Consider the following 115343-nt stretch of genomic DNA (forward strand, 5'->3'; position numbering starts at 1 on the left):
GAAGGCCTAGCCCTGGGCTGCGACGGCCTGCTGGCCGGGGTGGGTTGCGCGTTCCCGCGTGAGACGGTGGCGCTGTACGACCTGATGAAGGCCGGCCAGTTCGCCGAGGCGCTCAAGCTCTACCAGTGGATGACGCCGATGCTGCACCTCGACGTGTCGACCAAGCTGGTGCAGAACCTCAAGCTCATCGATGTGCTGGTGGGCGTGGGCAGCGAGCACATGCGCCGCCCGCGCCTGCCGCTCATCGGCGAGGAGCGCGCCTTCATCGAGGCTGTCGTGAAGAAGGCGCTCGCCACGCGGCCTGCGCAGTACCAATCGGTCGTCGGTTGATCCTTCAGGCCGACGGCCCCGCCCACCGTGGCCACCCTCGCCAGTGCTGAGGCCGCGGCCGCTTCCGATGGCGCGAGTCGGCACCCGCCGTCTCGTGGGCGGGGACTTCTGCTCGCATTTTTCTCACTTCCCTTTTGAGGACCCGTTCCCATGTCAAACACCGCAGCAATCGAGACGATGCCAGCGAGCATCCCCAAGAAAGACACCAGCGATCTCAAGCGCGTCGTCGCCGCGTCGATGATCGGGTCCATCGCGGAGTGGTACGAATTCTTCCTTTACGGCACGGCCTCTGCGCTGGTGTTCGGCACGCACTTCTTCAAGCAGACTGGCAATCCGATCGATGGCGTGCTCGCGGCCTTCGCGCTGTACGCGGTGGGGTTCGCCGCCCGGCCGTTGGGCGGGATCGTGTTTGGCCACTACGGGGACAAGATCGGCCGCAAGACGCTGCTGCAGATCAGCCTGATCGTCGTCGGTATCACCACCTTCCTGATGGGCTGCCTGCCGACCTTCGAGGCTATCGGCTACTGGGCACCGGTGCTGCTGGTGAGCCTGCGGCTGATCCAGGGCTTCGCCTTCGGCGGCGAGTGGGGCGGCGCAGTGATCCTCGTGAGCGAGCATAGTCCTGACGACCGCCGCGGCTTTTGGGCCAGTTGGCCGCAGGCAGGCGTGCCGGCGGGCAACCTGATCGCCACCGTGGTCCTGCTGCTGCTGTCCTCGACACTGAGCGAATCGGACTTCCTCGGCTGGGGCTGGCGCGTGGCCTTCTGGTTCTCGGCCGTGGTCGTGCTGATCGGCTACTGGATCCGCAAGCGGGTGGACGACGCGCCGATCTTCAAGGAGTCGCAGGCGCGCCAGCATCAGGTCAAGCAGCAAGAGATGCGCCTTGTGCAGGTGCTCAAGTACCACTGGCGTGAAGTGCTGATCGGCATCGGCGCCCGCTTCGCGGAGAACATCCTGTACTACATGGTGGTCACCTTCTCGCTGACCTACCTGAAGATGATCGTGGGCATGAACACATCGCGCATCCTGCTGCTGATGTTCGGTGCGCACGCCATCCACTTCCTGCTGATTCCGGTGATGGGTCATCTCTCCGACGTGATCGGCCGCAAGCCGGTGTACTTGATCGGCGCGGTGCTCACTGCGTTCTGGGGCTTCGTCGGCTTTCCGATGATGGACACCGGCAACGAATGGCTCATCATGGCCGCGATCGTGTTGGGGCTGGCAATCGAGTCGATGACCTATTCGCCGTACTCGGCGCTGATGACCGAGCTGTTCCCCACGCGGATCCGCTACACCGCGCTGTCGTTGTGCTATCAGGTCGCACCGCTGCTGGCCGGCTCGCTGACGCCGTGGATCTCGCTCACACTGCTCAAGCACTACAAGTCATCCACGCCCATCGCCCTGTACTTGGTTGGCGCGGCGCTGATCTCCATCGTCGCCGTCAGCTTCGCCAAGGAAACCAAGGGCAAGTCGCTGCGCGAGATCGATGCCGCCGACGCGGCACGCCGCCCGCATTGATTCGATGACGTCGTAGATCAGCGTGGGCATCGTCGGCTGGAGCGGGGTGGCGGCGATGGCGACCTGCTTGCCGACGATCCGCAGATCGGCCTGTTCGCGCCGGCATGGGCTATTCTTCGAACCCTTCAAAACGAGTGTTCGCCGGCGCGCCACACTGCTCGATGCCTTCCATCAAATTCCGCACGCGGCTCTCGCTGGCCTTCGCAACGCTCGTTGCGCTGGTGTGCATCCAGGCCGGCTTCATCTACCTGGGCTCCGAGCGCGTTACTTTCGCCAAGCAGCACAGCCGGCTTGCGAGCGACATCCTGTCCGATCTGCTGGAGCTGTCCACCAACAAGCAGCGGCTGCGGGTCTGGGCCTCGCAGCGGCTGATGAATGGCGACGCACCGATCGAGGCACGCGACCGCTGGCTGGCCGGCATGCGGACCAGCGCGGCCAGCCTGCGCGACCTGACGCAGCGCGACCTGGACTGGTGGACCCAGGCTTCCTCGGCGCGCGGCACGCCGGTGCCCGAGGCGGCGACCCAGCTGGCGGCCAGCATCGACCTGCTCGACGCCAACATCGCCGAAGTCCAGGCCCGCCTGCTGCGGCTGGAGCCGTTGGAGCAGGGCGCGGAGTTTTCATCGGTGTGGCAGCAGCTCAACCAGGTGTTCGACGTGACGCGCGGACGCGACCTGCGCGAACTCGTCAACGGTGCGATCGCGCGCCAGCGCGAGGCCGTGCCGGTGGCACGCAAGGCCACGGAACGCGCCGTCGAGGTGCTGCGCCTGCAGGCCATCGGCCTCGCAGTGCTGACCCTGGTGGCCGCGGTGCTGATCGCCATTCGCCTGAATCGGCGGCTGCAGGCGCCCATCGCCGGCCTGCTGGCCGGCACGCAGGCCCTGCAGGCCGGCCGCATGGACCACCGCCTGGAGGTCGGGTCGAGGGACGAGTTCGGCCAGGTGGCGGAGCATTTCAATGCCATGGCCGCCGAGCTGCAGCAGCGCCGCAGCGATGCCGAAGCCGCGCGGCACAAGCTCGAAGCGGCGGTGGATGCGCGCACGGCCGAGCTGCAGTCCGCCCACGTCACGCTGCAGAACATCGACCAGCGCCGCCGTCAGCTGTTCGCCGACTTGAGCCACGAACTGCGCACGCCGGCCACCGCCATCCGCGGCGAGGCCGAGATCGCACTGCGCGGCGCCGACAAGCCGCCGGCCGAATACAAGCTGACGCTGTCGCGCATCGTCGGCGGCGTGGAGCAGCTCGCGCGGGTGATCGACGACCTGATGCTGATCGCACGCGCCGAGGCCGACCAGCTCGTCATTCGGCAGGACCGGGTGGACCTGGGCCTGCTGGTCGGCGATGCGGCCGAGCAGGCCGAGGCGCTGGGTGCGCTGCATGGGGTGGGGGTGCGCCTCGATGCGCCGCACGACGCGCAGCCGGCGCTTGTCCACGTGCACGCCGATGCCGATCGGCTGCGCCAGGCCCTGATGATCGTGCTGGACAACGCGGTGCGCTATTCGCGCCCGGGCGGCGCGGTTCGCATCGGTTGGCGCGAGCTCGACGGAGGCGTGGAAATCGCCGTGCGTGACCAGGGCATCGGCATCGACGCCGACGAGCTGCCCACGGTGTTCCAGCGCTTCACGCGTGGCCAGCGCGCCCGGGCACACCGCGTCGACGGCACCGGCATCGGCCTGTCGATCGCGCAGGTGATCGTTTCCGCACACGAAGGCCGCATCGACATCGAGAGCGAGCCGTTCGTGGGCACGACGGTCCGCATCCGGCTGCCCCGTTTCGACGGCACCGATTTCCCCACGGCGCCGGAGGCCGCATGAACAACATCCTGGTGGTCGAAGACGATCCGCGCGTGGCCGACTTCCTGCAGCGCGGCCTGCGCGCCGAAGGCTATGGTGTGCAGCTGGCCCGCACCGGAACCGAGGGCCTGGCGCTGGCGCGCAGCGGCGAGCCCGCGCTGCTCATCCTCGACCTGATGCTGCCTGGCCTCAGCGGCCTGGAGCTCTGCCAGACGATGCGCGCCGAGGGCCACCATGTGCCCGTGCTGATGCTCACGGCCATGAGCTCGCTGGAGGCCAAGGTCAACGGCCTGCGGCTGGGCGCGGACGACTACCTCACCAAGCCTTTCGCTTTCGAGGAACTGCTCGCGCGCATCGAGGCGCTGCTGCGGCGCGGGCGCGAGCAGCGCGTGAAGGCGAGCAGCCTGCAGGTGGCCGACCTCGTGCTGGACCGCGAGCGCATGCAGGTCACGCGGGCCGGCCAGCCGATCGCGCTGACCGCGAAGGAGCTGGCTTTCCTGGAACTGCTGATGAGCGCACCCGGGCGCGTGTACAGCCGCGAGCGCATCCTCTCGAACGTGTGGGGCACCAACGAGGACCCGCTGACCAACGTGGTCGACGTGTACGTGCGCCGGTTGCGCGCCAAGATCGACGAGGGTCATCCGCTCGCGCTGCTCAAGACCGTGCGCGGCTTCGGCTACCGGCTCGACGCGCAGGAGGCCTGAGCGCGCGCGGGGGCGCCCGTTCATCCGTTGTTCATCTGCGCTTCAACTCGCATTCATGGCCCGACACGGGTCGTGTTCATGAGCGCGCCACAGACTTGATTCCTGCCTCGCGAATGCGGTGCAGCGCCGGCCGAAACCGGTGCTTCAACAACTTCCACAACAAGGAATCATCTCCGTGAAGAAAAGTCTCGTCGCCAGTGCCGCCCTCGGCGTCCTCTCTCTCACGCTCGCCACCGGCGCGCTGGCCCAGGGATCGGGTACGGCCGTCTGCACGCCGGTGGATGCGGCGCAGGTCAGCGCCCTGTTCGACCGCTGGAACAACTCGCTGCGCACGCTGGACCCCGACAAGGTGGTCGCCAACTACGCCGCCGACGGCGTGCTGCTGCCGACCGTGTCGAACCAGCCGCGCACCAACCCGGCCGAGATCCGCGACTACTTCGTCAAATTCCTCAAGGGCGAGCCGCAAGGAAAGATCGACCAGCGCGTCATCAAGATCGGCTGCAACGTGGCGCAGGACGTCGGCACCTACACCTTCCGCTTCAAGGACGGCAGCACGGTGAACGCGCGCTACACCTACGTCTACGAATGGGTAAACGGCCAGTGGCTGATCGCGCATCACCACTCGTCGGCGATGCCCGAGACGCGCGCCCCGAAGAGCTGACCGGCAGCGACTGCCTACTGCGCGGCGACCTTCACGAACACCGGGTTCGAATAGAACCAGAGGTCGCTGTAGTTGCGCGCGTTGATCGCGTTGAAGCGCGCCACGTTGTCGGTGCCCGTGGTCTGCGCATCGGGCAGCGGCTCGCCGCCGGTGGTTTCGTTGGGCACGTCGGTGCCCAGGTTGGTGCCGCGCAGGCGGAAGTACTGGTTGTTGGCGGCCTTCACCGTGTAGCTCACGGTGAAGTAGCCGTCGGCGTCGAGCTTCCAGTCGGCGCGGGTGAAGCGCTTGAGCACGCGCGTCGACGGGTTGGTGTCGCGCGAGTAGCCCGGCGTGCCCGGCAGCTCGGGGCCGGTCACGTCGCCCGCGATCAGGTCGATGTGGTCGACCACCGGCTTCACGTTGGCGAAGCGGCCGCTGCCGAGCTGGTACTCGAAGTTGTTGCGCTCGGGGCTCTTGAAGCGGATGGTGATCTTCAGGTCTTCACCCGAGTTCGCGCCCAGCTCCGAACCCATCTCGCCCGTTCCCTTGGCGCCTTGCACCTTGAAGTCGAGCGCGTCGATCAGGCCGCCGTTCACCGCGAAGAGCTTGCCCGAGCGCATGGCCGCGAGCAGCGACTTCGGGTCCTTGATGTCGCCCCACAGGTGGTTCCTGGCGTACTCGCCGGGCGCGTAGCCGCTGCTGTACTGGCCCTGCGAGACGGTGAAGTGGTAGTCGGAGTCGGCCACGTTCCAGATGCGGCGGCCTTCGGAAAGCAGCGCGTCCCAGGTGCCGCCCAGTTTGGCGACGAGGTAGTCGACGCCGCCGTAGGTGCGCGAGGGCAGGTTGGCCGCGATATAGGCGCTGTTGTAGCCGCCACGGTCGGGCTCCATCTGGTTGCCGACCATGCCTTCGAGCGAGAACACGATGTTCGGCGCGAGGTCGTTCATCTCGCGCAACTGGGCGATCGTGTACTTGCCGGGGTTGCGCGAAGGGTGGTTGATCTGCAGGTAGCTGGTGTCGGGGTAGTTCTTCTTGAGCCAGGCGATGGCCGCGAGCGTCTCGGCGTGCGTGTTGTAGCCGGTGCCGGCCTTCGGACCCCATGCGGCGACATCCGCTGGCGGGAAGAGGGCGGGGGCGCGGTTGGTGAAGAGGTATTCGAACTGGTTCGCTGCCTTGAGCGCGGCATCCGACATGGGGTTGTCGGTCAGGATGCCGACGTTGCCGTGGTCGTGCGAGGGCATGTCCCACTCGAAGGCCGCGAAGATCGTCTTGTCGGCGTACTTGCCGCTGGCCTGCAGCGCCTTGATGCGTGGCACCTGGTACTTGGCCATGCCTTCCGAGAGCGGAATCTGCGCGGCCAGCTTGTTGCCGTCGTTGTCGTAGGAAGACAGGCGCAGGTGGTCGGACAGTGCCGCCCAGTCGAGCCCGAACTGGTCGAAGGCCTTGGCCAGCACCTGGTCGAGCGTGGAGATCTGCTGGGTGTCGTCCGACTGCATCGTGTGGATGTGCAGGTCGCCGACGGTCCAGCGCCCGGGCGGCACGGACGGGGCGGGATCGGCCGGCTGCGCAGGGGCCGGGGCGGGTGCGGGCGCGGGTGCGGGTGCAGCGGCAGTCGGGCTGCTGGGTGTCGTGGGGAAGAAAGCCGGGGCGCTGGAGCCGCCTCCGCCGCCGCAACCGGCAAGCGCGAGCGTGCCGATGGCGAGCGTGGAGAACAGGCTGCGGCGGAAGGGCAGGGTGGTTGGGAGAGCAGTCGGGAAGGTGGACATGGCGGGCTTGAAAAAAGCGACGCGCACCTGGAGTGCGCGTCTCTGCGAAAGCCGCGAGTCTGGGATAGGGCCATGACATCCGGGTGAAAGTCGAACGAAAGTTCGTTGTTACCGCGCACCAGTCGGCGCGCCGGCGTGGCCCGCGCCCTAAACTGTGCCCCTTCCATGATTCCCCGCGCGCCTTCTCCCGAGCTCACTGCGTCCGTCGACGACCAGGTGCTGTCCCGCACGGTGCGCACCGACCAGCTCGTGGCGATACGCCGCAGCGTGCTGCGGGCCCTTCCGATCAACGTGGTGCTGAGCTGCGCGGCGGCGCTGATCGCCGTCAACGCCGGCCGCGCGTTCGCAGGGCTGTGCTGGCTGCTGCTGTCCCTCATGGTGAGCGGAGTACGCAGCTACATCTGCCGCTGGCCGTTCGCACCGTCGCCGGGCACCACGCCCGACAGCAGCGTCGCCACATCGCCGAGCGCCCGTCCGGTCGAATGGCACCTGCGGGTGACGGCCGGCCTGGCCGCGGTGTCGGGCTGTGTGTGGGCGCTCATTCCGCTGCTGTGCGACGGCTACTCCTCGCCGCAGGCGGTGTTCTACCTGACGGTGGTGTGCGGCATCTGCGCGGGGGCGGTCACCTATGGCATCGCCTATGCGCTCGTGCCCGTCGGCTTCATCGCGCCGGCGCTGCTGTCGGTGGCGGGCTGCCTGGCGTATGCGGGCGGCTTCGACAACCTGTGCCTGGCGGCGCTGGTGCTGCTGTACCTCGGGGCGCTGACGCGCGGCGCGCTGCACAGCGACAAGGCCTTCCGCGAAGGCAGCCGCATCCGCAACGAAGCCACCGCCATGGCCGCCCAGCTGCGGCTGGCGCACGCGCTCTCGCTGGATGCAACGCAGCAACTGGCCTTCCGGGCCTCGCACGATTCTCTTACCGGCCTGTTCAACCGCGAGGGCTTCACCGAGGCCGCGACGCTGCGCATCGCCACGACCGATGGCCGCCAACACGGCCTGCTGCTGCTGGACCTCGATGGCTTCAAGGCGGTGAACGACGCCTTCGGCCACAAGGCCGGCGACCGCGTGCTGCAGGACGTGGCCCGCTGGCTGCAGCGGGAAACCGCAGACATGGAGGCCATCCTCGGGCGCTGGGGCGGCGATGAATTCGCGCTGCTCTACAGCCTGGGGGACGAGCGGCAGGCGCCAACGGCCATCGCGCAGGGGCTGATCCGTTCGGTCTCCTTCGCCACGGCGCACTACGGCGGCCACCTGGGCGTGAGCATCGGCATCTCGGTGTCGGGCGAGGCCGAGATCGCCGACATGATCAGCTTTGCCGACGAGGCGCTCTACGAGGCCAAGCGCCTCGGGCGCAACCGCTGCCAGCTCTTCGACAAGGCGCTCAACCAGCGGCTGGCCACGCGGCGGGACGTGGAGCGCGACCTGCTGCGCGCCATCGAGGCGCGCGACATCGGCGTGTGGTTCCAGCCGATCATGAACAGCGAAGGCTGCGAGGTCCACAGCCTCGAGGCGCTGATGCGCTGGAACCATCCGCGCCACGGCCAGATCGCTCCCGAGGAGGTGATCTACGCGGCTGCGAGCACCGGCGTGGCGGAGCCGCTGCTGCGGCACCTGGTCGACGAGGTCTGCCTGGCCATGCGCCAGCTCGAGGCCGCGGGCTCCAGCCTGGCTGCCGCGCCGGTCGCCATCAACGTCTCTCCACGCGAGATGGCGCAGCTCGCGGTCGACGACATCGTGCTGGGCATGCTGAAGGAGCGCGGCATCGCGCCGCGCCGGCTGCAGATCGAGATCACGGAAGAGGTGGCGCTCGACACCCATGCCACGCGCGGCCGGTTGAGCACGCTGTCGGCCGCGGGCGTGGCGATCGTGGTCGACGACTTCGGCGTGGGCTATTCGTCGCTGGCGTCGCTGCGCAGCGAGCACGTGCGGCAGGTGAAGATCGACCGCAGCTTCACCCTCGGCCTGTCGTCCTCGCCGGGCAACGTGGTGCTGGTGGATGCCATCGTCCAGCTCGGCCGTTCGCTGAACATCCAGGTCGTGGCCGAAGGCGTGGAAACGCAGGAAGAGCTCGAGGCCCTGCGCACGCTGGGCTGCAAGCTGGTGCAGGGCTACCACCTGGCGCGGCCCGCGCCGCTGTCCGAACTGATGGCGTGGGCGGCTTCGCGGGTGGAGCTGCCGGCGCTCGCCAAGGGCGCCTGAGCCGGATCAGGCCAGCAGGTCGCAGAGCGTGCGCGCGATCACCTTGGTGGCGCGGCGCAGGTCTTCGAGCACCACGCGCTCGTCGCTGCGCTTGGCATGCGACTCGAGCACGGTGCGCGGGCCGGCGCCGTAGATCACGCCCGGAATGCCGGCTTCGACATACAGGCGCACGTCGGTATACAACGGCGTGCCCATGGCCTTGATCGGCTCGCCGAACAGTTCGCCACCGTGCTTCTGGATGGCATCGACCAGCGGCTTGTTGCCGGCCAGCGGCTGCATCGAGTTGGCGAGCAGCAGGCGCTTGATGTCCACCGTGATGCCCGTGCTTTCGGCGGCGGCATCGGCGATCACCTTGCGGATCGTGGCCTCGACCTCGACCGGGTTTTCCTCGGGGATCATGCGGCGGTCGAGCTTGAACACCACCTTGCCGGGCACCACGTTGGTGTTGGTGCCGCCCTCGATGCGGCCCACGTTCAGGTACGGGTGCGTGATGCCCTCGACCTTCGACGTCACCTGCTGGTAGAGCGTGTTCTGCGCATAGAGCGCGTTGAGGATCTTCGTGGCGCCCTGCAGCGCATCGACGCCGGTGGTCGGAATGGCGGCATGTGCCATCTTGCCGTGCACCGTCACTTCCATCTGCAGGCAGCCGTTGTGCGCGGTGACCACTTCGTAGCTGAAGCCGGCCGCGATCATCAGGTCGGGCTTGGTCAGGCCGTTCTTGAGCAGCCAGCCCGGGCCGAGGATGCCGCCGAATTCTTCGTCGTAGGTGAAGTGCAGCTCGACGCTGCCCTTGGTCGGTTTCGCTACCGCTTCGAGCGCGCGCAACGCGAAGGTGAAGCTCGCGAAGTCGCTCTTGCTGACCGCGGCGGCACGGCCGAAGAGGCTGCCGTCGGCGATCTCGCCGCCGTACGGGTCGTGCGTCCAGCCTTCGCCCGGGGGAACCACGTCGCCGTGGGCATTGAGCGCCACGGTGCGGCCTTCGTTGCCGTACTTGCGGCGCACGATCAGGTTGGTGATCGATTCGAGGCCGTACTCCTTCACGTCCTGCACGGGCACGGCGTGCTTCTCGGCGTCGAGGCCGAAGTCCTTCAGCAGTTCGGCGGTGCGTTCGGCGTGCGGCGCGTTGTTGCCGGGCGGCGTGTCGGTGGGCACGCGCACCAGTTGCTGCAGGAACTGCACTTCCTCGTCGAAGTGGGCGTCGATCCAGGCGTCGAGTTTGGCGTAGTCGGTCATGGTTGTTCTTCTGTGGTCGGTCAGTGGGCTTGCTCGGTGGCGAGGTTGTCCAGCAGTAGCTGGAATGTTTGCACCGCTAATTGAATATCGTCGTTGGTGCTCGATTCGAGCGGGTTGTGGCTGATGCCCGAGTTGATGCCGCGCACGAAGAGCATGGCCTGCGGCATCACCTCGTGCAGCTTCATCGCGTCGTGGCCGGCGCCGCTGGGCATGCGGAAGAGCGGAATGCCGAGGGCATCGACCGCTTTTTCCCAGCGCTGCTGCCAGGCCGGTGCGCTCGGGGCGGCGGCGGCGCGCATCGTCTCCTCGAGCTCGTAGCGAACGCCGCGGCGCTCGCAAATGTCCTTCAGTGCGTTGACCACGTCGTTGGCCAGCGCGTCGCGCTGCGCATTGTTGGGCGCGCGCAGGTCGAGGCTGAACTTGCAGCGCCCCGGCACCACGTTGATCGAACCGCTGGGCACTTCGAGCATGCCGACGGTGCCGACCGAGTCGCCGTCCTTCGCCGCGCGCTGCTCGGTGTAGAGGATCAGTTCGGCGACGGCGGCGGCGGCGTCGCGGCGGCGGTCCATCGGCGTGGTGCCGGCGTGGCTGGCCATGCCGATGACCTCGCCCACGTAGCGCACGCTGCCGTTGATGGAGGTGACGATGCCCAGCGGCAGGTCGAGCTCGGTCAGCACCGGGCCCTGCTCGATGTGCACTTCGACGAAGCCGAGGTAGCGGACCGGGTCGCGCTGGATCTTCGGAATGTCTTCCTGCTTCAGGCCCGCGTGCTGCATGGCCTCCCGCATGGTTATGCCGTCGGCGTCCTTCTGGTCGAGCCAGCGCGGGTCGAAATGGCCGATGAGCGCGCCGGAGCCCAGGAAGGTCGCCTTGTAGCGCTGGCCTTCTTCTTCCGCGAAACCCACCACCTCGAAGGCGAAGGGCAGGCGCCTGCCTTGCCGCTTGAGTTCGCGCACGCAGGCCATAGGCACGAAGATGCCGAGGCGGCCGTCGTACTTGCCGCCGTTGCGCACGGTGTCGTAGTGCGAACCGGTGAGCAGCGTCTTCGCGTCGGGCGTGCTGCCTTCATAGCGACCCACCACGTTGCCGACCGCATCGATGTGCACCGAGTCGAAGCCGCACTCGCGCATCCACGTGGAGATCTGCGCGGCGCAGGCACGGTGCGCATCCGTCAGGTAGGTGACGGTGAGCTGGCCCTTCTCGGCGTAGCCCGGGTCGGTGTGCACCGCGAGCTGTTCCTGCCAGTCCCACACGTCGTTGCCGAGCGTGACGTCGGCGGCGAACTTGTCGTCCAGGCGGATCTCGGCGATGCGATGGATGTTGCGCAGCGCCTCGCCGAGTTCGAACCCCGGGTGGTTGTACAGCCGGCGCTCGAAGGTGTCGATGATTTCGCGCTTGGCCAGCCCCGTGCCGCGCGGGCCGCGCACCGCGAGGATGAACGGAAAGCCGAACTTCGCGTTGTAATCGGCGTTGAGCTGCTGGATCTTCGCGAACTCCTCGGGCGTGCAGTCGGTCAGGCCGGCCTTGCTCTGCTCGTTGGTCGATTCGGCCGTCAGCGTCTTGCTGACCATGGCCTTGCCCGCGAGCTCGGGGTGGGCGCGGATCAGGCCGATCTGCTCGTCGGCCGACGACGCGGCCAGCGCCTGCACCAGCGCGTGCTTGAGGTGCGCGAGCGAGCGGAAGGGGCGCGCGGCCAGCGCGCGCTGCGCGATCCAGGGCGAGTGCTCGTAGATGCCGTCGAGCAGTGCGACGGCTTCGGCCGGCACCGCGGCGTTGAGTTGGGCGATGGTGAGGCTCATGTCGTTCCTTGTCTTTCTCCCTCCCCTTTCGGGGGAGGGTTGGGGTGGGGGCACGCGGCGCTCGCAAAGTGGCGGACCATGTCAGGCACCCGGCAAGGCGGCATCGAACGGATGAGTCTTCATCCAGTGGCGCGCGATGTCCAACCGCCGGCAGACCCACACGCGGTCGTGCTGCGCGATGTGATCGAGAAAGCGCTGCAGCGCCGTGATGCGGCCGGGCCGCCCGAGCAGCCGGCAGTGCATGCCGATGCTCATCATCTTCGGGCTGTTGTCGCCATTCGGGTCGCCCTCGGCATAGAGCGCATCGAAGCTGTCCTTCATGTACTGGAAGAACGGATCGGCGTGCGAGTAGCCCTGCGGCAGCGCGAAGCGCATGTCGTTGCAATCGAGCGTGTAGGGCACGATGAGCTGGGGCACCACGCTGCCGTCGGTCTTCTGCACCTTCATCCAGAAGGGCAGGTCGTCACCGTAATAGTCGCTGTCGTATTCGAAGCCGCCGTAGTCGGCCACGAGGCGGCGCGTGCGCGGGCTGTCGCGGCCGGTGTACCAGCCAAGCGCTCGCTCGCCGGTGAGCTTCTCGATGGCTTCCATGCCCAGGCGCATGTGCTCGCGCTCGGTGGCTTCGTCGAGGTTCTGGTAATGAATCCAGCGCCAGCCGTGGCAGGCGATCTCGTGGCCGAGTTCCTTGAAGGCAGCGGTGAGCTCGGGGTAGCGCTCCAGCGCCATGCCCACGCCGAACACGGTCAGCGGCAGGCCGCGCTTCTCGAACTCGCGCAGGATGCGCCACACGCCGGCGCGCGAGCCGTATTCGTAGATGCCTTCCATGCTGATGTGCCGGTCGGGAAAGCTCGCCGGGTTGAACATCTCGGAGAGGAACTGTTCGGAGCCCGCATCGCCGTGCAGCGTGGCGTTCTCGCCGCCCTCTTCGTAGTTGAGGACGAACTGCACCGCGATGCGCGCGCCGCCCGGCCACTGGGCGTGCGGCGGGTTGCGGCCGTAGCCGACGAGGTCGCGCGGGTAGGGCAGGGTGGTGTCGTAGACGGTCATGGATGTTCAAGCCAGGGCGAGCGAGATGTCGTTGGTGGGGACCTTGCGGTCGAACGTGAGGTTGGCCTCTACGTGCTCCAGGTGTTCGGTCATGAGGCGCACGGCGCGCTCCTCGTCGCGCGCGGCCAGCGCCTTCACGATGTCGGCGTGCTCGTCGTTGGAGTGCTCGGCCGCGCTGGCGCTCTGGTACATCAGCGTGATGAGGGCGCAGCGCGAGATGAGTTCGCCGAGGATCTGCGCCAGCACCTGGTTGCCCATGAGCTCGGCCATGCGCACGTGGAAGTCGCCGAGCAGTTCGGTGCGGCCCGAGATGTCCTCGCCCGAGACGGCGGATTTTTCGAGCGCGACGTGTTCCTTCAGCGCCTTGATCTTGGCCGGCGTGACGGTGCGCACGAACTCGCGCGTCATCTCGGCCTCGAGCATGCGGCGCACCGCGAACACCTGTCTGGCTTCGTCGACCGCGGGCGCGGCCACGAATGCGCCGCGCGCGGGCTCGAGGCGGATGAGCTTGTTCTGCGACAGCTGGAACAGCGCCTGGCGCACCAGCGTGCGCGACACGCCGAAATGATCGGCCAGCTTCTGCTCGGCCAGCTTGGTGCCGGGCTGAAGCCGGTGCTCGACGATGGCCTTCGTGAGGGCATCGACGATCGAACGGGTGGTGGAGGACTCCATGTTTTTCATGATAGACCCAAAGCCGGTAACTGTATACACTTTTGTCCACCGGAATTTCCCGCACCCGATTCGACATTCGAAGGAGCGCCCCATGGGCCTGAGCACTCACGTACTGGACACGATGCACGGCGGCCCCGCGGCCGGCATGGAGGTGGCGCTGTACACCACCGACGGCGACGCCGCCACGCTGGTGAAGCGCTTCACGCTGAATTCCGACGGCCGCAGCGACGGGCCGCTCTACGACAACAACTCGCTGAAGGCCGGCACCTATCGGCTGGTGTTCGACGTGGCGGGCTACTTCAAGGCCCGCGGCGTGAAGCTGCCCGAGCCGAACTTCCTGAACAAGGTGTCGCTGGACTTCGGCGTGGCGCACACCGACCAGCACTACCATGTGCCGCTGCTGGTGAGCCCGTGGAGCTACTCGACGTACCGCGGGTCTTGATGCTCGCCCCCAGGCTTCGCGCACTTCGTGTCGCTTCGCCAACCCCCTACCGGGGGCGGGCCGGCCGCTTCGGGCGGCCGTGCGCGGCGGCCCCCGCGCAAATGCCTCCGGGTGTGTCTTCAGTCCCCTTGCTGTTGGCCTTCAGTCAGGGTGTCGAGCTGGAAGCGCCCGCTCTTGTCCCACAGCCAGGTGTCGGTCCATGTGACCGCGCCGAGGCGGGGGGCGGCGGGGAAGGGCGCGGCCTTCAGCACCATGCGCTCGATCTCGGCGATGACCTCGGGTGCATGCTTGGGCGCGCGCAGCCAGTGCATCGACAGCACCTTGCCGCCGGCATCGATGTGGACCTGCAGCGTGCCGACCGCATAGAGCATCGGCGGCAGCTGGCCACTGTAGATGCGCGACTTGTTGGCGTCGTAGATATGGCGCGCTGCGTCGCGACGGTAGTCGCGCGCATTGGCCGCATTCGATCCGTGCGACACCGGGGCGGTCGCACTCTGTTCGACCTTGGCCGCGCTCAACTGGCCGGGAACGGTCCCGGGGCTCCCGCAGCCGGCGAGCCAGAGTGCGGAAATGACGGATGCCACAAGGGCAAGGTGGCGCGGCGTAAGCTGACGGTTCATCGCAGGTTTATACCGTGAGTCTCGTGCAACCCCGCAACCGAAGGTGTCGGAAATGAACGGCATGGTCGATCAGCTGCTGGCCCGTCTTGCCCGCGAAGACGCGGTGCTGGTGCGCGTCGAGTCGACGCAGGGCTCGGCGCCGCGCGAGGCCGGCACCTGGATGGCGGTGTGGGCCGATGCGCTCACGGCCACCATCGGTGGCGGGCAACTCGAATTCCAGGCCACGAAGGAAGCGCGCGAGCTGCTGGCCGGCACGCGCGCCCCCTTCGACGGCATCCAGCGCTATCCGCTCGGGCCCAGCCTGGGGCAGTGCTGCGGCGGCGTGATGTTCCTGTCGTACCAGCGCATCACGGCGGCCGATGCGCCGAGGCTGCAGCGCGAACTGGTCGCGCAACTCAAGCCCGTGGCGCTGTTCGGCGGCGGCCACGTGGGCGCCGCGCTCGCGCGCCTGCTGGCCGCGCTGCCGTTCGCGGTGCGCTGGATCGACAGCCGCGACGGCGTCTTCCCCGAAGAGCTGCCGGCACAGATCGACACCGAGCATTCCGAGCCCGTGCAGGACGCCGTGGCCGCGCTCGCGCCGGGCAGCCGCGTGCTGATCATGAGCTTCAGCCATGCCGAAGACCTCGACATCGTCATCGCCTGCCTCAAGCGCCTGCGCGAGCGCAATGACCTGCCGTACATCGGCCTGATCGGCAGCAAGACCAAGTGGGCCACCTTCAGCCACCGGCTCGAGGCGCGCGGCTTCACGGCCGACGAACTGGCGCGCATCACCTGCCCCATCGGCGTGCCCGGCATCACCGGCAAGGAGCCCGAGGTGATTGCCGTCGCAGTGGCGGCACAGTTGTTGCAATCGCTGGGCTGAACAGGGTTTTCCCGGCGACGACGCCCCAAAAAAGCATCCCGCCCTTTGCCAAAACTGTATACACTTTCGGTCCACAACAAGCCGCAGCGGAGCGAGGCCCACGCCATGGAGCCTGCGTTCGCGGCACTTTCTCTGCTTACAGCGCCCGCGGTGGTGAGCAGGCTGAAACCCTTCCTTGGTGCTTCGACGCGCCAATCGGGTTGAGAGAGAAGCATATGGAAAGCTACTACCTCGACTGGGCCAACCTGCTGCTGCGCTGGGTCCACGTCATCACCGCCATCGCCTGGATCGGCGCCTCCTTCTACTTCGTGATGCTGGACAACAGCCTCGAGAAGCCGCAAGACCAGGAATCGCTCGACAAGGGCGTGGGCGGCGAACAGTGGGCCGTGCACGGCGGCGGCTTCTACAACATGCAGAAGTACGCGCTGGCGCCGAAGAAGCTGCCGGACCATCTGCACTGGTCGTACTGGGAGAGCTATTCGACCTGGATCACGGGTTTCTCGCTCTTCACCATGTCGTACCTGTGGAATGCGAGCACCTACCTGATCGACAAGTCGAAGATGGACTGGCAGCCCGGCGCAGCCATCGGCGTGGCGCTGGCCTTCTTCGTCGTGTTCTGGATGGTCTACGACGGCATTTGCCAGGTCTTCGGCCGGCGCAAGAACGGCGACACCATCGTCGGCGTGCTGATCGCGCTCTTCATCGTCTTCGCGACCTGGCTGGCCTGCCAGTGGTTCGCGGGCCGCGCGGCCTTCCTGCTGGTGGGCGCGATGATGGCCACGACCATGAGCGGCAACGTGTTCTTCTGGATCATTCCCGGCCAGCGCAAGAACGTGCAGGCCCTGCGCGAAGGCCGCCCGGTCGACCCGGTGCACGGCCAGCGCGGCAAGCAGCGCAGCGTGCACAACACCTACTTCACGCTGCCGGTGCTGTTCGCGATGCTGAGCAACCACTACAGCTTCACCTACACGCACAAGTACAACTGGATCGTGCTGCTGCTGATCATGCTCGGCGGCGCGGCGATCCGGCAGTTCTTCGTGGTGCGCCACCGCTTCAAGCTGGGCAACGCGGGCAACCCGCTGCCGTATGCGCTGATCGGCATCGTGGTGCTGGGCCTGACCATCGTCTGGATGAAGCCCGAACCCGCGGCCGCGCCCGCCGTGGCTGCCGCCGCGCCCTCGGTGCCGTTCAAGGACGTGCAGAAGGTGCTCGAGCAGCGCTGCTACATGTGCCACGGCGCGGCCACGCAGATGAAGAACGTGCGCGTCGATTCGCCCGAACAGGTGGCCGCGCATGCGCAGGCGATCTACCAGCAGGTGGTGGTCACGAAGATCATGCCGATGAACAACGCCACGGGCATTACCGACGAAGAGCGGGCCCTCGTCAGCCGCTGGTTCCAGGCTGGCGCCAAGACAAACTAGACCGGGATCAAGAGTGCGGGGCGCCGTGCCCTGCACAATCGCCGGTTGGAGACAAGCAAGCCATGACCGCATCGAATCCATCCTTCGGCCCCGCCCCCGATCCGCGCGAGGCCCCGCGCGCCTTCCTCGAACACATCTACCGCGTGGCGGTGGATCGGGCACTGCCGCTGTCCACCTTGGGGGCCCACCTGCCGCCCCCGCCCAAGGGCCGCACGCTGGTGCTGGGCGCCGGCAAGGCCGGCGGCTCGATGGTGCAGGCGCTCGAAGCCCTGTGGCCGGCCGATGCGCCGCTGTCGGGGCTCGTCGTCACGCGCTACGACCACATCCCGCCGCGGCCCGAAGGCGTGCCGCAACGTATCGAGATCGTCGAGGCCGCGCACCCCGTGCCCGACGCGGCCGGCCAGCAGGCCGCCGAACGCATCCTCGCGCTGACGCAGGGCCTGACGGCCGACGACCTCGTGCTGTGCCTGATCTCGGGCGGCGGCTCGTCGCTGCTGGTGCTGCCGGCCGAGGGCCTGACGCTGGCCGACAAGCAGCGCATCAACAAGCAACTGCTCGAAAGCGGCGCGGGCATCGGCGAGATGAACTGCGTGCGCAAGCACCTGTCGCGCATCAAGGGCGGCCGGCTGGCGGCCGCATGCGCGCCGGCCCGCGTGGTGACACTGACGATCAGCGACGTGCCCGGCGATGACGCGGCCGTCATTGCGAGCGGACCGACCGTGCCCGACGCGAGCACCTGCGCCGACGCGCTCGCGATCCTCGACCGCTACGGCATCGAGGTGCCTGCGCCGGTGCGCGCCCGGCTCGAAAGCGGCGAACTCGAAACGCCCAAGCCGGACGATGCCGTGTTCCAGGGCCACGAAACCCACATGATCGCCACGCCGCAGCAATCGCTCGAAGCAGCGGCCAGGGCGGCGCGCGAGGCCGGTATCGAGGCGCACATCCTCAGCGACGAAATGGAAGGCGAGTCGCGCGAAGTCGGCAAGGTGCATGCCGCGCTGGCCCGCGCCGTGGCGCACCGCAGCGAGCCGTTCGCGCGGCCCTGCGTGATCCTTTCGGGCGGCGAGACCACGGTGACGATCCGCCCGCGCCAGCCGGGCAAGGCCAAGGGCCGCGGCGGGCGGGCCGGCGAGTTCTGCATGGGCCTGGCCGGCGCGCTCATGGGCCAGCCGCAGGTGTGGGCGCTGGCCGCCGACACCGACGGCATCGACGGCGTGGAAGACAACGCCGGCGCCTTCGTCACGCCCGACACGCTGGCGCGCGCCACGGCGGCCGGCAAGAAGCTGTCGGACCACCTCGACCGCAACGATGCGTACGGCTACTTCGACGCCATCGGCGACCTCTTCGTGACGGGCCCGACGCACACCAACGTCAACGACTTCCGCGCGCTGCTGGTGCTGTAGGCAGGAAGCGCCTCACTCCTTGAGGACCATGTCGATGCACATCACCGCCGCCACGATCAGCAGGCGGCGGGCGTCGTTGGCCGGCACGCCCGGATCGATCGACAGCATGTAGTTGTCGGCGGTGGTGAACAGTTCCTTGCCCAGCCCGGCCCACTTCTTGGACACGGCGGCGAACTCGGTGCTGCCCTGCACGAAGCGGAAATCCCAGCTGGTCCACTTGCCCCTGAGCGTGCAGGCGATCCGCTCCTGTGCGTCGAGCACGTCGAACTTGCCGCCGATGGAGAAGAGCTTCTGCTTGAACGAGCCGACGACCCGGTCGTTGCCGTCGAGCACCTGCACCTTCGACAGGAAGATGGACACACCGCGCTTGACCGACAGCACCTTCTGCCCCTCGGGCGTGGACACGACCACGTCGAACGGCGTGAAGCGCTTGTAGTCGGTGAAGCGCAGCAGCTTGCTGAAGAAGCCGAGGTTCGGCTCGCGGCATTCCAGGATCTTCTGCTGCGAGTGCGGATCGAAGATGTCGTAGTTGTTGGCGGCCTTGAAGATGCCGACGTGTTCCTTGATGAAGAACAGGTTGTTGCTGAGCGCTGCGTGCATGGATTTCCCTCGGTCCTCTGTGTGTTGGTTTGGCGGGGATTATGTTCGGCGCGCATGACTGCCCCATGCCCGGCCCGTGACCGGCGGTGGGCGAGGTTTGCGAACTCGGGTTAATCTATGCCCCCCGGCGGCCTGTGGCTGCCGTTGTCGCCGGCGCACCCTTCCGGGTGCCGCGTCGCACATCCAGATTTCCCATTCCTCTTTTCATCATCCAGTCCCGAAGGAAAAGTTCGCCATGACCGCCACCTACACCGACACCCGCCTGCTGATCGACAACGAATGGGTCGACGCCACCGGCGGCAAGACGCTGGACGTCGTGAACCCGGCCACCGGCAAGGCCATCGGCAAGGTGGCGCATGCCAGCATCGCCGACCTGGACCGCGCCCTGGCCGCCGCCCAGCGCGGCTTCGACAAGTGGCGCAACACCCCCGCCAACGAGCGCGCCGCCGTGATGCGCCGCGCCGCGGGCCTGATCCGCGAACGCGCCGGCGACATCGCCAAGCTGCTGACGCAAGAGCAGGGCAAGCCGCTGGCCGAAGCCAAGGGCGAGACGCTGGCCGCCGCCGACATCATCGAGTGGTTCGCCGACGAAGGCCGCCGCGTGTACGGCCGCATCGTGCCCTCGCGCAACCTTGCCGCGCAGCAGCTCGTGCTGAAGGAGCCGCTCGGCCCCGTCGCAGCATTCACGCCGTGGAACTTCCCGATCAACCAGATCGTGCGCAAGCTCGGCGCTGCCCTGGCGACCGGTTGCTCGTTCCTGGTGAAGGCGCCGGAAGAAACCCCCGCATCGCCCGCCGCGCTGCTGCAGGCTTTTGTCGACGCCGGCATCCCGCCGGGCACCGTCGGCCTCGTGTTCGGCAACCCCGCCGAAATCTCGAACTACCTGATCTCCCACCCGATCATCCGCAAGGTCACGTTCACCGGCTCCACCCCGGTCGGCAAGCAGCTGGCCGCGCTGGCCGGTTCGCACATGAAGCGCGTCACGATGGAACTGGGCGGCCACGCCCCGGTCATCGTGGCCGAAGACGCCGACGTGGCGCTGGCCGTGAAGGCCGCGGGCGCCGCCAAGTTCCGCAATGCAGGCCAGGTCTGCATTTCGCCGACCCGCTTCCTGGTGCACAACAGCCTGCGCGAAGAATTCGCCCGCACGCTGGTCAAGTACACCGAAGGCCTGAAGCTCGGCGACGGCCTCGCCGAAGGCACGACCATCGGCCCGCTCGCCAACGCGCGTCGCCTCACTGCGATGGCCCATGTGCTGGAAGACGCGCGCAAGAAGGGCGCCACCGTGGCCGCAGGCGGCGAACGCATCGGCGACACGGGCAACTTCTTCGCCCCCACCGTGCTGACCGACGTGCCGCTGGACGCCGACGTGTTCAACAATGAACCCTTCGGCCCCATCGCCGCCATCCGCGGCTTCGACACGCTCGAAGAAGCGATTGCCGAAGCCAACCGCCTGCCCTTCGGCCTGGCCGGCTATGCCTTCACCAAGTCGATCAAGAGCGCGCACCTGCTGAGCCAGAAGCTCGAGCTCGGCATGCTGTGGATCAACCAGCCCGCCACGCCTTCGCCGGAAATGCCGTTCGGCGGCGTGAAGGATTCGGGCTACGGTTCGGAAGGCGGCCCGGAAGCGCTCGAGGCCTACCTGAACACCAAGGCTGTTTCGATCCTCGGCGTTTGAGTCGGCCCCGACTCATTCACTCCTCGGCGGTGGCATTCCAGAAGGCTTGCTGCACGCCGTCGAGCGATTCGAGATCTTCAATGACACGGTCGAGCTCCGCGGGCTCGACCGCCGTTGCATAAAGCGTCGCACCGATCTCGGTGTCGGCCGGCCCGAACGGATGCTGGTCGACATCGCGCACCGGATAGTTCGCGGCTTCGAGCAACAGCAGCAGCTGGTCCATCACCTCGGGCCGTGCCGCGCGTGAACAGATCACGCGCACCACATACGTCGCCTCGCTCGCTTCCTCGCTGATCGGCTGCCGGTTGATGCGGTTCACCACGGGCCGCAGCAGCGTGTTGCTCGCCAGCACGAACAGCGCCGCGATCAGTGCTTCTCCCAGCAGGTTCGCGCCCGCGCAGGCGCCCACCGCGGCCGACCCCCACAGTGTGGCTGCCGTGTTTAGCCCCGTGACGTTGGCGCCTTCCTTCATGATCGCGCCCGCGCCCAGGAAGCCAATGCCCGACACCACGTAGGCCACCACGCGCACTGCGCCGCCGCTGCCGTCGAGCCGGTTCGCCAGATCGACGAATACCGCAGCACCTACCGCCACCAGTGTGTTCGTTCGCAGGCCTGCGGTGCGTTGCCGAACCTGCCGCTCCAGGCCGATCAGCGAGCCGAGGATGAAGGCTGCCGCCACGCTGACGAAGGTGTCGAGCAGCGAGTGGAAGTTGATGTTCTGGATGGCTTGCATTGGATGGATTCCTTTCTTGTTGTGATTTCGGTGTGCAGTTTGTGGGGGCCGGGTGTCATGTGCGTGTCACGGGGCGTTTGGGAGGCTGCTGTTCGGGGTGTGCTCACGCCGACGGGGTACCTTGCTCCGCGAATGTCCCCCGGCCTTCGGCCTCCTCCTTTATTTCGCTGCGCAAGGCACCCCGTCGGCGTGAGCGATCAGAGCGGTCGTTGATCGGCCGGCACAACCGCAGCGTCCATCGTGCACAGGGCGTCGGGTGCTCCCCGCAGCGAAATAAAGGGGGAGGCCGCAGGCCGGAGGACATTCGCGGAGGGGAGTACCCGGCGGCCTGTGCACACGCCCCGAACACTCAACGGAAAGATCACTGCCACCCATACCGCCGCGTGTACCATCCCTTCACACCCTGCGTCAGCAGCGCATACCCGAGCAGCATCGCGACCAGCCAAGGGAAGTACATCAACGGCAGTGCCTGCAGCTTGAAGTAGTGCGCCAGCGGCCCCATCGGCAGCCAAATGCCCACGGCCGCGATCGCCGAGCCCATGATCAGCAGCGGCCACGCCGCACGGCTTTGCAGGAACGGGATCTTGCGCGTGCGGATCAGGTGCACGATCAGCGTCTGCGACAGCAGTCCTTCGACGAACCAGCCTGACTGAAAGAGCGTCTGGTGGCCCACCGTGTTGGCTGCGAACACGAACCACATCACCGTGAACGTGAGGATGTCGAACACGGAGCTCAGCGGCCCGAAGAACACCATGAAGCGCCCCAGGTCCGCCGGGTTCCAGCGCTGCGGCGCCTTCAGGAATTCATCGTCCACGTTGTCGAACGGAATCGCGATCTGCGACACGTCGTACAGCAGGTTCTGCACCAGCAGATGCAGCGGCAGCATCGGCAGGAACGGAAGGAACGCGCTCGCCACCAGCACCGAGAACACATTGCCGAAGTTCGAGCTCGCGGTGAGCTTGATGTACTTGAGCATGTTCGCGAAAGTACGGCGCCCCTGGATCACGCCTTGCTCCAGCACCATCAGGCTCTTCTCCAGCAGGATGATGTCGGCCGACTCCTTGGCCACGTCCACCGCGCCGTCCACCGAGATGCCGATGTCCGCGGCGCGCAGCGCGGGCGCGTCGTTGATGCCGTCGCCCATGAAGCCCACCACGTGTCCGTTGGCATGCAGCGCATGCACGATGCGCTCCTTGTGCGCGGGCGTGAGCTTGGCGAACACCTGGTGCTGTTCCACCAGCGTGCGCAGCTCGGCGTCGTCCAGCTCCTCGATCTCGCGGCCGAGCACCATGCGGCCGACCTCCAGCCCCACGTCGGCGCAGACCTTGCGCGTGACCAGTTCGTTGTCGCCCGTCAGCACCTTCACCGACACGCCATGCTCGGCCAGCGCGCGCAGCGCCGGTGCGGTCGATTCCTTCGGCGGATCGAGAAAGGCCACGTAGCCCAGCAGCGTGAGTCCCGATTCGTCGGCCACGCCATAGGCCGGCTTCTGCGCCCCGGCCGCCAGCGCACGGCTGGCCACGGCCACCACGCGCAGGCCCTGGGCATTGAGCTCCGACGCCACGCGATGGATGCGCGCCAACACCTCGGCATCGAGCGCCAGCACCTCGGCGCCGCGCTCGACAGAGGTGCACACCGACAGGATCTCTTCCAGCGCACCCTTGCAGATCAGCAGGTGCTCGCTGCCGCCATTGGCCACCACCACCGACATGCGGCGGCGCGAGAAGTCGAAGGGCACTTCGTCGATCTTGCGCCAGGCTGTCTGCAGGCGCGTCTCGAGCTGCATCTCGGCATGGCCCAGCACGGCCTTGTCGAGCAGGTTCTTCAGCCCCGTCTGGTGAAAGCTGTTCAGGTAGGCCAGCTGCAGCACGTGGTCCGACTGCTCGCCCCAGGCGTTGGTGTGGCGCTCGAGCACGATGCGGTCCTGCGTCAGCGTGCCGGTCTTGTCGGTGCACAGCACGTCCATTGCGCCGAAGTTGTGGATCGCTTCGAGCCGCTTCACGATCACCTTCTGCCGCGACATCACCACCGCGCCCTTGGCGAGCGTGGCGGTCACGATCATCGGCAGCATCTCGGGCGTGAGGCCGACCGCGATCGACAGCGCGAACAGCGCCGCCTCCCACCAGTCGCCCTTGGCCACGCCGTTGATCACCAGCACCAGCGGCGCCATCACCAGCATGAAGCGGATCAGCACCCAGCTCACGCGGTTGATGCCCGCCTGGAACGCGCTGGTTCCGCGGTCGGTGGCCGTCACGCGCTGGGCGAGGGCACCGAAGAAGGTGCGGTCGCCGGTGTGCACGATCAGCGCGGTGGCCGTGCCGCTGATCACGTTGGTGCCCATGAAGAGCAGGTTCTCGCGCTCGAGCACGCCCGCGTCGTGCGCGCCGCGGTAGACCACGAATTTCTCGACCGGCATGGCTTCGCCCGTCAGCGCCGACTGGCTGATGAACAGGTCCTTGGCCGTGAGCAGGCGGCAGTCGGCCGGGATCATGTCGCCGGCCGACAGCGCGATGACTTCGCCCGGCACCAGGTCGCGCATCGGCACCTCGACGCGCACCGTGCCGGCGTGCGTGGCGTCGAAGCCCTCGTTGCCGGCCACGCCCGCCTTGTAGCCCGGCGCGGGTCGCAGCACGGTCGAGGTGTTGCTCACCATCGCCTTGAGCCGGTCGGCCGCCTTGTTGGAGCGCGACTCCTGCAGGAAGCGCAGCACCGTCGACAGCACGACCATGCTGCCGATCACCAGCGTGGCCTTCATGTCCTCGGTGACGTACGAGACCAGCGCCAGCACCGTCAGCAGAAGGTTGAACGGATTGCGATAGCACTGCCACAGGTGCTGCCACCAGGGCAGCGGCTGCTCGTGGCGCACCTCGTTGCTGCCGAGGCGCTTGCGCAGCACTTGCGCATGGCCTTCGCTGAGGCCGCGAGGCGAGCTGTCGAGCCTGGCGAGCATGTCGCCCGCATCGGTACGCGAAGCGGCGCTCAGCGCCCTGGCGATGTCGGGCGGCATGCTGGCGGAGCCGGTGCCGGCGGGCTTCGAGCCCAGCAGCGTCTGCCAGCGCTCGAAGTGATGCAGCATGTGGCGGCTGCGCAGGAAGCTTTCGAAGAAAGACTTCAGGACGTTTTTCATGGGGTTCTCCTTCGGGGCGGCCGCCGCCCGCCCCGGGGAGAACCACCGGCCTCAACGAGCCAGGGGCAACCCTTTGCGAAGCGCGGCAGCGGGCCGCGTTGTTATTGCTGCAATCGATCGAAGCGAAGGGGGCGCGCTACGGCGCCAACGAGAGGCTGGGTCCATGGAGTGCTCCTGTGTTGCTGGCAGGTCGAGGAAGGACGGGCGCGTGGAGCGGCTCAGCGGCGGCGCGTGCAGGTCGGCTGGAGCACGAGAAAGCTGCGGATGCGGCGCGTGGTCCACAACGCGGCGGCCTGGTCCAGCGCCGCATCGACGGCCGGCGCTGCGGCAGCATCGACGGTGCGCGCAGGCTCCTGCTCCGACGAGCGAACGCGCTGTTCGTGCGGCTGACGACGAAGATGAAAGTGACGCATGACAAGGCTCCTTCGCGTTGAAGGGCCTCGCGCACGGACGCACGCAAGCTGACTGAAAAAGTCAGTAACGAGAACGACGGGAATCGGGAGGAGGAGCCGCTTGCCGCAAGGCAAGAGAGTCACGCTGTGTGCACACCGGCACGCAGCGCGGGGGGAGCCTGCGCTAGAGAGCCGGGTGTGTCACGCCTGCCGAGGCACGCGTCTTGTCACTGATCCAACTGGCACTGTCCACGCACGGGGCTCCGAAATGAAGATTCCCGATTGTTGCACTGCGGCATGCGCAGAGTCAACCCTTGGGACGGCGTTCCACGATGTGGTGCAAGGTCTTCTCGCGACGCGGCCTATTCGCAGAGCGCGCGAATCGACGGCGGAATCTGCACCGCGCGGATGCCGCCGCCTTCGCGCTTCGCAGCGAAGATCCGCACCTCTTCGCATTCGAGGATCAGGTCGTCCCCGCGCGTCGCCCGGTACGTCTGCACGAAGCTCTTCTCGCGCCACTCGGTGATGCGCACTGCGATGCGCAGCGTGTCGCCGTAGGTCGCCGCCTTCACGAAGCGCGTGTGCGTGTCGACCAGCGGCGTGCCGATCACGCCGAGCGTGCCCGTCGCTTCTTCCCAGCGCGGCACGCCGCATTCGGCAAAGAAATGCCGCGAGGCCGCATCGATCCAGCGGAAGAAGTTGGGAAACCAGACGATGCCAGCCGGGTCGCAGTCGCCGAATTCGATGCGCACGGTGTAGACGATTTCTTTGTCGCTGTTGCTCATCAGCCCATTCTCGTCGGCAGCCACAGGGCGATGATGGGGAACGCGATCAGGATCACCAGCCGCACGATGTCGGTCACGATGAACGGCAGCACGCCCTTGAAGATGGTGGTGAAGCTCACGTCCTTCACCACGCTCTTGATGACGAACACGTTCATGCCCACCGGCGGATGGATCAGCCCCAGCTCCACCGTCATCACGATGATCACGCCGAACCAGATCGGGTCGAAGCCCAGGTGCACGATCACCGGATAGATGATGGGCACGGTCAGGATGATCATGGCCATCGCGTCCATCAGGCAGCCGAGCACCAGGTACATCAGCATGATGAGCGCCAGCACGCCGTAGCGGCCGATGCCCAGGCCGGTGAGGAACTCGGTGAGCTTCTGCGGGCTTTGCGTGATGGTGAGGAAGTAGCCGAACAGCAGCGCGCCGATCAGCACGGTAAACACCGCCGCCGCCGTGCGCGTGGCCGAGAGCAGGGCCTCGCGGATCTTCGGGCCGTCGAGCTTGCGCCGCACCAGCCCGAGGATGAATGCGCCGCTCGCGCCCACTCCGCCCGCTTCGGTCGGCGTGAAGAAGCCGCCATACAGGCCACCGATCACGAACACGAACAGCACCAGCGGCGCCCACACGTTCTTCAGGTCCTTGAAGCGCTCCGACCACGGCTTGACCTCGCCGCCAGGGAGCCAGTCGGGCCGCAGCTTGACGATGATGGCAATGGTCATCACGTACATCGCCATCGCGAGAACGCCGGGCACGATGCCCGCCATGAAGAGCTTGCCGATGTCCTGCTGCGTGAGGATGGCGTACACCGCCAGCACCGTCGATGGCGGCAATATCGCGCCCAGTGTGCCGCCCGCGGCAATCACGCCGGTGGAGAACGACTGCGGGTAGTTGAAGCGCCGCATCTCCGGGTACGCCACCGCCGAGAAGGTCGCGGCCGTGGCCACCGACGATCCGCAGATCGCCGCGAAGCCGCCGCACGCCACCACGGTGGCCACGCCGAGCCCGCCGCGCAGGTGGCCGATCATCGAGTTGGCGGCCTTGAAGAGCTCGCGGCTCACGCCCGAGACCGACACCAGCGCGCCCATCAGCATGAACATCGGGATCACGCCGAAGGTGTAGTCGGTCACGGTGCGCATGGAGGTCTGGCCGACCAGCTTCAGCGCGGGGCCGGGGCCGACGAGGTAGCTGTAGCCGGTGACGCCCACCAGCCCCATCGCCATGCCGACCGGCACGCGCAACAGCATCAGGACAAAGAGGGCGACGAAGCCCAGGACTGCAACTGCATCGGGACTCATTCGTCGGCCTTCTGTTCAGCGTGGACTTCTTCGAGCTGCTCCGGATGGAAGATCAGCCGGTAGGTGCGGATGGCGATCAGCAGCACCGCGCACACGTCGCCCGTCCAGGCCACGGCGTAGAAGGGCCAGGTCGGGATGTTGAGGTCGTAGGTCTGCACGTTGTCGACGTAGGTGCCGCGCACCTTGTCGAACAGCATGATGGTCTGCACCGCTACCACGAACAGCAGAACCAGCGTGGCGAACACGTCGATCACGCGCTTCATGCGCGGGCTCGCCGCCGTCCACACCAGGTCGACGGTGATGTGGCCGCCCCGGTAGCTGGTGGCCGCGATGCCCCAGAAGATCAGGATGCCCAGCAGCATGCGGCCGAAGTCGTACGCATCGGGAATCGAGGTGTCGAAGAACTTGCGCAGCACCACGGCCACGAAGATGTTGAGCGCGACGATCCCAACGAAGATGGCGGCGAGCCATTCGATCGTGTTGATCGCGCGGTCCATGTAGCGGACGGACCGGGCAGCCATCGTTCAGAGCGCCGACTTGTTCTTGGCGAGGCTGGCTTTCAGCGCATCCATCACCGCCTTCGGGTCTTCGCCCACTTTTTTCACGCTCTCGGCCCATTGCGCTTCCGACGGCGCCGCCGCCTTGCGCCATGCATCGAGCTGCTCCGGCGTGAGCTTGTAGATCTCGTGGCCCGGCAGCGCGGCCATCTTGGCGTGCCCCGCGAACTCGAAGTCCGCCCACGAACCGGCCACCTTCTGTGCCCATTCGCTGGTGCAATGGCCGTCGATCACCTTCTTCTGTGCGGTGGACATGGCGTCGTACTTGCCCTTGTTCATCACCCACACGAAGGGCGTGACGTAGAGCGGCACGTCCATGTGGTACTTCACCACCTTGTCGATGCCGAACAGGCCGATGGAGCCCCACGGGAAGGTGATGGCGTCGGCCACGCCGCGCTCCAGCATGTCGCGCGACTCGGGCGCGGAGGCCTGCACGTTGGTGCCGCCCAGCGAGGTGATGAGCTGGCCCACGGTGCTGGTGGCCGGACGCACCTTCATGCCCTTGATGTCGGTGGGCACGGTGATCTTCTTGCGCGAATGGAAGGTGCCGGGGTCGTGCACGAACGCGAAGCAGTACTTGACGTCCTTCATCTCCTTGGCCGCGTAGTTGCGGTACCAGGCGTCGATGGCGGCCGAGCCTTCCTTGCCGTTGGCGAAGAGGAAGGGCAGCGATGCACCCGCCATCACCGGGAAGCGGCCGGGCTGGTAGCCGGGGTTCACGTACGAGAAGTCGGCGATGCCATCGCGCGCCATGTCGTAGTGGTCGAAGGCCTTGCCGAGCTGTTCCGACGGAAACAGGATCGCGGTGATGGTGCCGCCCGATTCCTTCTTGATGTCGTCGGCCCAGGCCTGCAGCGCGGGGTTGAGCGGGTGTTGTGCGGGCACCCAGCTCGACAGCTTGAGCTGCACCGGCTTGTCTTGCGCCTGCACGGCGGGCGTGCCCGCGACGAGCGCGGCGCAGGCTGCGAGCAGGGCGAGGGGCTGGATGCGCGGGAGGCGTTGCGCAGGCGTGCCGCGGCGGCGGGGATGGTGAGTGGCTTTCATGGTCTCCTTCGTTATGGGTGGCGTGAATCGTCGAGCTGGGGTGAGCCTAGGCAGGCGCGCGTGCGGGGTAAATGGAGGGTTTCCCGCGCGTGCCTTCCGGAGGCCGTTGCGCGAAGCCGTTCTGTGCGTCGGGCGAACGCGGTGCGGGCTGGTCGACGTGGCGCGGCCCGAGCTCGCGTGCATGCGCCGCGCCGAGCAGCGTCATCGTGCGTTCGGTCTCCTGCGCCAGCAACTGCAGCACCGACAGCGCGCCCTGCTCGCCGTCGCAGGCCAGTCCATAGAGCGGCGCGCGGCCAATGAGGACCGCGCGAGCGCCCAGTGCGAGCGCCTTCACGATGTCGCTGCCGCGCCGGATGCCGCCATCCATGAACACGGGAATGCGGCCGCCGACCGCATCGGCAATGGCGGGCAACGCTGCGATGCTGGCCGGTGCCGCGTCGAGCTGGCGTCCGCCGTGGTTCGAGACCACGATGCCGTCCGCGCCGTGCTGCACGGCACGCCGGGCGTCTTCCGCGCCCAGCAGGCCCTTGACGAGCAGCGGGCCGTCCCAGAGCCGGCGCAGCCACGCCAGGCTTTCCCAGGTCAGCGTGCGGTCCATGGTGCGCGAGAGCAGCGCGGCCTGGGCTTGCGGGGAGATGGGGGCGCCGTCGTGGTCGGGCAGCAGGTTGGCGAACCGCGGCATGCCACTGCGCGCGAGCCGCAGCAGCCATGCGGGGCGCCGCGCCATGTCGAGCAGCGTGCCGGGCGTGAGCCGCATCGGCACGCGGAAGCCGTGGCGCAGGTCGCGTTCGCGCAGGCCGCCGACGGGCACGTCCACCGTGAGCACCAATGCCTCGAAGCCGGCGGCGCGCGCACGGTGCACGATGCGCTCGGCGATGGCCCGCTCGCCCATCACGTAGAGCTGCATCCACAGCGTGGCATCGGGGGCGGCGGTACGAACGTCTTCGATGCGAATGTTCGATGCGGTCGAGAGGATGAAGGGCACGCGCGCGGCCTGCGCGGCGCGGGCCAGCAACGCATCGGCATTCGGGCGCACGATGCCGGCCAGCCCGATGGGTGCGACCGCGAAGGGGGCGCGCCAGCGGCTGCCGAACAGTTCGATGCCGATGTCCAACATGCTGGTGTCGCGCAGACACTCCGGGATCAGCGGCAATGCTTCCAGCGCATCGCGGTTGCGCCGAAGGCAGCGTTCGTCTTCCGCGCCGCCGTCGACATAGTCGAACACCAGGCGCGGCAGAACGCGCCGGGCGCGGCGCCGATAGTCTTCGACATTGAGCAGCAGTGCCATTGCGGGTGCCTCCCTTTCTGTCTCAGGCGCTGCCGGCGGGCTTGCGCTTCATCCAGCGGATGGGCTGCGCCTTGACGGGGCGGGCGGGCGCGCCGTGTTCCACCAGCGCCGCATCGAGTGCCTTGCCTGCGTCGTCGGCCAGTGCGGCCGTGCGCGCGGCGGCGACGGCCCGCGCGCGCTCGGCCGGAGCCACGCCGGGCTGCGCGGCGAGGTGGTCCGTCATGTGCAGCAGGTTCTCCTTGCCGCGTTCGTTGGTGCTGCCGTAACCCTTGATGAGCCGCCCGCACAGCGCCAGCTCGTGGCCCAGGGCCCACGCTTCGCGCGTGCCCGCCTCCACGGCGGCGAGCCAGCGTTCGATCAATGCCTGCTCCTCGGCAAAGCGGCTGCCGCGGCGGCGCAGCCAGCGCAGCGAAGCCAGCACCCGCAGCGAGGCCATGCCGAACACCGAATGGCTGCCCACCTTCAGCGGCAGCGCCCAGGGCGCGAGGCCGCGCGCCTGCCGGCCCCGGTCCCAGGCCGTCACGCGGCGTGACAGCGAAGGAGGCAGCAGCGCCGCGAACTCCGCGGCGCCGGGCTTGAAGTGGTCGTAGACCTTCACGATGTCGTCGTCGCCGGCCCGCACCTCTTGCCGCACCCGCTGTGCGCGGCCCGCGCGGCCCTTGAGCGCGGCCACGCGCACGATGTCGTCGAAGGCCATCCACAGCGCGAGCCAGCGCGCCATCTCCCGGGTGATGGCGAAACCCTGCGTGCCGGCCGGATCGGCTGCGCGCTCGGCGTCGAGCACGCGGACCAGCCGCTCGGCATAGAGCGCGGCGTAGGCGGCGTCCTGGTAGTCGAGCACGCGGGCATGGCCGAGCGTGAGCATGTCGTGCACGGCGGGCGGGAAGCGCCGTGCGAGGTCGGCGGGCAGGGCGCTGGCCGGCGGAGGCGCGTCGTTGGTGTCGCCGGCGAGCACGCTGCTGACGAACGCGGCCTGCACGCGCGGCGCACTCACCGCGTCGAAAGCCGCCACAAAGCCGCGCAGGCTGGCGGCCGCCATCTTGCCGAGCTTGCCGGGGGCGCTGGTATCGCCGCCACGCACCACGTGTTCATAGGCGTCACGCGGGAACGGGAACAACCCGCTGCCCGCGATGGCGCCGAGCATCACCGCGCTGACCACCGTGCCGCTATCGCGCGCGATGGCATTCATGTCGAACACATGGTGCTCGCGGCTGAAGGCCCTCACCACGTCGACGAGGCGCTGCGCATCGGCGCGGCCGTCGCCGGGCTCCATGCGTTCGGCCGTCGTGAGGATGCGCGCCGACGAACTGATGACCAGCGTGCGCAGCGGCGCGCTCATGCCGTTGCCGATCTGGCGCGCGGTCTCGAGCAGCTCCGACGACACGATCGCATCGAGCGTGCCCGGCACCGGGCTCAGGCTGAACACCGGGCGCCTGCCGCCGAGTTGCGCGAGCGGCACGGGGAACACCTCGATGTAGTAGGTGGTGGCGCCCGTGCGCTGCGCCACGCCGGGAATCGACGTGCTCTGCGCGGCGTAGCCGGCGTGGCGCGCGATGTCGACCAGCCATTCGGTGAGCACGCCGCCGCCTTCGCCGCCGAGGGCGCAGACGAGCAGGGTGAGGGGGCGGTTGTTTTCCATGCCTTCGCTCCTCATGCCGGTTGAAGCGCACGAACGACCGCGCCGCGCAACCCGTGCAGCAGGCGTTCATGCCACTTCGGGTTCTGCACCACCTCGGCCCGGTAGAAGCTCGGGCACAGCGTGGCCGCGTGCGCGTTGGCGCCGCACAGCCCGCAGCCCACGCAGCCGTCGATCACGGTGGCCACGGGGTCGACCTTGAGCGGATCGGGGTTGTCCTTGAGCGTGAGCGTCGGGCAGCCCGACAGGCGGATGCAGGCATGGTCGCCGTTGCACACGTCCTCGTCGACGCCGTACTTCACGCGCACCACGCGCTCGCCGCGTTGAAGCAGGCCGGCGAGCCATGGCTTGATGCGGCGCTGGCGCTCGAGCTGGCATTCGCCCTCGGCGATTACCACCTTCAGGCCGTTGAAGTCGCTGGTGAGCGCCTCGGTGAGCGTCTTGCGCATGCGCTCCACGTCGTAGGTGGTGACGGTGCGCATCCATTTCACGCCCAGGCCCTTGAGCGTGTCCTCGATGGTCTGGTTCTTGTCGACCAGGCTCTGCTGCTTGTCGACGGCGCGCTCCTTGATCTCGTCGTCGGGCGTGGAGATGATGTCCTGCGTGCCGGTGGCCGAGGTGTAGCCGTTCTTGAAGATCAGCAGTACGGCGTCGTCGCCGTTGAACAGCGCGCTCTGCACGCCGGTGAGCAGGCCGTTGTGCCAGAAGCCGCCGTCGCCCATGATCGACAAGGTGCGGCGGTTCATCATCGGCGCCACGCCCGCGCGGCTCGCGAGGCTCATGCCGTAGCCGAGGATCGAGTGGCCCATCGAGAAGGGCTCGAAGGTGCCGAAGGCGTGGCAGCCGATGTCGGCTGCAATGTGCACCGGGCCGGTCTCCTGCTGCGCGAGCTTGAGCGCCGAGAACACGGGCCGCTCGGGGCAGCCGATGCAGAAGCTCGGTGGCCGGTTGGGCAGCGGTGTGGCCAGCTGCCGCGCCACCGCTTCGCGGCGTTCGCGATTGCCTGCCAGCCAGGCCTGCGCGGAAGACAGGGCCTCGCTCGCCGCGATGTACTGCGCGGCGAATTTGCCGATACCGCCCGACAGCACTTCGACGCCGTACTCGCCCGCCGAAGGCAGCATGTCCTTGCCGTGCAGCGGCGTCTGGATGTCGCGCCGGCGCAGCAGCGTGGCGATGTCCTGCTCGATGTATTCGGGCTGGCCTTCCTCCACCACCAGCACCGCGCGCTTGCCCACGCAGAAGTCGGCAACCTGCTCCGGCACCAGCGGATAGGTCACGTTGAGCACGAGGATCGGGATGTCCGTCTCGCCGAAGGCGTCGGCCAGCCCCTGCTGCTGCAGGCTGCGGATCAGCGCGTTGTAAAGCCCGCCCTGTACCACGATGCCGAGGTCCGCGTGGCGCCCGCCGGGCATCAGCTCGTTGAGGCCGTGCTCGACGATGTAGCGGCGCGCCGCCGGCATGCGTTCGTCGCCCTTGAGCTTCTCGTGGCGGAAGGTGACGGGCGGGTGTGCGAGCCGCATGTAGTCGAAGCCCGCGGGCTCGGTCATCAGCGCGCGGGTCGAGACGGCGGGCGCGATGTTGTCCTTGCACTCGAAGCTGCCGCGCACGTGGCAGGTGCGGATGCGCAGCTCCATCAGGCAGGGCATGTTCGAGCTTTCGGACAGGCGGAAGCCTTCCTCCACCATGCGCACCATCACGCCGAGGTCGGGCCGCGGATCGAGCAGGCACATGCTCGACTTGAGCGCATAGGCATGCGTGCGTTCCTGGATCACGCTGGCGCCTTCGCCGTAGTCCTCGCCCACCACGACCAGTACGCCGCCCGTGACGCCCGGCGAAGAGAGGTTGGAGAGCGCATCGGCCGCCACGTTGGTGCCGACTATCGATTTCCAGGTGACCGCGCCGCGCAGCGGGTAGTGGATGGAGGCGCCGAGCATGGCCGCGGCCGAGGCCTCGTTCGAGCAGGCTTCCACGTGCACGCCCAGCTCGTCCATGTAGGCCTTGCCCTGGACCATGACGTCGAGCAGGTGCGACACCGGCGCCCCCTGGTAACCGCCGACGTAGGCCACGCCCGACTGCAGCAGGCCCTTGGTGATCGCGAGGATGCCCTCGCCGTGGAAGGTGTCGCCTGCGCCGAGGCGCAGCATCTCCACTTCCTTGCTGAATGAAACTTCCATCGTGTCTCGCCGTGTTCTGGTCTTGAGGGGGGAACGCGGCAGTGTGGTGGGTGCGGCGCCATACTTCAATAAAATAATCCAGCTATCCAATATGAACTCGGTGCATATCGACGAGGTGGACCTCAACCTGCTGCGGCTCTTCGATGCGGTCTACCGGACCCGCAACGTGAGCCGCGCGGCAGAGGCCCTGGGCCTGACGCAGCCGGCCGCCAGCCATGGCCTGACCCGGCTGCGTCTGCTGCTGGGCGACGCACTCTTCACGCGCACCCCTGGCGGCGTGGCGCCGACGCCGCGCGCCGAGCGGCTGGCGGTGTCAGTGCAGTCGGCGCTGGCCACGCTGCAGCAGGCGCTGAGCGAGCCCGAGCGCTTCGATCCGGCGGCCTCGCGCAAGCTGTTCCGCATCCACATGAGCGACATCGGCGAGGGGCGCTTCCTGCCGCCGTTGATGGCGCGGCTGCGCGAGCTGGCACCGGGCCTGCGGGTCGAGACCATGCCGCTGGCGGCGGGCGAGATCACCACCGCGCTGGACAGCGGCAAGGTCGACTTCGCTTTCGGTTTTTTGCCCCGCGTGAAGGACACGCAGCGCGCCCAGCTGCTGAAGGACCGCTACATCGTGCTGCTGCGCAAGGACCATCCCTTCCTGAAGCGCCGACGCAGCGGCCAGGCATTGCTCGATGCGCTGCAGGAGCTCGACTACGTGGCCGTGCGCACGCACGCCGACACCCTGCGCATCCTGCAGCTGCTGAACCTCGAGGACCGGGTGAGGCTGACGACCGAGCACTTCATGGTGCTGCCGGCCATCGTGCGCGCGACCGACCTGGCGGTGGTGATGCCGCGCAACATCGCGCGCGGCTTTGCCGGGGAGGGCGGCCATGCCATCGTCGAGCCGCCGTTTCCGCTGCGCGACTTCACGGTGTCGCTGCACTGGAGCAAGCGCTTCGAGGCCGACCCGGGCAACCGCTGGCTGCGGCAGGTCATTACGGCGCTGTTCTCGGAGAAGGCGTCATGAGAAGCCATGAGCCCGCGCGCGGTTCATGTACTGGTCAGGCTCGGCATGCCACCATCGGGCGAACATGAAGAAACGCATTCCCTCCTTCCTGCGCCACGTCGGCCCGGGCGTCGTCACCGGCGCGGCCGACGACGATCCGTCGGGTATCGCGACCTACACCCAGGCCGGCGCGCAGTTCGGCACCGGGCTGCTGTGGACGGTGTTCCTGTCGCTGCCGTTCATGGTGGCGATCCAGCTGGTGTCGGCGCGCATCGGGCGCGTGACCGGCAAGGGCGTGGCGGCCAACCTGCGCGAGCACATGCCGCGCAGCTTCCTGGTCGTGCTGGTCTTCCTGCTGGTGGTGGCGAACACCATCAACATCGCGGCCGACATTGCGGCGATGGGGGAGGCTCTGCAGCTGGTGGTGGGAGGCGGGGCGCATTTCCACGCGCTGGTCTTCGGCGTGGTGACGGTGCTGCTGCAGGTGTTCGTGCCCTACCGCAAGCTGGCCCACATCCTCAAGTGGCTGACGCTCACTCTGTTCGCCTACGTTGCCGCGGTGTTCGCGGTGCAGGTGGAATGGGAGCGGGTGCTGCACGACCTCGTGGTGCCCAGGCTGCAATGGAGCGGCGACTACTGGATGATGATCGTGGCGCTCCTGGGCACCACGATCTCGCCCTACCTGTTCTTCTGGCAGGCGTCGCAGGAAGTCGAGGAGCTTCGGCTCAAGGGCGGGCGGCGCGGAACGGACGAGGAGGTGCGGCACGACCTGCGGCGCGTGCGCCTGGACACCTGGGTGGGCATGACCTTCTCCAACCTCATCGCCTTCTTCGTGATGGTGGTGGGCGCATCGGTGCTGTACACGGCCGGGGTGCACGACGTGACCTCCGCGGCGCAGGCGGCCGAGGCGCTGCGCCCGCTGGCCGGCGATTTCGCCTTCTGGCTGTTTGCCGGCGGCATCATCGCCACCGGCCTGCTGGCCGTGCCCGTGCTCGCGTCTTCCGCGGCTTATGCGGTGGCCGAGGCTTTCGGCTGGGGAGAAGGGCTGGAGCGGCACTGGCGCGAGGCCAAGGAGTTCTACGGAATCATCGCAGTGGCCACGCTGGTCGGCACGGCGCTCGACTTCACGCCCATCGACCCCATGAAGGCGCTTTATTGGAGCGCGGTCATCAACGGGGTGGTAGCGGTTCCGATCATGGCGGCCATGATGATCCTGGTGACGCGCGAGAAAGTGATGGGCGTGTTCACCTCCGGGCGCCGGACCCGGTGGCTCGGCTGGGGCGGCACCGCCCTGATGGGATTCGCGGCCCTGATGATGGGCTGGGACATGATGCGCTGAGACCGGACCCGTGCAAGCGATTCTTTCGGGGGCCGGCCCGGTGCTGGTCTTCATGGCCTGCGTCGCGCTCGCGACCTACGCGCAGAACCTCACGGGCTTTGCATTCAGCCTGATCCTGCTCGGGCTCGTGTCGGTGTTCCACGTGGCCAGCGTGAGCGACACGGCCAACGCCGCCACGGTGCTGAGCCTGATCAACGCATGGACGTACTTCCGCGCCCGGCCCGGCGTGGTGCCCTGGCAGCTCATGAAGCCGGCGCTCAATGGCAGCACGGTCGGCGTGATTGTCGGGCTCGTGCTGCTGAACTGGCTCAGTGGCGACGCGGTCGACTGGCTGCGCGGACTGCTGGGCGTGTCGATCCTGGGCTGCGCGGTGCTGCTGGTGCTGCAGGCCAGGCCGCTGCCGGCGGTGTCCGGCCGCGCGAGCTTCGCCGTCGTCGGCGGGTTGTCGGGCGTGCTGGGCGGGCTGTTCTCGAGCTCGGGGCCGCCGATCGTCTTCCACATGTACCGCCAGCCGCTGGATCGCGAGCTGGTGCGCCGCGCGCTGCTGCTGATGTTCGCGTTCAACTCGCTGGTGCGGCTCGTCATCGTGGTGCCGACGGGGCACTTCTCGTGGCGCGCGGCGCTGCTGGCCGGCTGCGCGATGCCGGTCGTCTACGGCGCGACGCGGCTGCACCACCGGCTGCCGAACAGGCTGCAGCCGCGCACGCTCAAATGGCTGGTCGGCGGCCTGCTCGCGGCGGCCGGTTCCACGCTGGTCGCCACGGCGTGGGTGGCCATCGCGCACAGCTGACCGCCGACGGGGCCTTCGCGTGGCCCGGGAATTGCAGCATGCACGCAAGGGTTTCCCCGTACGTGGCATACCGAGCCCCACATACGCGTTATGGGCGCCCCCGTATGCAAGACCCCGGACAAGCCGCTAACGTCCATGACTGACCCACGACGGGTCTCCCACGAGCCCAAAAGCATGAGCATCGACAGCAGCACCAGCAGCCAGATTCAACCGATCCGCTTCTTCCATCGCGGAAGGATCGTCGACGTCACCGGCGTCCACCCGACCCGCTCCGTGCTCGACTGGTTGCGCGAGGACGCCCGCTGCACCGGCACCAAGGAAGGCTGCAACGAGGGTGACTGCGGCGCCTGCACCGTCGTCATCGGCGAACTCGCCACCGACCCCGACGCCGAAGGCACCATCGACGGGCTGAACCTGCAGACCGTGAACGCCTGCATCCAGTTTCTTCCCACGCTGCATGGCAAGGCGCTGTTCACGGTCGAGGACCTGAAGAGCCAATGCAAAACCCCGAAGACCGCTGAAAAGAAGCAGCACACCGTGCACACGCTGCACCCCGTCCAGCAGGCCCTGGTCGACTGCCACGGCTCCCAGTGCGGCTTCTGCACGCCCGGCTTCGTGATGTCGCTCTGGTCCGCCTACGAGCACCACCAGGCCGAAGGCACGCAACCCACCCGCCAGCAGCTGGCCGACGAACTCTCGGGCAACCTGTGCCGCTGCACCGGCTACCGCCCGATCCTCGATGCCGGGCAGCGCATGTTCGACCTGCCGGCCGTGCGCCTCGACACGAAACCGGTGGTCGCGGCCCTCACCGCGCTGCAGAACGACGGCCTCGACTATGCCGCGCCGCTCGGCGCGCGCATCGACCACTTCTATGCGCCGAAGACGCTGGCCCAGCTCGCCGCGCTGCGCGAGCAGAAGCCACGCGCCCAGCTGCTGGCCGGTTCGACCGACGTCGGCCTCTGGGTCAACAAGCAGTTCCGCGACCTGGGCGACATCATCTACGTGGGCGACGTGGCCGAAATGAAGGCCATCGAAGACCGCAAGGACGAGCTCTACATCGGCGCCGGCGCCTCGCTCGAATCCGCCTTTGCCGCGCTGGTCGAGCGCGTGCCGAGTCTTTCCGACGTGTGGCTGCGCTTCGCCTCGCCGCCGATCCGCCATGCCGGCACCATGGGCGGCAACGTCGCCAACGGCTCGCCCATCGGCGATTCGCCGCCGGTGCTGATGTCGCTCGATGCACAGATCGAGCTGCGCCGCGGCGATGCGGTGCGCCGCATGCCGCTGTCCGAGTTCTATCTCGACTACATGAAGAACCAGCTGCAGCCTGGCGAGTTCGTCCAGGGGCTGGCCGTTCCGCACGCTGCGCTGCGCCGTCAGGTGCGCGCCTACAAGATCAGCAAGCGCTTCGACTGCGACATCTCGGCGCTGTGCGCGGGCTTCGCCATCGAACTCGAAGCCGGCAGCGACACGGTCAAGGCCGTGCGCCTGGCCTTCGGCGGCATGGCGGCCATCGTCAAGCGCGCCGCGAATGCAGAGGCGGCCTTGGTCGGCAAGCCATGGACGCAGGCCAGCGTTGCCACCGCCAAGCTCGCGCTGGCACAGGACTTCAAGCCGCTGTCGGACATGCGCGCCTCGGCCGACTACCGGCTGCAGGTGGCGCAGAACCTGATCCAGCGGCTCTGGCTCGAGACCCGCGCCGAAGACGCCCTGTCGCTGGAAGAAACCAGCGTATGGAGCGTGATGCCCCATGCCACCAAGGCCGCCGTCGAAGGAGTCTGACCATGAACAAGCCCATCGACGCCCGCCTGCTGCAGCCCGCTGAGGCCTTTGCCGATTACCTGGCCAACACCGCCGCGCGCATCGACGTCGGTGCCGAAGCGCTCGCGCACGATCTTGGCGCGCGTGTCGGCATCAGCCGGCCGCACGAGTCGGCCCACCTGCACGTGGCCGGCGAAGCGACCTACATCGACGACATTCCCGAACTCGCCGGCACGCTGCACTGCGCGCTGGGCCTGTCACCGGCCGCCAACGGCCGCGTCACGGCGCTGTCGCTCGACGCGATCCGTGCGATGCCCGGCGTGGTTGCGGTGCTCACGGCCGACGACATTCCCGGCAGCAACGACTGCGGCTCGATCGTCCACGACGACCCGATCCTGCTGCCCGTGAACCACGGCGGAGAGATCCGCTACCTCGGACAACCCGTGTTCGCCGTGATCGCCGAGACGCGCGATGCCGCGCGCCGCGCCGCTGCGAAAGCCAAGGGCGCGCTGACCATCGAGGCGCAGCCGCCCGTGCTCACGCCGCAGGCAGCGCACGAGCGCGGCCAGTATGTGGTGCCGCCAATGCACATCGTGCGCAGCGGAGGCAGCGCCAACGAGGGTGACGAGGCTGCCGTGCGCGCCGCCGTCGCCAAGGCGCCACACCGCCACAAGGCGACGCTCGACGTGGGCGGGCAGGAACAGTTCTACCTCGAAGGCCAGATCAGCTACGCGATTCCGAAGGAAGGCGGCGCGCTGCACATCCACTGCTCGACGCAGCACCCGAGCGAGATGCAGCACCTCGTGGCGCATGCGCTGCACCTGCAGTCGAACGAGGTGCATGTCGAATGCCGGCGCATGGGCGGCGGCTTCGGCGGCAAGGAGTCGCAATCGGCGCTGTTCGCCTGCGTGGCGGCCATCGCGGCGCGCCAGTTGCAGCGCCCGGTCAAGCTGCGGCTCGATCGCGACGACGACTTCATGATCACCGGCCGGCGCCACTGCTTCTGGTACGAGTACGAGGTGGGCTACGACGACGAGGGCCGCATCCTCGGCGCCGAGATCACCATGGTCTCGCGCGCCGGCCACTCGGCCGACCTGTCGGGTCCGGTGATGACGCGCGCGCTGTGCCACTTCGACAACGCCTACTGGCTGCCCAACGTGGCCATGCACGGCTTCTCGGGCAAGACCAACACGCAGAGCAACACGGCGTTCCGCGGCTTCGGCGGTCCGCAGGGCGCCATCGCCATCGAGAACATCATGGACTCGGTGGCGCGCGAACTGAAGCGCGACCCGCTCGATGTGCGGCGCGTCAACTTCTACGGCAAGACCGACAACAACGTCACGCCGTACCGCCAGACCGTGACCGACAACATCGTCCATGAACTCGTGGCCGAACTGGAAGCCAGCAGCGACTACCGCGCGCGGCGCGAAGATATCGCGGCCTTCAACAAGACGAGCGTGGTGCTCAAGCGCGGCCTCGCGCTGGCGCCGCTGAAGTTCGGCATCTCGTTCAACGTGAAGCACTTCAACCAGGCCGGCGCGCTGGTGCACGTGTACACCGACGGCTCGATCCTCGTGAACCATGGCGGCACCGAGATGGGGCAGGGCCTGAACACCAAGGTGGCGCAGGTGGTGGCGCACGAGCTGGGCGTGAGCTTCGAGCGCGTGCGCGTCACCGCCACCGACACCACCAAGGTGGCGAACACCTCGGCCACGGCAGCATCGACCGGCGCCGACCTGAACGGCAAGGCTGCGCAGGACGCGGCCCGCCAGATCCGCGAGCGCCTCGCCGAATGCGCGGCCGAGCGCCATGGCGGCAAGGCCGGCGAGGTGCGCTTCGCGAACGACAAGGTCGAGGTCAATGGCCGCTCGCTGGCCTTCAGCACCGTGGTGGGCGAGGCGTACCTCGACCGCAAGCAGCTGTGGTCCGACGGCTTCTACGCCACGCCCGGCCTGAGCTGGGACAAGGACAGGATGCAGGGCCGCCCGTTCTACTACTACGCCTACGGCGCGGCCGTGAGCGAGGTGATCGTCGACACGCTCACGGGCGAGTGGAAGTTGTTGCGCGCCGACATCCTGCACGACGCGGGCAAGTCGCTGAACCCGGCGGTGGACATCGGCCAGGTCGAGGGCGCCTTCATCCAGGGCATGGGCTGGCTCACCACCGAGGAGCTGGTGTGGCACCCGCAAAGCGGCATGCTCACCACGCACGCGCCCAGCACCTACAAGATTCCGACGGCCAACGACTGCCCGCCGGTGTTCAACGTGCGCCTGTTCGAAGGCCAGAATTTCGAGGATTCCATTCACCGCAGCAAGGCCGTGGGCGAGCCGCCGCTGCTGCTGCCGTTCTCGGTGTTCTTCGCGATCCGCGACGCGGTGTCTGCCGCGGGCGGCCACCGCATCGATCCGCCGCTGAAGGCGCCGGCCACGAGCGAGTCGATCCTTCGTGCCATTACCGCTGTCCAGTCCGCATAGTCACTCGTAGACTTTGGCGCATGTCCAAAGTTCTCCCAATGCCCTACCTCCTGATCCCATTCGCGAAACACCGCGGAACCGGCTTCGCCGGGCCGCTGGTGTTGTCCCCGGCAGGGGGTTGGCGAAGCGACACGAAGTGCGCGAAGACTGGGGGGACGCCACATGCGTGACCAGGCGCTTTTCGACAAGATCGATCTCCATCTGATCCGGGTGCTTCACACCGTGTTGACCGATCGCAGCGTCTCGCGCGCCGCCATCCGGCTGGGCATGTACCAGCCGGCCGTTTCGGCCGCGCTGAAGCGCCTGCGCGAGCTGTCGGGCGACCCGCTGCTGGTGCGCTCGGGTTCGGGCATGGTGCCGACCGATGCGGGGCTGCGCATGATCGAGCCCGCCGCCAGCATCCTGCGTGCGGCCGAGATGCTGTTCTCCGACGCGCGCGGCTTCGAGCCGCAGTCGGCGGCCACCACCTTCCGCATCGCGGCCAGCGACTACATGGACCCGCTGTTCCTGCCGATGCTGGTGGCGCACGTGAAGCGCGAGGCGCCGCTGTGCCAGATCGAGATCCACGCGCTCACTCCCGACTCGGACTACCACGGCCACCTCGCGCTCGGCCAGGTCGACCTCGTGATCGGCAACTGGCTCAAGCCGCCGGAAGACCTGCACATGGCGCGGCTGTTCGGCGACGAGGTGGTGTCTCTGGTCAACAAGGACCATCCGGCGGTGCGCCGCGGCTGGGACCTGGAGACCTGGCTCGCGGCCGAGCACATCGCGCCCACGCCCATGCACCCGGGTGGGCGCGGCATCATCGACCAGATGCTCGACGAGCTGGGGCGGCAGCGCAACATCACGGCGCGCTGCGCGCACTTCAGCCTCATTCCGGACATGGTGGCCTCGAGCCTGCTGGTGCTGACCACCGGGCGCCAGTACTGCGAGCGCTTCGCGTCGCGGCTGCCGCTGAAGATTCTCGATTGCCCCGTGGCGCTGCCGCGCCTCATGTACTACCAGCTCTGGCACGAACGCACCCATTCGTCGAGCTCGGCGCGCTGGCTGCGCGAATGCATCAAGGACGTGGCGGCGTCGCTGCGTCCAACGGTTTCCGCGATACCGGGCGCCGCGGCGCGCCTGCCCGCAGCGCCTGAAACCTTCGATCCCTGAGAGATCCCCGTTCGCGCCGGCGTCGTGAGCGGGGGCAACGATGAAGCAACCGCCACTACAACAGCTGGAGACAAGCGAAATGAGTACGTTCGAACAGGCGCCGCAGGGCGCCGATCCCCGCGCGCCGGGGCATGTCGAGTCCGCCCGTGCGCGTGCGGCCGTGAGCGGCGCAAGCGGCCCTGGCCTGCTTGAACGCGTGTTCAAGCTCAGCGCGCACAACACCACGGTGCGCACCGAAGTCATCGCGGGGCTCACCACCTTCCTGACGATGGCCTACATCATCTTCGTGAACCCCTCGATCCTGGGCGACGCGGGCATGCCGAAGGGCTCGGTCTTCGTGGCCACCTGCCTCATTGCGGCGCTGGGCACGCTGATCATGGGCCTGTACGCCAACTACCCGATCGCCATGGCGCCGGGCATGGGGCTGAACGCCTACTTCGCCTATGTGGTGGTGCTCGGCATGGGCTACACGTGGCAGGTCGCGCTGGGCGCGGTGTTCATCTCGGGTTGCCTGTTCCTGATCGTCACGGTCACGGGGCTGCGGGAGCTGTTCATACAGGGCATACCGCAGTCGCTGCGAACGGCGATCACGGTGGGCATCGGCATGTTCCTGGCGCTCATCGCATTGAAGAGCGCGGGCGTCGTCGCGGCTTCGCCCGCCACCTTCGTCACGCTGGGCGACCTGCACTCGGCGCCGGTGATCCTGGCTACGCTGGGCTTCCTCATCATCGTGGCGCTCGACAAGCTCAAGGTGCGCGGCGCGATCCTGATCGGCATCGTCACGGTGACGGTGCTGTCGTTCTTCTTCGGCGGCAACAAGTTCCACGGCGTGTTCGACGCGCCGCCGTCCATCGCGCCGACCTTCATGCAGCTCGACATCCTGGGCGCGCTCAAGGGCGGCATCCTGAACGTGGTGCTGGTGTTCTTCCTGGTCGAGATGTTCGACGCCACCGGCACGCTGATGGGCGTGGCCAAGCGCGCCGGCCTGCTGGTGCCGGGCAAGATGGAGCGTATGAACAAGGCGCTGCTGGCCGACAGCGGTGCGATCTTCGCGGGCTCGCTGCTCGGCACCTCGAGCACCACGGCCTATGTGGAGAGCGCGGCCGGCGTGCAAGCGGGCGGACGCACCGGCCTCACGGCCGTTGTGGTGGCGCTGCTGTTCCTGGCCTGCCTGATGATCTCGCCGCTCGCGGGATCGGTGCCGGCCTACGCCACCGCGCCGGCGCTGCTCTTCGTGGGCTGCCTGATGCTGCGCGACCTGGTCGAGCTCGACTGGGAAGACACGACCGAGGTGATCCCTGCCGCTGTCACCGCGCTCACGATGCCCTTCACCTATTCCATCGCCAACGGCCTGGCCTTCGGCTTCATCACATACGCCGTGCTGAAGCTCTGCACCGGCCGGGCACGGGAAGTGCATGCAATGGTCTGGGTCATCGCCGCCGTGTTCATGTTCAAGTTCGCCTATATCGGCGGACACTGACTTGAACTGAGCAAAGCGCCGTCGGGCGCCGATGGTCGCGGGGACGTTATTAAACTGATAGCTGTTTCCGCTTTGTTGCTGTTGACGAGACAAAAATCCACGAAACCCGGCATGACAACCCCAAGACTCCAACTGGCGAACATCACCAAGCGATATCCCGCGGTGGTCGCCAACAGCGACATTTCCCTGGCCGTGCAGCCCGGCGAGATCCACGCCGTGCTCGGCGAGAACGGTGCCGGCAAATCGACCCTGATGAAGATCATCTACGGCTCGGTCAAGCCCGACGAAGGCACCGTCATGTTCGACGGCCAGGCCGTGAACCTGCGCAACCCGCAGCAGGCGAGGGCGCTGGGCATCAGCATGGTGTTCCAGCACTTCAGCCTGTTCGATACGCTCACGGTGGCCGAGAACGTCTGGCTGGGACTCGACAAGTCGCTGCAACTGGCCGAGGTGGCGCGCAGCATCACGGCCAAGGCGAGCGAATACGGGCTCGACATCGACCCGGCGCGACCGGTGCACACGCTGTCGGTGGGCGAGATGCAGCGGGTCGAAATCATCCGCGCGCTGCTCACCAACCCCAAGCTGCTGATCCTCGACGAGCCGACCTCGGTGCTGACGCCGCAGGCGGTCATCAAGCTGTTCGCCGTGCTGAAGAAGCTGTCGTCCGAGGGCTGCAGCATTCTCTACATCAGCCACAAGCTGCACGAGATCCAGGAGCTGTGCAGCGCGTGCACCGTGCTGCGCGGCGGCAAGGTCACGGGCGTGTGCAATCCGCAGAACGAAAGCACGCAGTCGCTGTCGCGGTTGATGATCGGCAGCGAGCCGCCGCCGCTGCAGCACCGGCCGGTGCATGCGGGCGCGGTGGCGCTGCGCGTCGACGGGCTGACGCTGGCGCGCGAAGACCAGTTCGGCATGGACCTCGAGGGCATTTCGTTCGAGGTCCGCGCGGGTGAGGTGGTCGGCATCGCCGGTGTCTCCGGCAACGGCCAGCGGGAGCTGCTCTACACGCTGTCGGGCGAGGACGTGCGCGCCGAGGCGCCGATGGTCCGGGTGTTCGACCAGCCCGCCGGCCGGCTGCGCCCGCGCGCGCGCCGCGCGCTCGGCCTGCACTTCGTGCCCGAGGAACGGCTGGGCCGCGGCGCGGTGCCTACGCTGGGACTCGCGCACAACCTGCTGCTCACGCGCGGCGATGCGGTGGGCCGGGGCGGATGGATCCGCACCGGCGCGCTCGAGCGGCAGGCGAAAGCCATCATCGAGCGCTTCAAGGTCAAGGCCGGCGGCCCGCGCGCGGCGGCGCGGTCGCTGTCGGGCGGCAACCTGCAGAAATTCATCGTCGGGCGCGAGATCGACGCCAACCCGAAGCTCTTCATCGTCTCGCAGCCGACCTGGGGCGTGGACGTGGGCGCGGCCGCACTGATCCATGCCGAGATCCTCGCGCTGCGCGATGCCGGCTGTGCGGTGCTGGTGATCAGCGAGGAGCTCGACGAGCTGTTCAACATCTGCGACCGGCTGCACGTGATCGCCAAGGGCCGGCTGTCGCCCTCCATCGACCGCGCGGCCGCCACGCTGCCGCAGATCGGCGAATGGATGAGCGGCCTGTGGAAGAAGGAGGCGGCCCATGTTTAAGCTCGAACCCCGTCCGGAGCTTTCGCGCTTCTGGAGCTATGCCTCGCCGATCCTGGCGCTGGCGATCACCGTGCTGATCGGCGTGGCGCTGTTCGCGGCACTCGGCAAGGACCCGGTCAAGGGCCTGCTGGTTTTCTTCTACGAACCCATCAAGAGCGGCTACGCCATCGGCGAGCTGATGGTCAAGGCCACGCCGCTGCTGATCATTGCGCTGGGGCTGGCCGTGTGCTTCCGCTCGAACGTGTGGAACATCGGCGCCGAAGGGCAGTTCGTGTTCGGCGCCATTGCGGCCGGTGGCGTTGCGCTGCTGGCCGACAAGACCACCGGCCAGTGGATCGTGGCCGCCATCCTGGTCGCGGGCGTCCTCGGCGGCATGGTGTGGGCGGGCATAGTCGCGTTCCTGCGCGACAAGTGCAACGCCAACGAGATCCTGGTGAGCCTGATGCTGGTCTACGTGGCGACGCTGCTGCTGGGCTACATGGTCTATGGGCCGTGGAAGGATCCGAACGGCTACAACTTCCCGCAGACCAAGACCTTCGAGGCGGTCACGCAGATTCCGCGCCTGTTCAAGGGCTCGCGCGTGAGCATCGGGCTGGTCATCGCGCTGGTGGGTGCGGGGGCGCTGTGGGTGTTCCTGTTCCGCACGCGCGCGGGCTTCGCGCAGCAGGTCGGCGGCTTGGCGCCGGCGGCCTCGCGCTATGCGGGCTTCTCGGCGCGGCGCGCGGTGTGGATCGCGCTGCTGACCTCGGGCGGCGCGGCCGGCCTCGCAGGTGCGCTCGAAGTGGCGGGGCCGCTCGGCCAGCTCACGCCCTACGTGCCGGCGGGCTACGGCTTCGCGGCGATCATCGTGGCCTTCGTCGGGCGGCTGCATCCGGTGGGCATGATCTTCTCGGCCCTCCTCATGAGCATGTTCTACATCGGCGGCGAACTGGCGCAGTCGCGGCTCGGCCTGCCGAAGTCGTTGACCGGTGTGTTCCAGGGGCTCTTGCTCTTCACGCTGCTGGCATGCGACACGCTCATTGCCTATCGCATTCGCCGCAAGGCGGCTGTCAAGGCTGCTGGCTTGACGACAAGTTCGCTGCAGGCGAGCACACCGCTCACTGCGCCTGTCGCGCGGCCGAGCGAAGGAGCGCTTTGAATGAAGGCCTTGGCTTCGATTCGAGTGCCGCGTGTGTCGTGGGGCGCTCACGCCGACGGGGTACCTTGCTCCGCGAATGTCCCCCGGCCTGCGGCCTCCTCCTTTATTTCGCTGCGCAAGGCACCCCGCCGGCGTGAGCGTTGGACAGAGCCGTCGTTGATCGGCCCGCACCACAGCCGCGCCCATCGTGCTCAGGGCACCGGGTGCTCCCCGCAGCGAAATAAAGGAGGAGCCGAAGGCGGGGGACATTCGCGGAGGGGAGTACCCGGTGCCCTGAGCACACGCCCCGAACAACAGCCCTCGAACACAAGCAACCCGCGCCGGAGCAACTGACATGGACAGCTACGCACTCCTCCTGGGCTCCACCCTGAGCGCCGGAACGGTCCTCGCCATCGCGGCGCTGGGCCTGTTGATCAACGAGAAGGCCGGCATCGTCAACCTCGGCGCCGAGGGCCTGATGCTCTGCGCCGCCATCGCCGGCTTCGCGACGGTGGTCACCACGCACAACCCCTGGCTCGGCTTCCTCGCCGGCATGGCGGCCGGCGCGCTGCTCTCGGCATTCTTCGGCGTGCTGGTGATCTGGCTCAACACCAACCAGTACGCGACCGGCCTCGCGCTCAGCCTGTTCGGCGTCGGCTTCTCGGCCTTTGCCGGCATCAACTTCGTGCAGGCCAAGCTGCCCGCGAGCGTGAGCTACGCCATCCCCGTGCTGGGTGACATCCCGCTCGTCGGCCCGGCGCTGTTCCGCCATCACCCGATGGTGTATTTCGCGGTGGTGCTGACCGTCGCGCTGATCTGGTTTCTCTACCGCACGCGTGCCGGCCTGGTGCTGCGCTCGGTCGGCGAGTCGCCCGAGTCGGCGCATGCGCTGGGCTATCCGGTGCGGCGCATCCGCTTCATGGCGGTGATTGCGGGCGGCGCGCTGTGCGGACTCGCGGGCGCCTACCTCTCGACCGTGTACACCCCGCTGTGGGTCGAGGGCATGGTGGCAGGGCGCGGCTGGATCGCGCTGGCGCTCACCACCTTCGCCACTTGGCGGCCGGTGCGCGTGCTGCTGGGCGCCTATCTGTTCGGCGGCGTGTCGATGCTGGGCTTTCACCTGCAGAGCAGCGGCGTCGACGTCCCGGCGCAGTTCCTCAGCATGCTGCAGTACATCGCGCCCATCGTGGTGCTGGCGCTGATCTCGCGCAACCCGGCGTTCATTCGCGCCAACATGCCGGCCTCCATCGGGAAACCGTTCTACCCCGGCTCATAATCGTGTTTCGTTTTTCCGCCAACCTGTCCTTTTGAGGATTTCCGACAATGAATGATCTGAACAAGCGCTCCCTGCTCAAGCTGGCCGCCCTCACGGCGGTCGCTTCGGCGGCCCTGATCGGCTGCGGCAAGAAAGAAGAAGCGGCAGCACCGGCCCCAGCGCCCCCGCCGGCCCCGGCACCCGCCGCTGCCGCACCGGCTCCGGCAGCGCCGCTGAACATCGCATTCGCCTATGTCGGACCCGTGGGCGACGGCGGCTGGACCTTCGCGCACGACAACGCGCGCAAGGCGCTCGAAAAGGAATTCGGCGACAAGATCAAGACCACCTTCGTCGAAAGCGTGCCCGAGGGCGCCGACGCCGAGCGCGTGTTCCGCGACATGGTGAGCCAGGGCAACAAGCTGATCTTCGGCACCACCTTCGGCTACATGGAGCCCATGCTCAAGGTCGCGGCCGACAGCAAGGACGTGAAGTTCGAGCACGCCACCGGCTACAAGACTTCCGACAACATGCGCACCTACGACAGCCGCACGTACGAGGGCGCGTACATGGCCGGCGTGATCGCCGGCGCCATGACCAAGAGCAACACGCTGGGCGTGGTCGGCTCGGTGCCGATTCCCGAAGTGCTGCGCAACATCAACAGCTTCACGCTGGGCGCGCAGTCGGTCAACCCGAAGATCACGACCAAGGTGGTGTGGGTCAACGAGTGGTTCAGCCCGCCGAAGGAAACCGAAGCCGCCACCGCGCTCATCAACGGCGGCGCCGACGTGCTGTTCCAGAACACCGACTCGCCGGCCGTGCTCAAGACCGCGCAAGAGAAGGGCAAGCGCGCCTTCGGCTGGGACTCCGACATGACCGCCTACGGTCCCAAGGCCCATCTGGCCTCGGCCACCATCAACTGGGCCCCGTACTACATCAAGGCCACCCAGGAAGCCCTGGACGGCAAGTGGACCACCGGCCAGAGCTGGTGGGGCGTGAAGGAAGGCGCCATCGACCTCGTGTCGATCGCCGATGACGTGCCGGCCGAAACCAAGGCCAAGGTCGAGGCAGTGAAGAAGGGCCTGAAGGACGGCAGCTTCGTGATCTGGAAGGGCCCGATCGTCGGCCAGGACGGCAAGGAACTGGTCGCCAAGGACGCGGTGGCCGACGACAAGTTCCTCTCGGGCGTGAACTTCTACGTCAAGGGCGTCGAAGGCAAGGTGCCGGGCGGCGACAAGAAATAGGCTCGCCCCCAGGCTGCGCGCACTTCGTGTCGCTGCGCCTTCCCCCTACCGGGGGCAACACCTGCGGCCCGGCAAAGCCGGTTCCGCGGTGTTCGCGAAGGGGCCCGGGCTGCGCCGGGCGGCAGCATATACACCGAAAAGTTCTAACAACCCGCACTTGTTGCGGGTTTTCTTTTTTTGGAGTGTTGCCCGCCTGAAAAGTCTTTGTGTCCGCTACAGTAACAATTAGTGTCACTATTGCGTACCGTCGCAGCGCGGGACGCGGCCGAGGCAGGTCCCGGAGGACCATCAACGTTCCATCACGACGAGGCTGAAATGCAGGATGTCGCCACCAACCCCACGCACGCAGCGTTGCAACCGCAATTGCCGGAACCGCTGGAGATTCCGGGCTACGACCTGTTGGAGGAGCTGGGCGCAGGCGGCTACGGCACCGTCTATCGTGCGCTGCAGCAGCGCACGGGCACCGTGGTCGCGATCAAGGTCGTCAAGCTGCAGGTCGGCAGCCAGCGCGTTGCGCGTTTCCACCGCGAGACCAAGCTCTGTGCCGCGCTGCACCATCCGCACATCGTTCAGCTGCTCGACAAGGGCGAGCAGGGCGCCTGCGTCTATGGCGTCTTCGAGTACGTGCCGGGAGAAACGCTCACCAGCCTGATCCGGCGCAAGGGCGCTTTGACCGCCCCCGAAACCGCCCACCTCATGGCGGAAGTGCTGGATGCGCTGGACTGCGCGCATGCCGCGGGCATCGTGCATCGCGACCTGAAGCCGGACAACGTGATGGTCACGTTCACCGGCGCCGTCCCGCATGCGAAGGTGCTGGACTTCGGCATCAGCACCGTCATTCCCACGAACAGGGGCGCCGAATTCCTGACGCTCACGATGACGGAAGAGTCCCTGGGCACGCCGGCCTACAGCGCACCCGAGCAGCTGCGCGGCGAACCGCCCGGCGTCAAGTCCGATCTGTATGCCTGGGGCCTGATGTTCATCGAATGCCTGACCGGCGTGCCCGCCATCCGCGGCGCATCGGCGGCGGAGATTCTTCATCAGCAACTGAGCCCGCAGGAAGTGCCGCTGCCCTCGGAAATCGCCAGCCATCCGGTGGCCTCCGTGCTACGGCAGGCATTGAGGAAGAAGGCCGCCGACCGCTGCGATTCCGCGGCCACGCTGCTGGCCGAACTCGGGCGCCTGCGGCTGGACGACCTCGTGGGCGTGCTGCGCTCGGCCAAGCAGGCGCAGGACGAGGCGCTGGCCCATACCGTGGTGACGACGCGCGGCTTCTCCGAGAAGCGGCAGCTCACGGTGCTGTGCTGCAGCGTCTCGGTCTGGCCGGACGCCGACGCCGAGGGCGCCGACGATGCCTTGCCCTCGGACATCGAAAAACTGGAGCTGCTGCAGCGCAACGAGCTCACCCTGTTCGCGGAGACCGCCACGCGGCGCGGCGGATTGCTGGCGGGCACGCTGGGCGACCGGATGATCGTGCTGTTCGGCTATCCGCACGCCAGCGACACCGACGCGCGGCAGGCCGGCATGACGGCGCTGGAGTTGATTGCATTGAGCCGCCAGCGCTCGGCCGCCATCGAGCAGGCGCACGGCGTTCATCTGGGTATCCGCATGGGCATGCACACCGGCATGGCGGTGGTGGCCGCCGGAGAAATCCCGTCGGGCCATGCCGTCAACGTTGCGGTGCGGCTCGAGGGCGTTGCCGAAACCGGCACGCTGCTCGCGAGCGAAAGCAGCTACCGGCTGCTGGGCCGCCACGCGCGCTTCGACAAGGCCGGCAGCGTGGCCCTGCCGGGGCAGTCCGGCGGCATCCAGACCTATTGCCTCAGCAGCAAGCGGCAGGCGTCCATGCTGCACGAGTCGGCGGAACAGGCACTGCACGAGGCGTGCATCGGCCGCGAGTCCGAACTGCAGCAGCTGCGCGAGGCGTGGGCCCAGGCCCGGCAAGGCCAAGGCGGCGCGGTGTGGATTCGCGGCGAGCCCGGCATCGGCAAGTCGTGTCTCGCCGACATGTTGCGCGAGCAAGTGGCGCAGGAAGGCTGGCAGACCGTCAGTGCGCAGTGCCAGCCCGAAAGTCAGAACAACGCGCTGACGCCGTTCCTGGCACTGCTGCGCCAGCGGCTCGACGCAGCGCCCGACGCCGCCACGCCAGACGCCCGGCGCGAGCGGCTGCGCGAGGCCCTGCATGCGGCCGGCTGCGACGGCGAGGTGGTGCTGCCGATCTTCTGCGCATGGCTTTCCCTGCCGCTGGGCGACAGCGCGCCCAGCCAGATGTCTCCCCCGATGCAGAAGGCGCTGTTGCTGCAGTCGATCGCGCAGTGGCTGCTGCACATGGCCGAGGCGGCGCCGCTGCTGCTCCTGCTCGAGGACGTGCATTGGGCCGACCCCACGAGCATCGAGTTTCTCGAGCAGCTGGTTGCGCAGCTGCCGCAGCGGCGCGTACTGCTGGTGCTGACCGCGCGGCCGGAATGGGAGAAGCCGCCGGAACTGCAGGCGGCGTGCATCGAGGTGCGCCGTCTGGAAGACGCGCAGGCGGCCGAGCTGGCCCGGCAGGCGCTGGCGCCGAGGGTCGCCGCGCCGCAGGTGATCGACAACGTGGTCGCGCGCACCGACGGCGTGCCGCTGTTCATCCAGGAAATGGCGCGCATGCTGCTCGATGCCTACCTGGTGGAGAAGGACGGCGTCTGGGTCTTCAAGGACACAGCGCAGCCGGCGGCCATTCCAGTCACGCTGCGCGACTCGCTGGTCAGCCGCTTCGACCGGCTGGGCCCCGTCAAGGGCCTGCTGCAGCTGGCCGCCACCATCGGGCGGCAGTTCGATGCCGAGCTGCTGTGCGCCTGTTCGGGCAAGCCTCCCGAAGCCATGGACAAGGACATGGCTGTGCTGCTCGACGCGGGCCTCGTGGCGCCGGCCGGGCCGCCGGGCGCCTTCATCTTCCGCCACGCGCTGATCCGCGACACCGCCTACGAATGCATGCTCGTCGCGCAGCGCCAGCAGCAACACCGCAACGTGGCGCAGACGCTGCTGGACAGCCAGCCGCAGCGCGTGGCGGACGAGCCGGGCAGCGTGGCCCAGCACTGGGCGGATGCGGGCGAGCACGCGCAGGCCATGGCGCTGGCGGTGCAGCAGCTGCGCATTACCCAGCACCGCTCGCTGAACGACGAAACCATTTCCTACGCCCAGCACATCGACGGCTGGATGGCACGCCTGGATGGCGCCGCGCAGCGCGAGGCGCGCCTCGACGTGAACAGCTATGTCACGCAGGCGATGATGAACAAGTACGGCTGGGCGCATGCGCAGGTGGTGGACCGCATCGCCCTGTCGCAGGAACTGCTCGACGACAACGTGCCCCGCGAGAAGCAGGTGCAGCACCTGTGGACGCTGATCACCTTCCACCACGTCGCGAGCAACCGCGCCGAGGTGCAGCGGCTGAGCCAGCGGCTGCTCGACCATGCCGTGCAGCAGCAGGACCAGGGCGTGTTCGTGGCGGCACAGACCTATCTTGGGCTCGCGCACTATTCCGACGGCCAGTTCGAACTCGGCGAGCAGTCGCTGACCGACGCCATCGAGCGCTACAGCCCCGAAGCGCACGCGCACCATGCCGCCGACTTCGGCTTCGACACCCGCGTATGGGCCACCACGGGGCGCGCGCTGGTGCGCTGGTTCGCGGGCCACGACGCGGCCGCCCGCACCGACGCCGCGAACGCCGTCCGGTGGGCGCGGGAGATGTCGCACATTCCGTCGCTGAGCATGGCCCTGCTGTACCAGAGCCTGGGCCACCAGGCCCGCAACGACAAGGCGCGGGCGCTGGTCAGCACGGGCGAACTGCTCGGCATCACCGCGCGCTATGGCCTGCCGGCGTTCCAGGGGTATGCGGAAATCATCCGCTGCTGGGCCACCGGCGACGTCGACAGCATCGCGCAAGCCGACGCCTGGGTGCAGGCGCTGTGGGGCATGGGCTGCCGCTATTGCCAGACCTACTACCGCGCCTTCGCCGCCGACACGCTGGCCGCCAACCAGCGCTGGAGCGAAGCGCTCGAGCGCATCGACGAGTGCCTGCGCATGGCGGATGAGCTCAAGGAAGGGCTCTACAGATCCGAGCTCCATCTGCAGAAGGCCCGCTACCTGCAGGCCTCCGGCGGTGAGCGTGAGGCGGTGGCTGCGTGCTTCGCGCAGGCCGCCGACGTGGCGCGCGAGGGGGCCAAGCACAGGACCGAGTACGAGGCCCTGGCGGCGTTGCAGGCGCTGGCACCAGAAAGCCCCGACGTGGCCGCACGCCTGGAGGAACTGGCCGGCCTGCGGTCGGAGTTGTCTGCACGCATGCCCCTGCATGCATCTGTTTCTTGAACCAAGGATGAAGTGACCATGACCCCTCAACGCCAAAGCGCCGAACCGCTGCTCGAATTCCGCCTTGCCTATCTCCGAGGCGTTGCCCGATCGTGGCAGGACGATGCCTACCGCCGCGAACTGCTCGACCAGCAGGACATCCAGCCCATGCTGCGCCGCGACTTCGGCCTGCCGACGATGTGGCCGCAAGTCGACATCAGGCTCTTCCAGAACCCGGATCCGGACATGCGCGCCGAATGGAAGCCGATGCTGACCTCCGGCTGGGTCGGTCCCGACGATTCCTTCATCATCGTGCTGCCGCAGGCGCCTTCGTCGCATGCCGCGGAGGCCCTGGCCGCCTACTACCAGGTGTTCCCGAACTTCATGGGCGGCGCCGTCGCCTTCGAAGCGCCCGAAGCGTCCACCGCCGGCATGATGAAGGCTGCACTGCCCACGGGCCTGGGCATCCCCGGCGGCGGCGAAGGTTCGCTGCTGGCGTTCGGCGGCCTGGTGCTGCGCGCGATCGCGCTCGCATGGCAATCGCCGGAGTTCCTTTTCGACCTGACGCGCGACCCCGACACCGACAAGGCGCCGGTGCTGAGCCAATGGCTGGGCTACAACAATCCGTTCAATTTCAAGATCCTGTTCACGACCAATTCCGCCTTCACATGGGACACGGCGCGCGGCGAATGGAACCTGGAGAATGCCGACGGCTCGCCGATCAAGAACGGCCTCCTCCTCAACTACCCGAACGCGCCGGTGGAAGAGGGCATGCGGGCGATCGCGCTCACCTCGTACAACAACACGGGCGACCCCTATCCCTTCACCTGCTGAGTCCGCGGTCGACCGGGGGCCGGCCACGGGCGCGCTGCAAGGCGCCACGGCCACGCTCCTGCTGACGCTGGCCGCGCGCGCCGAGGCCAGCCGCCTGCGCGGTGATGCGCAGGCGTTCTCCGATCCCGAGGCGCAGCGCATCGCGGCATCGCTGCCCTTCGACCTCTCGGCCTATGCGATGGACGCGGCATTCGTCAGGAGCGTGGTCCTGAGGGCCGCACTGTTCGACCGTTTCGCGGCCGAGTTCCTCGCAACCCATCCGGACGGCCTGTGCATCACGCTGGGCGCGGGGCTGTGCACGCGGCGCAGCCGGCTCGGGGCCGCCGTGGCGGCAGGCTCCCGCTGGCTGAACATCGATCTGCCTGAGGCCATCGGCCTGCGGGCGCAGCATATGGCGCGCGGCGAAGGCGAGACCGACCTCGCATGCTCGATCCTCGACGACGCGTGGCTCGACGCCGCCGGCCTGCCCGGCGAGCGGCCCGTGCTCGCGATGCTGGAGGGCGTCTGCCCCTACCTGCCGCAGGCGCCGCTGGAGGCCCTGCTGCGCCGGTTGGCCGGGCGCTTCGAGCACGGCGCGACGCCGTGCACCGTCGTGCTCGACCATGTGCATCCGGTGCTCGCGCGTCAGCCGATGGCGGTGGGCGGCATGCGGCTGCCGGTGGTGTGTGGCTTCGAAGATGCCGTGCAGATCGCGCGTCTGCATCCGTCGATGCGGGTGCTGTCCGAAGACCACATCTATGCGCAATTCTCCGAACAGCATCGGCTGTTCGAAGCGGCGTTCCAGGCCGCGACAGGTGCCTGGCCCTATGCCGTCGTGCGCCTTGCACTGGGCCCGCAAGACGATGCGTAGCGCCGCGGCACCAGATTTCTTCGGCGACGTTTTCCGGTGGCACAAGAAGCACCTGCCGCCGGTCGTGCTGAAGGACAACCTTCTGCTGTTGAGCGAGAACGAGCTGCTCGTGCTCAGCTCGCCGGGCGTCATGGCCCTCGAGCGCGTGCTGCGCGAGCGCGTCAGCCTCGCGGCGCATTGCCGCAGCGAAGGCGCGGCCGCGCCGCTCGCGGAAATGCTGCATGCGCTCGAAGCATTGGCGCGCCAGGGCCTCGTGCAACCCGCCGCGATGGGCGGTGGCGAGCCGTACCTCGTACCCGATTTCTCGGCGGAGCCTGTGCGCACGGCCGTCTTCGATCACGTCGATATCGTCGTGCTGTCGCAGGCCGTGAACGACGACGCGGCACGGCACTGGGGGCAGGGGATTGCCGAGGCGGACGACGCCGGCCTCACCCTCGTGTTCTGTGACGACTACCTGGACCCGCGGCTCGACGTGATCGATGCGCAGCAGCGCGCTTCGGGGCGTCCATGGCTGCTGGTCAAGCCGACCGGCGAGCAGGCCATGGCCGGCCCGGTCTTCAGGCCGCGCGCGAAGCCGGCCGGCCCTTGCTGGCATTGCCTCGCGCACCGTTGGCTCGGGAACCGGCCGGCGCGCGCCTGGTGGCAGGACCGCCACGGCGGCATGGTCATCGGCCCGCCCGTGCGCGCCGGCGACGGGCTTGTCGGCGAACGCCTCGATCGACTGCTCCCCATCGCCACGCAACTCGTCGCGCACGCCGATGTGCAGGTGCGCACGCTGGATTCGCCGCAGCCGCATTTCGTCTTCGGCCGCCCCCAGTGTCCGCAGTGCGGAACGCCGGGACTCATGGCGCAGCGGCAACGCGAACGCATCGCGCTGGCGCCGGGCCTGCCCAGCGCCCGGCGCGATGGCGGCTGGCGCACGGTGCCTGCCTCGGCCACGGTGGAGCGGCTGGCGCGCCACGTCAGTCCGCTGTGCGGCGTGATCGCGCAGGTGCGGCCGCTCAACGCCGAATCCGACGACGCGCTGACGGTCTATCGCAGCGAGATCTTCAGGACTGCACCGGCCGGCGGCGACGCGCTGCCCGGCCCGCTGACCCAGGTCTGCCTCGGCAAAGGCATGTCGATGGCGCAGTCCCGCGCCAGCGCTTTGTGCGAGGCGGTCGAACGCCACGCCGCCTTCTACCAGGGCGACGAGGCCTCGGTCGTCGCGCTCGCCGCCGACCTCGACGCGCGCTGCGTCCAGCCGCAGGCGCTGGCGCTCTTCAGCGATCGGCAACGCGCGCGGTTCGACACGGAGAAGCCTCCGCACGCCGTGGGGAGTTCGTCCGCAGCGCCGGGGCAGCCCGCGTGGTGGACGCCCGCCTGGTCGCTGACTTCCGATGCCCGCTGCTACCTGCCGCTGGCCTTCTGCTTCGCGAATGCGCCGGTGCCAAGCCAGTGCCACGTCAGCTGGACATCGAACGGATGCGCCGCCGGGAACACGCGCGAGGAAGCCATCCTGCAGGGCTTTCTCGAACTGGTGGAGCGCGATGCCGCCGCCATCTGGTGGTACGGCGAAATCCGCAGGCCGGCCATCGACCTTGGCGGCCTGTGCGCCGAAATCCGCCAGCGCGTCGAGCGCACCTGCGGCCCGGAGTGGGAGCGCTGGGTGCTCGACATCACCCATGACTTCGGCATCCCGGTGGCGGTTGCCGTCGGCCGGCACGGGCAAACGGGCGAGTGGGCCATCGGCTTCGGCTGCAGCACCGACCGCGCGCTGGCCTGCGAACGCGCGCTCACGGAAATGAGCCAGCTGATCGCGGCCGGCAAGACCTTCGCAATGCAGCGCGCCGGCTTTCTCATGCCGTCGAAGGTGAGCGACGACGTGCCGGCGCCGGCCGCGCAGACGGATATCGCCGAAGAAATCAGGCGCTGCGTCGGCATTGCCGCTGCCCTCGGCCTGGAGACCATCGTCCTCGACCACACGCGCCCTGACATCCCGCTGTGCACGGTGAAGGTGGTCGTGCCCGGCCTGTGCCACATCTGGCCGGAGCTGGGCAACCCGCGCCTGTACAAGGTGCCCGTCGCCATGGGATGGCGCGACACTCCGATGAGCGAGGGCGACCTCAATCCACAGGCGCTCTACGTCTGACCTCGCGAGAGAGAATGCACCGATGGCTATTTTCAGGAACAAGCTCGACGGGCGCGCCACCATGCTGCGGCCCGTGCATGCCTTCGGCCGCCGCGCCTCGGCGTGCCAGACGGTGCTGAAGGCGCCGGACGTGTCGCAGGTCCACGCGCTTGTCCGGTGGAACAGCCGCGCATGGGAGATCGTCGACCAGAGCCGCAACGGCACCACGTTGAACGGCGAGCGCCTGCCGGGCGGCCGCTGGACCGTCTTGCCCGCAGGCGCCGAAGTCCGCATGGGCGTGGGCGATGAAACGGTCTGGATCGCGGACGACCTCGCGCCGCCGGCCACCTGCCTTTTCCCGAGCGAGGGGCGCGGCGCCGCCGTGGTGCTGAACCTCCGCGAAAACCTGCTGCCGGACGAGCAGCAGCCTGAAGTGAACGTGTATTTCCACGAAGGCAAATGGATGCTCGAGCACATCGGCGGCATCGAGTACCTGAGCGATGGCACCGTGGTCCGCACCTCGGGCAGCACCTGGGAGTTCGTGCTGGGCGACGACCTGGCGTCCACGTCCGAGAACCCGATAGCAGCCTCGGCGCCGGCCTCGGCGGAGGTTTCGCTGCACTTCAACGTCAGCCAGAACGAGGAGCACACGAGCCTGAGCCTGGTGGCGGACGGCAAATCGGTGTCGCTCGGCGAACGCATCCATCACTACACCCTCGTCACGCTCGCCCGCGTGCGGCAGCAGGACGCGCAAAAAGGCGTTGCGCCGCAGAGCCAGGGCTGGATCGGGCTGGACGAACTCTCGCGCATGCTGGGCGTGGAGCCCTCGTACGTGAACATCCAGATCTTCAGGGCGAAGCACCAGATCCTCAATGCATTGGCGCCCCGGCTGGCCGAGCCGCCGCTGGTCGAGCGACGGCGCGGAAACGTGCGCCTTGGCAACTATCCCTTCGAGATCCAGGGCGGTGCACAGCGCGTGTAATCGCCTGTAATTTCATTCTCCCCCGGCGATCCCTAGAGTGAGGTCCAGTTCGGTGCCGTTGCGGCACCAGCTGCCCGATCCATCACTTGCGGAAGAGAGTTGCCATGGGGATGATCTATTCAGTCACGGTCAACAACCATGCGAGTCATTCGGCTTATTTCATGGTGTTCCAGAACGACCCGACGCAATGGGCGCCGAATGCGCTGTCGCTGGCCTGGTTCGCCGAGTTCTCGAACCCGGGCCCGAGTTCGCGCGTCAAGTTCCAGTGGAGCGTCGACACCGGCTTCTCCTGGGCTGAAACCGGCGAACTGCAGCCCGGCACCCAGTTCACCGCCACGGAAACCTACGACGCGACCGGCCTGAACAACAAGATCACGCTCGACTACGACCGTGCCTACCGGTTCGTGAACCCGATCCCGGGACCCGATCGGTCGCGGTTCTATCTCGCCGAGTCGGCCAGCGTCCCGAGCAGGTCCGCGGCTGCCGTGGGCGTGACCATGGGAGGCAGCACGGTGTATGCGGCGCAGGCACGCCCCAATCAGAACCTGGCCTTCTCGCCGCGCCCCCGCTACTTCATCGCCTATGGCGACTACGAGGAAGGCGATGTGATCGACGTCAGCGCGATCAACAACCCACTCGAGTTGCCGTATCCGGCCGGCGTCTATGCGCTGACCACCACATTGAACGCCAATGGAACCTGGGACCAGCCAAAGAGCCTGGCCCATTCCAACGCGAGCCGCCTGCGGCTGCTCGCGGTTTGAATTTTCAGCTGTCACACCTCCTGGTTCCCTCGAGGCACCCATCATGAGAAGCACACGCCATGCTGCAGAACATCCTTTCACCGTTTCTTGCACCTCGCCAGCCGCTTCAATCGAGCTTGGGGAGTCAGGCAATGCGCCCACAGCAAGCCGCCGTTGAGCGGGTAGCGACGCGGCGCGTGTTCCTGGTGCCCCCAGGTGCCCGTCTGCAGGACCCCAACGTCGATTGCCTGGCCATGGACGAGGAGGTCTGGGAGCGCGGCTATACGCTCGTGATTGACGAAGTGAAGCGCGGCCCGCTGCAGGACTTCTGGAAGCACTACTACGGCACCTCCGCCGAAATGGCGATGTCCGGCAACGGGCTGATGGAGTTCCGCAAGGACATCATGGCGATCACCCCGGATTGCCTGAGCGAGCCGGCCGTGTTCCGGTTTCTCGTGCAGCTGACCCGGATGTGCGTGCGGGCGTACAGCGTGCAGGGCAGCCTGCACGTCGTCGCTGAATAAACACTCCCCCAGGCTACGCGCACTTCGTGTCGCTGCGCCAACCCCCTCGCCGGGGGCGACACCTGCGGCCCGGCGGAGCCGGTTCCGCGGTGTCTCGCGAAGGGGCCGCGCTGGTTCGACGCTCTGGGCGTGCCGGGCGCATTGGCACTGTCAGGATTGCGGGGGCTGGAGCTGCGCCGCCATCTTCTGGTGGATCAGGTTCACGGCCTTCAGCGGGCGCAGCATCACCTTGAACTCGGTGATCCTGCCTGCGTCGTTCCACTTCATCATGTCGACGCCGTTGATCTGGATGCCATCCAGCTCGAGCGCGAATTCGAGCACCGCATCGCGCTCTGACCTGAGTTCGCGCACATAGCGGAAGCTCTCGTTGAAGAAGACCTGGAACGCCGCCGCCAGATACTTCTGCGTGATGGCCTTCCCGACCTGGGGCTTGTGCACCACCGGCGAATGGAAGACGGCGTCGTCGTCGAGCAGGGCATCGAGCCCCGCCGCATCGCGTTCCTTGACGAGCCTGTGCCAGGTGGCGAGGGTGTCGATGGGCATGTGTCTCCTGATGGGGGCAGTGGAAATGCCGACATTTGACGTACTCGCACACGGCATGGCAAGGCATCAGGCGCGCCTATGCGACTGCGCGGCCGGCGTCTTCTGCCCCGCGCTGACCAACTCGGCACGCAGCATCGACTGACACCTATACGGTTTCGGGCATCGCGCCGGCGGTGGCTGGCTTTATGCTGCGAGGGATCCCAACGCAGCAGCAGTCCCCCACCATGACCGATTTCCGCCCCTCTTTCGACAAGAGCTTCGACCGCATCGCCGCCGAGCGCCTGCCCGAGCTGCTGCGCGCCATGCCCAAGGCCGAGCTGCACATGCACATCGAGGGTTCGCTCGAACCCGAACTCATCTTCGCGCTCGCGCAGCGCAACGGCGTGTCCATTCCGTACGCCAGCGTCGAGGAGTTGCGCCGCGCCTACGCCTTCACCAACCTGCAGAGCTTTCTCGACATCTACTACGCCGGTGCCAGCGTGCTGCTGAAGGAACAAGATTTCTACGACATGGCCTGGGCCTACCTGGAGCGCGCCGCGGCCGACAACGTGGTGCACACCGAGATGTTCTTCGACCCGCAGACGCACACCGCGCGCGGCGTGGCGATGGAAACCGTCGTCAACGGCCTGCACCGCGCATGCGTCGATGCGCAGCCGTTGCTGGGGGTGAGCGCGGCTCTCATCCTGTGCTTCCTGCGCCACCTGAGCGAGGAAGAAGCTTTCGAGACCCTGGAGCAGGCGCTGCCGTTTCGGGACAAGTTCATCGGCGTGGGGCTCGATTCGAGCGAAGTCGGCCACCCGCCGGAAAAGTTCGCGCGCGTGTTCGCGCGCTGCCGCGAGCTGGGCTTTCATCTCGTCGCGCACGCGGGCGAAGAAGGCCCGCCGGAGTACGTGTGGAGCGCGCTCGACGTGCTCAAGGTAGAGCGGGTCGACCACGGCGTGCAAAGCACCAAAGACCCGGCGCTGATGAAGCGGCTCGCACAAGACCGCATCCCGCTCACCGTGTGCCCGCTGTCGAACCTCAAGCTCTGCGTGTTCCCCGACCTGTCGCAGCACAACCTGGGCGCACTGCTCGACGCGGGCCTGGTCGCCACTGTCAACTCGGACGACCCGGCCTACTTCGGCGGCTACATGAACCAGAACTTCACGCAGACCTTCGCGGCCACCGGGCTCAACGCGCAGCAGGCCTGGCAACTCGCGGCGAACAGCTTCGAGGGCAGCTTCATCGACGCGGCCGCAAAGCGTGCTTACGTCGACCGGCTCAACGCGGTCTTCGCGACCTTCTGATCGGCAGTGGCTGCGGTATCGGGCCGCGGCACCAACAGTGGCATTGCCACCAGCGCACAGGCGCTGGCCGCGAGCCACACCAGCGGCCAGCCTTGCAGCGCCAGCAGGTGCGGAATAGAGAAGGGCGTGATGAAGCACACCAGGAACACGCTGGTGTTCGCCATGCCCAAGGCCGTGCCGGCGCGTGCCGCACCGGCCAGCGTGGCGAGTTCGGTGTAGGCCACGCCGTGCCATGCCGACACGCAGACACCGCTCACACCCAGCAGCACGACCAGCGCGATCCGCAGCGCCAGTGAATCGGCGACATGTGTACCGGCGGCCATCACCAGCACCGCGAGTGCAGCAAACAGCAGCACGCTGAGCGCGCTGCAGGCGCGCAGGTAGGCCGGCCGGTTGCGTTGCCGGTCGGTCCAGCGGCCGCTCCACACGCGCATCACCATCGCACCGACCTGCGTGAAGACCATCGTGGCGGTGATCGTCGCCAGGCCCGCGTGTCCGAAGTCGTGCAGGAACACAGTGCCGAAGGACAGCACCGCGAACTGCGGCGCGCAGAGAATGCCGATGCCCAGCACGATGCGCCACACGCGGACGTCGCGCAGCGGGCCGCTCTTCGGCATGGCACGCGCTTCGGCCGTGGCCTTGGTACGGGGCGCAATGGGCGGCTCGTGCACCCAGGCCCAGCTCATGGCCGCGCTCAATGCGCACAGCAAGGCCAGCAGGCCGTAGAGCGCGGCAAAGCCGAAGTGCAGCGCGACGAAGGGCAGCACCAGCGCGCCGATCCCGCCGCCCAGCGGCACGGCCGTCTGCCGGATGCTCATTGCAAGGCCGCGCTCGCCGGCCTCGAACCAGGTCATCACCGCGCGGCCGCTGGCACCGTTGACGCTGCCGCCCAGCAGGCCGACCAGCAGCAGCCCGGCGCCGAGCCAGCCGAGGCCGGGAATGTGCCCTGCGCCCGGCGCGGCCCACAGCGCCATCGCCACCAGCGCGATGGCCGTGCTGCCCAGGCCCGTCAGCAGCACGGGGCGGTCGCCCCAGCGGTCGGTCAACAGGCCCCACGGCAGCTCGCTCACGGCAATGCCCAGCCCCATGAGGCCCAGCACCAGCCCGAGCGTGGCGTTGTCGAGCTGGTAGCCGGTGCGCATCAGCACGGCGGTCATGGGAATGCCGCTGAAGGCCACGGAAAAGGCCGCGTTGGCAGCCACGCCTGCAGCCAGCACCTTCCAGCGGTGGCGCGGCGAAAACGAAGAGGAGTGGGGTGAAGGGGTCATGTTGCAGGGCAGTGTCGGCTGCTGCAAAGGTTTTGAAAATCAGAAAATAATGAGCCCATCGTCCCGAAAATCAGGACGATAAGAAAAGGACCCGACATGAGCCAGGTGATGTTCGATCTCGACGTGCTGCGCACCTTCTCCACCGGCATCGCGCTCGGCAGCTATGCGCGCGCGGCCGACAGGCTGGGCCGCTCGACCTCGGCGGTGAGCGCGCAGCTGAAGAAGCTGGAGTCGCAGGCCGGCACCGTGCTGTTCCGCAAGGCCGGCCGCGGGTTGGAGCTCACCGATGCAGGCGAGACGCTGCTGACCTATGCCCACCGCATGCTCGAACTGAATGAAGAAGCCGGCGCCGCCATGCGCGGCACCGACCTGCAGGGCTGGGTGCGCCTGGGCCTGCAGGAAGACTTCGGCGAGACGCTGCTGCCCGCCGTGCTTGGCCGCTTCGCGCGCGCACACCCCAAGGTGCGCATCGAGGCCTGCGTGGCGCGCAGCGGCGAACTGCGCGAGCGGCTCGAACTCGGCCAGCTCGACCTGGCACTGGCGTGGGACGCGGGCGACCAGCCCCTGTCGCCCTACGCCGAACGCGTCGCGCGCCTGCCGCTGTTGTGGATCGGCCCGAAGACGCCCGACAGGGTCGAAGCACCCTGGTGGACGGAGCGCGAGAGCCGCGGCGCCGGGACGCGCCAGGCCAGGAGCAAGGAGCCGCTGCCGCTGCCGCTGATCATGCTCGACGCCCCGTGCCCGTTGCGAGAGATCGTGATCACCGCGCTCGACCGCGCCGGCGTACCGTGGCGCCGGGCTTTCGGCAGTGCCAGCCTCGCGGCGCTGTGGGCTGCCGCATCGGCCGGACTGGGTCTTACGGTGCGCACGCCTTTCGGGCTGCCCTCGCACGTGCGCGCCATCGATCGCGCGACGCTGTCCCTGCCGGCGCTGCCGCAGATATCGCTCGTGCTCTATCGCGCGCAGGCCCACTCCGAGGCCCCGGCGAGCCGGCTGGCCACGCTGTTGCTAGAGGCTGTGCGCCAGCGTGTGCAGCTCGAGTAGAAAAACGGCCGAACGACGGATGGCGACCCCGTTGCGCGCCTGACGATTGGCGGCGGAACCCATCGCGGCGCCGGGAAGGCCGCACTAAAATCCGAACCCCGCAGCCGGGCGTCCCGGCCGGCTGCGGGTTGTGCTTTTTTTCCGGGGCCATGTAGAGGAACACCATGTACAAAAACCTCGCGGGCCGCGCCGTCCTGGCGTGCGTTGCCGCTTGTTTCTTCTTTTCTCCCGCCTTCTCGCAGACGCAGCCGCCCAAAGCGCCGTTGAAGATCGGCTTCGTCTACGTCACGCCCGTCACCGATGCCGGCTGGGTGCGCCAGCACGAGGAAGGCCGCAAGGCCGTCGATGCAGCGCTGGGCGGCAAGGTCCAGACCACCTACGTCGAGAACGTGGCCGAAGGCGCCGACGCCGAGCGCGTGATCCGCGACCTCGCCCAGCAGGGCAACACGCTCATCTTCACGCCGAGCTTCGGCTACATGGAACCGACGCTGAAGGTGGCGAAGGACTTCCCCGAGGTGAAGTTCGAATCGATCACCGGCTACAAGACCGCGCCCAACGTCGCGACTGCCAATGCGCGCTACTACGAGGGCCGCTACCTCGCGGGCATCGCGGCCGGCCGCATGACGAAGACCAATATCGCCGGCTACGTCGCAGGCTTCCCGATTCCCGAGGTGCTGCAGGGCATCAACGCCTTCGCGCTCGGCATGCGCTCGGTGAATCCGGCTGCGAAGGTCCATGTGGTGTGGCTCAACGAGTGGTTCGATCCGCCGAAGGAGCGCGACGCCGCGATGGCGCTGTTCGACCGGAATGCCGACGTGGTGGCCTTCCACACCGGCTCCACCGCCGTGATGGCCGCGGCGCAGGAGCGCGGCAGGATGGCCGTCGCCTATCACTCCGACATGCGCAAGATCGCGCCCGACGCCCAGATCGTCGCGGTCACGCACCAGTGGGGCGGCTACTACACGCAGCGCGCGAAGGCCGTGCTCGAAGGCAGCTGGAAGAGCGGCAACCTCTGGGGCGGCGTGAAGGAAGGAATGATCCGCGTCGGCGACTTCGGCACCAAGGTGCCCAAGGCCGTGCAGGACGAAGTGCTGGCGCGGCAGAAGGACATCGCGGCCGGCAAGCTGCAGCCGTTTCGTGCGGTGGCCACCGACGTGCGCGACAACGAGGGCCACGTCGTGATCGCCAAGGGCGCGCAGCTGAATGACGAGCAGATCCTGAAGATGAACTGGCTGGTCGAGGGTGTGCAGGGGCGGGTGGCCCGTTAGCGGGCTTGCGGACCGACGGCTTTGCCCGTGGCGATGGAGCTTCGGCGCAACAGGGTCTTGATGCGCTAGCGAAGCAGCACAGGCGTCATTTATCAGTGGAACGCGGATCTTCAGCCCAGCCGCTCGACCACAAAGTCCACGAAGGTCCGCAGCTTGGCACTCGGCCGCGCTTCCGGCAGCCGCATGATGTGCACCTGCCGCGTGGGCAGTTCCCATCCGGGCAACAGCCGCACCACCTGGCCCGAGGCGATGGCGGGCCCCAGCAGCGCATCGGCCTGCACGATCACGCCTACGCCGGCCATGGCTGCGGCCAGCAGGGCCTGGCCGTTGTTGGTGGTGAGCGGGCCGCGCACGGGCACATGCACCGTCTTGCCCTTGCGCGTGAAGCGCCACGCATGGTCCGGCCCCCAGGTCGCAAAGCCCAGCAGCGGGAAGGCCTCCAGCTCGGATGGGTGCTTGGGTTGCCCGTGGCGCGCGACCCATTCGGGGCTGGCCACCGCGTACATGCGCGACAGCGCCAGCGGCCTTGCAATGAGCCGTTCGTCGACGGCGGCGCCCGAGCGGATGCCGCAGTCGAAGCCTTCCTCCGCGAGGTCGACCACGCGGTCGTTGAGGCTCAGTTCCACCTTCACCTGCGGATAGGCGGCGATGTACTCGCCGATCACGGGCGTGAGCCGGTGCGCGCCATACGCCACCGGCGCGGTCACGCGCAGCACGCCCTGCGGCATGGCGCGCAGCGACTCGGCCACGCCGTCGGCGATGTGCACGCTGGAGAGCACGTCGCGGCAGCGCTCGAGATAGGCGGCACCGATTTCCGTGAGCAAATGGCGGCGCGTGGTGCGCTCCAGCAGGCGCGCGCCGACCTGTTCTTCGAGCGCGCGGATGTGCTTGCCGACCATCACGGCCGACAGGTCGAGCGCCTCCGCGGCGGCAGCGAAGCTGCCCGCATCCACCGTGGCGACGAAGACTTCCATGGCGCGCAGCTTGTCCATATTGAAAACCCAAAGTTTCGAATGACCGAACCGGATGGCAATTTATCAAATTGATGGTTCGCAAAACAATGGCCACCTGTTCATTCAATCCGGCGAGGTTTTCATGAGAGTTCTGGTTGTGGGCGCGACAGGCGCCATCGGCAGCGCGGTGGCGCAGGCACTGACCGAGCGCCACCACGAGGTGATTCGCGCAGGCCGCACGCGTGGCGAGCACCAGGTCGACATCACGAGCGACGCGAGCGTCGAGGCGCTGTATGCGGCGGTCGGTCGAGTCGATGCCATCGTGTCGGCGGCGGGCGGGCTGTTCTTCGGGCCGTTGAACGAGATGCGGCCGGCCGACTTCAACGTCGGCCTGCAGGACAAGCTGCTCGGCCAGGTGCGGCTCGCGCTGCTGGGCCAGCATGTGCTGCGCGACGGCGGGTCGATCACGCTGACCACGGGTGTCGCGGCCGACGATCCGGTTCGCGGCGGAGGCAATGCGGCTGCCGTGAATGCGGCGGTCGAGGGTTTCGTGAAGGGCGCGGCGATCGAGCTGTCGCGCGGCCTGCGCATCAACGCCGTGAGCCCGACGCTGCTGACCGAATCGGTGGCGGCGTACGGCGCGCTCTTCCCGGGCGTTGAAACGGTACCGGCCGCGCGTGTGGCGCTGGCCTACGTGCGCAGCGTCGAAGGTCCGCTGACGGGGCGCGTGTATCGCGTGTGGCAATGACGAGGGCGCGCGCACTGCTGCTCGGAGCGTCGCTCGCGTACGTGGCGGCGACGGCCTCGGCCGCGCCGCCCGCCGTACAGGCCCTGCCCGACGACTGGTATCCGGAAAGCGTCGCCATCGGCCCCGACGGTATGTTCTACGTCGGCAGCTGGCGCGAGGGCGCGGTCGCGCGGCTGAAGCCGGGCGTCGACCCGAAGGCCGAAGTGCTGGTGAAGCCCGGCGCCAACGGGCTTGCGAACGGGCAGGGCGTGCTGGTCGATGCGAAGCACCGGGCGCTGTGGATCTGCTCGGGCAACAGCGGCTTCACCACCGTGCCGCAGACGCCGAGCGCGCTCAAGCGCTACGACCTGACCACCGGCGCACCGCGTGCCAGCTATGCGATGCCCGACAACGGCTACTGCAACGACCTTGCGCAGGACGCGCGCGGCAACCTCTACGTGACCGACTCCTACCACCCGCGCGTGCTGAAGCTCGCACCGGGTGCTGCCGCACTCGCGGTCTGGAAGGAAGACCCAGCACTGTCCGGTGCCGGTCCCTACAAGGGGCTGAATGGCATCGCCATCGACGGCGGGCGCGATGTCTACGTGAGTCTCGTGGCGGCGGCTTCCTACGTGCTGCGCATCGGCCTGGGCGCCGACGGCAATGCGGGCGAGGTCACGCGCATCGAAGCTCCGCGGGTGCTGAAGAACGTCGACGCGATCCGCGCCTGGAAGCCCGGCCGGCTCGTGCTGTTCGAAAGCAATGCCTTCGGCGACGGCCCCTATGGCGGCCAGGTCACCGTGGCGCGCATCGACGGCACCAAGCTCGGCTTGCAGACGGTGGTGGCGGGGCTCAACGACCCGTCGTCCGGCGCGGTTCGGGGCAACCGCGTCTATTTCATCGAGTCGAAGTATTCGCTGCTGACCAAGCGCAAGGACGGCGACGGGCCTGTGCCGGCCGGCGTGCCCTTCGATATCCAGTCGCGCGAACTGCCAGCGCGCTGAGTGCATTCCGCATATAGCACTCATACGCGCGTGGAAATCGTGGGCCGGCGGGGCTGGATTACCCTCCCTACCCACGATGAAAAAAGCCTACCGCGCCTCCCTCCTGCGATTCGATGCCGCCGGCCAGCCCGTTTTTGATGAAGACGGCCTGCTGGTCGTCGCCCCCGACGGCACCGGCCGCCAGCGCGTGCTCGATGCCGGCAGCCATGCCGCCGTCGCGCCGCGCCACCCCGATGCGCACACGACCCACCTGCCCGGGCGCATCCTCGCGCCGGGCTTCGTGGACATGCACATCCACTTTCCGCAGACCGACATCATCGGTTCGCCCTCGCCGGGGTTGCTGCCCTGGCTCGAGAACTACACCTTCCCGGCCGAAAGCAAATTCGCCGACCCTGCGCATTCGAACGAAGTGGCCGACGTGTTCTTCGACGAACTGCTGCGCAACGGCGTCACCACCTCGCTGACCTTCGCGACCTCGCATGTAACCTCGGTCGACGCCTTCTTCGAAGGCGCGCAGCGCCGTGGCCTGCGCATGATCACCGGCAAGGTGCTGCAGGACCGCAACTCGCCCGACGGCGTGCGCGACGAAACCGAGCAGAGCCTGATCGATACCGAGGCACTGATCCGCAAGTGGCACAACGTCGGCCGCCTGGGCTATGCCATCACGCCGCGCTTCGCGCCCGCGAGCACCGAAGCCCAGTTGCGCGGCGCGGGCGAACTGGCCGCGAAGTACGCCGACACCTGGGTCCAGTCGCATGTGGCGGAGAACCGCGACGAAGTGAACTGGGTGCGCGAGCTGTATCCGAAGGCGCGCTCCTACCTCGACGTGTACGCCGGCTTCGGCCTGATGCGCGAGCGCGCCGTGTACGCGCACTGCATCTACCTCGACGACACCGATCGCGCGCTGCTGCGCGAGACGAAGACGGCCGCGGCCGTGAGCCCGACCAGCAACCTGTTCCTCGGCAGCGGCTTCTTCGACTTCGGCGCGGCCGACCGCGTGGGCTATCCCTATGGCCTGGCCAGCGACGTGGGCGGCGGCACCAGCTTCAGCCCCTTCCACACCATGATGGCGGCCTACTACGTCGGCCGCGAGGGCCAGACCAAGGCCGGCCTGAGCATCGCGCCCTCGGAACTCTGGTGGCGCCACACCGGCGGCGCGGCGCGCGCGTTGGGGCTCGACGGCGTGGTCGGCAACCTGCAGCCGGGCTGCGAAGCCGACTTCCTGGTGCTGAACCCTTCGGCCACGCCGCTGCTGGCGCGCAAGACGAAGCTGGCGAACACGCTGGAAGAAATGCTCTTCGCGATGATCGTGCTGGGCGACGACCGGTTGGTCGAGCGCACGGTCATTTCGCAGGCGCTGTAGCACCCGGGGCGGCGGGGAGGGTGGTGGCGCATGCCACAATTCGCGCCATCTCCCCCCGCAGCAGCAGCGACCGCATATGAGCATCAAGAGCGACAAATGGATTCGGCGCATGGCCGAGCAGAACGGCATGATCGAGCCCTTCGAGCCCGGCCAGGTGCGCGAGGCCGCAGGCCACAAGATCATCAGCTACGGCACCTCGAGCTATGGCTACGACATCCGGTGCGCGCCTGAATTCAAGGTCTTCACCAACATCCACAGCACGGTCGTCGACCCGAAGAACTTCGACGAGAAGAGCTTCGTCGACATGCACGGCGACTACTGCATCATCCCGCCCAACAGCTTCGCGCTGGCGCGCACCGTCGAGTACTTCCGCATCCCGCGCAACGTGCTGACCATCTGCCTGGGCAAGAGCACATACGCGCGCTGCGGGATCATCGTCAACGTCACGCCGTTCGAGCCCGAATGGGAGGGCTACGTGACGCTCGAATTCAGCAACACCACGCCGCTGCCCGCCAAGATCTACGCGGGCGAGGGCTGTGCGCAGGTGCTGTTCTTCGAGAGCGACGAGGTCTGCGAGACCAGCTACAAGGACCGCGGCGGCAAGTACCAGGGCCAGCGCGGCGTCACTCTGCCAAAAACCTGACGTATTGCCGGCCGGCCGCTGACGGCCGCTGACGGCCGGTTACCCCGGGGGGCGCTGGGGCAAGTACCATCCTGCGAACGCCGGCAAATCCTCCTGCAATGGCCGGCAAGGAGACTGCGATGAGATGGGAAGGCAACGAACAATCGGACAACGTCGAAGACCGCCGCGGTGAAGGTGGTGGCGGTGGGGGCGGCTTCATCGGCGGGCGCAGCATCGGCATCGGGACCATCGCGGTCGCGCTGATCGCGGGCTGGGTCTTCGGCATCAACCCCCTCACGGTACTGAGCCTGCTCAGCGGCGGTGGCGGTCCGGCCCAGGTACAGCAACAACAACAGGGACCCGCGCCCAAGCCGCCGTCCGGCGACCGCGAAGCGGCGTTCGTCTCGACGGTGCTCAAGAACACCGAAGTCGTGTGGACGGCCGTATTCCGGCAGAACGGGGGCACCTACCACGCACCGCGCCTCGTGCTGTTCCGCGATGCCACGCCCACGGCCTGCGGCACGGGGCAGTCGGCCATGGGGCCGTTCTACTGCCCGGGCGACCAGAAGGTCTACATCGATCTCGGCTTCTACGACACGCTGAAGAACCAGCTCGGCGCGCCGGGCGAGTTCGCGCAGGCGTACGTCATTGCGCACGAGGTCGGCCATCACGTGCAGGACGAACTCGGCATCACCGCCAAGGTCGACGGCATGCGCGGCCGACTCAGCCAGACGCAGAACAACGCGATGAGCGTGCGCGTCGAGCTGCAGGCCGACTGCTTCGCGGGCGTGTGGGCCCACCATTCGCAGGAGTCGAAGAAATGGCTCGACCCGGGCGACATCGAGGCCGCGATGAACGCCGCGCAGAAGATCGGTGACGACGCTTTGCAGCGTTCCGCGGGCCGTGCGGTGGTGCCCGACAGTTTCACCCACGGATCGAGCGCGCAGCGCCAACGGTGGTTCGGCGCGGGCTATCAAAGCGGCGACATCAAGGCCTGCGACACTTTCAATGCACGCAGCCTTTGAGCTGCATGCCCCCGAATGCCTCGTCAGTGCTGGCTGGATTGCTATTGAATAAATAGCAACTCCATGGGCGCGGGCGTTGTCATGCCGAAGTCACTGCCGTTTTTTGCGGCAATGCGACAATAGCGGGCTCAATGACAAGCTCCTTCTCCAATTTGATGCTGGCGGAACCGCTGGCGCGCGCCGTGGCCGAAATGGGCTACGAGACCATGACACCGATCCAGGAGCAGGCCATTCCGGTCGTGCTCTCGGGCCAGGATGTGATGGGCGCCGCCCAGACAGGCACCGGCAAGACGGCGGCGTTTTCGCTCCCGCTGCTGCAGCGCATGCTCAAGCATGAAAACGCCTCGACCTCGCCGGCGCGGCACCCGGTCCGGGCCCTCGTGCTGCTGCCCACGCGCGAACTGGCGGACCAGGTCGCGCAACAGGTCAAGCTGTACGCCAAGTACACCAACCTGCGCAGCACGGTCGTGTTCGGCGGCATCGACATGAAGCCGCAGACGCTGGAACTGAAGAAGGGCGTCGAAGTGCTGGTGGCCACGCCGGGCCGGCTGCTCGATCACATCGAAGCCAAGAACGCGGTGCTCAACCAGGTCGAATACGTCGTGCTCGACGAAGCCGACCGCATGCTGGACATCGGCTTCCTGCCCGACCTGCAGCGCATCCTGAGCTACCTGCCCAAGCAGCGCACCACGCTGCTGTTTTCGGCGACGTTCTCGCCTGAAATCAAGCGCCTCGCCAGCAGCTACCTGCAGAACCCCGTCACCATCGAAGTGGCCCGGCCGAACGAAACGGCTTCCACCGTCGAGCAGCATTTCTACAGCGTGGGCGACGACGACAAGCGCCGTGCGCTCAAGCAGATCGTGAAGCAGCGCGGCATCACGCAGGCCTTCGTGTTCGTCAACAGCAAGCTCGGCTGCGCGCGCCTCGCACGCTCGCTGGAGCGCGATGGCCTGCGTACCACCGCACTGCACGGCGACAAGAGCCAGGACGAGCGCCTGAAAGCCCTCGCCGCGTTCAAGGCCGGCGAAGTCGATCTGCTGGTGTGCACCGACGTCGCGGCGCGCGGCCTCGACATCAAGGACGTGCCGGCGGTCTTCAACTTCGACGTGCCGTTCAACGCCGAAGACTACGTGCACCGCATCGGCCGCACCGGCCGCGCCGGCGCTTCGGGCCTCGCCGTGAGCTTTGCCAGCGGTGGCAACGACGCGCGCCTGGTGGCCGACATCGAGAAACTGATCAAGAAGAAGATCGAGCTCGAGCCGGTCGAATTCGAGGAAGACCGCCCGCGCGGCCGCATCAACGACGGACGCCGCCACTGGCGCGAAGAAGGCGAAGCCGGCGACGCACGCGATGTGCTCGACCAGCCGCGCGAGCGCCGCGAAGCCGAAGCCCGCCGCGGCGGTGGACGCCCGCACCGCGCGCCGTCGGCGCCGCGCGATCCGTTCTTCGACAAGCCCTACGAGCCCGGCGAGCCGGACGCCACGCCTGCCTGGGAAGCTGCCGCCAAGGCGGCCACGCCCGCGCGCGGCATCTCCAGCAACATCAAGTCCAAGCGCAAGGTCGCGGCGCTGTTCAAGAGCGCCGAACCGAGCTAGCTGGCCTGGCTGCCTAGCGGCGTCAGCCGCCGCAGCTCAGCGCCATCCGCGGTGCCAGCCGTATTGCGGGTGGCGCCAGCCCCAGCCGTAGCGAGGGTGGTAGGCCCATGTAAATCCGACGCCTGGCGACACGTACGTCGGAGCGACGTAGGCCACGCCCGGAGGCGCCGCGTAGACGGGTTGAGCCGGCGCAACCACGCAGCCGGTGAGGGTGGCTGCCAGCGCGGCAGCGGACAGGGTAAGAACAGGAAATCTCATGGCAAAGCTCCTGGGACGAGTTGTTGTAGATATGAATCTCCAACGCCTTGCCGCTTTGCCGGATGACGGCCTTTACCCGGGCGACACACTGTCACCGGCGTGTCGAAATCCTTTCAAAATGCTTTCTCGCGGGTCAGATCACGTTGAAGTGATGCGTGCCGTCGCGTCCCAGCTGTGCGACCAGGCCGTACTCCCAATCGAGGTAGGCCTGCATCGCTTCGGTGGGGGCCTCAGTGCCCTCGTAGGGGCGGCGGTAGCGGTCGGTGCGTGCGGTCGCGAGGCGCGTCTCGCCGGTCTCCGCTTCGAGGCCTGCTGCGAACCACGCCGCGTTGCCACCCTCCAGCACACGCACCTCGATGTCGCCCTTGCCGCGCGCGTCGAGCAGGGCGCGCAGGTCGGCTGCGGCATAGCGTGCGAGCAGGCTGCTGCCGCAGGTCAGCACGTAGCGCTGCGCGGGTGGAATGACGGCGTCGAGCGCCTGCGCGAGTTGTGCGCGGATCGCGTACCAGGCGCCCGGAATGTGGCGCTTCACGTAGTTCGCGCTGGTGGTCACGTCGATCACCGCCGTGCCGGTTTGCCGCTGCAGCAGCAGCGCGAGTTCCTTCGGTGCGATCTCGCCCACGGCAGCGGCGACAGGTGGATAGGCGCTCGCCGGTGCCGCCGTTTCGGTGAACGCCGCAGCCGTCGGCACCACTTCCGGCACGTAGGCCTCCCACCCCATCTGCGCGAGCCATGAGGCGCTCATCGAAGCGCGCACGCCATCGTCGTCCGCCAGCACGATACGCGCGCCGCGCACCGGCACCTGGTGATCCGTTTCCTGCACCAGTTGTCCGCCGGGTGCGCTGGCAAAGCCGGGCAGGTGGCCCGCCGCATATTCCTCAGGCGTGCGCACGTCGAAGCGATACACGGTGCGTCCCGGTGCTTCGAGCGTTTGCAGTGCGTCGAGTGCAATGCGGCGCACGCCGGCCAGATCGGCCACGCGCCTTGCATCGGCCTGCGCTTGCGCGCGGTGCGCCGGTGACACCGCAACGGGCGCCTGCCGGTCCGCGCCATGGTCCAGCACCTGCCCCGCGAGCTTCCATCCGATCGTGCCATTGCGAAGCGCCGCCACCGGGTTCGGAATGCCCGCATTCACCAGCGACTGCGTGCCGATGATGCTGCGCGTGCGCCCCGCGCAATTCACGATCACCTGCGTGGCCCGATCGGGTGCCAGCTCGCGCACGCGCAGCACCAGCTCCGCGCCCGGTACGCTGGTGGCCGAGGGAATGCTCATCGTCTGGTATTCGTCGAAGCGGCGCGCGTCGAGCACCACCACGTTGGCCTTCGCATCGACCAGCGCTTTCACCTCGGGCGCAGAGAGCGAGGGCGTGTGCCGCTCGTGCTCGACCAGCTCGCCGAACGACTTGCTCGGCACGTTCACGTCGCGGAACAGCTCGCCGCCCGCCTTGCGCCAGCCTTCGAGGCCGCCTTCGAGCAGGTGCACGTTCGTGTAGCCCAGCGCGGCCAGCGTGTTCGCGGCCAACGGGGCAAGGTCGGCGCCGTCGTGCTCGCCGTACAGCACGATCAGCGTGTCGAGCCGCGGAATGCGCCGCCAGGCCTCGATCTCGATGCGCGAGAGCGGCAGGTTCGCGGCCCACAGCGGGTGTTCCTGTGCGAACGGATCTTCTTCGCGCACGTCGAGCAGGGCGGTTTCTTCGCGTGCGATGAGCCGCGCGCGCACGGCGGCGAAGGGCAGGGTGGGAAAGGAGGCAGTCGTCATGCGGTTGTCGAAGAAGATCCGAGTTCGGCGCAGCGGTCCCACAGGTTGGGCAGCAGCGCATTGGAGTATCCGGAGACGAAGGGCTTGCGGCCGCCCTGCGCCGGATAAGTATGCCGCCGCACGGCGCCGATGTTCGCGCCGTAGACGTGGATGCTGATCGATACGCGGTCCGCATGCGCGTTGTGAACGCGGTGCAGATCGCCGACGGTGGGCGACACGGCTTCCACGTCACCGGCATCGAGCCGCACCGCTTCGCCTTGCGGCTGCGCGCGGCCCTGCGCGTCGAGCACATGGCCCTGGCTGTACTCCGCGCCGCGCAGCATGCCGATCAGTCCCCACACCGTGTGGTCGTGCACCGGCGTGGCCTGCCCCGGTCCCCACACGAAGCTCACGACCGAGAAGCGCTCGGTGCTGTCCGCATGCAGCAGGAATTGCTGGTAGCGCACCGGGTCGGGTCGTGCAAAGGCCTCGGGCAGCCAGTCGTCGCGCGACACCAGCGTGCGCAGCAGCGCGCCGCCTTCCGAAAGAATGCGAGGCTCGTCGGGCGCGCTGTCGAGCAGCCGGCCGAAGGCGCCGACGAATTCGCGCAGCGGCGCGATCACGCCGTGCGCTTCCAGACGCTGGTGTCCGTGATCGCGCGAACGTCGACGCGCACCGGCAGGATGCCGTCGCGCGCCGAGCGGTCGGCCACGGCCTGCAGCGCGACGATGTCCGCCTCGCTCACCGGCCGGCCCGCCACGGACGCCCGCGCCGTGATGATGCGAGAGGACTCGATCGGAAGCCGCGTGAGCTGACTGTAGGCCTGCGCGTAGCCCTCGGGGTTGGCCAGCGCCCAGTCGCCCGCGCGGGCCAGCCGGTCCAGAAACTGCACGATGGCCGCGCGCCGGGCCGGGTCTGCCAGCGAATATTCGCTCGCGGTGATGAAGCCCAGGGCGGTATTGATGCCGCGCCCGTCGCGCAGGATGCGTCCGCCTTGCTGCAAGGCGATCGTGTAGTACGGATCGAAGATGGCCCACGCATCGATCTGCTTCGACGCGAAGGCGGCTGCCGCATCGGTAGGCAGCACGAACTTCACCGTCACCTCGCTGCGCGGCACACCGGCTTCTTCGAGCGCACCGTACAGCTGGTACTGCGAGATGCTGCCGCGCGCCGACGAGACGATCACCGTCTTGCCGCGCAAGTCGGCCACGCTGCGCAGCGGCGAATCGGGCTGCACCACGATGCCCAGCGAATCGGCCTTGCCGACGCGCGTGGCGACGATCTTCAGCGGCGTCTTTCCGACGGCCGCGGCCAGCACGGGCAGGTCGCCGGCCATGGCCGTATCGACCGCCGCGCTGCGCTGCGCCTCGAACAACGGCGCCGCGCCCTGGAAGTTGGCCCAGCGGTAGGCGAAGGGTGCACCTTCGAGCGTGCGCGAGGCCTCGAACAGCGAGCGCAGGCCGCCGGCCTGGTCGCCGAGCACCAGCGTGGCCTGTGGCTGTGCAAAGGCGCGCAGCGAACCGGCTGCAGCCAATGAGAGTGCGGCGCCTTGCTTGAACCAATCGCGGCGCGACGCTTTCGGGAAGAGAAGGGATGTCATGCAGCGACTCCCGGCGACAGCAGCGCACGCTTGCCCGCCGCGACCAGGATCGCGTCGTTCTGCGGCGTGTGGATGCGGCTGCACAGCACGTCGCGGTAGTGCCGCTCCAGCGGGTTCTGCCGCGTGAGGCCGTGGTTGCCGCTGAGCTGCAGGGCCAGCTCGACCGCGCGGACCGCGTTGCCCGTCACCGTGTACTTGAGCAGACCGCTGTCGGCGGCCGGCGGTGGATGGCCGTGATCGACAGCGGCGGCCGCCTCGTCGAGCAGCACGCGGTTGGTTCGCAGCAGCGCCTCGATCTCGCCCACATGCTCCTGCACGCGTGGCAGGCTCGCCAGCGGTGCGCCGAGGCTGCCGGGCGCGCGCTGGTTCAGGAAGCCCACCAGCCAGTCGCGCGCGGCCGTCGCTACCGCGTCGTAGAGGCTGCCGAGCAGCACCGTCATCCACGCCTGTTGTGTGGCATGGGCGTCGATATCGGTCTGGCTGCCCGCGTCGGGCGCCCAGTCGGCCGGCGCGCGCAGGTCTGCTGCATGGTCGAGGCCGGTGGCGACGTTCTCGAACACCACCTCGTGGCTGCCCGAGGCGCGCAGGCCCAGGTGGTCCCAGCTGGGAATCACGCGCACGCCGGGTGCTTCGCGCGGCACCAGGAACACGCCGGTGCGCGGCGTGGCCTCGTCGGTGCGGGCCCACACCGCGAGCCAGCTCAGGCCCTCGATGCCGGTTGTATAGAGCTTGTGGCCATCGATCTTCCAGCCGCTGCCTTCGCGCCGCGCGACCGTGGCGGGCAGGCCGCCGCGGGCGGGCGAACCCAGCACGGGCTCAACCCGCAGCGCGTTGATCAGCGCGCCGTGCGCCACCGCATCGCGTGCCACGCGTTCGCGCAGCTGCGGCGGCCAGCGGCTGTCGGTGCGCGTCAGTGCGTGGTGCTGCAGATAGGTCATCGTGAGGATCAGCGCCGTGGCTGGCTCGCCGCGCGCCACGGCCGCGATCACGCGCCGTGCCGTTGCCAGCGTGGCGCCGCCGCCGCCGTGTTCGGCGGGAGCGACGAGCCCGATGAGCCCGTGCGCCTGCAGCGCCGCGAAGTTCTCGCGCGGAAAGGCGCCACTGCGGTCATGGTCGGCTGCGGTGGCGGCGAACTGCGCCGACAGCCGCGCCAGCACCGCGGCATCGACGGTGGCGGGTGGGGGAGGCGATGGTTCTTCAGGCGTGGCCGACGCGCGGCGCAAGGGGAGTGCACTCATGGTGCCCAGACGTTAGCGGGCCGCCTGGCGCCGGAAAACGACGCATCCCGCATATGCAAACTCGTTTTTCTGCGTTCGCTTCCGCTGCCCGTCTGGTTACGGTCCGGTGGATGAAAACAGACTTCTTTCTTGACCGGCGCCGCCTGCTGCAAGCCGCCGCCGCGTGGGGCACGGCTGCGACCGCCGGAGCAGCGGGCCTGGCCCAGGCTGCGTCGCCGTCGCGCGACCTGTCGGGCGTCACGCTGCGCGTGGGCACCTACAAGGGCCTCTGGCGGCCGCTGCTCACCGCTTCGGGCCAGGCCGACACACCCTACAAGATCGACTGGCGCGAGCTCAACAACGGCGTGCTGCACATCGAGGCCATCAACGGCGACGCGCTCGACCTGGGCTCGGGCAGCGAGATTCCACCGGTGTTCGCGGCGCGGCAGAAGTCCAGCGTGAAGCTGGTGGCCGTGACGCACGAAGACCTGAACAACCAGGCCACGCTGGCGCGCAAGGATGCACCCATCCGCAGCATCGCCGACTTCAAGGGCAAGCGCGTGGGCTACGTGCGCGCCACCACCTCGCACTACTACCTCGCCAGGCAGCTGGCCGAAGCGGGCCTGTCGTTCAGCGACATCCAGGCCGTGAGCCTCACGCCGTCGGACGGCCTCTCGGCCTTCGCGCGCGGCGATCTCGATGCCTGGGCCATCTATGGCTACAACGGCCAGTTGGCGCGCACGCAGTACGGCGCGCGGGTCATCAAGACCGGCGTGGGGTATCTCTCGGGCAACTTCCCCATCTACGCCAATCCGCGCGCGCTCGACGATGCATTGCGCCGTGCCGCGCTGGGCGACCTGCTGCAGCGACTGCAACGCTCCTTCGCGTGGATCAACGGCAACTTCCTGGCCTACGCCCGCGCGCAGTCGGCCGAAACGCGCGTGCCCGTGGGCGACATCGTCGAGCTCTTCAACCGCCGCAGCGGTGAGTACAGCCTCGGCCCCGTCAGCGATGCGGTCGTGCGCAGCCACCAGGACGTGGCCGACACCTTCCTGAAGATCGGCGTGCTCGACGGTCCGGCCGACGTCAAACCGCTGTGGGACCGCAGCTTCGAGAACGTGCTGCGCCTGCCCGCCGCCTGACATCCATTTTTCCATTCACGAGGACAAGAACCATGAGCCAGCAACACCAGGGCGGCGTCGAATTCATCGGCATGATCCAGGGCCAGAAGGTCTCGGAGATCCACGCCGCCAAGGGACCGTCGATCGACCGCGACTACGTGCGCGCCTTCGCGCAGGCCCACGAGAAGGCCGGCTTCGACCGCGTGCTCGTGCCGCACCACTCGACCAGCCCCGACGCCACGCTCACGGTGGCGTACGCCGCCTCGGTCACCGAGCGCATCCATTTCATGCTCGCGCACCGCCCCGGCTTCGTCGCGCCCACGCTGGCCGCGCGGCAGTTTGCCTCGCTCGACCAGTTCAGCGGCGGCCGGCTTGGCGTGCACTACATCTCGGGCGGCTCCGACGAGGAACAGCGCCGCGACGGCGACTGGCTCGATCACGACCAGCGCTACGCCCGCACCGACGAATACCTCGAGGTGCTGCACAAGGTATGGACGGCCGACAAGCCCTTCGATCACGAAGGCGCGCACTACCGCTTCCAGAACGCCTTCTCCGAAGTCAAGCCGGTGCAGACGCGCGGCGGCAAGCCGCATGTGCCGGTGTATTTCGGCGGGGCTTCCGAGGCCGCGATTCCGGTCGCGGGCAAGTACGCCGACGTGTACGCGCTGTGGGGCGAATCGCTCGACCAGGCGCGCGAGCTCACCACGCGCGTGCGCGCCGAGGCGGCGAAGCACGGGCGCGGCGTGCGCTTCTCTGTGTCGTTCCGTCCGATCCTGGCGGAGACCGAAGAGGCTGCCTGGGCGCGCGCGGAGAACATCCTGGCGGAGACCAAGCGCCTGCGCGTGGTGCAGGGTTACAACCGTGGCGGTCCGCAGCAGAGCGAAGGCGCGAAGCGTTTGTTGGCCGCGGCCGAGAAAGGCTCGCGGCTCGACAAGCGGCTGTGGACCGCGGTCGCGCAGGAGATCGGCGGCCGCTCGAACAGCACCGCGCTGGTCGGCACGCCGGAGCAGGTGGCCGATGCGCTGCTCGACTACTACGACCTAGGCGTGACGACCTTTCTGATCCGCGGCTTCGATCCGCTGGAGGATGCGCTGGACTATGGGCGCGAGCTGATTCCGCGCACGCGGGAGTTGGTGGCGCAACGCGCTGCGTCCATCCGCAAAGCTGCGTGAGTCATGAATTTCTCCCTCCCCCTCTGGGGGAGGGCAGGGGTGGGGGCAAGCGGCGTTCAACACCGTCATGGCTTTGAAGCCGTCGAGCCCCCATCCCAACCTTCCCCCAGAGGGGGAAGGAGCAAAAACCGAATACCTGGAGTGCCCATGAGTGCCGTTCTTTCCATCGACCGCCACGCGTCGCTGAAGCTCAACCCGAACCCGCAGCAGAAATACTGGTTCGACCCGATCCCTGCGCGCCCCACCGTCCAGGCCGAGCGCCGCCATCGGCAGGAGCGTCTGGCCGGCGCCTTCCGCCTGTTCGCGCGCTTCGGCTTTGCGCAGGGCCTGGCCGGCCACATCACCGCGCGCGACCCCGAGTTGAGCGACCACTTCTGGGTCAACCCGCTCGGCGTTCATTTCTCGCGCATCAAGGTGTCCGACCTGCTGCTCGTCAATTCGAAGGGCGAGACCGTCATCGGCGACAGGCCGCTCAACAAGGCTGCCTTTGCCATCCACGCCGCGATCCACGAGCACAACCCGAAGATCGTTGCGGCTGCCCACACACATTCGACCTACGGCAAGGCCTGGTCCACGCTGGGCCGCAAGCTCGACACCCTCACGCAGGACAGCTGCGTGTTCCACGACGACGTGGCGCTGTTCGACGATTTCACCGGCATGGTGGTCGGCACCAGCGAGGGCGACCGCATCGCCCACGCGCTGGGCGACCGCAAGGGGGCCATCCTCAAGAACCACGGCATCCTGACGGCCGGGCCTACGGTGGAAGCCGCTGCGTGGTGGTACATCGCGCTCGACAACGCCTGCCACACGCAACTGCTCGCCGAAGCCGCCGGCAAGCCGCAGCCCATCGACGAAGAAACCGCACGCCACACGCACAGCCAGATCGGCGGACCTGAAGGTGCGATCCATTCCTTCGACAGCCTCTACGAAGGTCTGCTTGAAGCCGAGCCCGAACTCCTGCTGTGACGATGGGCATTGCCATGAACTTCAGCACATCCATTGCCCACGGTTCCCGCCGCCGGTTTCTCGTCCAGGGTGCATCGGTTGCCGCCGCTGTCGCCCTGCCGGGAGCGGTTGCCGCACAGGGCCGTCCGGTGCTCAAGGCCGGCGACCAGAAGGGCGGCCTGCGCGCGTTGCTCGAAGCGGCGGGCGGGCTCGAGGGGCTCGGCTACGACATCCAGTGGTCGGAGTTCCCGGCCGCGGCACCGCTGGCCGAAGCACTCAATGCCGCTGCGGTCGATTCGGGCCCGATCGGCGATGCGCCGTTGATCTTCGCGCTGGCGGCGGGCACGCGCGTCAAGGCCATAGGCGCGAACCGCTCCGACTCCTACGGAACGGCCGTGCTGGTGCGGCCCGACTCACCGCTGAAGACTGCCGCCGACCTCAAGGGCAAGAGCATCGCGACGAACCGCGGCTCCATCGGCCACTACGTCACGCTGAAGGCCATCACCTCGGCCGGCCTCAAGCCCGAGGACGTGAACATCCGGTTCCTCGCGCCCGCCGACGCCAAGCTCGCGCTCACGCAGGGTTCGGTCGATGCCTGGGCCACCTGGGAGCCGTACACCGCATTGGCCGAGGTCAGCCACCATGCGCGCGTGCTCGTCAGCGGGCGCGGCCTGCTGTCGGGTCTCAGCTATCTCGCGGCCACCGACAGCGCCATCGCGGCCAAGCGGCCCGTGCTGCAGGACTTTTTGCAGCGCGTGGTGAAGGCGCAGCTCTGGTCGTACCGCAACGTCGACGCCTACTCGGCCGCGCTGGCGCGCATCATCGGCATTCCGCCCGAGGCGGCGAAGCTGCAGTTCGAGCGCCGCCAGCAGAAGTGGGTGGCCATCGACGCGCAGGTCATCGCCGACCAGCAGGGCACGGCGGACTTTTACCGGCAGGTCGGGCTTATCAAGCAGCCGCTCGATGTGAAGGGGACCTTCGATACGGGGTTCGGTGCGGCTGGCTAGTAATTCGTGCAGCTGTTCGGGGCGCGATCCCGCCGACGGGGTACCTTGCTCCGCGAATGTCTCCCGCCCTTCGGGCTCCTCCTTTATTTCGCTGCGCAAGGCACCCCATCGGCGGGATCGTTGGACAGAGCGGCCGTTGATCAGCGGCTCACCAGCAGCGTGCCCTGTGCTCAGGGCACCGGGTGCTCCCCGCAGCGAAATAAAGGAGGAGGCCGCAGGCCGGGGGACATTCGCGGAGGGGAGTACCCGGTGGCCTGTGCACGCCCCCCGGAAAAAAACCGAGATGAAAACGTAGCTGAGTCCAAGACTCGCATAGATGCGTCCCCAGGGCGCAGCGCAGTGCTGGCTAGAGTCGTCGAATGACTACCGACACCCTCTACGCCATTCCCCCCGCGCCCGTTCATTCGCTGCCCATCCAGGGCGAACGCGCGCGCTTCCCGGTCAACCGCATCTTCTGCGTGGGCCGCAACTACTCCGAGCATGCCCGCGAGATGGGCCACAACCCCGACCGCGAACCGCCGTTCTTTTTCATGAAGCCGGCCAGCACCATCGTGGCCGATGGCGGCGAGTTCGCGTACCCGACGCTCTCGAACGACGTGCACCACGAGATCGAACTCGTGGTCGCGCTCAAGACCGGCGGGTCGAACATCGCCGCTGCGGACGCGCTGAGCCATGTGTATGGCTACGCCGTCGGCCTCGACATGACCCGCCGCGACCTGCAGGGCGAGGCCAAGAAAATGGGCCGCCCCTGGGACACCGGCAAGGCCTTCGACGGCTCCGCGCCCTGCGGCGAACTGGTGCCCGTGGCCAAGGCCGGCCACCCCGCGACGGGCGAGATCCGCCTCGAAGTCAACGGTACGCAGCGCCAGGTCGGCGATCTGAACGACATGATCTGGAACGTGCCCGACACCATCGCCTACCTGTCGACACTGTTCACGCTGCAACCCGGCGACCTGATCTTCACGGGCACCCCGGCCGGCGTCGCGGCCGTGCAGCGGGGCGACCGCATGCGCGGCACGGTGGCGGGCGTGGGCGCGCTGGACGTCGCGGTCGTCTGAGCTTGAGGGCGGCCTGCGCATCGAGCCGGGCCGGCCTTCCGGGCCGCGAGTTGGCGTACTCTCGCGGGCAGACGCCTGCCGACCCGCCTGTTTTCCGATGCGCACCTCTCCCTCCACGTCCGTCCGCACCTACGGCATGCATGAGCGTGCCGACCACCTCGACTTCGACATCCGCTTCCAGGGTGCGCGCAACGAGCTCACGCTGCCGCATCGGCACGCGTACTTCCAGATCCAGATCGGCATCGAGGGCAACTCGCAGCAGTCCATCGGCGGCGAGGTGCGCCCCTTCGGCCCGCGCCACCTGAGCTTCGTGCTGCCGTACCGGGTGCACGTGATTCCACATCCGCCCGATGCGCTGTATTGCATCGTCAACTTCGACCAGCGCTTCCTGTGGCCCGAACTCGAGGTCGACGCGCTCGACCTCGATGACGTGTCGCTCGCGCGCTATCCCGACCTCGCGCCCTTCCTGTTCCAGGAGTACGTCGACTTCGCCTTCGACGAGGCCGACTTCGCCCGCGTGCGCGGCTGGCTCGACGAGTTGCACACGCTGAACGCGGGCCGCAGCTTCGGTGCCAAGATCGCGATGCGCGGCATCGTGCAGCAGATCATCGCCCTGGCCTGCATGCGCCAGGAGCAGGCGCTGATGCGCCTTTCGCTGCAGCACAACGGCAAGACCTCGCAGCGAGACGCGTTGCAACGCGTGGTGCGCTACGTGCGCGACAACCTCGACAAGCCACTGTCGCTGACCGATGCCGCGGCCGCTGCGTTTCTCTCGCCCAACTACCTTGCCAACCTGCTGCGCAAGGAAACCGATCGCACATTCACCGATCTCGTGACCGAGCGGCGCATCGAGCGGGCGAAGGAATTGCTGTCCTCCACCTCGCTGCTGGTGCGGGAGATTGCGCACCAGTGCGGGTTTGCGGACGAGGCCTATTTCAATCGGCGGTTCCGGCAGTGGGTGGGGAACACGCCGAGGAACTTTCGGCGTGAGCATGTGGTGAGTACGCGGGGGTGATTCGTGCCAAATGGGTTGCGGGCACCGGCGACCATGCAGGGAGTCGCACTCATGCCTTGCGAGACATCGCTTCCTGCAGCGCCTCGGCCGTTCCCCAGTGCCGCAAGAACTCAATCTCGTCGGCCTTGCCCAGCTTGCCTTGCGACCGATAGACGAGCGCTGTCATCACCGCACCCGTTTGCACCGGCTTGTCCTCGGGTTCGCCAATGCCCGAGTCGCTTTGCCACTCCTTTGGGAATACGGGCCATGAGCAGGTGACCTGGCTGAGCATGTGATAAGCGGTTTCCAACACCCCTGGGAGTTGCTCCAGCTTGTACTGGCTGCAACTGGGCTTGCCGCAGTAGGTCGTGTGCTCTTGCCCTATCCGCTCGGGAATGCCCTCCTGGCCAGGACCGTATTCCATAAAGCGACGGATGTACTCCCACAGCGGGGCCGCCTCCTGCTGCATGGGCAGTGTGGGGCCAACGAAGATGGCGTCTTCGCCCTTGGCGTGTGGGTCGTCGGCATCAAAGGGCGGGTGGTAGAGGATGAGCGAGTAGTACGCGGCCTTGCCAGGCGCTCCATTCTTTCTGGCGAGCAGGTCATAGCCGTCCATGTCGACGATGGCACGCAGGCGATCCCAGTCGAATACGGCATTGCCACCGCAGCCTCGTGGTCGAAGAAGGTAGACCTTGCGCGTCACCCGGTTGAAGCGAATGCGGCCTCGCGCATAGGTGAAGAAGCAGGTGCCTACACCCATGATGTCGAACCACAGCCAGAGCAGGACGCAGCAGCCGAGGGATAAGGGAAGAAGTAGAAGCCAGCCAAACCACAGGTCGGCTGACGTGGCTGCGTTTTCGCTCGCTCCCCAAAACAGTAGCACATGGTCAAAAACAACGGGGTGGAGTGCAAACCCGTAAAACCCCCAGAAAATCAATAGGCACGGAAACAGAACGAAGACCGTTCCGATACCTGCTTTCCATTGCCGCTCCCACCCCGAGTTGCACGACTCCAAGTAGGTTTCGTTCTGCGCGTAGAGGCATCGTTCCGGCAGCACTGCTTCACTGAACTCGATACGCTCGACGGGCTTCAATAGTCTCTTGCTGCCGTCGGCTTGCACGCACCTGCGACCTTCCGCGACTGAACGCGTGCGCGCCCGCTGATAGACATGTTCGTTTGGGAACACCCTGTATTTCCTAGTGCATTGGCTGCAATTCAGCTAGGCCGGTTGATGGCCGTTCTCGCGAACGAAAATGGACCTCCCATGCGAAGCTGAAGCCTCGCATATCCCCGAAGATGCCCAGCTACTGGTCGCCGGAATCATGACTCGCGAGACATTGCTTCCTGCAGCGCCTCGGCCGTTCCCCAGTGCCGCAGGAACTCGATCTCATCGGCCTTGCTCAGCTTGCCTTGCGACCGATAGACGAGCGCTGTCATCACCGCGCCTGTTTGAACCGGCTTGTCTTCCGGTTCGCCAATGCCCGAGTCGCTTTGCCATTCCTTCGGGAATGCGGGCCATGAGCAGGTGACTTGGCTCATCATGTGGAAGCTGGTCTCCATGAAGCCCGGCTTTTGCTCCAGCCTGTACTGGCGAGCGTCAGGCTTGCCGCAATAGGTGGTGTAGTCCGGGTGCAGGTAGCGGGCGATGCCCTTGTAGGTGGAAGAGGCGTCGGCCGGAATGTGATCGACCGTGGGGCCGACCTCCATGTACTGGCGGATGTACTCCCACAGATACGCCGCGTTCTGCGTGCCCGAAAGGCCCGGGCCGACGAAGATACAGTCTTCACCCTTTGCACTCGGATCGGCCGAGTCGAAGGGCGGATGGTAGAGCGCCAGCGCCTTGATGGTTTGTTTGGCGCCCGCGCTGGCTCCTTCGGGTTCGAACAGCGCCACCAGGCGCTCCCAGTCCAGCACCACATTGCCTCCGCAGTAACCGGGTCGCAGCACGTACACCTTGCGGGTGAGCCGGTTGAAGCGAATGCGTCCGCGTGCGTCAGTGAAGAAGCAGGTTCGCATGCCCATGTAGTGGAACCACGCGAAGATCATGAAGGCGCTGGCCAAGGCGAGGGGAAGCAACAGGAGCCAGCCGAGCCACAGATCTGTTGACGAAACACGGTCGCTGATCATGAAGAAGAAAATGATCTGCCCGAAAAGCAAAGGATGAACTGCCAATCCACACCACATCCAGATCAGCACGGCAGCCGGCAAGACGACGTAAAGGTTCCCCATCCCTGCACGCCACTGCAAATCCCATCCCGGATTGCATAGTTCCAGGTACGCATCGTTCTGGGCATAGGCCGCTCGGCTTGGCATCTCGATGCCGCGTGCGCCGGAGCGGTGAGTCGGCCAGTGTTTTTGCCCCTCAAGGTTGATATGGGCGCGGCTTTTTTTAGGGGAGCGGTGCCGGGCCAACCGGTAGCTGTTTTCGCGAACGAACATGAACTCCTCAGTTCGGTTGTGGCTCGGCCTGCAAAGCCTCAGATCGATTGCAGTTTGGCCCGCAAAGTCGAAGCCTTGCGTACACCCGCAGATGCTCGGCTATTGATCGTCGGGCTCATGCCTTGCGCGACGTTGCTTCCTGTAGCGCCTCGGAAGTTCCCCAGTGTCGTAGGAACTCGATTTCGTCGGCCTTGCTCAGCTTGCCTTGTGCCCGATAGACGAGCGCTGTCATCACCGCACCCGTTTGCACCGGCTTGTCTTCCGGTTCGCCAATGCCAGAGTCGCTTTGCCACTCCTTTGGGAATACCGGCCATGAGCAGGTGACCTGGCTCATCATGTGGAAGCCTGTCTCCATGAAACCTGGACGTTGCTCAAGTTTGTACTGCTCGGCACTGAGTTTGCCGCAGTAGGTGGTTTGTTCCTGGCCAATGCGTTCGGGAATGCTTGCTTGGCCCGGGCCGTGCGCCATATAGCGGCGGATGTATTCCCACAGTGGAGCAGCTTCACTCGAAGCGGATAGGCTGGGGCCGACGAACAAGCAGTCTTCGCCAAGGCCTCGGGGGTCGTTGATATCGATGGGCTTGCAGTAAAGCACCAGCGCACGCCGTTGCAAGCGGGTGTTCTCACGGCGCCGGAAGATCGTGTCGTAAATCGTCCAGTCCAATACCGCGCATATGCGATCCCAATCGAGCACGACGTTCCCACCGGCGAACTTCGGCCGCAGTACGTAGACCTTGCGTGTAACACGATTGAATCGAATTCGGCCGCGAGCGAAGGTGAAGAATGATGGCCTGATGACTCCAGGGAATACGGAGAGGTGCCAATAGGCATACATCAATGCCGCGCATGGAGACAGGAAGAGCCAGCCGAACCAGATATAGATCGCGCGTGCCTCAAGTGAACCAAACCAGAGAAAAAGTATGTTTCCAGTGAGCAGTGGGTGTATTGCAAGTCCATAGAACATCCATAGCGTCAGAAAAACTGCAGTTCCCACAAAAAGCAACATGGGGACGGCCATCCATTGTTCTGACCAACCCGGATTGCACAGTTCCAGGTACCGATCATTTTGCGCATACACAGACCGGGCAGGGAACTCGGCTGCAGCGTCGGCGCGTTCGTTAACTCGCCACAACCTGTCGGTCTCATCCGCGTGCGCACAACGGCGGCTTTCGACCAATGAGCGCTGGCGAACAATTCGGTAGAAGTTTTCAAATGCAAACATCGGACTTCGATCAGTTGGCCGACTGGAGCTCAGCCTGGACGTTGGCGAACTTCTGGGAGGTTTCCCGCAGATTGGCGTGAATAGGCGTCTTCTTCTTGTTCAATGGGCAATCTGTTAACCAATTGATCCACTCCTCTTCCTTGAGGATTGCAATTGCAATCACAGCGACGACGACCAACACAATGCCGATCAAGCCAAGAATCGCCGCGGCACCTACGCTGAGAAGACCGAAAGCCACGCCGCCAGTTGCCGTAATGGAGAAAAGGGTGCCAGCAATGCTCACAATCTGCGCGATCGCCAATCCATCTTGCTCTCTCTTCATCGACTGCGCGGCATCCGCTGCATCAAACCAAACAGAGATCATCGCTGCCGGCAGCAGAAACTTGAATGCCATCTTCTGCAAGCTTCTCAGTTGAAGGAGGTTCAACGCATCCAGCCCCTTGATCAATGCCTTCTGTTTGTATACGTCGGCGCCCTTGATGCCCTTGAAGATCGTCTCCTCATACGCTTTGGCACGCCAGTCTGCGATCGAACCGATGCTCTGAAAAATGCTGCCTACCATCTCGGTGGCCGTGCGGCCATCTGGATTGACGAAGAGTTGCCCGCCCTTCAACAAGCTGGCGCCGAAGTCAAAAACGCCGGCCAGCATCGCGGCTCGTGAGCCAGGGGCGGCCCTTCTAATGCGATCCGTGGCTGCCTGGCCTGTCTTGCCTCGCTGCGGCGTGGAGAGTTCGGTTAGCTTGGTTGCGCGCGTCCGGGCACGCTTGATGTCCTCGGCACTCAGTTGCAGACGCTGCGCCTCTGTATCCACGGTACGCCCCAGCGTCGAGACGCCCGCGAGCGCCATGTAGCGCATGAGTTGTGCCTCCTTCTTCATAACGGGAAGTGCGTTCAAGCCTGCAACCATTTTGACGCTCATCAAGGACATCACATGAGCAGGCCAGGCCAGCTTGCGCAGCCTGCCGCTCTCGCTGATCGCCGGATACGCTTCTATGAAAGCCAATGCCTTGTCGCCCAGACCGACTTGGCCTGAGAGAAGTTTGAGCTTGAGAGCCAGACCTTCAAGAAAAGGCACGCTTGGATCGGGTTTTAGCGTCTGCGCTTGTGTCGGTGCAGGTTGATGATCCTGTTCGATCGCTTGCTTGAGCGTCGTGCGGTAGATCTCAACATTGAAGCAAAGCATCCGAGAGAGCACATTGTCTTCCCAAACATTTACATGCTCCAGCCACGTACGGCCCCAGGTGTTGCTCTCAAGGTTGTTCATGCATTGCGCCAGTTGCAGGCTCAAACTGGTACCGCCTCCCAATTTGTTTACCTTGTCGCCGTTGCGGCTGTAGCGGTCCATTGCCTTTCCGATCTCTGGGCTGACTAGCCAATTGCCATGATCGAATCCAAGCCTGTCGCGCAGCGCGGAAAGATTGTCGCGTGCAGTCTTATGCGCAAATTTCAAGAAGGTCTGGGCACTGCTGACATCGAAAAGCTTCGCGAACTTGCCATCGATCTCCTTCATGGCTTCGTCTAACTCTCTCTTTCTGTTGTATTCCCGGTTCTCGTTGCGCGTAGCAAGAACTGATGCACGCTCGCGCGGATCGTGCGGCAGCGGCGCATAGAACATCTTGGACTCCTCATAGCCCTTGTTCACTAATGTCACGGCACCCTTCTCGATCAGACCACGCAGGCTTTGCGCGCTGACGGCCGTTTGAAGCACCCATTCGTTCGTGACTCCCGCACCGAACCCATCCGCCTGATGCACCTGCCAATGGGCATAGGTGACCTGCACCTCGGATTGCAGATGCCCCAACTCCTGACAGATGCCGATGGCATCGTTGCAGGCCACCACCGCTCCCTTGTGAACTTGCAAAAACTCGGCCATCTTCCTCAGCCGCTTGCCATGGGCGTTGTCATAGGTCGGGCCGGTGCGTTTTCGGGTGTCGTAGGACACGTCGTCGGTTCCGGTGAAGTCACCCATGGCCGTCACCCCCGGTGTTCGGACTTCCACCTGCTCCTCATAGTCGCCCCAGCCCCGCTCCTGCGCATTGCTTCCCATCAGTCCGTACATCTGCGGCTCGCAGGCATCGCGAACTGCCTCGGTGCTCAACGCACTGAACTCGACCACCTGCCCATTGAGCTGCCCGGGCTGCAGCGTGTCCTTCTGGCTCGTGCTCCCGCCCGCCCATCCCGCAACGTCGAAGCCTTGCATGTACTTGCCCAGGTACGGCTCGATCTCTTTCTTCAAGTGTTCGTAGTCGATCGGGTCCGGGTGGAACATGTAGTCGAGCTTTGTGACGTTCTTTGCGTCACGAATCCACACCATCGAGCTGTTGGCCCCGCGGAACTCCATTTCGCACGCCGGATGGGACTCGGCCGCCTGCGGCAATGTCACCGGAAACTCGCCCAGGTAGCCGTGCGGATGCACGATGTAGCCCTGCCATTCGGGGGTGACGCCCTTGCGCTCGATACGCACGTAAAGATAGCCCGCGCGCAGCATGCGCACGTTGTACAGCGCCGTCTGCATCGAGACGCCTCCGGGTCGGGCTTGCAACTGGCCCATGGGTTGCAGCGGCTTGAGGGCGTTCATGCCTTTGGTTTGCGCGCTGTAGGCCGCCGCATAGCGGACAAAGAGTATGGGCAGGCCTTTGCGATCGCAGTTCTTGCAAGGTGTGGCGCAGGGCATCGGGGCTTTCTTTCTTTTCTTATCTCGCAGAAAAGGCATCGGCGTATGCGGTGCCAAAACGCAGGTCCGGCTGGCGGCGCAACGCGTCCAGGATCCGGGCGAGCAGGGCGGCTTCGCTTGGCGACTGCCAGAAGGCCTCGCGGTTCGCCCCTTGGGTCGGATGTGCTCGCCAGGTGAGGTCGACGAAATCTTCCAGGTTGTCGTCGCTCAGGCCGAGGCTCTGGCCTTGGGCCAGCAGGTGGCTCATTGCGGCGCCGCAGGGTTGCCGGTCGACGGGCACACCATTGCCCGCAAGGCGCGCCCAAACGCGATGGCCCGCCGGCGCGGAATGCGCGGCCTGCCATTGGGGCAGGTCGAAACTCAGGCGGCCGACTGATGACGACAACAGCGTTTCGGCGTCGCCGTCGGGCCTGGCGGATGCCTGGAACCACTCGGGCTCGCGAGATCTGGCCAGGACGTCCTGCTGCACCAAGTCGGCCAAGGACCATGGTCCCCACGGCTGCTCCAGCGTCCACCAGCGCCGCACGGGGCCGAGCCACCGTTGCCGCTGCGCATCGGACAGCACGGGCCATGCGCGTTGCAGCACGCGCGGGTCCTGATAGCGGAAGAGGCGCGCGCTGCCATCGGCGGGCGACAGCTGATCGCTCAGCACCGCCCAATGATCGGCAATGGCCACGGCGATAAATTCACTGAAGAGGACGCCGCACAGGGGTTGCCGCATCTGGCGCTGTTCGGCCTGCACCCAGGCTTGCGCGAGCCATCCGGGCAGATCGTTGGCGACCAGGCGTGCGAGCGCTGGGTGCGGGGATGAATCGGCCCAATGCTCCGGCAACTGCAGCAGGCAGGGCGCATCCTCTTCGCGGTGCTTGAAGTGGCGGTCGGGCACGGCCACGCGTTCCTCGGCCATGCCGGGGTAGTGTTCTTCGAGGGCGCCGGTCAATGCGCCGCCGTGCCAGTTCTCGAGCACGAGATAGGCGCGCAAGGGGCGCCCTCCGGCAGCGTCGAGCACTCGAGCCGCTGCGTTGAAGGCCGATCGCAGTTGCCGGACCAGCGCAACGCAGCGTGGGTCCGAAGGTGTGTTGTCGGGAGGCGTCATCGGGTCAACGTGCCAATGAGCCCGCGCCTTCGTTGGCTGCGCCGTTTTCCCTGAGCTTGCAGTCCGATTCGCTGTGCGGTTTGACCGGCAGGCTGGCTGGCCCGACCAGGCTGTGCGTTGCCGCATGCTCGCGCCAGATGCCCATCGTGCCGTGCTCGATACCATTCGCGTTCCAGCGCGTGTAGCTCGAGCCGCCGTTGATCAGCACCTCGTCCCTGGCGGTGATCGTGATGCGGTGGGCCTCCAGCTTGATGTTCATCTTGGCCAGCATATTGACGCTGGCCTTCAGCGCCCTGATGTCGATGTCGGAACTGCCGGCGGTGAACTTCATGCCCGCCTTGTGGGCGAACAGGCGCACGGCCTCCTTCGCACTGACCAGCAGGCTCTTGCCCGCGCCGATGCTGGCATGCGCGCCGCTGGTGATGGCCGTGTGCTCGCCACTCACGATGTGCGTGCTGCCGGCGGCCGTGGCCTGGATGCCCTCGGGGCTGGCCAGCGTCAGGTGCGGCTCCTGGAATTCGGGGAAGATGCTGTGCTCCTTGTTTCCGCCACGGCCCTTGATGTTGTCGTTCTGTTCCTTGAGCGCCTTGGTCACTGCATCCTGGTCGCCGCTCTCGTGCGCCTTGGCTTCCTGCGCAGCCTGGCTCAGGCCCTCGTGCAGATCACGTGCCTGGGTGAGCCTGGCGGTGGTCTCGCGCATGTCCGTGATGTGGGCCTGGGCGTTCGCGCGGGCCTCGGTGCTCAGCAGCAGGCCGTTCGCGGCGCGCACCGCACCATGCCCGTCGGTGCGCAGTTCGAAGCCCTGGCCCCGGTCATCCTTGCGGCCTTCCACGTCCTCGATGCGCGCGATGTGCCCAAGGCTCAGGCTGGAGCTTTGATGGTCGCTGTTGAGCTGGGCCTGGACCTTGCCGCTCGAATCATCGAGTGCGAGATGGTTGCTGCGGCCGCCGCCCAGTTCCCGGCTGCGGATGCCCGAAAGGTGCTTCTGGTCGGGCAGCTGCCAGGCCGGCATCTCGTCGGCGTTGTGCACACGGCCGGTGACGACGGGGCAGTCCGGATCGCCATTGAGGAAGTCGACGATGACCTCCTGCCCGATGCGCGGCAGCGCGGCCATGCCGAAGGTCGAACCAGCCCAGGCCGTCGACACGCGCACCCAACAGCTGGAGTGCTCGTTGTCCTCGCCGATGCGGTCCCAGTGGAACTGGACCTTGATGCGGCCGTACCGGTCGGTCCAGATTTCTTCGCCGGCCGGCCCCACCACGACGGCGGTCTGCGGGCCTTGCGTGCGCGGCTTGGGTGTCGTGCGCCGCGGGCGCCAGGCGAAGCGCGTGGGCTGGGCATCGAAGGCAAAGTGCTGCACCGAACCTTCGGTCCGACCGACGCCTTCGCTGGCTTCGACGTTTTCCCGGAGGTGGTAGCTCACGCCGAGCAACAGATATTGCTGGTTCTGATCGACCCGCGGGTGGTCGGCGAGCCGCATCGTGTAGCCCGGCGCCAGTTCGCGCAGGTTGGAGCGGCCCCTGGCCCGGCTGCGCTCGCTCAGTTGTTCCTCCGTGCGGAGGCGCGCGTAGTCCTCGCCGTCGCCGTGCTGAATGAAACCACCCGGCCACTCGTAGGCTTCGTGGCTGTCGTGGTCATGGCCGGGCGGCATTTGCTGGCGGCTCGCCAGGTCGGCCTCGGCTTTTCGAAGTCGTAGTCGTCGGTGTAGTGGTGGCCGGAGCGAATCTCTTCGGCCTGCTCCCATGCATGAATGCGCTCGCTGGGCTCCAGGCCTCCCGTCATGCCCGAGTTTTCGTGGGGGTGGTAGCGCACTGTCTCGCCGCCAGGCAAGGGGGCGTGGGAGCAGCCGATGTCGTCGGCAAAGACCAGCACGTGCTGCGCGGCCTCGTGCCGGAAGTAGTAGTAGATGCCTTCGTGCTCGCACAGGCGCGAGACAAAATCGAAGTCGCTCTCGTGGTACTGCACGCAGTAGTTCCAGGTGCGATAGCTGCGGATGAGCTTCAGCTCGAACGGATGGCCGTAGCGGCCGAGGACCGCGCCCAGGATCTCCGGAACGGTCTGGTCCTGGAAGATGCGGAAGTCGCTTCGGCGGGTGGCGAGCCACAGCCATGGGCGCAACCGCACCTTGTAGAACGACTGTCGCGCATCTTCCTGCGAAAGACCGAAGCGCGTGACGATGCCGGCAAGGTAGCGCAGGGCGCCGCTCTCGGTTTCCATCGCGACGGTGGCGGCCTTGCCCAGCAGGGTCTTGGGATCGATGGCGTTGCTGTTGCCCAGCAGATCGACTTCAAAGACGTAAGCCTGGCTGAGCGTCTCTCGACCGACGAGGCGGCGAAATTGCAGTGCTGTGCCCAAGGGCGTCTGGATCGTGACGCGTCGGTTCACGGATGGCGTCCCCACGGGATCGGCAAGATCACCGGGGACGCGACGAATGTTGTCGCAATGGCGTGAGTCACGCACTCTCCCTGCTGTCGTTATTGATTGCTGCTTGCCTGTGAGAGCGAATGGCCAGCTCTCGATGCGTCGTCGTGCACTGCGACAGGACGCTTCAAGCGATTGCAATTATGTGATTCCAATGTTCGGCAACGCGCAGGTTTTGCCTTTTGGCGTAGGGATTCTTGTGGCAGGTATGCCAACAAGTTGACATGCCAAATCAACGCTTGCTTACGACGGATGTAGTCAATGGTCTCCGAGCCCCTTCTTTGTTTAAACGAAAGGACTCTTGAGCCGTGTGATGCTGGCTAATCCTGCGATGCAGCTGCGCGCGCGAACTGTGACAAGCGTTTGACCAGCGGCTCGATCAGCTCCATGGGCGTGTTCCCGTAGCCCAGTACCAACCCGTTGTCCGATGGCGTCGGCCGCATTGCAAACCCCGACAGCGGAAACGGCGCGATGCCATGTCGCAGCGCCTCGGCCGCGATCCGGCGGTCATCGATGCGTGCGGGCAACCGCACCGTCAGATGCAGCCCGCAGTAGCCGCCGTCGATCTCGTGCGGCACCTTGAAATGCCTGTTCAGCGCGAGCCGCAGCGCCTGCTGCCGGTCGCGGTACAGCCGCCGCATGCGCCCCAGGTGCCGGCTGAACTGCCCGCTCTCGATGAAGTCGGCCATGGCCAGCTGCTCGTAGCGATGCCCGCCGCGCAGCATTTCTTTCAGCGGTGCCTGCACGGCCGGCAGCAGCTGCGCGGGCAGCACGAGAAAGCCCAGCCGCAGCGATGGAAACATCGTCTTGCTGAAGGTGCCGACGTAGAGCACGGGCGCGTCGTCCACCAGCCCCTGCATCGCGCCGATGGGCTCGCCCGTGTGCCGGAACTCGCTGTCGTAGTCGTCCTCGATGATCCACGCGCCGTGCTGGCGGGCCTGCGCGATCAGCGCGAGCCGGCGCGCGATGCTCAGCACCGAGCCGCCCGGGTACTGGTGCGAGGGCGTGGTGTAGATCAGCCGGGGCGGGTGCTTTTGCCAGTCGCGCTCGTTCGCGCACAGGCCTTCGGCGTCGACCCGCACGGGCACGATGCGCATGTCGCCCGCGTGCATGGCGGCCTTCACGCCGCGGTAGCCAGGGTCTTCGACCCAGCCGGTATCGCCGGGGTTTGTCAGCAGCCGCACGCACAGCGAGATGGCCTCTTGCGCGCCTTCGGCGATGACGACCTGTTGCGGCTCGCAGCGCACGCCGCGCGCCACCGACAGGTGCCGCGCGATGGCCGCGCGCAGCGGCGGTTCGCCCAGCGGGTCGCCGTAGCTTAGTGCCAGGGAGCCGCCGAAGCGGATCGCGCGGTCGAGCGAGCGCCGCCATGCGGCCAGCGGAAAGTGCGACAGCGCGGGTACGCCGGGGCGCAGCGCGGCGCCTGTGTCGGCGCGCGAAAAGCTCGGAGCGATCTTCGCGAGGCGCTGCGCGGTGGCCGGTGCGCCGGGTGGCCTGGCTGATCGCTCGCGCTCGCGTTTCGATGGCGCCGGCGACGAAAGCTCGGTCACGCGCGTGCCCTGCCGGTCGGGCCGCACATAGCCTTCGGCTGCCAGATGCTCGTAAGTCGCGGTGACCGTGTTGCGCGAGATACCCAGCGCCTCGGCCAAGGCGCGCGAACCCGGCAGGCGGCTGCCGGGCGCGAGGCTGCCATCGAGGATGGCGCTCGTGAGCCGGTCGTGCAACTGGCGTTGCATCGGGCCGGCCTCGGGTTCGCGCGAGAGCGGGGAGTCGAGCAGGGCGGACGAGAGAGAAGGGCGGGTAGATCGTGGCACCATGAAATTGCTCTTTCATGGCACTTTCCGTGGCGCCACGTTGGGGGTACTTTAGCGGTCTTCGGCCCAGCCGCTCACCTCTTCATCCAATGAAAGTGCCTTCACCCATGTCCGCCCACCAAAACGAGTTCGGCCAGTCCATCGGTCCCGATCTTCCCGAATGGACGCCGCGCGCCCAGCCGCCGCGTCGTGTGGTCGAAGGCCGTTTCTGCAAGCTCGAACCGATCGATGCCTCGAAGCACGCCGACGATCTGCACGCCGCCTACGCGCAGGCCCCCGATGGGCGCGACTGGACCTACCTCGGCGTCGAGCGCCCCGCCGAAGCGGAGGGCACCCGCGCCTACATCGAGCGCATCGCGAAGAGCACCGACCCGCTGCACTTCGCCGTCATCGACAGGCAAAGCGGCCGCGCCGTGGGCTCGCTGGCGCTGATGCGCATCGACCCGGCCAACGGGGCCATCGAAGTGGGGACCGTCAATTTCTCGCCGCTGCTCAAGAACACGCCGATGTCCACCGAAGCGCAGTACCTGCTGATGAAGCTCGCCTTCGACGAACTCGGCTACCGCCGCTACGAGTGGAAGTGCGACAACTTCAACGAGCCATCGAAGCGCGCGGCGCTGCGGCTGGGCTTCAAGTACGAGGGGCTGTTCCGCCAGGCGGTGATCTACAAGGGCCGGGGCCGCGACACCGCGTGGTTCTCGATCATCGACAGCGAGTGGCCCGCGCTGCGCACAGCCTTCGAGCGCTGGCTGGCCCCCGGCAACTTCGACGCGCAGGGGCGGCAGCGCATGTCGCTCGACAAGTTCCGGCTGCCTTCTTCCTGAGTGAGTCGCGCCGGGCCGGAGTCTATTTGCCCGGCTTCTGCGACTGCTCGCAATCGACCTGGATCAGCTCGCGCTCGTCCAGCGTCGCGCCGATGCGCACCGCGCTCAGGCAGCCGCCCCACACGCAGCCGGTGTCGATCGAGAGCAGGTCGGGCCGCGACAGCCAGCCCAGCGTCGACCAGTGGCCGCACGCGATCGTGGCCTTGGCCGTCTTGCGCCCGGGCACGTCGAACCACGGCATGTAGCCTGCGGGCGGGGCGGCCGCGCTGTCCTTGGCCTCGAACTCCATCACGCCTTCAGGTGTGCAGAAGCGCAACCGCGTCAGAGCATTGACGATGGCGCGCAGCCGCGCGCTGCCCGTGAGCGTGTCGTGCCATTGCGCCGGCTCGTTGCCGTACATCGACATCAGGAACTCGCCCAGCGCCGGCCCGCGTAGCACCGACTCGACCTCGGACGCCAGCGCCAGCGTGTCGCCCACCGTCCACTGCGGCAGCACGCCCGCATGCAGCATCAGCAGGTCGCCGTCGCCAATGCGCATGTGCAGCGCCATGTGCTGGCGGCGCACCCATTCGAGCAGCGCCTCGCTGTCGGGCGCGGCCAGCACTTCGGCCAGCGTGTCCCTGCGGCCGGCCTTGCGCGCGCCGTGCGCCACGCCCAGCAGGTGCAGGTCGTGGTTGCCGAGCAGGCTCAGCGCCGAGGCGCCGTAGCCCTGCACGCGGCGCAGCACCGCGAGTGAATCGGGGCCCCGGTTGACCAGGTCGCCCAGCAGCACGATGGTGTCGCGGCTGGGGGAGAAATCGATCTTCTGCAGCAGCCGACCGAGGGGGGCGTCGCAGCCTTGCAGGTCGCCAATCAAGTAAAGTGACATTCCCTCATTCTCTCCCTCAGTTCATGGATGTCTTCCTCCTGGCCTTGCTGACCACGCTCAACGCGTTGTTCGCAATGTCCGAAATGGCCCTTTCCACCAGCCGGCGCGCACGTCTTGCGGCACTGGCCGAAACGGGAGACACCGGCGCGGTGGCCGCGCTGAAGCTGATGGAGTCGCCCACGCAATTCCTCTCGACGGTGCAGATCGGCATCACCTCCATCGGCATGCTCAGCGGCATCGTGGGCGAGGCCGCCTTTGCCGAGCCGCTCGCGGTCTGGATGGAAGGCGTCGGCATGGGGCGCGGCACCGCCAGCGTCGCGTCCACCGCGGTGGTCGTCACCTGCATCACCTTCTTCACCATCATCTTCGGCGAGCTGGTGCCCAAGCGCATAGGCCAGCTTTACCCCGAGCCGGTGGCGCTCTGGGTGTCGCGCCCCATGCGCGGGCTGGCCAAGGGCGCAAAGCCTTTCGTGTGGCTGCTGGCGGGCGCCACGGCCACCATGCTGAAGCTGCTGCGCATCGACGCCAACGCGGCCCGTTCTGTCACCGAGGAAGAAATCTCGGCCAGCCTCGAAGAAGGCGTGGACGCCGGCGTCATCGAACAGCACGAGCACCAGATGGTGCGCAATGTGTTCCACCTCGACGACAGGCGCCTGTCGTCGCTGATGATCCCGCGCGCCGACATCGAATGGCTCGATGCTTCGTTCACCGTGGAGCGGGCGCTGCAGCAGGTTGCCGACGCGGCCGAGCTCAACCTCGTGCATTCCTGGTACCCCGTGTGCCGCAACTCGCTAGACGACGTGGTCGGCGTCGTCAGCGTGGCGCAGCTGCTGCGCCTGGGCTCGGCGCACCGCGGCGTGCTGGGCCAGGAGGCGACGCCGGCCGTGTTCGTGCCCGAGACCCTCACCGGCATGGAGCTGCTGGAGCAGTTCCGCGCCCGCGCCGGCCGCCTCGTGTTCGTGGTCGACGAATACGGCGTGGTGCAGGGCCTCATGACCCCGCGCGACCTGCTCGAAGCCATTACCGGCGAACTGCAGCCCGGCATGCAGACCGATGCCTGGGCGCGCGAGCGGGCCGACGGCGTGTGGGAGCTCGACGGCCTCATGCCCGTGTCGGAGCTGCGCGCGCGCCTGGGCATCCGCGAATTGCCCGATGAAGAGCGCGGGCGCTACAACACCGTGGCCGGTTTGCTGATGTCCGTGTCGGGCCATCTGCCCGAGGTGGGCGAGCGCATCGACTGCGCCGGCTGGTGCTTCGATATCGTCGCACTCGAAGGCCGCCGCATCGACCGGGTGCTGGCGTCGCCCGACCCGACGGCGCCGCCCAAGGAAGATTGAGGCGAGGCCATGCTGTCGCTGCTCGCTCTCAGCTGCCCCCAATGCTCCGCGCCGTTGCCGCGCGCTGCCCGCTGGCGCACCGTCAACTGCAGTTACTGCGGCGCCACCGTCACGCGAGGCACGGAAACCGTCGAGCGCGAGAGCTTCCGCGCCGCGCTGCGCCGGGCCAATGCCGACGTGCCCGGCGGCCGCATCCTCACATGGCGCGGCGCGCGCTACCGCGTGCTCGCACTGCTGGCCACCGGTGAGCACAGCGAAGTGCTGTTCGCCGAACGCCTCGGTGCACTGCCCGAGCGCGTCACGCTCAAGCTCGCGCGAGACAGCGCCGCCAACAGCGTGCTGTTGCGCGAAGGCGCGGTGCTCCAGTCGCTGCAAGACCTGCCGGTGCCGGGCGCTGCCTATTTCACCCGCCGCCTGCCGCAGCCGCTGGGCCTGGGCATTGCCGAAGGCCTGGGCGACGGTGCCCGCCAGGCGCTGGTGCTGCGCCACCCGGCAGGCTTCTGGGGCAGCCTGCAAGACGTGCAGCAGGCCAACGCCCAAGGCATCGATCCGCGCCACGCCGTGTGGATCTGGCGCCGCATGCTCGAAGTGCTGGCCTTCGTGCACGGTGCCGGCTGGACGCACCGCGACCTGTCGCCCGCGCATGCGCTCGTGCATCCGCGCGACCATGGTGTGCTCGTCATCGGCTGGTCGCGCGCGCAACATGCGAGCGGCGCGGCCCACAATGCCGCCGCCGCACGCGACCTGATGCAAGCCGCCTGGACCGTGCGCGCCGTGCTGCACGGCGGTGCGGCCGGCGAGCCAGGTTTCGGCGCTCACACACCTGCGCCGCTCGTGGCCTTGCTGCGCCAGTGCAGTGAAGACAGTGCCGCCTGCCAGCGCCTTGGCGCGCAGGGCATCGAGCAAGCGCTCTCCACCGCGTCGCGCGAAGCCTTCGGCGCGCCGCAGTTCGTTCATTTCGATCCCGCGCCGCCGCACCGCACCGGCGCCTGAACCGCACACACGCACCAAGCTAGGAGTCACTTCATGGGCTACGGAAACTACTCGCATGCCGCCCACACGGCACTCATCGCCGACCGTGCCACCAAGCCGGGCGCCGAGGTCTTCACCCAGCGCTCCACCCATCCGCTGATGAACCCGCAAGGGCTGAAGGTGCGCGAGTCGCGCGACAACGCCGATCATCCGAACTCGCTGGGCATCGTTTTCGCGCTCGACGTCACGGGCTCCATGGGCGACATTCCGCAGACGCTGGCGCGCAAGGAGCTGCCCACCTTCATGAAGCTGCTGACCGACTGCGGCGTGGCAGACCCGCAGCTCATGTTCATGGCCATCGGCGACGCCACCTCCGACCACGCGCCGCTGCAGGTCGGCCAGTTCGAATCGACCGCCAACCTCATGGACCAGTGGCTCACCTGGAGCTATCTCGAAGGCGGCGGTGGCGGCTCGGGCGAAGAGAGCTACGAGCTCGCCTTCTACGTCATGGCCCAGCACACCGACATGGACTGCTGGGTCAAGCGCAAGAAGCGCGGCTACCTGTTCGTCACCGGCGATGAACTGCCGTACCCCGCCGTCTCGCGCCACCAGATCGAAGGCCTCATCGGCGAGAAGCTCGACGAGGACATTCCCATCGAGGAAGTCATCGCCGCCGCGGCCGAAACGACGAACCTGTTCTTCCTGATTCCTGACGCCCAGCGCCGCCGCCGCTGCGAGCCGCGCTGGCGCGAACTGCTGGGCGATCACGTCATCTGCATGGATTCACCGGACGACGCCTGCGCCGTGGCCGCCGGCATCGTCGCCCTCACCGAAAAAGCCGTGCCCAGCCTCGACGCGCTGGCCGGCGTGATGGGCGGCACCGGCATGGCCAGGGAACGCGTGGGTGGCGTGATGCACGCGCTCGACGGCTATGCCGCGCTGCTCGATCCGACTGCGCCGCGCCGCGCGCCGCCGGCCGTGGCCATGGACGCGGCAGGCCCGCGCTCCTCGTGGTGGAAGCGGCTCTTCGGCTGATGACCGAGTGAGCTCCGGCACCGCAGCGGCGGCCACGCGCTACGTCTCGCTGCTCGGCCTCGGCTTCGGGGACTGCGGCAAGGGGCTCTTCACAGACCACCTGTGCGGCGCGCTGCAGGCCCATACCGTGGTGCGCTTCAACGGTGGCGCGCAGGCCGGGCACAACGTGGTGCTGGCGGATGGGCGGCATCACACCTTTTCGCAGTTCGGCGCCGGCAGTTTTCATGCGGGCGTGGGCACCGTGCTCGCGAGCCCGGTGGTGGTGCATCCGACGGCGCTGCGCTTCGAGGAAGCGGCATTGCGGCGGGTGGGCGTGGAAGATGCGTTCTCGCGCCTGCTGATCGATGCGCGCTGCCGCGTGACCACGCCGTTTCACCAAGCCGCCGGGCGGCTGCGCGAATGGGCGCGGGGGGAGGGCGCGCACGGCAGCTGCGGCGTGGGTGTCGGCGAAACGGTGCGGCATGCGCTCGCCGCACCCAATGAAGCGCTGCACTACGGCGACCTGTCGCAGCCGGCCCTTGCCTTGGAAAAACTGGAAGCCTCGCGCGCTGCGCTGCTTCGCGAGTTCGCGCACGCGGCGCCCTTGCATGCCGATGGCGCGCGGGAGCTGTCGGTGCTCCAGGACGGCTCGCTCGCACAGCGCTGGCTCGATGCCGCCGCGCCGTGCCTGGCGCAGTCGCCGCCTGCGAGGGCGGACCGCATCGCCGAGCGTCTTGCGCGGCCCGGCGCCGTGGTCTTCGAGGGCGCGCAGGGCGTGCTGCTCGACGAGTGGCGCGGGTTCCATCCGCACACCACGTGGAGCACCATCTCGACGGCGGCGGTCGAGGCCGTGCTGCGCGACGTGGGCATCGACGCACCCGTGCAGCACCTGGGTGTGCTACGCAGCTATCTCACGCGCCATGGCCCGGGACCGCTGCCCACGCACGACCGGGTGCTCGATGCGCGGTTGCGTGAACCGCACAACGCGGACGAAGGCTGGCAGGGCGTGTTCCGCAGGGGCCACCCCGATGCGGTGCTGCTGCGGTACGCGCTGGATGCGGCTGGCACGCTCGACGGGCTAGTGGTGAGCCACCTCGATGCGGTCGAAGGCGCGGGGCTGCGCTGGTGCGCCGGTTACCGCACGGCGGAGGCGGGCCGCCTCGCGTCGTTACCGCTCGGCGGCGTGCGCGATCTCGACCATCAGCACGCATTGACCCGACTGCTGCAAGGCGCCGAGCCGATCTATGAGCCGCACGCCGTCGCAAGCCCGCATGCATGGGTGGCGTACGCCGAGGCATCGAGCGGCTTGCCCGTGCGCTTCGGCGCTTTCGGCCCTACGCGCGAAACCGTGCGCGACCGCAAGCATCTTCCTTGAGAGACTTCGTGAGCTACAACATTCCCTTGATCGTCGGCGCCGCATCGAGTGCCATTGCAGCGCTGCTGCACATCTGCATCATCTTCGGCGGACCGGCGTGGTACCGCTTCTTCGGCGCGGGCGAACGCATGGCGGCGGGCGCGGTGGCCGGGCATCTGTATCCGCCCATCGTCACGGCGGGCATCGCATGCGTGCTGGGGGTGTGGGCGGCCTATGCGTTGTCAGGGGCCGGGGTGTTGCAGCCGCTGCCGCTGCTGGGGTTCGTGCTGCCCGCGATCACGGCCGTGTACCTGGTGCGCGGCCTGGTGGCACCGGCGATGTTCGTGTTCGCCCGGCGGCGGTTGACTGCCTTCTGGGTATGGAGCTCGATGATCTGCCTGGGGTTCGGCATCGTGCATCTGGTGGGAGTGGTGCGGGTGTGGGAGCGGCTTTCTTGAGGGGCGGCGGGGCGATGTCGAGGCCGGCGGCGGCCTGACGGGCCGGTCGCCCTCATTCACCAGGCCACCCCGTCCCCCAGCAACTCCCGCTGCGCCAGCAGGAACGCGGCCGCATTCCAGCTCTGCCCCGCCATCCCCATCGGCGCGAGCGTGCGCCCATGGAACCACTCCGTGAACCGCCAGTCGTCCTGCGCGTTCGCCTGTGCCAGCCGCGCAAGCTCGGTCCACGCCTGCTGCTGCAGCCCCAGCCGCACCAGCGCCATCACCCAGAACCCGCCGACGAACGGCCAGATTCCCCCGTTGTGGTACTGGTGCACGATGTTCTGTCGATGCCGCCCCATGTAGGCCCGCCACAGCTCGTGCTGCTGCGACAGCGGATGCAGCACCACGCGCAACGGGTAGGGCTGCGATGCATGCGCCGCATCGATGGTCCGCACGATGCGCTGCGCCATCGCCGCATCGGCCAGCCCGCTCTGTATCGCCAGCACGTTGCCGAACACATCGCCTTCGTCGCCGACCACCGCGAGATTGACGAAGCTCAGGTACAGCCCCGGGTCGCGCCGGCCGCGCCGCGCATAGTGCCGCAGCAGCCTTGCGCGGTGGTACTCGGGCAGGTCGCGCTGGAACGGATTGAACAGGTGGTTGAAGTGGTGCCGCGTTTCCTCGGCGTGCTCGAGCGCGAAGCGGCGCTTCACGTCGAACCACAGCGCGTTGGTGTACAGCACGTAGCCCGAGCGCGGCATGATGTCGGCCCAGTCGCTGGCCTCGTTCTGCTGCAGCAGGCGGAAGTGCTGATGCTCCTGCGCGAGCAGCCAGTGGATCGCGCGTTCGGCTTCGGCGCGCCAGTGCGTGGCGCCCACGCCGCCGTGCCTGCGTACGTGGTCCACCGCGATGAGCCACCACAGGGTGGCGTCGATGCAGCCCAGGTACCAGAAGTCTGCGTCCTGCCCCTCGGGATCGACGTACTTCGGAATCTGCCCGTTGGCCGCCTGCTGCGACGCGAGCGCGTCGAGGCTGGCCACGGCGCCTTGCTCCAGCGCGGGCAAGCCGCTGCCGCACATGGCCATGACGCAGATGGCGGCGTCGCGGCCGAAGATGCGCGTGTAGCGCCGCGCCACGGCGGCCTCGGTGCGGCTGGCGGCCAGGATGCCGTGCGGCGTGAGGTTGCCTTCCAGCAGTTCGAGCGAGGCCCGCGCGCAGGCATCGATCAGCGCCAGCGCGGAAGCGTCGAGGTTCGGGGCCGGGCGCGTGGTCATGGGATGGGCATTCGCAGGCTCGGGCCGCCGTGCCTCGTTCACACGTTGCTGGTCGCGCGCACTTCCTCGATGGTGGTGTGCCCGGCCAGCACCTTCTCGATGCCGTCCTGCCGCAGCGTGCGCATGCCTTCCAGCAGCGCCGTCTGCTGGAGTTCTTCCGCACGCGCGCCGGTCTGCACCTGGCGGCGCAGCGTTCTGGACATCGTCATCAGCTCATGGATGCCCACGCGTCCCTTGAAGCCGGTGTCGCCGCAATGCTTGCACCCGGTGCTGGTGTAGCTGTGCAGGTGCCCGTCGCGGCCGTAGCGCTGCATCCAGTCGTCCTGCACCGCCTTGCGCTGGACCGCGTCGTTTTGCTGCGTGCCGAATGCGTGCATGTAGTCGTTCAGCAGTTCGTCGACCGTCTCCGGGCTCGCGGGCGTGCTGCTGGTGCAGCGGGTGCAAAGGCGGCGCACCAGCCGCTGCGCCAGCACGGCCAGCAGCGAGTCCGCGAAGTTGAACGGGTCCATGCCCATGTCGAGCAGGCGGGTCACGGTTTCGGGTGCGCTGTTGGTGTGCAGCGTGGACAGCACGAGGTGGCCGGTCAGCGAAGCCTCGATGGCGGTCTTCGCGGTTTCCTCGTCGCGGATCTCGCCGACCATGATCACGTCCGGATCGGCGCGCACGAACGCCCGCAGCGCCTTTGCAAAGGTCCACTCGATGCGCGGGTTGATCTGCACCTGCCGCAGCCCGGTCTGCGTGATTTCGATCGGGTCTTCGGCGGTCCAGATCTTTCGCTCCGGCGTGTTGATGTGCATCAGCGCCGAGTGCAGCGTGGTGGTCTTGCCCGAGCCCGTGGGGCCCACGCACAGCACCATGCCGTAGGGGCGCTCGACGGCCTTGGTCAACTCCGCGAGGTTGTTCTGCGAGAGGCCCAGCTTGTCCATGGGAATGGGCTTGGCCGACGCCAGGATGCGCATCACCACGTCTTCGAGGCCGTTGTTGGTCGGGATGGTCGCCACGCGCAGCTCGATGCGGTGCTGCGGCGAGTACTTGGCGAAGTTGATCTTGCCGTCCTGCGGGTTGCGCTTTTCGCTGATGTCCAGGTCGCACATGATCTTCACGCGCGCGACGACGGCGTTGCGGTAGCTTGGCGGCAGCTCCAGGTAGGTGTAGAGCAGGCCGTCGCGGCGAAAGCGGATGCGGGTCTTTTCCTGGCCGGGATAGCTTTCGATGTGGATGTCCGACGCTCCGTCTCGGTGCGCCTCCAGGATCATGCTGTTGATCATCCGCACCAGGGAGTTGTCCGACTGCTCGATGGGCGCCTCGGGGGCGGGCGCGGCGGGGCCTTCCTTCTCGAGCGTCTGCAACAGTTCGCTGGTGCCGGCCATGTCGAATTCGAGGGGCCGGCTGGGATCGAGGTTCGACGAAAAGACGCCGGGAGCGGGGGTCGTCGACTCGCCGATTTTTTCGTAGGCTGCGTGCAGCACGTTGTCGAGGTCGATGCATTGCCCGACCACCGGGGTGACCTTCATCTGCGCGATGAACTCCACCTCGTCCAGGGCCGAATGCCGGCTGGTCGGGTCGTCGATCGCAACCACGAGGCGCCCCTCGTGCAGCTTCAGCGGCATGACCTGCAGGCGCTGGGCCACTGCGTACGGCAACTTGCGCAACGCGTCGGCCGCCGCAGGGAACAGGTGCAGGTTGACGAGGGGATAGCCCATCTTGCGCACCAGCGCGGTCTGGAGCTGGCCCTTGCTGACGATGCCCATGCGCACCAGCATCTGGCCCAGCGGCACCGTGGGCTCGAGCTGTTGCCGCGCCAGCCCCGAGCGAAGCTGATCCTCGGTGATCATGCCCAGCGAAATCAGCGCTTCGCCGATCCGTGCGATCGGCGTGCGGCTCTGGGCTTCGAGTGCGCTCAGGAGCTGCTCGGGCATGACGACTTCGTTGGCGGGCATGGGCGATTTCCTGTCTGGTTTCGGACACTGCATCGTAGAGCGGGATTCATGCGCTTGCCATCACTTCAACTTGTGAGTACGCAAGTTCTCATGTCAGGGCCCGAGCCCTGAATCTCCTCTTGTCCTACGCGGGCCGCCCGTCACCTGCCTAGCATGTCGGCGATGCGTCAATTGATTCTTGCGACAACCCTGGTGCTGGTCGCTGCCGCCGCAGCGGTGCAGGCCGAGCCCGTCAAGGTGCCCGTCGACAGCGACGAGAAGGGCACCGTCTACGTGGCCCCCAACGTGAACCCGACCGAAACCTCGGCCACCGTCAAGGGGGCGAGCTTCGGTGTGCTGCGGCCGGACGGCAGCGGCACCTACATCGGCACCGACACCTCCACGCCACGGCCCACCTACTCGCTGGGTGCGAGCACCGGCGGCAATCTGTCGCTCTCGGGCGGTGTTCAGTCGGACGGCAAGGCCAACAACGGCGTGAAGGCCGGCATTACCTTCAGGTATTGAAGCAAGCGCTCAGACCAGCGTGCCGTAGACGATGAAGCCGTCGTGCGTCGCGACCTTGTTGTACAGCGTGCGGCCGGCCGTGTTGGTCACATGGGTCTGCCAGTACACGCGGCGTACGCCCGCAAGCTTCGCGCGCTCGTACACGCCCTGGATCAGCTGGCGGCCCACGCCGTGGCCGCGTTCTGAGGGCAGCGTGAACAGGTCCTGCAGATAGCAGGTCGGCTCAAGCCGCGTGGTGCTTCGGTGGAACAGGTAGTGGGTGAGCCCGACCAGTTGCCCGTCGCGCTCGGCGACCAGCGCATGCACCGGTTCGTAGACATCGAAGATGCGCTGCCAGGTGGCTTGCGTGATCTCATCGGCAAGTGCGGTCGCGCCCTCGCGTCCGTAGAAGGCGTTGTAGCCGTCCCATAGCGGCTTCCATGCCGCGTAGTCGTCGGGTGTGGGAGGGCGAATCTGGAGGGGCGTACTCATCGCGTGTGCTGCCTGCATCTAAAAAATGCGATTGCAACACAACGCGTGCCGCTTCCAGCCTTCGGTCAGCTCGGCGCTATTGGCTACTGCCGACCTGCTCCTGTGCCTTGAAACGGGCGCATCCAGGCGACATCACAGCTACCGGTAGCGCGGGCGGCAGCGCCGGACCCTCGGTCAGGGCGCCCATCGATTGCTCCAGGAAGTCGAGCATCGCGCGCATCGCGGCGCTGTTGTGGCGGCGCTGCGAGTAGGCCGCGTACAGCCAATGGTCGCGCGGCATGTGCTCGCGCAGCACCGGCACCAGCGCCCCGCGTTCCAGGTGCGACTGCGCCAGCGGCTCGGGCACATAGGCCACGCCCACACTGCGCAGCGCCAGCTCGATCAGCGCGACCGCATCGTTGGCTTCCATGCGGCTGTGCACGGGCACGTCGTACTGCCTGCCGTCGGTCTCGAAGGGAAGGTGGGTGGTCGGCTTCGCCGAGTAGCTCAGCACCTCATGCCGGCTCAGATCCTCGGGCGTCTGCGGCATGCCGCGCTGCGCCCAGTAGGCCGGCGTGGCGCAGACCACCATGTCGAACTGCACCAGCCGGCGCACGATCAGGTTCATGTCGTCGATGCGTCCGCCGGTCAGGTGCACGTCGATGCCTTCCTCGATCAGGTCGAGGTCGTCGTTGGTGAACACCAGGCTCACGTACACGTCGGGGTAGCGCTTGATGAACTCGGCGATCACGTCCGAGAGCCAGCCGGCGATCAGCCCGTGCGGCGCGCTCATGCGCAGGCGCCCGCGCGGGTGCGAGCCGTGGGCCTGCAGGTCGTTCAGGGTGTTCTCGGCCATCGTCACCAGCTCGGTGCTGCGGTCGAGCAGCACCTGGCCGGCGTCGGTCAGGCTCAGGGAGCGGGTGGAGCGGTTCAGCAGGCGCACGCCGCTGCGGGTTTCGAGCTCCGCCACGTAGCGGCTGACCGTGGCTTTGGACATGCCCAGCGAGATCGCTGCGCGGGAGAAGCTGCGCCGGAACGCGACTTCGCGGAATGTTTTGATGAGATCGAGGCCGTCCATGGGTGGGCGCATTGTTCCAGCATCGGGGTAGGGGGCATGGGGCGTAGGGGCATACCGTTGTCCGTGGCTATACTGCGCCGGTCACGTCAGAAGAAGGCGTGATCGGGCTTGGACTCCCGAATCACCTCTGCGACGCAAGCCGCAGTCACCCCCGCAGGGTCTGCGGCTTTGTCATTCGTGCCTCCTTTTTTGGCGGCTCGACGGGCGGGCGCAAGCCCGGCCGGTTCTCGCAAGAGGTGCCCGGTAGTCCAACCCGTCGAGTCGCCGCCCCCGTTTGGACTCGGGAGCGGCGGTTTCAGCAAACCGCACCTCTTGGAGGCCATTCATGGCTGAATCTGCTCGCGCGCTCGCGCACGTCTCCTCACTTTCCGAATCTTCTGAAACCACCAGCGTTGAATCGCTTGCGCTGCAGGCATGCGATGACATCGACAGTCTTCACGAGGTACAGCGTGCGTATGCGTGCCTCGAAAAACTGATCGTTCCGCAGGGTGTGAACGATACGGAAGAGGTTTATCCGAACCGCACCGAGCTTGGTGCGTTGGTGCGGGTGGTCAATGAGGAGATGCAGCGGAGGATTGAGACGGCCGACACAACGATGGAGTCGTTGCGTGTCGCGTTGCGTGAAGGCGGTGCGCGACATCGGGCAGACGGCGGTTAAGAAAGAACGAAAAGCTTTGGCTGGCGTCCAGGAGATCGGTAGGAGTCGCGGTCTTACTTCTTTGCAACCGCTGCAGGGGATTCTTTGACAGTGGCCGCCTGGATCTCCTGGCCATCGAGTTTCACCGACACGATTTTCCAATCACCCTTTTTGACGAGGCTCGCATACAACTCGCCGGTCCCTTTGGAGCCTTCCACAGAAGCGGAAAAATCGGCGCTTCCACTTGGCCCTGACACTCGTACTGAGTACCCGAAGAAATGAAGACTCATCTTCGGGCGATCACCTACCCGTTCGCGTATGCCGGCTGAGTTTTGAACAAAATTGCCCAGCGTCTGGTATGCATCGGTCTGCTGGACGACCAAGTGACCAACGACCTCAGCAACCGGAAGAACCGTCAGCACTATTACGGCCGCCCATTTCAGAAACTTCATGCTATCGATCTGCCCCCTCGTAAATCGCTAGTCCTGCTCCACCATCCTGCGCCGAGAACGATGGGGTTGCTCCAGTCAAGTGATCATCTCTTTTGCCGGCCGAGAAGCGATTTGATAGCTGCAGCATGCAAATAGAACACTATCGCACCGAGCAGGAATCCTACAAAAAAGTAGATGTGATAGCTATGACGCGGCATATCGTAAGCAGACCAAACCCCAACGCCGATTGAGAACACCAGTGTTGGTAGCGCATAGGCACGAGTGAAGGACTGAACGCTTCGAAATGCCAAGTACAGGAACATTGCCCCACCAAGTACCGCTGCAATAGTGAATAGATTTTCGCCACCCATATAGTCCCGCTCCTTATCGTCCTATAGCCTTCGGAATTCGCTGGTCGACCAGAGGCCAGCCATGCTTTCCGAACCAGTTATTGAATCCCCGCCAGCCGCCTGTTCCTTCGCCATACGTGCGCAAGATCACGTTGCCGTTCGCGTCGACGAACACATTTCGAAAGACGTATCCTGGTTCGAACATGTGTCCCGGCATCGCGATGTTGAATACCCCATAGTTCTCTTCGTCCACAAAATGCTCGACCTTGTTGCCCCCAATATCAGAGACGCCGCAGCTGTTCACTCCGCCTGGAACAGGGCCTGCAGGCGTTGGAAACTCTTTCACGGCCTTGAACACCGAGTCTCTCGTGCAGGTTGCTGACAGCCTGCACACGATCATGTCAGTTTCGTACTCGTGGTATTTGGGGTTGGTTTTCCAGGGGTTATTGGGCCCGCTCATGCATGAGCTCGAATCCTTACCGCACAGTCCCAGTGGATCGACATCTCCCAGCGGGTTTCCATCCACATAACCAAACCGATTCCACCCACCATCGAGCCCAATCGGATCGGGCTGGCTGTACCGCCCCGTCCTCGCGTCATAGCTGCGGAAGTAGTTGTAGTTGAGGCCCGACTCGTCGTCCGAGTATTGGCCCGGATACCGCAGGTTGAACTTCACCTCCGAGAGGCTTGTGGTGCCCGGGTTTGGCGTTGCGTCGAGGTTCGCGAATCGGTTCTTCGCGGTCGTCGGCTTGTCTTCCCCGAACGCGCTGTAGGTCCATTGCCACACGGCTTGCCCGTCCGCGTTGCTCAGCTTCCTCGGGGTGTTCAGGTGATCGCTGTGAATGGCGTAGGTGCTGCCGTTGATGACGGCCGCAATCGGCATCGGCCCGTTGCCCGTCGGCAGGTAGATGTAGCTGGCCTGCCCCGCACTGTTCGTGCCACCGCTGCCCACCTCCGCGATCAAGCTGCCTTGCTCGTCGTAGGTGTAGGCGTAGCCCAGCTGCTCGGCTTGGTTGTTGGCTGGGCTCCACAGCTTCGTGAAGAACGCGATCAAGCTCTGCATGAAGGTGGGGTCGGCCTCATCCCCCTGGCTCGGCGGATACAGCGGCTCCGTCTTGAACACCCGCTGTCCCAGCGCGTTGTGCGCGTAGCGCGTGGTCGGGCTCGTGTCGGTTGCGCCTGTCGTCGCCGCCGCCAGCCGCCCCTCGGCGTCGTAGGTGTAGCTGCGCAGGCCATCGGTGAGCATGTCGCCGTTGGCGTTGTAGCCGTAGGCCACGCTCGTGCTGCTCGATCCGTTGAGGGTCTGGCTGAAGCCCGTGAGCTGGTTGCTGGTCGACCCCACCGTGTAGGTGCGGCTGGTGGTCTGTCCGTTCAGCACTCGGGTGCTGCTGGCTCGGTTGCCGTTGGCGTCGTAGCCGAAGCCGGCCGTGTTGCCCGTGGCGTTGAAGCCGGTGAGGCGCCCCACGGCGTTGTAGCCCACGCTCCAGGTCACGTCGGCATTGGCGAGGGTGCTGTGCGTCGGATCGGTGTCGCCGGGCCGCCAGAGGTTCTGCGTCAGGCTCGTGATGCGCCCGGCTGCGTCGTAGACGTAGCTGCTGAACTCGGTGGCGGTCAGGCGGCCCGCGGTGTCGTAGCTGCGGTTGGCGGCGAGGCTCGGGCTCGCAAAGGCCCAGGTCCAGGCGGTGGGCTGGCCCAGCGGGTTCCAGGCGATGCCGCTGACGAGGGGGTTGCCGTTCAGGCTCAGGCCCGCGAGGCGCCCGGTGCTGTCGTAGGCGTGGGTGAGCGTGCCGCCTCCGTTGGGGTAGCCGATGCTCGCGAGGGTGCCGTTGGGGTTGTAGGCATAGCTGACCTGCTGCACGCTGCCGTTGATNGCGCCCGGTGCTGTCGTAGGCGTGGGTGAGCGTGCCGCCTCCGTTGGGGTAGCCGATGCTCGCGAGGGTGCCGTTGGGGTTGTAGGCATAGCTGACCTGCTGCACGCTGCCGTTGATGAGGGTCTGCTTCTTGAGGGTCACGCGCCCGAAGGCATCGCGGGTGTACTCGGTGGTGCCGCTGCGGTCGACGATCTCGGAGAGATACCCCTTGCTGTTGGCCGTGAGGTCGTAGCGCAGCGTGGTGGTCTTGCCGTCGGCGAAGACCAGGCTCGTGGGCCGCCCGAGCAGATCTCGCGCGATGGTGGTGGCCTGGCCGAGGGCGTCGGTGATCTGGCTGGGCAGGCCCAGGGCGTCGTACTGGGTGCTGGCGCCGCCCGTGTCGGCGCTGGCCTCGSTGGTGGCGTTGCCCTGGGCGTCGCGGGTGTAGSYGGTGGCCACGCCCTTGAAGTCCTTGGCTTCGGTGACGGCGTCCAGGGCGTTGTACTTGAGGGTGGCGCTGGCGCTGGCCGCATCGGTCACGGCCTTGACGCGGCGCAGGCTGTCCAGGCCGTAGCTCGTGCTCTGGTTCAGGCCGTTGGTCGAACTGGTCAGCTCGCCGTTGGCGTCGTAGCCGTAGGTGCTGCTCTGGTTCGTGCCTTCGGTCTTGGCGGACAGGCGGTTGATGTTGTTGACGGTGCGCGCCACGCTCCAGGCGACGTTGCCCGCGCTGTCCTTGATCTGCTCGGCGGTGCGGTTGCCCATGCCGTCGAGGGTGTAGATGCCCGATTCACCGCGGTTGTTGCTCCAGCCAACCAGGCGGTGGGCTGCGTCGTAGGCATACGTCAGAACGAGCCCTGCGGGCAGGGACACCGTCTCGACCGTGCCGAAGGGTTTGTAGGTCAGGACAGTGGTCTGACCGCCGACGGTCTGGGTCAGCAGGCGGTCGCGGGCGTCGTAGGTGTAGGTGGAAGTAAGGCCGTTGGGGGCTGTCGAACCAGTGACGCGATTGGCAGTGTCGTAGGCATAGCTGGTGACGTGGCCCAGGGCATTGGTCGAGGTGAGGACGTTGCCCGAGGTGTCGTAGGTGTAGCTGGTGACTGCGCCGTTGGGCTCGGTGGCTGTGTCGACCAACTGCGGCGCGTTGTAGGTCCACTGCCAGAGCTGGGCCTTGTTGGTGGCGGTGTCGGTGATCGTCTTCGACAGCGTATTGCCGACAGCGTCGTAGGTGTAGGCGGTGGTGCGGCCGGACTCGGTGACCAACACAGGCAAGGCAAAGGTCGCGTGCCATTGGGTCGTGACGGTCTTCGCATCGGGCGTGCCGGAGGCGTAGACCACGGCGGTGGGCAGGCGGCGAGCTACATCCCAGGTCGTTGTGGTGACCACGCCCTGGAAGTCGGTCTCCGAGGTGATCAGGCCATTAGCATCCTGCACCCGTGATAGGGCGTCGGCCTCGCCAATGCCCGACGGCAATGAGCCGCCAGTGACCGCGAGTTTGCCCTTGGTGGTGCTGTAGCTGTAGCTGCGGGTGGTGCCCAGGGGGTCGAGGATCGAGGCGCTGCTCGCGCTCGGATAGCTAACCTGGTAGCGATCGACCGAGCCGCTCAACGCCGAATCAATTGCACGTCCCTGGCTGTCATAGGCGAAGGTGGCGAATCGCGCACCGGTCTCGTCGAGGATGCCGGTCAGTGCATGCGCAAACGCTGCGTTCTCGTAGAGGAAGGTCCGGATCTTGGCGTCAGGGTAGGTCACGACTGAGAGGCGACCTGTCGCATCGTAGGCATAGCCAATGATGCGTAGGTCTGGGGTCGTGACGCTCACTAGTTGGCCAGCAGTGTTGTAGGTCAGGCTCAGCGTGCGGCCGAAGCCGTTGCTCACGGCAGCGAGCTGGCCGACGCCGTTGTAGGTGTAGACGGTGGCCCAGCCGTTACGCGGCGCGAGGGTCTGCAGCTTGCCGTCGGCGGTGAAGCTCAGGGTGGCATCGTCGTCGGCACGGCGGTACGACCAAGAGCCATCGGCGTTCTGGGTGAGCGTGTCGGCGCTGTTGGTGGCGCTCCAGATCGTGGCACCGGAGGCCTTGAAGAAGGTTCGAAGGAAGCCTTCCCCGCTGGTGATGGAGACTGCGTTCGGGTTGGCGGCAGGCGTCGCAGCAAGCGCCGTCGTGTGGTTGTGCGCCCAGGCTTTGCCTAACGGGCCGACGGAGCGCGTTGCATCGGTGCCCCAAGTGCTGCGATAAGTGCGAACGAAGGACAGGGGCGCCGGACTGCTGTCGGCGAAGTCCGTTTCGGAGCGGAACTTTTCGGCTGTGGCGGGCAGGATGGGATTGGGTGTCGAGATGCCTGATGCAGCGACAGCACCAACACGATTGATCTTGCATATCGGGACTGCTTCGAAGGCTGCGCGTACGCAAGCTGTTTGTGAGGCGTCCTCTTGAAAGCCGTTCTGGCTATCGCAACTGCACCAGGCCCCTGCGGCAAACGTGCTATTGGCGGGGCATGCGCTGCCATTTGTTTGCCGAAAAATCGCACCAGCGAACAAAAAATACCCATCGTTGCTGCAGCCTGCTGAAACCTTGCACTTGGCCCGCATTTGAAATCCATAGGTCACGCTGGGATCGCCGCCAAAAATCCCCGAGCACAACGTAATTTCAGGAGGCGAGCCATCGACGAGATCGGCTCGCTCGATCATCGCGCGCGCCGCGCCTGCTTCGCACGCCGCCTGTATGTTTGAACGCCACGCAGAGGCCGCAGGAGTCGATGAGTAATAGGTGGCTGTCCCATATACGAAGTTAGGCACCAGTGGAATTACCGCCTGGGCGTATCCTGCCCACAAAAGCACAGCAAGAAATCCACACACTGGACGGACAAAACGGACCACGCCGCCCAAAACGGAAATGTCTTGATCATTCGACGTGAACTGTTGCCTTTGCGGCGAAAAACCCCCCATCGCACTCCCCCTCTATGTATTCTTGTCGCGGCTGACTTATGGCTCAATTTTTCGCGAGCAGCAATCGTCAGCATTTCTTGAACGGTCGATCACCCCTGCAGGTGACTGACGCGCACTGCCACGCAGCGCTCCGTACACGTTGTTTCAAGATAGCCGAAAGGCCACACACCGACAACGAAAAATCGACTGCCCGGGAAGGTCCTCGAAAAGATAAACACGAAAGTGCACAGTTATCCGAGACGGCTGTTGTGGGTGGATGACTGTTGAGCGGCGAGACGAAGGCAGCGAACTGCTCGCTCATCCGCCCAGCGTCGCTGACAGCAGTGCGGCGGTGGCTATCGAGTGCAGCCAGTCATCGAGCGCGAAAAGTGCGCGGTGGTGTTCTAGCCCTGAATCAAGCGCGCACGCGCATCATCCACCGCTCGTTCGGAACGAAGCTGGCGTCTTCCACAATTCGCACACCGATAAAGACGCAGCCAGGGCAGCAGGCGCATCCACCCACTGCGATGAATGCGCCCAAGGTGCGCGATGCTGCACGGACAAGCGACGAACAGGTGAGGCATGGAATGTCTGTGTAGAAACAACGGGATGAAATCTTTGTTCGATTCTTTCGCCTCACCCTGGCGAATGCAACTCACCGGTTCCAGCTATTTTTTCGCCCTTGTGTCCGGCTACGGCGTGGAAGGCGGCAAGCCGAAGTCTGTCCCCGCGAAGTCCTGGGGAACATGCACACCTTGCGAATCGCGCAGCAACACGCCGCGCCTTTCCATCTCCCGCATCGTCCTGTTGACGACCTCGCGAGAAACGCCGGCGTAGGAGGCGATGACACCCTGCGTGACGCGCTTGTCGTAGGCCTCGTGGCCAGCGGGAGCTATCTGGGTCATCTTGTGGAGTACACGGCCGACCATCTCTTCTGAAGAAAGCGAAGAGATGCGCCGGATCTGACGGCGCAAGACATTCATGCGGGCAGCCTCTGCACCAAGCAATTCCAGTGCGATGCCGTGATGTCGCTCGCAAAGCGCCCTGATCGCTGGCACGGGAACGAGGTATATCGTGCTGGGAAGCACCGCGATCAATCTGTGGGCTGCCAGATACTGCGGCTCGCTCAGGGAACCGCCAAGATAGAAGTCGTGCCGGCGAATGAAATCCGTGGTCACTTCCGTGTCTTCCTGCGCGCCGTCACGGCCTTGGGCAACCACGCGCACCAAGCCGCTTTCCACGCAGTAGAACGAACGCGTCCATTCGTTCGACGCAAGAATCGTCTCGTTGCGAGCGTATGAACGCAGCTCGCAAAGCTGCCCGATGGCCGAACGTTCCACCAGCGGCAAGCGGGCAATCAATGGATGCAGGTGCACGCTGCGATGATGAAAGCCGGCAGGTCGAAACGCAATCACCCGAATTAGGGATTCCTTACTACAGCATCCCCTCGCGCCGCGGCAGCTATTTCTATTCGCAGGCCTCCAGATCGATCAAACCCTTCTGCATGGCATCGCGCACCGCCTGGGCACGCGACTTCACTGCCAGCTTGCGATAGATGCTCTTCGCATGCGCATCCACCGTGTGCAGTGAGCGATGGCTCAGTTCGGCAATCTGGCGGTTGCTCAGGCCTTGCGAAATCATCCGGAGCACGTCGAGTTCGCGACGCGAGAGCGCGCGGCCTCCAGTGCCCGAGCTCGCCGATGGCGGGAGGCGCGTTTGCTCTGTTTGCAACGGGACCTTCGCTTGTGCCGGCAACGAGGCCGAAGGCGGTAGTTCAGGCCCCAGCACCGCACGCCCCCGTTCCACGATGCACCACGCGATCCGCATCGCCGTGGCCGAATCGCCCTCGGCAATCAGGCGCATCAGAAGGACGAGTTCCTGCTGAGCCGCTTTGGCGAACAGCAGGGCAGCGGCGGTTGAGGAGGTCGACGAATCGATGTGTGGCACTCCATCGCTGAACCCGTCCATGCGCGGCTCGCCGCCGTTGGAACCGGCCGTGTGCACGGACGATGATTCCCGCGAGCCTTGTTCGGGCCGCGTGGCAATCCGCCTGCTCTTTTCTTTGGACATCGATGCCTTCAGTAGCGCAGTGCGATCAATCGTCCTCGGGTTTGCGCCCAGATGGGTCGCTCGCCGGGTCCGGGAAGCTCTCGAAGAAGATCGGTTCGACCTGGTTCGGCTCGGCACGCACCGGGTTCTCCTCGGCGGGCAAAAGACTGCCGAAGTCGGTGGACGCGAAATTGGCGGGCACGTGCACGCCTTGATCGTCGCGCC

The 115343-nt window shown here is 67.0% G+C and carries 95 protein-coding genes and 2 pseudogenes (1 of these 97 running past the window's edge); 52 read left to right on the forward strand and 45 right to left on the reverse strand.

The window, feature by feature from the left end:
- From ASD05_RS06805 to ASD05_RS06825, 5 genes are all read left to right on the forward strand, one after another.
- Window positions 1-330: dihydrodipicolinate synthase family protein (locus ASD05_RS06805; RefSeq protein WP_162248881.1), on the forward strand; the 330-nt coding region annotated here is incomplete at its 5' end.
- A gap of 150 nt (window positions 331-480) precedes the next feature.
- Entirely contained in the window at window positions 481-1848 is a 1368-nt protein-coding gene (gene abaF, locus ASD05_RS06810; RefSeq protein WP_056589492.1) for a fosfomycin efflux MFS transporter AbaF, read from the forward strand.
- Window positions 1849-2009: 161 nt separating this feature from the next.
- Complete coding sequence (locus ASD05_RS06815; protein WP_056590353.1) at window positions 2010-3662, forward strand: sensor histidine kinase; 1653 nt, start codon at window positions 2010-2012, stop codon at window positions 3660-3662.
- On the forward strand, window positions 3659-4345 hold the full coding sequence (locus ASD05_RS06820; protein ID WP_056589494.1) for a response regulator transcription factor: 687 nt from the start codon (window positions 3659-3661) through the stop codon (window positions 4343-4345). The genes ASD05_RS06815 and ASD05_RS06820 overlap by 4 nt, the downstream gene beginning before the upstream one ends.
- Window positions 4346-4520: 175 nt before the next feature.
- Window positions 4521-5006 (forward strand): SgcJ/EcaC family oxidoreductase, encoded by a 486-nt coding sequence (locus ASD05_RS06825; protein WP_056589497.1) that lies wholly within the window; start codon window positions 4521-4523, stop codon window positions 5004-5006.
- 14 nt (window positions 5007-5020) lie between these two features.
- Here ASD05_RS06825 and ASD05_RS06830 read toward each other — a convergent pair whose 3' ends face one another.
- Window positions 5021-6751 (reverse strand): hypothetical protein, encoded by a 1731-nt coding sequence (locus ASD05_RS06830; RefSeq protein ID WP_056590356.1) that lies wholly within the window; start codon window positions 6749-6751, stop codon window positions 5021-5023.
- Between the two features lie 165 nt (window positions 6752-6916).
- On the opposite strand from ASD05_RS06830, the gene ASD05_RS06835 reads away from it, so the two are divergent.
- Window positions 6917-8950, forward strand: coding sequence for a putative bifunctional diguanylate cyclase/phosphodiesterase (locus tag ASD05_RS06835; RefSeq protein ID WP_056589500.1), 2034 nt, complete (start codon window positions 6917-6919; stop codon window positions 8948-8950).
- Between the two features lie 6 nt (window positions 8951-8956).
- On the opposite strand, the gene ASD05_RS06840 is transcribed toward ASD05_RS06835, so the two are convergent.
- The 4 genes from ASD05_RS06840 to ASD05_RS06855 all read right to left on the reverse strand — a co-directional run bounded on the left by ASD05_RS06840 (window position 8957) and on the right by ASD05_RS06855 (window position 13710).
- The gene (locus ASD05_RS06840) at window positions 8957-10183 is read right to left on the reverse strand and encodes a M20 family metallopeptidase (protein ID WP_056589502.1); all 1227 of its coding nucleotides are present in this window, start codon (window positions 10181-10183) and stop codon (window positions 8957-8959) included.
- A 20-nt stretch (window positions 10184-10203) separates the two neighbouring features.
- Window positions 10204-11982 carry a 2-oxo-4-hydroxy-4-carboxy-5-ureidoimidazoline decarboxylase gene (gene uraD / locus ASD05_RS06845; protein ID WP_056589506.1) on the reverse strand — a complete coding sequence of 593 codons (1779 nt, stop codon included), beginning with the start codon at window positions 11980-11982 and terminating at the stop codon, window positions 10204-10206.
- A gap of 81 nt (window positions 11983-12063) precedes the next feature.
- Window positions 12064-13029, reverse strand: coding sequence for an allantoinase PuuE (gene puuE, locus ASD05_RS06850; protein ID WP_056589509.1), 966 nt, complete (start codon window positions 13027-13029; stop codon window positions 12064-12066).
- A gap of 6 nt (window positions 13030-13035) precedes the next feature.
- Window positions 13036-13710: a GntR family transcriptional regulator gene (locus tag ASD05_RS06855; protein WP_007838350.1), complete on the reverse strand. Its 675-nt coding sequence runs from the start codon at window positions 13708-13710 to the stop codon at window positions 13036-13038.
- Window positions 13711-13792: 82 nt separating this feature from the next.
- Here ASD05_RS06855 and uraH point away from each other — a divergent pair, with 82 nt between their 5' ends.
- Window positions 13793-14143 (forward strand): hydroxyisourate hydrolase, encoded by a 351-nt coding sequence (gene uraH, locus ASD05_RS06860; protein ID WP_007838349.1) that lies wholly within the window; start codon window positions 13793-13795, stop codon window positions 14141-14143.
- A 119-nt stretch (window positions 14144-14262) separates the two neighbouring features.
- Here uraH and ASD05_RS06865 read toward each other — a convergent pair whose 3' ends face one another.
- Window positions 14263-14763: a hypothetical protein gene (locus ASD05_RS06865; protein ID WP_056589511.1), complete on the reverse strand. Its 501-nt coding sequence runs from the start codon at window positions 14761-14763 to the stop codon at window positions 14263-14265.
- Between the two features lie 52 nt (window positions 14764-14815).
- Here ASD05_RS06865 and xdhC point away from each other — a divergent pair, with 52 nt between their 5' ends.
- The 3 genes from xdhC to ASD05_RS06880 all read left to right on the forward strand — a co-directional run bounded on the left by xdhC (window position 14816) and on the right by ASD05_RS06880 (window position 18449).
- Window positions 14816-15625, forward strand: coding sequence for a xanthine dehydrogenase accessory protein XdhC (gene xdhC, locus ASD05_RS06870; RefSeq protein ID WP_056589514.1), 810 nt, complete (start codon window positions 14816-14818; stop codon window positions 15623-15625).
- Between the two features lie 215 nt (window positions 15626-15840).
- Window positions 15841-17046 carry a urate hydroxylase PuuD gene (locus tag ASD05_RS06875; RefSeq protein WP_056589517.1) on the forward strand — a complete coding sequence of 402 codons (1206 nt, stop codon included), beginning with the start codon at window positions 15841-15843 and terminating at the stop codon, window positions 17044-17046.
- A 62-nt stretch (window positions 17047-17108) separates the two neighbouring features.
- On the forward strand, window positions 17109-18449 hold the full coding sequence (locus ASD05_RS06880) for a glycerate kinase (RefSeq protein ID WP_056589520.1): 1341 nt from the start codon (window positions 17109-17111) through the stop codon (window positions 18447-18449).
- A gap of 12 nt (window positions 18450-18461) precedes the next feature.
- Here the strand turns inward: ASD05_RS06880 and ASD05_RS06885 are convergent, their stop codons facing one another.
- Entirely contained in the window at window positions 18462-19049 is a 588-nt protein-coding gene (locus tag ASD05_RS06885) for a phospholipid scramblase-related protein (protein WP_056589523.1), read from the reverse strand.
- A 235-nt stretch (window positions 19050-19284) separates the two neighbouring features.
- On the opposite strand from ASD05_RS06885, the gene ASD05_RS06890 reads away from it, so the two are divergent.
- Window positions 19285-20727 (forward strand): NAD-dependent succinate-semialdehyde dehydrogenase, encoded by a 1443-nt coding sequence (locus ASD05_RS06890; protein ID WP_056589527.1) that lies wholly within the window; start codon window positions 19285-19287, stop codon window positions 20725-20727.
- A gap of 16 nt (window positions 20728-20743) precedes the next feature.
- Here the strand turns inward: ASD05_RS06890 and ASD05_RS06895 are convergent, their stop codons facing one another.
- The 10 genes from ASD05_RS06895 to ASD05_RS06940 form a co-directional block, all read right to left on the reverse strand.
- Window positions 20744-21460: an MgtC/SapB family protein gene (locus tag ASD05_RS06895; protein ID WP_056589530.1), complete on the reverse strand. Its 717-nt coding sequence runs from the start codon at window positions 21458-21460 to the stop codon at window positions 20744-20746.
- 361 nt (window positions 21461-21821) lie between these two features.
- On the reverse strand, window positions 21822-24587 hold the full coding sequence (gene mgtA, locus ASD05_RS06900; protein WP_056589533.1) for a magnesium-translocating P-type ATPase: 2766 nt from the start codon (window positions 24585-24587) through the stop codon (window positions 21822-21824).
- Window positions 24588-24805: 218 nt separating this feature from the next.
- On the reverse strand, window positions 24806-25000 hold the full coding sequence (locus ASD05_RS06905; RefSeq protein WP_056589536.1) for a hypothetical protein: 195 nt from the start codon (window positions 24998-25000) through the stop codon (window positions 24806-24808).
- A gap of 341 nt (window positions 25001-25341) precedes the next feature.
- Window positions 25342-25764 (reverse strand): acyl-CoA thioesterase, encoded by a 423-nt coding sequence (locus ASD05_RS06910; RefSeq protein ID WP_056589539.1) that lies wholly within the window; start codon window positions 25762-25764, stop codon window positions 25342-25344.
- Window positions 25764-27065: a TRAP transporter large permease gene (locus ASD05_RS06915; RefSeq protein ID WP_056589542.1), complete on the reverse strand. Its 1302-nt coding sequence runs from the start codon at window positions 27063-27065 to the stop codon at window positions 25764-25766. The genes ASD05_RS06910 and ASD05_RS06915 overlap by 1 nt, the downstream gene beginning before the upstream one ends.
- The gene (locus ASD05_RS06920) at window positions 27062-27586 is read right to left on the reverse strand and encodes a TRAP transporter small permease (RefSeq protein WP_235507884.1); all 525 of its coding nucleotides are present in this window, start codon (window positions 27584-27586) and stop codon (window positions 27062-27064) included. Before ASD05_RS06920 ends, ASD05_RS06915 begins: the two co-directional genes overlap by 4 nt.
- A gap of 3 nt (window positions 27587-27589) precedes the next feature.
- The gene (locus tag ASD05_RS06925) at window positions 27590-28666 is read right to left on the reverse strand and encodes a TRAP transporter substrate-binding protein (RefSeq protein ID WP_235507885.1); all 1077 of its coding nucleotides are present in this window, start codon (window positions 28664-28666) and stop codon (window positions 27590-27592) included.
- Between the two features lie 46 nt (window positions 28667-28712).
- Window positions 28713-29954 (reverse strand): alpha-hydroxy acid oxidase, encoded by a 1242-nt coding sequence (locus ASD05_RS06930; protein ID WP_056589549.1) that lies wholly within the window; start codon window positions 29952-29954, stop codon window positions 28713-28715.
- A gap of 22 nt (window positions 29955-29976) precedes the next feature.
- Complete coding sequence (locus ASD05_RS06935) at window positions 29977-31593, reverse strand: indolepyruvate oxidoreductase subunit beta family protein (RefSeq protein ID WP_056590362.1); 1617 nt, start codon at window positions 31591-31593, stop codon at window positions 29977-29979.
- Window positions 31594-31604: 11 nt separating this feature from the next.
- Window positions 31605-33764, reverse strand: coding sequence for an indolepyruvate ferredoxin oxidoreductase subunit alpha (locus ASD05_RS06940; protein WP_056589552.1), 2160 nt, complete (start codon window positions 33762-33764; stop codon window positions 31605-31607).
- Window positions 33765-33855: 91 nt separating this feature from the next.
- On the opposite strand from ASD05_RS06940, the gene ASD05_RS06945 reads away from it, so the two are divergent.
- The 18 genes from ASD05_RS06945 (at window position 33856) to ASD05_RS07030 (ending at window position 59350) form a co-directional block, all read left to right on the forward strand.
- Complete coding sequence (locus ASD05_RS06945; RefSeq protein WP_056589555.1) at window positions 33856-34773, forward strand: LysR family transcriptional regulator; 918 nt, start codon at window positions 33856-33858, stop codon at window positions 34771-34773.
- Between the two features lie 64 nt (window positions 34774-34837).
- The gene (locus ASD05_RS06950; RefSeq protein ID WP_200955401.1) at window positions 34838-36091 is read left to right on the forward strand and encodes an Nramp family divalent metal transporter; all 1254 of its coding nucleotides are present in this window, start codon (window positions 34838-34840) and stop codon (window positions 36089-36091) included.
- Window positions 36092-36101: 10 nt separating this feature from the next.
- Window positions 36102-36881 carry a sulfite exporter TauE/SafE family protein gene (locus ASD05_RS06955; RefSeq protein ID WP_082571991.1) on the forward strand — a complete coding sequence of 260 codons (780 nt, stop codon included), beginning with the start codon at window positions 36102-36104 and terminating at the stop codon, window positions 36879-36881.
- 174 nt (window positions 36882-37055) lie between these two features.
- Window positions 37056-38660, forward strand: a complete 1605-nt coding sequence (gene xdhA, locus ASD05_RS06960) for a xanthine dehydrogenase small subunit (protein ID WP_056589561.1) — start codon at window positions 37056-37058, stop codon at window positions 38658-38660.
- A 2-nt stretch (window positions 38661-38662) separates the two neighbouring features.
- On the forward strand, window positions 38663-41113 hold the full coding sequence (xdhB, locus tag ASD05_RS06965) for a xanthine dehydrogenase molybdopterin binding subunit (RefSeq protein WP_056589564.1): 2451 nt from the start codon (window positions 38663-38665) through the stop codon (window positions 41111-41113).
- Window positions 41114-41275: 162 nt separating this feature from the next.
- Entirely contained in the window at window positions 41276-42268 is a 993-nt protein-coding gene (locus ASD05_RS06970; RefSeq protein ID WP_056589567.1) for a LysR family transcriptional regulator, read from the forward strand.
- A gap of 79 nt (window positions 42269-42347) precedes the next feature.
- Window positions 42348-43748 carry an NCS2 family permease gene (locus tag ASD05_RS06975; protein WP_056589570.1) on the forward strand — a complete coding sequence of 467 codons (1401 nt, stop codon included), beginning with the start codon at window positions 42348-42350 and terminating at the stop codon, window positions 43746-43748.
- 111 nt (window positions 43749-43859) lie between these two features.
- Entirely contained in the window at window positions 43860-45374 is a 1515-nt protein-coding gene (locus ASD05_RS06980; RefSeq protein WP_056589573.1) for an ABC transporter ATP-binding protein, read from the forward strand.
- Complete coding sequence (locus ASD05_RS06985) at window positions 45367-46512, forward strand: ABC transporter permease (RefSeq protein WP_056589579.1); 1146 nt, start codon at window positions 45367-45369, stop codon at window positions 46510-46512. Before ASD05_RS06980 ends, ASD05_RS06985 begins: the two co-directional genes overlap by 8 nt.
- 334 nt (window positions 46513-46846) lie before the next feature.
- Window positions 46847-47767 carry an ABC transporter permease gene (locus tag ASD05_RS06990; RefSeq protein WP_007839100.1) on the forward strand — a complete coding sequence of 307 codons (921 nt, stop codon included), beginning with the start codon at window positions 46847-46849 and terminating at the stop codon, window positions 47765-47767.
- A gap of 47 nt (window positions 47768-47814) precedes the next feature.
- On the forward strand, window positions 47815-48987 hold the full coding sequence (locus ASD05_RS06995; protein WP_056589582.1) for a BMP family ABC transporter substrate-binding protein: 1173 nt from the start codon (window positions 47815-47817) through the stop codon (window positions 48985-48987).
- Between the two features lie 315 nt (window positions 48988-49302).
- Window positions 49303-53331, forward strand: coding sequence for a TOMM system kinase/cyclase fusion protein (locus ASD05_RS07000; RefSeq protein ID WP_056589585.1), 4029 nt, complete (start codon window positions 49303-49305; stop codon window positions 53329-53331).
- 18 nt (window positions 53332-53349) lie between these two features.
- Window positions 53350-54144, forward strand: a complete 795-nt coding sequence (locus ASD05_RS07005) for a BMA_0021/BMA_0022 family TOMM bacteriocin (RefSeq protein WP_056589588.1) — start codon at window positions 53350-53352, stop codon at window positions 54142-54144.
- A 67-nt stretch (window positions 54145-54211) separates the two neighbouring features.
- The gene (locus ASD05_RS07010) at window positions 54212-54994 is read left to right on the forward strand and encodes a class I SAM-dependent methyltransferase (protein WP_157610044.1); all 783 of its coding nucleotides are present in this window, start codon (window positions 54212-54214) and stop codon (window positions 54992-54994) included.
- The gene (locus ASD05_RS07015) at window positions 54987-57125 is read left to right on the forward strand and encodes a TOMM precursor leader peptide-binding protein (RefSeq protein ID WP_235507887.1); all 2139 of its coding nucleotides are present in this window, start codon (window positions 54987-54989) and stop codon (window positions 57123-57125) included. Before ASD05_RS07010 ends, ASD05_RS07015 begins: the two co-directional genes overlap by 8 nt.
- Before the next feature lie 22 nt (window positions 57126-57147).
- Window positions 57148-58086 (forward strand): FHA domain-containing protein, encoded by a 939-nt coding sequence (locus tag ASD05_RS07020; protein ID WP_056589595.1) that lies wholly within the window; start codon window positions 57148-57150, stop codon window positions 58084-58086.
- A gap of 110 nt (window positions 58087-58196) precedes the next feature.
- Complete coding sequence (locus ASD05_RS07025; RefSeq protein WP_235507888.1) at window positions 58197-58847, forward strand: hypothetical protein; 651 nt, start codon at window positions 58197-58199, stop codon at window positions 58845-58847.
- 59 nt (window positions 58848-58906) lie between these two features.
- Window positions 58907-59350 (forward strand): hypothetical protein, encoded by a 444-nt coding sequence (locus ASD05_RS07030; RefSeq protein WP_235507889.1) that lies wholly within the window; start codon window positions 58907-58909, stop codon window positions 59348-59350.
- 150 nt (window positions 59351-59500) lie between these two features.
- Here ASD05_RS07030 and ASD05_RS07035 read toward each other — a convergent pair whose 3' ends face one another.
- Complete coding sequence (locus ASD05_RS07035) at window positions 59501-59893, reverse strand: nuclear transport factor 2 family protein (RefSeq protein WP_056589600.1); 393 nt, start codon at window positions 59891-59893, stop codon at window positions 59501-59503.
- Window positions 59894-60117: 224 nt separating this feature from the next.
- Between ASD05_RS07035 and ASD05_RS07040 the strand changes: the two genes are divergently transcribed.
- Window positions 60118-61179 carry an adenosine deaminase gene (locus tag ASD05_RS07040; protein WP_200955402.1) on the forward strand — a complete coding sequence of 354 codons (1062 nt, stop codon included), beginning with the start codon at window positions 60118-60120 and terminating at the stop codon, window positions 61177-61179.
- Here ASD05_RS07040 and ASD05_RS07045 read toward each other — a convergent pair.
- The gene (locus ASD05_RS07045) at window positions 61140-62447 is read right to left on the reverse strand and encodes an MFS transporter (RefSeq protein WP_056589606.1); all 1308 of its coding nucleotides are present in this window, start codon (window positions 62445-62447) and stop codon (window positions 61140-61142) included. The two genes, ASD05_RS07040 and ASD05_RS07045, sit on opposite strands and share 40 nt — an antisense overlap.
- Window positions 62448-62543: 96 nt before the next feature.
- Here ASD05_RS07045 and ASD05_RS07050 point away from each other — a divergent pair, with 96 nt between their 5' ends.
- Together ASD05_RS07050 and ASD05_RS07055 are read left to right on the forward strand one after the other, a co-directional pair.
- Window positions 62544-63491 carry a LysR substrate-binding domain-containing protein gene (locus ASD05_RS07050; protein ID WP_056589610.1) on the forward strand — a complete coding sequence of 316 codons (948 nt, stop codon included), beginning with the start codon at window positions 62544-62546 and terminating at the stop codon, window positions 63489-63491.
- Window positions 63492-63655: 164 nt separating this feature from the next.
- Window positions 63656-64759 (forward strand): BMP family ABC transporter substrate-binding protein, encoded by a 1104-nt coding sequence (locus ASD05_RS07055; RefSeq protein ID WP_056589612.1) that lies wholly within the window; start codon window positions 63656-63658, stop codon window positions 64757-64759.
- A gap of 110 nt (window positions 64760-64869) precedes the next feature.
- On the opposite strand, the gene ASD05_RS07060 is transcribed toward ASD05_RS07055, so the two are convergent.
- Complete coding sequence (locus ASD05_RS07060) at window positions 64870-65733, reverse strand: LysR family transcriptional regulator (protein WP_235507890.1); 864 nt, start codon at window positions 65731-65733, stop codon at window positions 64870-64872.
- 121 nt (window positions 65734-65854) lie between these two features.
- On the opposite strand from ASD05_RS07060, the gene ASD05_RS07065 reads away from it, so the two are divergent.
- The 6 genes from ASD05_RS07065 (at window position 65855) to ASD05_RS07090 (ending at window position 72048) form a co-directional block, all read left to right on the forward strand.
- Window positions 65855-66460, forward strand: coding sequence for a short chain dehydrogenase (locus tag ASD05_RS07065; RefSeq protein WP_056590371.1), 606 nt, complete (start codon window positions 65855-65857; stop codon window positions 66458-66460).
- The gene (locus ASD05_RS07070) at window positions 66457-67443 is read left to right on the forward strand and encodes a hypothetical protein (protein ID WP_056589619.1); all 987 of its coding nucleotides are present in this window, start codon (window positions 66457-66459) and stop codon (window positions 67441-67443) included. Before ASD05_RS07065 ends, ASD05_RS07070 begins: the two co-directional genes overlap by 4 nt.
- A gap of 76 nt (window positions 67444-67519) precedes the next feature.
- Window positions 67520-68806 (forward strand): guanine deaminase, encoded by a 1287-nt coding sequence (guaD, locus tag ASD05_RS07075; RefSeq protein WP_056589622.1) that lies wholly within the window; start codon window positions 67520-67522, stop codon window positions 68804-68806.
- A gap of 76 nt (window positions 68807-68882) precedes the next feature.
- Window positions 68883-69449, forward strand: coding sequence for a dCTP deaminase (dcd, locus tag ASD05_RS07080; protein ID WP_015866656.1), 567 nt, complete (start codon window positions 68883-68885; stop codon window positions 69447-69449).
- A 119-nt stretch (window positions 69450-69568) separates the two neighbouring features.
- Window positions 69569-70453, forward strand: a complete 885-nt coding sequence (locus tag ASD05_RS07085; protein ID WP_056590373.1) for a neutral zinc metallopeptidase — start codon at window positions 69569-69571, stop codon at window positions 70451-70453.
- A gap of 131 nt (window positions 70454-70584) precedes the next feature.
- On the forward strand, window positions 70585-72048 hold the full coding sequence (locus ASD05_RS07090; RefSeq protein ID WP_007837321.1) for a DEAD/DEAH box helicase: 1464 nt from the start codon (window positions 70585-70587) through the stop codon (window positions 72046-72048).
- Between the two features lie 36 nt (window positions 72049-72084).
- On the opposite strand, the gene ASD05_RS29340 is transcribed toward ASD05_RS07090, so the two are convergent.
- The 5 genes from ASD05_RS29340 to ASD05_RS07110 form a co-directional block, all read right to left on the reverse strand.
- Window positions 72085-72306, reverse strand: coding sequence for a hypothetical protein (locus ASD05_RS29340; protein ID WP_082571993.1), 222 nt, complete (start codon window positions 72304-72306; stop codon window positions 72085-72087).
- Window positions 72307-72439: 133 nt separating this feature from the next.
- Window positions 72440-74065 (reverse strand): rhodanese-related sulfurtransferase, encoded by a 1626-nt coding sequence (locus tag ASD05_RS07095; protein ID WP_056589625.1) that lies wholly within the window; start codon window positions 74063-74065, stop codon window positions 72440-72442.
- A complete protein-coding gene (locus ASD05_RS07100) occupies window positions 74062-74667 on the reverse strand; it encodes a cysteine dioxygenase (protein ID WP_157610004.1) in 606 nt (201 codons plus the stop codon). The genes ASD05_RS07095 and ASD05_RS07100 overlap by 4 nt, the downstream gene beginning before the upstream one ends.
- A complete protein-coding gene (locus ASD05_RS07105; RefSeq protein WP_056589628.1) occupies window positions 74664-75644 on the reverse strand; it encodes an ABC transporter substrate-binding protein in 981 nt (326 codons plus the stop codon). The genes ASD05_RS07100 and ASD05_RS07105 overlap by 4 nt, the downstream gene beginning before the upstream one ends.
- Entirely contained in the window at window positions 75641-76882 is a 1242-nt protein-coding gene (locus tag ASD05_RS07110) for an acyl-CoA dehydrogenase family protein (RefSeq protein WP_056589630.1), read from the reverse strand. The genes ASD05_RS07105 and ASD05_RS07110 overlap by 4 nt, the downstream gene beginning before the upstream one ends.
- Window positions 76883-76992: 110 nt before the next feature.
- On the opposite strand from ASD05_RS07110, the gene ASD05_RS07115 reads away from it, so the two are divergent.
- The 6 genes from ASD05_RS07115 (at window position 76993) to ASD05_RS07140 (ending at window position 83179) form a co-directional block, all read left to right on the forward strand.
- Complete coding sequence (locus ASD05_RS07115) at window positions 76993-78003, forward strand: ABC transporter substrate-binding protein (protein WP_056589632.1); 1011 nt, start codon at window positions 76993-76995, stop codon at window positions 78001-78003.
- 32 nt (window positions 78004-78035) lie between these two features.
- The gene (locus ASD05_RS07120) at window positions 78036-79154 is read left to right on the forward strand and encodes an LLM class flavin-dependent oxidoreductase (RefSeq protein WP_056589635.1); all 1119 of its coding nucleotides are present in this window, start codon (window positions 78036-78038) and stop codon (window positions 79152-79154) included.
- A gap of 147 nt (window positions 79155-79301) precedes the next feature.
- The gene (locus ASD05_RS07125) at window positions 79302-80120 is read left to right on the forward strand and encodes a class II aldolase/adducin family protein (protein WP_056589637.1); all 819 of its coding nucleotides are present in this window, start codon (window positions 79302-79304) and stop codon (window positions 80118-80120) included.
- Window positions 80121-80134: 14 nt separating this feature from the next.
- On the forward strand, window positions 80135-81106 hold the full coding sequence (locus ASD05_RS07130) for an ABC transporter substrate-binding protein (RefSeq protein ID WP_056590379.1): 972 nt from the start codon (window positions 80135-80137) through the stop codon (window positions 81104-81106).
- Between the two features lie 359 nt (window positions 81107-81465).
- Window positions 81466-82164 carry a fumarylacetoacetate hydrolase family protein gene (locus tag ASD05_RS07135; RefSeq protein WP_056589640.1) on the forward strand — a complete coding sequence of 233 codons (699 nt, stop codon included), beginning with the start codon at window positions 81466-81468 and terminating at the stop codon, window positions 82162-82164.
- A 97-nt stretch (window positions 82165-82261) separates the two neighbouring features.
- On the forward strand, window positions 82262-83179 hold the full coding sequence (locus ASD05_RS07140; RefSeq protein WP_082571994.1) for a helix-turn-helix transcriptional regulator: 918 nt from the start codon (window positions 82262-82264) through the stop codon (window positions 83177-83179).
- Between the two features lie 49 nt (window positions 83180-83228).
- Here ASD05_RS07140 and ASD05_RS07145 read toward each other — a convergent pair whose 3' ends face one another.
- The 8 genes and pseudogenes from ASD05_RS07145 to ASD05_RS07175 all read right to left on the reverse strand — a co-directional run bounded on the left by ASD05_RS07145 (window position 83229) and on the right by ASD05_RS07175 (window position 94827).
- The gene (locus tag ASD05_RS07145) at window positions 83229-84278 is read right to left on the reverse strand and encodes a DUF6708 domain-containing protein (protein WP_321165097.1); all 1050 of its coding nucleotides are present in this window, start codon (window positions 84276-84278) and stop codon (window positions 83229-83231) included.
- A gap of 200 nt (window positions 84279-84478) precedes the next feature.
- Window positions 84479-85597, reverse strand: coding sequence for a hypothetical protein (locus ASD05_RS07150; protein WP_056589644.1), 1119 nt, complete (start codon window positions 85595-85597; stop codon window positions 84479-84481).
- Between the two features lie 115 nt (window positions 85598-85712).
- Window positions 85713-86819, reverse strand: a complete 1107-nt coding sequence (locus ASD05_RS07155) for a DUF6708 domain-containing protein (RefSeq protein WP_056589646.1) — start codon at window positions 86817-86819, stop codon at window positions 85713-85715.
- A 10-nt stretch (window positions 86820-86829) separates the two neighbouring features.
- Window positions 86830-89493 (reverse strand): T6SS effector BTH_I2691 family protein, encoded by a 2664-nt coding sequence (locus tag ASD05_RS07160; RefSeq protein ID WP_056589649.1) that lies wholly within the window; start codon window positions 89491-89493, stop codon window positions 86830-86832.
- Window positions 89494-89512: 19 nt separating this feature from the next.
- Complete coding sequence (locus ASD05_RS07165; protein ID WP_162248882.1) at window positions 89513-90475, reverse strand: DUF4123 domain-containing protein; 963 nt, start codon at window positions 90473-90475, stop codon at window positions 89513-89515.
- Between the two features lie 118 nt (window positions 90476-90593).
- Window positions 90594-91289, reverse strand: a complete 696-nt coding sequence (locus ASD05_RS31035; protein WP_414930040.1) for a DUF2345 domain-containing protein — start codon at window positions 91287-91289, stop codon at window positions 90594-90596.
- Window positions 91284-93049, reverse strand: a pseudogene (locus ASD05_RS07170) (type VI secretion system Vgr family protein); the annotation flags it as partial. The gene ASD05_RS31035 and the pseudogene ASD05_RS07170, both read right to left, overlap by 6 nt.
- A 281-nt stretch (window positions 93050-93330) precedes the next feature.
- Window positions 93331-94827: a PLP-dependent aminotransferase family protein gene (locus ASD05_RS07175; RefSeq protein ID WP_056589656.1), complete on the reverse strand. Its 1497-nt coding sequence runs from the start codon at window positions 94825-94827 to the stop codon at window positions 93331-93333.
- Window positions 94828-94931: 104 nt separating this feature from the next.
- Between ASD05_RS07175 and ASD05_RS07180 the strand changes: the two genes are divergently transcribed.
- Window positions 94932-95648, forward strand: coding sequence for a GNAT family N-acetyltransferase (locus tag ASD05_RS07180; protein WP_056589658.1), 717 nt, complete (start codon window positions 94932-94934; stop codon window positions 95646-95648).
- Window positions 95649-95670: 22 nt separating this feature from the next.
- Here ASD05_RS07180 and ASD05_RS07185 read toward each other — a convergent pair whose 3' ends face one another.
- Window positions 95671-96516 carry a symmetrical bis(5'-nucleosyl)-tetraphosphatase gene (locus tag ASD05_RS07185; protein WP_056589661.1) on the reverse strand — a complete coding sequence of 282 codons (846 nt, stop codon included), beginning with the start codon at window positions 96514-96516 and terminating at the stop codon, window positions 95671-95673.
- 23 nt (window positions 96517-96539) lie between these two features.
- Here ASD05_RS07185 and ASD05_RS07190 point away from each other — a divergent pair, with 23 nt between their 5' ends.
- Genes ASD05_RS07190 through ASD05_RS07210 form a run of 5 tightly spaced genes read left to right on the forward strand, consistent with a single transcriptional unit; the run spans window position 96540 to window position 101651 of the window.
- Entirely contained in the window at window positions 96540-97853 is a 1314-nt protein-coding gene (locus tag ASD05_RS07190; RefSeq protein ID WP_056589664.1) for a hemolysin family protein, read from the forward strand.
- A 9-nt stretch (window positions 97854-97862) separates the two neighbouring features.
- Complete coding sequence (locus ASD05_RS07195; RefSeq protein ID WP_056589667.1) at window positions 97863-98846, forward strand: lipopolysaccharide kinase InaA family protein; 984 nt, start codon at window positions 97863-97865, stop codon at window positions 98844-98846.
- Window positions 98847-98879: 33 nt separating this feature from the next.
- Complete coding sequence (locus tag ASD05_RS07200; protein ID WP_056589669.1) at window positions 98880-99860, forward strand: hypothetical protein; 981 nt, start codon at window positions 98880-98882, stop codon at window positions 99858-99860.
- A gap of 7 nt (window positions 99861-99867) precedes the next feature.
- On the forward strand, window positions 99868-101214 hold the full coding sequence (locus ASD05_RS07205) for an adenylosuccinate synthetase (protein ID WP_056589672.1): 1347 nt from the start codon (window positions 99868-99870) through the stop codon (window positions 101212-101214).
- Between the two features lie 8 nt (window positions 101215-101222).
- Window positions 101223-101651, forward strand: a complete 429-nt coding sequence (locus ASD05_RS07210) for a hypothetical protein (protein ID WP_056590386.1) — start codon at window positions 101223-101225, stop codon at window positions 101649-101651.
- Window positions 101652-101707: 56 nt separating this feature from the next.
- Here ASD05_RS07210 and ASD05_RS07215 read toward each other — a convergent pair whose 3' ends face one another.
- Both ASD05_RS07215 and ASD05_RS07220 read right to left on the reverse strand, forming a co-directional pair.
- On the reverse strand, window positions 101708-102907 hold the full coding sequence (locus ASD05_RS07215; RefSeq protein ID WP_056589675.1) for an amylo-alpha-1,6-glucosidase: 1200 nt from the start codon (window positions 102905-102907) through the stop codon (window positions 101708-101710).
- A 38-nt stretch (window positions 102908-102945) separates the two neighbouring features.
- The gene (locus tag ASD05_RS07220) at window positions 102946-104847 is read right to left on the reverse strand and encodes a GspE/PulE family protein (protein ID WP_056589678.1); all 1902 of its coding nucleotides are present in this window, start codon (window positions 104845-104847) and stop codon (window positions 102946-102948) included.
- 162 nt (window positions 104848-105009) lie between these two features.
- Between ASD05_RS07220 and ASD05_RS07225 the strand changes: the two genes are divergently transcribed.
- Window positions 105010-105351, forward strand: coding sequence for a hypothetical protein (locus ASD05_RS07225; protein ID WP_056590389.1), 342 nt, complete (start codon window positions 105010-105012; stop codon window positions 105349-105351).
- A 9-nt stretch (window positions 105352-105360) separates the two neighbouring features.
- On the opposite strand, the gene ASD05_RS07230 is transcribed toward ASD05_RS07225, so the two are convergent.
- Together ASD05_RS07230 and ASD05_RS07235 are read right to left on the reverse strand one after the other, a co-directional pair.
- Window positions 105361-105822, reverse strand: a complete 462-nt coding sequence (locus ASD05_RS07230) for a GNAT family N-acetyltransferase (protein ID WP_056589680.1) — start codon at window positions 105820-105822, stop codon at window positions 105361-105363.
- Between the two features lie 76 nt (window positions 105823-105898).
- Window positions 105899-106879: a LysR family transcriptional regulator gene (locus tag ASD05_RS07235; protein WP_056589683.1), complete on the reverse strand. Its 981-nt coding sequence runs from the start codon at window positions 106877-106879 to the stop codon at window positions 105899-105901.
- Window positions 106880-107204: 325 nt separating this feature from the next.
- On the opposite strand from ASD05_RS07235, the gene ASD05_RS07240 reads away from it, so the two are divergent.
- Window positions 107205-107537, forward strand: coding sequence for a hypothetical protein (locus ASD05_RS07240; protein ID WP_056589686.1), 333 nt, complete (start codon window positions 107205-107207; stop codon window positions 107535-107537).
- 53 nt (window positions 107538-107590) lie between these two features.
- On the opposite strand, the gene ASD05_RS29345 is transcribed toward ASD05_RS07240, so the two are convergent.
- The 7 genes and pseudogenes from ASD05_RS29345 to ASD05_RS07265 form a co-directional block, all read right to left on the reverse strand.
- Window positions 107591-107968: a cytochrome c oxidase assembly factor Coa1 family protein gene (locus tag ASD05_RS29345; protein WP_082571996.1), complete on the reverse strand. Its 378-nt coding sequence runs from the start codon at window positions 107966-107968 to the stop codon at window positions 107591-107593.
- 83 nt (window positions 107969-108051) lie between these two features.
- Window positions 108052-108318 carry a hypothetical protein gene (locus ASD05_RS29990; protein WP_157610008.1) on the reverse strand — a complete coding sequence of 89 codons (267 nt, stop codon included), beginning with the start codon at window positions 108316-108318 and terminating at the stop codon, window positions 108052-108054.
- Between the two features lie 13 nt (window positions 108319-108331).
- On the reverse strand, window positions 108332-110167 hold a 1836-nt coding region (locus tag ASD05_RS07245; protein WP_321165108.1), incomplete at its 5' end, for an RHS repeat-associated core domain-containing protein.
- Between the two features lies 1 nt (window position 110168).
- Window positions 110169-113090 (reverse strand): annotated as a pseudogene (locus ASD05_RS31040) (DUF6531 domain-containing protein); the annotation flags it as partial.
- A 671-nt stretch (window positions 113091-113761) separates the two neighbouring features.
- Window positions 113762-114484, reverse strand: a complete 723-nt coding sequence (locus ASD05_RS07255; protein WP_235507891.1) for a Crp/Fnr family transcriptional regulator — start codon at window positions 114482-114484, stop codon at window positions 113762-113764.
- 52 nt (window positions 114485-114536) lie between these two features.
- Complete coding sequence (locus tag ASD05_RS07260) at window positions 114537-115139, reverse strand: helix-turn-helix transcriptional regulator (protein WP_082571998.1); 603 nt, start codon at window positions 115137-115139, stop codon at window positions 114537-114539.
- A 25-nt stretch (window positions 115140-115164) separates the two neighbouring features.
- Window positions 115165-115343, reverse strand: partial view of a Crp/Fnr family transcriptional regulator gene (locus ASD05_RS07265; protein WP_056589699.1) — the end only. The gene runs 604 nt beyond the window's last position; 179 of the gene's 783 nt are visible here — the last part of the coding sequence; its start codon lies beyond the right edge, outside the window; its stop codon occupies window positions 115165-115167.

Source organism: Variovorax sp. Root434, from assembly GCF_001426595.1.
GTDB lineage: Bacteria > Pseudomonadota > Gammaproteobacteria > Burkholderiales > Burkholderiaceae_C > Variovorax.

What these genes read in the sequence shown, in the direction of transcription:
- ASD05_RS07215 (WP_056589675.1), bottom strand. Translation starts at nt 102,907, where the DNA reads ATGACCACGCGCCCGGCCCCGAACCTCGACGCTTCCGCGCTGGCGCTG.
- ASD05_RS07235 (WP_056589683.1), bottom strand. Translation starts at nt 106,879, where the DNA reads ATGGACGGCCTCGATCTCATCAAAACATTCCGCGAAGTCGCGTTCCGG.
- ASD05_RS07230 (WP_056589680.1), bottom strand. Translation starts at nt 105,822, where the DNA reads ATGAGTACGCCCCTCCAGATTCGCCCTCCCACACCCGACGACTACGCG.
- ASD05_RS06830 (WP_056590356.1), bottom strand. Translation starts at nt 6,751, where the DNA reads ATGTCCACCTTCCCGACTGCTCTCCCAACCACCCTGCCCTTCCGCCGC.
- ASD05_RS07180 (WP_056589658.1), top strand. Translation starts at nt 94,932, where the DNA reads ATGTCCGCCCACCAAAACGAGTTCGGCCAGTCCATCGGTCCCGATCTT.
- ASD05_RS07220 (WP_056589678.1), bottom strand. Translation starts at nt 104,847, where the DNA reads ATGCCCGCCAACGAAGTCGTCATGCCCGAGCAGCTCCTGAGCGCACTC.
- ASD05_RS07060 (WP_235507890.1), bottom strand. Translation starts at nt 65,733, where the DNA reads ATGGAAGTCTTCGTCGCCACGGTGGATGCGGGCAGCTTCGCTGCCGCC.
- ASD05_RS07055 (WP_056589612.1), top strand. Translation starts at nt 63,656, where the DNA reads ATGTACAAAAACCTCGCGGGCCGCGCCGTCCTGGCGTGCGTTGCCGCT.
- ASD05_RS07095 (WP_056589625.1), bottom strand. Translation starts at nt 74,065, where the DNA reads ATGACGACTGCCTCCTTTCCCACCCTGCCCTTCGCCGCCGTGCGCGCG.
- xdhA (WP_056589561.1), top strand. Translation starts at nt 37,056, where the DNA reads ATGAGCATCGACAGCAGCACCAGCAGCCAGATTCAACCGATCCGCTTC.
- ASD05_RS06925 (WP_235507885.1), bottom strand. Translation starts at nt 28,666, where the DNA reads ATGAAAGCCACTCACCATCCCCGCCGCCGCGGCACGCCTGCGCAACGC.
- ASD05_RS06890 (WP_056589527.1), top strand. Translation starts at nt 19,285, where the DNA reads ATGACCGCCACCTACACCGACACCCGCCTGCTGATCGACAACGAATGG.
- ASD05_RS06820 (WP_056589494.1), top strand. Translation starts at nt 3,659, where the DNA reads ATGAACAACATCCTGGTGGTCGAAGACGATCCGCGCGTGGCCGACTTC.
- ASD05_RS07120 (WP_056589635.1), top strand. Translation starts at nt 78,036, where the DNA reads ATGAGCCAGCAACACCAGGGCGGCGTCGAATTCATCGGCATGATCCAG.
- ASD05_RS07110 (WP_056589630.1), bottom strand. Translation starts at nt 76,882, where the DNA reads ATGAGTGCACTCCCCTTGCGCCGCGCGTCGGCCACGCCTGAAGAACCA.
- ASD05_RS06990 (WP_007839100.1), top strand. Translation starts at nt 46,847, where the DNA reads ATGGACAGCTACGCACTCCTCCTGGGCTCCACCCTGAGCGCCGGAACG.
- ASD05_RS06880 (WP_056589520.1), top strand. Translation starts at nt 17,109, where the DNA reads ATGACCGCATCGAATCCATCCTTCGGCCCCGCCCCCGATCCGCGCGAG.
- ASD05_RS07020 (WP_056589595.1), top strand. Translation starts at nt 57,148, where the DNA reads ATGGCTATTTTCAGGAACAAGCTCGACGGGCGCGCCACCATGCTGCGG.
- ASD05_RS07005 (WP_056589588.1), top strand. Translation starts at nt 53,350, where the DNA reads ATGACCCCTCAACGCCAAAGCGCCGAACCGCTGCTCGAATTCCGCCTT.
- ASD05_RS07025 (WP_235507888.1), top strand. Translation starts at nt 58,197, where the DNA reads ATGATCTATTCAGTCACGGTCAACAACCATGCGAGTCATTCGGCTTAT.
- ASD05_RS07085 (WP_056590373.1), top strand. Translation starts at nt 69,569, where the DNA reads ATGAGATGGGAAGGCAACGAACAATCGGACAACGTCGAAGACCGCCGC.
- ASD05_RS07015 (WP_235507887.1), top strand. Translation starts at nt 54,987, where the DNA reads ATGCGTAGCGCCGCGGCACCAGATTTCTTCGGCGACGTTTTCCGGTGG.
- ASD05_RS06885 (WP_056589523.1), bottom strand. Translation starts at nt 19,049, where the DNA reads ATGCACGCAGCGCTCAGCAACAACCTGTTCTTCATCAAGGAACACGTC.
- mgtA (WP_056589533.1), bottom strand. Translation starts at nt 24,587, where the DNA reads ATGAAAAACGTCCTGAAGTCTTTCTTCGAAAGCTTCCTGCGCAGCCGC.
- ASD05_RS07135 (WP_056589640.1), top strand. Translation starts at nt 81,466, where the DNA reads ATGACTACCGACACCCTCTACGCCATTCCCCCCGCGCCCGTTCATTCG.
- xdhB (WP_056589564.1), top strand. Translation starts at nt 38,663, where the DNA reads ATGAACAAGCCCATCGACGCCCGCCTGCTGCAGCCCGCTGAGGCCTTT.
- ASD05_RS07030 (WP_235507889.1), top strand. Translation starts at nt 58,907, where the DNA reads ATGCTGCAGAACATCCTTTCACCGTTTCTTGCACCTCGCCAGCCGCTT.
- ASD05_RS06995 (WP_056589582.1), top strand. Translation starts at nt 47,815, where the DNA reads ATGAATGATCTGAACAAGCGCTCCCTGCTCAAGCTGGCCGCCCTCACG.
- ASD05_RS29340 (WP_082571993.1), bottom strand. Translation starts at nt 72,306, where the DNA reads ATGAGATTTCCTGTTCTTACCCTGTCCGCTGCCGCGCTGGCAGCCACC.
- ASD05_RS06920 (WP_235507884.1), bottom strand. Translation starts at nt 27,586, where the DNA reads ATGGCTGCCCGGTCCGTCCGCTACATGGACCGCGCGATCAACACGATC.
- ASD05_RS07185 (WP_056589661.1), bottom strand. Translation starts at nt 96,516, where the DNA reads ATGTCACTTTACTTGATTGGCGACCTGCAAGGCTGCGACGCCCCCCTC.
- dcd (WP_015866656.1), top strand. Translation starts at nt 68,883, where the DNA reads ATGAGCATCAAGAGCGACAAATGGATTCGGCGCATGGCCGAGCAGAAC.
- ASD05_RS06840 (WP_056589502.1), bottom strand. Translation starts at nt 10,183, where the DNA reads ATGACCGACTACGCCAAACTCGACGCCTGGATCGACGCCCACTTCGAC.
- ASD05_RS07045 (WP_056589606.1), bottom strand. Translation starts at nt 62,447, where the DNA reads ATGACCCCTTCACCCCACTCCTCTTCGTTTTCGCCGCGCCACCGCTGG.
- ASD05_RS07105 (WP_056589628.1), bottom strand. Translation starts at nt 75,644, where the DNA reads ATGACATCCCTTCTCTTCCCGAAAGCGTCGCGCCGCGATTGGTTCAAG.
- ASD05_RS06815 (WP_056590353.1), top strand. Translation starts at nt 2,010, where the DNA reads ATGCCTTCCATCAAATTCCGCACGCGGCTCTCGCTGGCCTTCGCAACG.
- ASD05_RS06875 (WP_056589517.1), top strand. Translation starts at nt 15,841, where the DNA reads ATGGAAAGCTACTACCTCGACTGGGCCAACCTGCTGCTGCGCTGGGTC.
- ASD05_RS29345 (WP_082571996.1), bottom strand. Translation starts at nt 107,968, where the DNA reads ATGAAGTTTCTGAAATGGGCGGCCGTAATAGTGCTGACGGTTCTTCCG.
- ASD05_RS06980 (WP_056589573.1), top strand. Translation starts at nt 43,860, where the DNA reads ATGACAACCCCAAGACTCCAACTGGCGAACATCACCAAGCGATATCCC.
- ASD05_RS06835 (WP_056589500.1), top strand. Translation starts at nt 6,917, where the DNA reads ATGATTCCCCGCGCGCCTTCTCCCGAGCTCACTGCGTCCGTCGACGAC.
- ASD05_RS07140 (WP_082571994.1), top strand. Translation starts at nt 82,262, where the DNA reads ATGCGCACCTCTCCCTCCACGTCCGTCCGCACCTACGGCATGCATGAG.
- ASD05_RS07150 (WP_056589644.1), bottom strand. Translation starts at nt 85,597, where the DNA reads ATGTTCGTTCGCGAAAACAGCTACCGGTTGGCCCGGCACCGCTCCCCT.
- ASD05_RS06985 (WP_056589579.1), top strand. Translation starts at nt 45,367, where the DNA reads ATGTTTAAGCTCGAACCCCGTCCGGAGCTTTCGCGCTTCTGGAGCTAT.
- ASD05_RS06910 (WP_056589539.1), bottom strand. Translation starts at nt 25,764, where the DNA reads ATGAGCAACAGCGACAAAGAAATCGTCTACACCGTGCGCATCGAATTC.
- ASD05_RS07190 (WP_056589664.1), top strand. Translation starts at nt 96,540, where the DNA reads ATGGATGTCTTCCTCCTGGCCTTGCTGACCACGCTCAACGCGTTGTTC.
- ASD05_RS06915 (WP_056589542.1), bottom strand. Translation starts at nt 27,065, where the DNA reads ATGAGTCCCGATGCAGTTGCAGTCCTGGGCTTCGTCGCCCTCTTTGTC.
- ASD05_RS06855 (WP_007838350.1), bottom strand. Translation starts at nt 13,710, where the DNA reads ATGAAAAACATGGAGTCCTCCACCACCCGTTCGATCGTCGATGCCCTC.
- ASD05_RS06975 (WP_056589570.1), top strand. Translation starts at nt 42,348, where the DNA reads ATGAGTACGTTCGAACAGGCGCCGCAGGGCGCCGATCCCCGCGCGCCG.
- ASD05_RS06950 (WP_200955401.1), top strand. Translation starts at nt 34,838, where the DNA reads ATGAAGAAACGCATTCCCTCCTTCCTGCGCCACGTCGGCCCGGGCGTC.
- ASD05_RS06865 (WP_056589511.1), bottom strand. Translation starts at nt 14,763, where the DNA reads ATGAACCGTCAGCTTACGCCGCGCCACCTTGCCCTTGTGGCATCCGTC.
- ASD05_RS06945 (WP_056589555.1), top strand. Translation starts at nt 33,856, where the DNA reads ATGAACTCGGTGCATATCGACGAGGTGGACCTCAACCTGCTGCGGCTC.
- ASD05_RS07000 (WP_056589585.1), top strand. Translation starts at nt 49,303, where the DNA reads ATGCAGGATGTCGCCACCAACCCCACGCACGCAGCGTTGCAACCGCAA.
- puuE (WP_056589509.1), bottom strand. Translation starts at nt 13,029, where the DNA reads ATGACCGTCTACGACACCACCCTGCCCTACCCGCGCGACCTCGTCGGC.
- xdhC (WP_056589514.1), top strand. Translation starts at nt 14,816, where the DNA reads ATGAACGGCATGGTCGATCAGCTGCTGGCCCGTCTTGCCCGCGAAGAC.
- ASD05_RS07035 (WP_056589600.1), bottom strand. Translation starts at nt 59,893, where the DNA reads ATGCCCATCGACACCCTCGCCACCTGGCACAGGCTCGTCAAGGAACGC.
- ASD05_RS07200 (WP_056589669.1), top strand. Translation starts at nt 98,880, where the DNA reads ATGGGCTACGGAAACTACTCGCATGCCGCCCACACGGCACTCATCGCC.
- ASD05_RS06940 (WP_056589552.1), bottom strand. Translation starts at nt 33,764, where the DNA reads ATGGAAGTTTCATTCAGCAAGGAAGTGGAGATGCTGCGCCTCGGCGCA.
- guaD (WP_056589622.1), top strand. Translation starts at nt 67,520, where the DNA reads ATGAAAAAAGCCTACCGCGCCTCCCTCCTGCGATTCGATGCCGCCGGC.
- ASD05_RS07260 (WP_082571998.1), bottom strand. Translation starts at nt 115,139, where the DNA reads ATGTCCAAAGAAAAGAGCAGGCGGATTGCCACGCGGCCCGAACAAGGC.
- ASD05_RS07090 (WP_007837321.1), top strand. Translation starts at nt 70,585, where the DNA reads ATGACAAGCTCCTTCTCCAATTTGATGCTGGCGGAACCGCTGGCGCGC.
- ASD05_RS07070 (WP_056589619.1), top strand. Translation starts at nt 66,457, where the DNA reads ATGACGAGGGCGCGCGCACTGCTGCTCGGAGCGTCGCTCGCGTACGTG.
- ASD05_RS29990 (WP_157610008.1), bottom strand. Translation starts at nt 108,318, where the DNA reads ATGGGTGGCGAAAATCTATTCACTATTGCAGCGGTACTTGGTGGGGCA.
- ASD05_RS07125 (WP_056589637.1), top strand. Translation starts at nt 79,302, where the DNA reads ATGAGTGCCGTTCTTTCCATCGACCGCCACGCGTCGCTGAAGCTCAAC.
- ASD05_RS06905 (WP_056589536.1), bottom strand. Translation starts at nt 25,000, where the DNA reads ATGCGTCACTTTCATCTTCGTCGTCAGCCGCACGAACAGCGCGTTCGC.
- ASD05_RS07175 (WP_056589656.1), bottom strand. Translation starts at nt 94,827, where the DNA reads ATGGTGCCACGATCTACCCGCCCTTCTCTCTCGTCCGCCCTGCTCGAC.
- ASD05_RS07240 (WP_056589686.1), top strand. Translation starts at nt 107,205, where the DNA reads ATGGCTGAATCTGCTCGCGCGCTCGCGCACGTCTCCTCACTTTCCGAA.
- ASD05_RS07130 (WP_056590379.1), top strand. Translation starts at nt 80,135, where the DNA reads ATGAACTTCAGCACATCCATTGCCCACGGTTCCCGCCGCCGGTTTCTC.
- ASD05_RS07065 (WP_056590371.1), top strand. Translation starts at nt 65,855, where the DNA reads ATGAGAGTTCTGGTTGTGGGCGCGACAGGCGCCATCGGCAGCGCGGTG.
- ASD05_RS07225 (WP_056590389.1), top strand. Translation starts at nt 105,010, where the DNA reads ATGCGTCAATTGATTCTTGCGACAACCCTGGTGCTGGTCGCTGCCGCC.
- ASD05_RS07155 (WP_056589646.1), bottom strand. Translation starts at nt 86,819, where the DNA reads ATGTTTGCATTTGAAAACTTCTACCGAATTGTTCGCCAGCGCTCATTG.
- ASD05_RS07050 (WP_056589610.1), top strand. Translation starts at nt 62,544, where the DNA reads ATGAGCCAGGTGATGTTCGATCTCGACGTGCTGCGCACCTTCTCCACC.
- ASD05_RS31035 (WP_414930040.1), bottom strand. Translation starts at nt 91,289, where the DNA reads ATGCGCGAGACCACCGCCAGGCTCACCCAGGCACGTGATCTGCACGAG.
- uraD (WP_056589506.1), bottom strand. Translation starts at nt 11,982, where the DNA reads ATGAGCCTCACCATCGCCCAACTCAACGCCGCGGTGCCGGCCGAAGCC.
- ASD05_RS06895 (WP_056589530.1), bottom strand. Translation starts at nt 21,460, where the DNA reads ATGCAAGCCATCCAGAACATCAACTTCCACTCGCTGCTCGACACCTTC.
- ASD05_RS07195 (WP_056589667.1), top strand. Translation starts at nt 97,863, where the DNA reads ATGCTGTCGCTGCTCGCTCTCAGCTGCCCCCAATGCTCCGCGCCGTTG.
- abaF (WP_056589492.1), top strand. Translation starts at nt 481, where the DNA reads ATGTCAAACACCGCAGCAATCGAGACGATGCCAGCGAGCATCCCCAAG.
- ASD05_RS06935 (WP_056590362.1), bottom strand. Translation starts at nt 31,593, where the DNA reads ATGGAAAACAACCGCCCCCTCACCCTGCTCGTCTGCGCCCTCGGCGGC.
- uraH (WP_007838349.1), top strand. Translation starts at nt 13,793, where the DNA reads ATGGGCCTGAGCACTCACGTACTGGACACGATGCACGGCGGCCCCGCG.
- ASD05_RS06930 (WP_056589549.1), bottom strand. Translation starts at nt 29,954, where the DNA reads ATGGCACTGCTGCTCAATGTCGAAGACTATCGGCGCCGCGCCCGGCGC.
- ASD05_RS07160 (WP_056589649.1), bottom strand. Translation starts at nt 89,493, where the DNA reads ATGCCCTGCGCCACACCTTGCAAGAACTGCGATCGCAAAGGCCTGCCC.
- ASD05_RS07040 (WP_200955402.1), top strand. Translation starts at nt 60,118, where the DNA reads ATGACCGATTTCCGCCCCTCTTTCGACAAGAGCTTCGACCGCATCGCC.
- ASD05_RS07115 (WP_056589632.1), top strand. Translation starts at nt 76,993, where the DNA reads ATGAAAACAGACTTCTTTCTTGACCGGCGCCGCCTGCTGCAAGCCGCC.
- ASD05_RS06970 (WP_056589567.1), top strand. Translation starts at nt 41,276, where the DNA reads ATGCGTGACCAGGCGCTTTTCGACAAGATCGATCTCCATCTGATCCGG.